The sequence below is a fragment of the Kitasatospora sp. NPDC001175 genome, assembly GCF_053598215.1.
Genome location: NZ_JBSFJU010000005.1, coordinates 1 through 115,343 on the forward strand (window position 1 = coordinate 1; position 115,343 = coordinate 115,343).

Genomic DNA, 115,343 nt, shown 5'->3' on the forward strand with positions numbered 1-115,343 from the left:
GGCTCCCAGTAGACGACTGGGTTGATAGGCCGGATATGGAAGCCCTGTGAGGGGTGGAGTTGACCGGTACTAATAGGCCGAGGGCTTGTCCTCAGTTGCTCGCGTCCACTGTGTTGTTCTGAAACAACGACCCCAGCCGTGTGGTTGGTCCGGTTGATAGTTTCATAGTGTTTCGGTGGTCATAGCGTGAGGGAAACGCCCGGTTACATTCCGAACCCGGAAGCTAAGCCTCACAGCGCCGATGGTACTGCAGGGGGGACCCTGTGGGAGAGTAGGACGCCGCCGAACAATTTTTAGTGAAAGCCCCTCCCGGGGATACCGGGAGGGGCTTTCCGCATTTCCGGGCATTCCCGAATCCTGAACCCGGAGACAGACCGCCCCCGGAACACCAACGCGGTTGACACCTGGTCGGCACCGGATCGGAACCCCCGGGCCATCGACGACTAGCCATCCTCGTCCAGGTCCGTGGGTCCGGCTACCCGCACACCGAGCCGGCTCCCGTTGCCACTCCGTGACGCCTCCGGCCCGCCGTAGCGGCCGGGTACACCACGGTGCACTACTCCGTACCGGCGGCTCCGGCCGACCCGCGACCGTCAAAAACCTGCTAAAACCGCCGATTCACTGGTCCGATCAGCGGAAATCCGCATTCAAAGCCGTAGTCTCGAAACCAGCGAACAGGTGTCCGGAGGCACGGCTTCCGGGCGGCACGAAAAATGGGATGTATGGCACGCGGCAGGCTGCGGATCTATCTCGGGGCGGCGCCCGGGGTCGGGAAGACGTACGCCATGCTCGCGGAGGCGCACCGGCGGCAGGCCCGAGGCACCGCCGATGTGGTAGTCGGGTTCGTCGAGCACCACAATCGGCGGTTGACCGCCGAGCTGATCGACGGGCTGGAGACCGTTCCCCGTCACGAGGTGGTCCACCGGGGCGCCATCTTCACCGAGATGGACGTCGACGCGATCCTGGCGCGCAAGCCGGCCGTCGCGCTGGTGGACGAGCTGGCGCACACCAATGTGCCGGGCAGCCGCAACGCCAAGCGATGGCAGGACATCGAGGAACTCCTCGCCGCCGGCATCGACGTGGTGTCGACCGTCAACATCCAGCACCTGGAGTCCCTCGGTGATGTGGTGGAAGGGATCACCGGGGTTCGGCAGCGTGAGACCGTTCCGGACGCGGTGGTCCGGCGGGCCGACCAGATCGAGCTGGTCGACATGTCGCCGCAGGCCCTGCGCCGCCGGTTGGCGCACGGCAACGTGTACGCGCCGGAGAAGATCGACGCGGCGTGTGCCAACTACTTCCGGGTCGGCAACCTGACGGCGCTGCGCGAGCTCGCCCTGCTCTGGACCGCCGACCGGGTGGACGAGTACCTGCAGCGGTACCGCGAGGAACAGGGCATCAAGGGCACCTGGCAGGCGCGGGAGCGGATCGTGGTCGGTCTCACCGGCGGCCCCGAAGGCGCCACGCTGATCCGCCGGGCCGCGCGGATCGCCGCGAAGGGCTCCGGCGGTGAGGTCCTCGCCGTGCACATCTCCCGCTCGGACGGTCTGGCGGGCGCAGGCTCGCCGCAGGCCCTGATCGAGCAGCGGGCCCTGGTGGAGAGTCTCGGCGGCACCTTCCACACCGTGCTCGGCGACGACCCGGCGGCCGCACTGCTGGCCTTCGCCCGGGGCGTCAACGCGACCCAGATCGTGCTGGGCTCCAGCCGGCGCCGGGCCTGGCAGTACACCTACGGACCGGGCGTGAGTGCCACGGTGACCCGGGACTCCGGCGACATCGACGTGCACATCGTCAGCCATGAGCACGCGGCCAAGGGGCGGGGCAGGATCCCGATCCGCAAGGTCACCGACCTCGGCCGGACCCGTACGGTGGCCGGCTGGTTGATCGGTGTGGTCGGACCGCTGCTGCTGGCGGTGCTCCTCACCCATGCGCACGGGCTCGGGCTCTCCACCGACATGCTGCTCTTCCTGTCGCTGACGGTGTGCGCGGCGCTGGTCGGCGGACTGTTCCCGGCGATCGCCTCGGCCCTGGTCGGTTCCACGGCGCTGAACTACTACTTCACCCCGCCGCTGCACACGCTCGACATCTCCTCGCCGGAGAACATCCTGGCGGTGGGCATCTTCACCGCAGTCGGCATAGCCGTGGCCTCGGTCGTCGACCTGGCTGCCCGGCGCACCCAGCAGGCCGCCCGCAGCCAGGCCGAGGCCCATACGCTCAGTGCTCTCGCCGGTACGGTGCTGCGTGGCGCGCCCAGCGGCGACAGCCTGCTCACCGTCCTGCTCGATCAGGTCAGGGAGACCTTCCAGCAGGACTCCGCGGCCCTGCTGGAGCGTTCGGGCGAGCACTCCCCGTGGCGGATCGCCGCCAGCGCCGGGTCGTGTCCGCCGGAACGGCCCGAGGACGGCGACGTGGACGTCCCGGTCGGCACCGAGCTGGCCCTGGTGCTGCGCGGCCGGGTGCTCCCGGCCGAGGACCGGCGGCTGCTCGGCGCGTTCGCCGCCCAGGCCGCAGTCCTGCTGGAGCGCCGCCGACTGGCCCGCGAGGCCGCCGCGGCCCGCCGTGAGGCTGAGGGCAACCGGATCCGCACCGCTCTGCTCGCCGCCGTTTCGCACGATCTGCGCACCCCGCTCGCGGGGATCAAGGCCGCCGTCAGCTCCCTGCGGGCCGAGGACGTGGAGTGGGACGAGGCGGACGAGGCCGAGCTGCTGGCCGGGATCGAGGCCGGGGCGGACCGGCTCGACCATCTGATCAACAACCTGCTCGACATGAGCCGGCTGCAGACCGGCACGGTGACCCCGCTGATCCACGAGACCGATCTGGACGAGGTGGTCCCGTTCGCCCTCGGCGGGGTCGCGGCGGACGCCGTCAAGCTCGACGTGCCGGAGACCCTGCCGATGATCCACGCCGATGCCGGGCTGCTGGAGCGTTCGCTGGCCAACCTGATCGAGAACGCCGTCAAGTACAGTCCCGATGGTGTGAAGGTGTTGGTCAAGGCCGATGCGCTGCATCCCCCGGGCAGTGCGGCCAGGGTCGAGCTGAGGGTGGTGGACCGCGGTCCGGGAGTGCCGGAGGCGGCCAAGGAGCGGATCTTCGCGCCCTTCCAGCGCTACGGCGACGCCCCGCGCGGCGCGGGTGTCGGTCTCGGTCTGGCCGTCGCCCGGGGATTCGTGGAGGCGATGGGCGGCACCGTCACCGCCGAGGACACCCCTGGCGGCGGGCTGACGATGGTGGTTACCCTGCCCGCCGTCGACCTGCCCGACGTCAACTTCCCTGAAAAGCCACAGCTGTCACCGAACCGAAAGGCGGAGCCCGAATGACCCGGGTTCTTGTCGTGGACGACGAACCGCAGATCGTCCGCGCCCTGGTGATCAACCTCAAGGCCCGCAAGTACGAAGTGGACGCGGCCCATGACGGGGCGAGTGCCCTGGAACTGGCCGCCGCCCGCCATCCGGACGTGGTCGTACTGGACCTGGGCCTGCCCGACATGGACGGCGTCGAGGTGATCAAGGGGCTGCGCGGCTGGACCCGTGTCCCGATCATCGTGCTCTCCGCCCGCCACGCCTCGGACGAGAAGGTCGAGGCACTGGACGCCGGTGCGGACGACTACGTCACCAAGCCGTTCGGCATGGACGAGCTGCTGGCCCGGATGCGGGCCGCGGTCCGGCGTGCCGAGCCGGTCGCGGGGGAGGACGACTCGGTGGTCGTCACCGACAGCTTCACCGTCGACCTGGCGGCCAAGAAGGTGAACCGGGACGGCCGGGACATCCGGCTGACCCCCACCGAGTGGCATCTGCTGGAGGTCCTGGTCCGCAACGCGGGCCGGCTGGTCAGTCAGACCCAGCTGCTCCAGGAGGTGTGGGGCCCCGCCTACCGGACCGAGACCAACTACCTGCGGGTCTACCTCGCCCAGCTGCGCCGCAAGCTGGAGTCGGATCCTTCGCACCCGCGCCACTTCATCACCGAACCGGGCATGGGCTACCGCTTCGAGTCCTGAGCGACGGGCTCCGGGAGGCCCGACGCGGACCGGCCGGGGCTGCGGCCCTGCCGTTCGAACACTTGAAACCGGTACCCTTCGGGCATGAGTGGTGACAACAGCGGCACGCAGCCGCAGGGCCGTCTCCGGCGCATGCTCAGCCGCCTGACCTCCTCCTCCGAGGAGCTGCAGGCCGAGGAGCTGCGGCGGGACACGGCGGAGTCGGGATGTACCCCGATCGCCAGCTGCGGGGACCGTGAGGTGGTCACCGTGGCGGGCACCCTGCGCACCGTTACCCTCCGGCCCCGGGCCGGCGTGCCCGCGCTGGAGGCCGAGCTCTTCGACGGCAGTGACGCGCTGGACGTGGTCTGGTTGGGACGGCGGGCGATCGTCGGGATAGTGCCCGGCCGGAGGCTGGTGGCCTCCGGCCGGATCAGCTACGCCCGGGGACGCCGTGTCCTCTTCAACCCCCGCTACGAACTGCGTCCGGCCGGACACGGGAGCGAGTGAGCGTGACCAATCTGCCAGGCGGCGACCCCGCTGCCCGTACCGCTGTGCCCGCCGAGTTCGAGGGGTACGTCGAGCACACCCTGACCGAGTCGGTGGTGGAGTCGGCCGACGAGACGTTCGCCGCTTACGAGGCGTCCCGGCAGCCCGGGAATCCAGCGGTCCAGGAGACGGCTGAGGAGTCGGCCGCGCGCGAGGCCGCGGCGTCCAAGGAGGCCGCCGAGACGGTGCTCCAGGCCTTCGGCGGCGTCCGGGGCATGATCGACATGACCTTGCCGGGTCTGGTCTTCATCGTCACCTTCAACCTCACCCACCAGGTCGCCCCGGCGGCCTGGGCGGCGCTAGGGCTCAGCGCGCTCTTCGTGGTGGTCCGGCTGTTCAAGCGGGAGACCATCCAGCACGCCTTCAGTGGCGTGTTCGGAGTCGCGATCGGCGCATGGATCTCGATGAAGACCGGCAAGGCCCAGGACTTCTACCTGCCCGGCCTGCTCTACAACGTCGGCTACTGCGTCGCGCTGGCCGTCTCCGCGCTGGCCCGCTGGCCGCTGATCGGGGTGATGCTCGGCCCGATCACCGGAGAGATGTTCACCTGGCGCACCCAGAACCCGGGCCGGCTGGCCGCGTACACCAAGGCCACCTGGGCCTGGGTAGTGATCATGGGCATCAAGCCGGTGATCCTCTTCCCGCTGTACTTCACCGGCAACGTCAATCTGCTCGGTTGGCTCAAGGTCGCCCTGGGAATCCCGCCGATGCTGCTGGCGATGTACGTGACCTGGCAGATCCTGCTCAAGGCGCCGCCGCCGATCAAGGCGCAGGTCGAGGAGGAGTGACCTCGCTCCGGGGCCCGGACCTCGGGCCACCTGCATGAAAGGGCCGTACCCGGTTGTCGGGTACGGCCCTTTCATGCAGGTGTGCGGACTAGCGTGCGCCGGATCCGGAGAGCAGTTCCTCCAGCTCCTCCTCGCGCTCCTGGGCGGCCACGAACAGCAGCTCGTCACCGGCGTCCAGGGTGTCGTCCTTACCCGGTACCAGTACCCGGCCCTCGCGGATGATGGTCACCAGCGCGGTGTCGACCGGCCAAGTGACGTCGCCGACCCGGGTGCCGACCAGGTCGGTGTCCGCGGCCAGGGTCAGCTCGACCAGGTTGGCGTTGCCCTGGCTGAAGCGCATCAGCCGGACCAGGTCGCCGACGCTGACGGCTTCCTCGACCAGGGCCGACATCAGTCGTGGCGTGGAGACCGCGACGTCGACGCCCCAGGACTCATTGAACAGCCACTCGTTCTTCGGGTTGTTCACCCGAGCGACCACCCGAGGCACGCCGTACTCGGTCTTGGCGAGCAGCGAGACGACCAGGTTGACCTTGTCGTCACCGGTCGCGGCGATCACCACGTGGCAGCGCTGCAGCGCCGCCTCGTCCAGCGAGGTGATCTCGCAGGCGTCGGCCAGCAGCCACTCCGCCAGCGGAACCCGCTCCACCGAGATGGAGCCGGGGTTCTTGTCTATCAGCAGGACCTCGTGGCCGTTCTCCAACAGCTCGCCCGCGATCGAGCGGCCGACGGCCCCGGCTCCGGCAATGGCGACTCGCATCAGTGCTCACCCTCCTGCGGACCCCGTGTGAACACGGCCTCGACGGCCGCCAGATCCGCCCGGTGCAGCGTGACGTGCACCAGGTCGCCCTCCTGGACCACCATCTGCGGCGTGGGCAGCAGGCCCTCGCCCAGGCGCGTGACGAAGGCGATCCGGACGCCCGCGGCCCCTTCGAGGTCGGTGAACCGGTGGCCGATCCAGGACGGGTCGAAGGCCACCTCGGCCAGCTGGATGCTGCCGCTCGGGTCCTGCCAGAGCGGCTCGGCACCGCTCGGCAGCAGTCGGCGCAGCATCTGGTCGGCGGTCCAGCGCACGGTGGCGACGGTCGGGATGCCCAGACGCTGGTAGACCTCGGCGCGGCGGGGGTCGTAGATCCGGGCCGCGACGTGCTCGACGCCGAAGTTCTCCCGGGCCACCCGGGCCGCGATGATGTTGGAGTTGTCACCGCTGGAGACGGCGGCGAAGGCGCCCGCCTCCTCGATGCCGGCCTCTTTGAGGGTGTCCTGGTCGAAACCGACCCCGGTCACCCGGCGACCGTTGAAACCGGCGCCCAGGCGCCGGAACGCGGTCGGGTCCTGGTCGACGACGGCCACCGAGTGACCCTGTTTCTCCAGCGTTCTCGCGAGGGCCGAGCCCACGCGCCCACAACCCATGATGACGATGTGCACGGGGCTACCTCACCCAGTCCGTTTGGGTCATGACCTGCGCAAACACCGCTCATCATCCTTTCGCCCCGGTCTTCGGGGGGTGATCTTCAAGGCCGTGCCTTCGGTCCTGGCGCGGCGGGGCAGCGGGACCACCCCTCAAGCTCATCATCCGACACGCTAGCCGGTCCACCGACCGGAGTCCCGACGGAGGTAGCCACCGGCATAGTCGACATCTAGACACGAACCCCTACCATGCCTACGTGCCTATGCCTGCTGATCTACCTAAACGCATCCTTATCGGACGCGCCCTGCGCAGCGACAAGCTCGGGGAGACTCTCCTCCCCAAGCGGATCGCGCTACCGGTCTTCGCCTCGGACGCGCTCTCCTCGGTGGCTTATGCCCCGGAGGAGATCCTCCTCACCCTCTCGCTGGCCGGGGTTTCCGCGATCCACTTCTCCTGGCAGATCGGCGTCGTGGTCGCCATCGTGATGCTCGCGGTGGTCGCCTCGTACCGGCAGAACGTGCATGCCTACCCGAGTGGTGGCGGCGACTACGAGGTCGCCACGGTCAACCACGGGCCGAACTCCGGTCTGGTGGTGGCCAGCGCGCTGATGGTGGACTACATCCTCACGGTGGCGGTCTCCACCACCTCGGGGGTGGCCAACGTGGTCTCCGCCGTGCCCGCGCTGCGCGGCCACGAGATGGCGCTCTCGGTGACCCTGGTGGTCCTGCTGATGGGCATGAACCTGCGCGGTGTGCGCGAGTCGGGCACCGCCTTCGCCGTCCCGACGTACGCCTTCATGATCGGCGTGCTGGGCATGGTGGTCTACGGCGTGGTCCGGCACTTCGCCTTCGGCGCCGACATGCCCGCCGAGAGTTCCGGCTTCCACCTGGCGGCGACCGACGGCAACGGCTCGCTGGCCGGGTTCGCGCTGGTCTTCCTGTTGCTCAAGGCGTTCTCCTCGGGCTGCGCCGCGCTCACCGGTGTCGAGGCGATCTCCAACGGCGTGCCGGCCTTCCGTACGCCCAAGAGCAAGAACGCCGCCACCACCCTGCTGATGATGGCCACCATCGCGGTGACCATGTTCATGGGGATCATCTACCTGGCCCACCTGACCGGGACCCAGATGGCCGAGGACCCGGTGGGCCAGCTGGTCGGCGCACCGGCGGACTACCACCAGAAGACCGCGCTGGCACAGATCAGCGAGGCGGTGTTCTCCAACTTCACCCCGGGCTTCTACTTCATCGCCGGTGTCACCGGACTGATCCTGGTGCTCGCCGCCAACACCGCCTTCAACGGCTTCCCGGTGCTCGGCTCGATCCTCGCCCAGGACCGCTACCTGCCCCGTCAGCTGCACACCCGCGGTGACCGGCTCGCCTTCTCCAACGGCATCATCCTGCTGGCCATCGCCGCGATCGCGTTCATCGTCGCCTTCGGTGCCGACCCGAACCGGCTGATCCAGCTGTACATCGTCGGAGTCTTCGTCTCCTTCAACATGAGCCAGTCCGGCATGATCCGGCACTGGACCCGTCTGCTGCGCACCGAGACCGACCCGGCCGCCCGGCGGCGCATGCAGCGCAGCCGCGCGATCAACACCTTCGGCCTGGTGATGACCGCGGCGGTGCTGATCGTGGTCCTGGTCACCAAGATCGGTCACGCCTGGATCGCGATCGCCACCATGGTGGTGCTCTTCGTGATGATGAAGGCGATCCGCCGCCACTACGACCGGGTCTCCGAGGAGCTGCAGGCCGCCGAGGAGGCGGACGACACCCTGCTGCCCACCCGGGTGCACGGCATCGTGCTGGTCTCCAAGCTCCACAAGCCCGCCCTGCGTGCCCTCGCGTACGCCAGGCTGGCCCGCTCGAACACGCTGGAGGCCGTCACCGTCAACGTGGACCCGGCCGACACCGAGGCGCTGCGCAAGGACTGGGACCAGCGGGGCATCGAGGTTCCGCTCAAGGTGCTGGACTCCCCGTACCGAGAGATCACCGGCCCGGTCCTGGACTACGTCAAGAACCTGCGCCGCAGCAGTCCTCGCGACGTGGTCTCGGTTTACATCCCCGAGTACGTGGTCGGCCACTGGTACGAGCACCTGCTGCACAACCAGAGCGCGTTGCGCCTCAAGGGACGACTGCTGTTCAAGCCCGGTGTCATGGTGACCTCGGTGCCCTGGCAGCTGGAGTCCTCGGAGCGGCGCGGGAAGCAGCGCGCCTGGTCCGCCCCGGGGGCCGTCCGGCGCGGCGAGCCCAGGCACGAGCGCGTAGAGTCGGGTGGTTCCAGCCCCGTAGAGTCGGCTGCTCCCAGCACCGACCTCATCGACGCCAGCAAGGACTCGACCTCGTGACCCGCAACAACCCGTCCCGCTCCGCGGGGAAGTCCGGCAAGTCCGGCAAGTCCGCCAAGCCCGGACAGGTCGCCCGCCCGCGCTGGGGAGCCAAGCCGTCCCGTCCGGCGGCCACGGACCGCGAGGGCTACACGGCCCAGACCGCCCCGGTCGTCCCGGCCGAGCCGAAGCCCCAGGCGGCCCAGGACCGGCCCGCCCGGGCCGAGTCGGCCGCGTCCGGGAAGAGCGCGCCGCGCAAGCAGGCCGTCCGCCCGCCGAAGGCGCTGCGCACGGTCAAGCCGGCCAGGGCGGAGCGCGCGCCCAAGGCCCCGAGCGGTGACCCGCTGGTCGGCGAGCGCTACGAGGTCGAGGTGGGCCCGGTCGCGCACGGCGGCGGGCACTGCGTGGCCCGGCACGAGGGCCGGGTGCTGTTCGTGCGGCACGCGCTGCCGGGCGAGCGGGTGATCGCCCGGGTCACCGAGGGCACCACCACCTCCCGCTTCCTGCGCGCCGACGCGGTGGAGATCCTGGACGCCGCCAAGGAGCGGATCCCGGCGCCGTGCCCGTTCTCCGGCCCCGGCCGGTGCGGTGGCTGCGACTGGCAGCACGTCACCCCCGGTGGCCAGCGCAAGCTCAAGGCGCAGGTGCTCACCGAGCAGCTGGCCAAGCTCGCCCACCTGACCCCCGAGGAGGCCGGCTGGGACGGCAGCGTCGAGCCGGTCGGCGGCAAGCTCCCGGCGGGCGAGGTGCCCGCCTGGCGCAGCCGGGTGCAGTACGCCGTCGACCCCGCCACCGGCAAGGCCGGGCTGCGCCGTCACCGCTCGCACGACGTCGAGCCGGTCGACCGCTGCCTGATCGCCGCCCCCGGGGTGGCCGAGCTGGGCATCGAGGCCCGCGACTGGTCGGGCGTGGAGAGCATCGAGGCGATCGCCGCCACCGGGTCCTCGGACCGCCAGGTGGTGCTGACGCCCAGGGCCGGTGCCCAGCTGCCGCTGGTCGAGCTGGACCGCCCGGTCTCCATCACCCGGATCGACGACCAGGGGAACGTCCACCGGGTGCACGGCCGGACCTTCGTCCGTGAGCGGGCCGCCGGGCGCACCTGGCGGGTGAGCAACGGCGGGTTCTGGCAGATCCACCCCGAGGCGCCGGACACCCTGGTGGAGGCCGTCCTGGGCGGGCTCGACCCGCAGTGGGGCGAGATGGCCCTCGACCTGTACTGCGGGGTCGGTCTGTTCGCCGGAGCCCTGGCGGACCGGGTCGGCGAGGACGGGGCGGTGCTCGGCATCGAGTCCAGCAAGCAGGCCGTGATCGACGCCCGGCACAACCTGGCCGCGGTGGACAACGTCCGGATCGAGTGCGACAAGGTCGAGTCGCTGCTCCCGCGCACCGGGATCACCTCCACCGACCTGATCGTCCTCGACCCGCCGCGCGCGGGGGCGGGCCGGGAGACCGTCGCCCACCTGGTCGGCCTGGAGGCGCGCCGGATCGCGTACGTCGCCTGCGACCCGGCGGCCCTCGCCCGCGACCTGGCGTTCTTCCGCGAAGGCGGCTACCGCCCGGTCTCGCTCCGGGCCTTCGACCTGTTTCCGATGACCCACCACTTCGAGTGCGTGGCCATCCTGGAGCCGGTCGCCGAGTAGTCCCGGGTCGGCCCGGAGAGCCCCGGGGGCGCGTGGAACCGTACGGCCGTGCACGGCCAGTCACCCGGTTCCGCGCGCCCCCGTTCGGTTTCCGGCGGGCTGCGCGGGCACCCCTGATACGTTTCCGCATATCGGTACGGATCCGTATCCGGGAGTCCCGTGGCAGGGAGGGCAGTGTGGCGCCCAGGCGCATGACCCGCGAGGAGACCAGGCAGCAGACCCGGGAGCGGCTGGTCACGGCCGCCGCCGAGCTGTTCGCCGAGCGGGGTGTCAACGGGGCCTCGGTCGAGCAGATCGCCGAGCGGGCCGGCTACAGCCGAGGCGCCTTCTACGGGAACTTCGAGGACAAGAACGGCCTGGTACTGGAGCTCCTCAAGCAGCGCACCCTGCACGAGCGGCAGGAGGTCGAGGAGATCGGGCGCGGCGCGGAGTCCTTCGAGGAGATGCTGGCCGCGCTGCGTACCTGGCACCGCGAGCGGGGGCGGCACCTGGCGGACTGGCTCGCGCTGCGGATGGAACTCGTCCTGCACGCCCTGCGGAACCCCGAGGTCAGGCCGCTGCTGGCGGAGCGCGAGGAACTGGCGAGCGCCGCCATCGCCGAGGGCCTGCGCTATGAGCTGGCGCGGCGCGGGGCGGTACCGCCGGCCGACCCGGCGTTCCTTGCCCTGATCGTCCACGCGCTGGAGGACGGTCTGCTGATCCAGCGGCTGCTGCGCCCCGACGAGTTCACCGACGAGGTGGTCGTCGACGCGTTCGAACTGTTGCTGCGCAGTTGGACGGCCGCGCCGGAAGCCGGCGGCGGTGCGGCCGGATCGACCGAGGCCGGTGGCGGTGCGGTGGACTCGGCCGAGCTGAGTTGAACCCGGCGCCGCGAGGCGAGGACCCGACCGGCCCGGCCGGTGTCCGGATCCGCGGAAGGACCGTGTTGCGGGCCGAGGATCCGGACACGGTGGTGTTGCACACGAAGGGGTGACCCGGAGGCCGGGCGGGTATGTTCCCCAGCGCTCGCAGCGGCGATTTCCGGTCTTCTGGGAGCACTGGGGTGACGGAGGGCGCGGGGAGGGTCGGAATGCGCCCTTGTTGTGCTAGCAACATGACGCTAGCGTTACGTCATGGCGAAGAAGCAGCTGAACGTCCGGGTGGATGCGGCCACCGCCGAGATGGCGCGCGAGCGCGCCGAGCAGCAGGGGATCAGCATGAACCAGTACATCGAACGGCTTGTCAGGCAGGACATGGGCGAGACCGGTCGGCTGTTCGTCGACGCCGCCGCGCAGTTCATGAAGGAGTACGAGTCGACCTTCCTCGCCGAGTTCGGCGACGGCCTGCAGGACGTGCGCCGTTGAACCTTGAGGTGGACCTCTCGTGGCTGCTCATGACCGCTGAGCAGTACACCCCCGGCGACCCGCCGGTCACGGACTACGGATCGCTGCTCGCGGCGGTCACCCGGCACCAGGCCGAGATCTTCGACATCGCCGTCTACCCCGAACCGCAAGACCGGGCGGCGGCCCTGATGCACCAGCTGATCCGGGTACCGGCGCTGGAGCGGAGCAACGAGCTCTTCGCCACCGCCGTCGCCTACGCGTACCTGGTGGCCAGCGGTTGCAGCGTCGCCACCACCGCGCGCGAGGTGCGCAGCCTGGCGCGGGCGATCCGGGAGGGCAAGCTCGGCGTCAGCGGGGTGGCCGACCGGCTGGCCGCCTGGGTGGTGGACGAGGCCGAGGAGGAGGAGGTGCGGGGGGATGACGACGGGGACGACGGCGACGCCGACTGACGCCGTCGGCGGTACCGTCCCGGCCGCGCCCGGGCGGTGATCACCTAGGCTGGGGGTTTCATCCGACACGGCGAGGAACCACTGACGTTGCTGCAGGACATCGAGCGCTATCTGGCCTGCCCGCACTGCGCACAGCGGCTGGCCCTCGACGGGCGCACCCTGCGCTGTCCCGCGGGCCACAGCTTCGACCAGGCCAGGCAGGGCTATGTCAGCCTGCTGGCAGGCGACGCGCACACCAAGACCGGCGACACGGCCGACATGGTCGCCGCCCGCAGCGACTTCCTGGCCGCCGGCCACTACCGGCCGATCGCGGCGGCCCTGGCCGCGGCGGCGGACCGGACGGACGGCCTGGTGGTGGACCTGGGCGCGGGCACCGGGTACTACCTCTCGCAGGTACTGGAGCACGCAGGCGGTGTGGGCGCCGCCCTCGACATCTCCAAGTACGCGCTGCGCCGGGCCGCCAAGGCGCATCCCCGGATCGGCGCGGTGGTCTGCGACGCCTGGCGTCCGCTCCCGCTCCTGGACGGCTGCGCCGACCTGGTGCTGAACGTCTTCGCGCCGAGGAACGGTCCGGAGATCCGCCGGGTGCTGCGCCCGGGCGGCCGACTGCTGCTGGTCACGCCGACCTCCCGGCATCTGAGCGAACTCGTCGCGGCGCTGGGCCTGTTGTCGGTGGACGAGGAGAAGGAGCGCCGGGTCGAGGAGAAGCTGAGCCCGTGGTTCACCAGGACCGACCGGGTCGAGGTGGAGTTCCGGCTCAGCCTGTCACGGACGGATGCGGCGGCCGTGGTGGCAATGGGTCCCAACGCCTGGCACACCGCTCCCGATGCGCTCGGCGCGGCACTGGCGGAGCTGCCGGAGCCGGTCGAGGTCACCGGCTCGGTGCAGGTGTCGACGTACCGCTGACTCCGGGCGGGCGGTCCGGTCAATCGCCGGGGACGGGCCCGGCTACCCATAGGGATGAACGGGGCGCGCAGGGACGTTTCGTCTCGGCCGGCGGCAACTAGGGTGCCCCGGGTGACCAGCGAAGCCGCCCAGTCCGCAGTCCAGCCGCTCTCGGGCACCGTCCTGCCGGTCGGAACCCCCGCAGGGCGGGCGTCGGCCCGCCCCGCCGTCGAGGAGCTCAGGCTCACCTCGTTCAAGTCGTACCGTCGGACGACCCTCGCGCTCTCGCCGTTCACCGTCCTCCACGGGCCCTCCGGGGTCGGCAAGTCGAACGCGCTCGACGCCCTGGCCGTGCTCTCCCGGCTGGCGCTGGGCGAGCCGATCGGCCCTTCGCTGGACGGACTCGGCGGTACCGCGGGGCCGCTGGCCCAGCCGGTCAGGGGCGGGCTGCTCGGCTGTGTGCCGCACGGCCGGAACGCGATCATCCTGGGCTGCACGGTCCGCTCCTGCGCGGGACCGATCCGGCTCGAACTGGTGGTGCGCACCGACGGCCGGGTCCGGGTCGCCCGGGAGTGGCTCACCTGCGCGGGGCAGACGCTGGTCGAGACCGGAGAGCAGGACGTGGCCCACGGGAAGGTCAACGTCACCTGGCACAACGACACCCGGCAGGGCGACATCCGGGCGCCGTTCCCCAGCGACAGCCTGATCGTCACCCAGATCCCGCTGCGGGTGGCCGGCTCCTCGGCCGGGGAGTGCAAGGTGCTCGCGGCGGCCGAGCAGCTGCTGACCGCGCTGCGCGAGATCTTCCCGCTGCATCCCGTGCCCGCCCTGATGCGCGACTGGGTGAAGCCCGATCCGGACGCCAGGCTGCTGGGAACGGCCGCCAACATCTCCGCCGTCCTGGCCAGGGTCAGGAACGACTGCACCCGGCGCTACGGGCGGCTGCTCAAGGCCGTCCAGGCGGCGGCTCCGCACCCGCTGCTCGGGCTGGACGTGGCCCGGCGCGGGCCTGAGGCGCAAGAGCGGCTGCTCGCGGTCTTCGACGAGGGGGTGCTCGGGCGGACCGGTGCGGACCAGGCCTCGGACGGCATGCTGCGGCTGCTCGCCTTCGCCGCGGTACTGCTGACCGGCGCGGGGGTGCTGGACGTGGAGCCGGCTGCCGAGGTCCCGCCGGCGCATCGCCAACTAGCCGTACTGGCAGAGGACCTGGGTGCCGGACTGGCGGGGGAGCAGGTCGCCGCGCTGCTGCGGGTGGCCCGCGAGGTGTGCGAGAAGGGGGACGTCCGGCTGCTCGCGGCGGTGAACGATCCGGCACCGGTGCGAGAGGCGGGCGGTGCCGAGCTGGTCGAGTGCCGACGTGATCCGGCCACCGGGCACAGCGTGCTGCGGCCCGATCCGCCCCGGGTGCCGGCGCAGTCGGCGCGCGGGGACAGGGCGGATGCGGCGGGTGGGGCGGGTGGTACGACCGGCGCGGATGGGGGCGTGACCGGCACGGGTGTGGACGAGGCGGATGAGGGCGGTCCCACCGGGACGCCGGCGATGGGGTAGACCTGGGTGCGTGAGTGAGCAGACGAACGGCCCGGCGGGCCAGACCCTGGAGGAGCTGCAGCAGCGGCTCACCGACTTCGCGGCGGCCCGGGACTGGCAGCCGTTCCACACCCCGAAGAACCTCGCGGCGGCGCTGAGCGTGGAGTCGGGCGAACTCCTGGAAATCTTCCAGTGGTTGACGCCGGAGCAGGCGTCCGAGGTGATGGCCGATCCGGACCGGGCGCACCGGGTCCGGGACGAGGTCGCCGATGTGCTGGCGTATCTGCTGCAGTTCTGCACGGCGGTCGGAGTGGATCCGCTCACCGCGCTGGCAGCGAAGATCGAGCGGAACGAGGTGCGCTTCCCGGTGGTCGGTCGGCGGCCGACGGGCGAGGGCGATCAGATCGTCTGATTGCCGGACCACCGCTCCGCTGAACTGAACTTCCGTTGAACCGCACTTCCGTGCACCCGTGTGGGTGACACGGATTATCCACAGGGCGGGGTTGTCCACAGGTTATCCCCGGGGTGCTGCGCGGACCTGATCCGAGCAGCACGCTTGCGCCGTGACACACCGTCGGCGACGGCGGTCGGACGCAAGCGAGGGGAGCGGCGGGTTATGGACGCGCTGCGATTGATCAAGACGGCTCGGCACGCGCTGGCGGAGACCCGAAGCGCATCGGACGCGCTCGCCGAAGCCTGGCAGGCGGGGCTGCTCACCGAGGCCGTCGGGGGGCGGATCGCCGAGCGCGAGTCCGGTGAGCTCGGTGCTCTGGGCCAGCTGCTCTGCGACGCGGGCGCCCACGCCGTCGGCTGCCTGGAGCAGCCGTCCGGCGGAGCGGCCGCCGAGGGCGGCACCGAGGGCGGCACCGAGGAGGAGTGGAGCCGGGGCGAGTGGGGTGGCACCGGCCGCGCCTCCCGACTGGACGAACTCGGCGAGTTGGAGCCCGTGCTCCGGGAACTCGGCCGGCTCCTGCACGAAGTAGCCGAAGCGCTCGTGGTGCTGGCCTGCGGCGCTGACGGCGAACGCCTCTACTGGCGGTGCATCGACGGCATCGACGCGGGGGCCGAGTGCAAGGACTTGGTGGCGGAACTCCTCAGGGCGGTACGCAGGCAATCGGGGGACTCGAGCGGTGAGGCCGCGGAGGAGAGCACCGACTTCCCGGACGAAGGGGACACCTGGCACGAGGACGAGGAGTGGGAGTACCGCCGGGACGGGCGGAGTGATGAATACCGGGGCCGCCGACAGCCGAGCCGTGAGCGGCCCGGTGACGAACAGCGGGACGCCGGGCGGCGCACCGGGGCCGATGGGGTCCCTGAGTCGAGCAGTGAGCAGGACAACCCCGAGCCGGACGGCGCGAGGCTGCACGGCGCGAGGCCGCACGGCGCGGGGACCGGGCCGGGCGCGGACCGCTGTTCGGAAGGGAGCCTGCCGACCCTGGTCATCCCGCTGGCGCCGCCGGGCGCTGCGCCCGGCTACCGACCCGGGGCGGACGAGTCGGCGGAGCCGTCGGCGGCCGGTTCCGGCCCGGCCTGGTCCGGCCGGGTGCCGGAGGAGCGCAGGTCGGCGCCGAGTCCGGCCAGCGAGTCGTTGACGGAGGCGAGCAGTTCCTGCATCTGTTCCAGCAGGCTCTTGGGCGTGGCGGCGGTGGGTGGCACGACGGCAGTGGGAGGGGAGGCGATGGGCACGCCTGCGGTGGCCGCTGTCTGTGGTGCGACGGGTGCCTCGGACCTGGGTTCGGACATGAGGGGGGCCCTCCAGCTCGGTAGTGCGGTGTGAGGCGGCGGAGGTCGACGCCGCCGGTTCAACGAGCGGCTCGGGCACCCGGTCACCCGGCACCACTCGTTGAGCTCCAAGCCCAGCCTGCTGTCAGCCGCAGGGGTGAGGACGGCTTGCGGCGCGGCGCCGCACTCGGCTAGGAGCGGCGGGGTGCGGGGTGCAGGAGGCCGTGGGCGTCGTCGGTTCCATGCGTCGCTTCGTTCGGGGTGCGGCTGCCGGGCCGGAATACACGTATCCGGCCGGAGCGTGCGTGCTGGATCGGGCCGGAGTGCGCGCGTCGGGCCCGGAGTGAGCGTGCCCGGCGTATCCGGCCGGAGCGAGCGTGCCGGGTGTGCGGGAAAACGACCGGGCTCTCGGTGCCGCCGTGAGGACGGCATCGAGAGCCCGGTACGGTGCAGAGGAGGTCAGTTGTGCGCGTGCAGGTCGGCGTTGAGCCCACCCCACGAACCGGACCGGGCGATCACCTCGACCGCGCCGCTCTGCGAGTTGCGGCGGAACAGCAGGTTGTCCTGGCCGGAGAGCTCGACCGCCTTGGCGATCTTGCCGTCGGGGGTGGTGACGCGGGTGCCGGCGGTCACGTACAGACCGGCCTCGACCACGCAGTCGTTGCCGAGCGAGATGCCGATGCCCGCGTTGGCGCCCAGCAGGCACCGCTGGCCGACCGAGACGACCTGCTTGCCGCCACCGGACAGGGTGCCCATGATCGAGGCGCCGCCACCGATGTCGCTGTGGTCGCCGACCACGACGCCCGCGCTGATCCGGCCCTCGACCATCGAGGTGCCCAGGGTGCCGGCGTTGAAGTTGACGAAGCCCTCGTGCATCACGGTGGTGCCGACGGCCAGGTGCGCACCGAGGCGGACCCGGTCCGCGTGCGCGATCCGGACACCCGACGGCGCGACGTAGTCGCTCATCCGCGGGAACTTGTCGATCCCGTACACGGCCAGCTGGCCGCCCTGGATGCGGACGGCGAGCCGGGCCTGCTCGACGTTCTCGACCGGCACCGGGCCGATGCTGGTCCAGGCGACGTTGGCGAGCAGGCCGAAGATGCCGTCCAGGTTCTGGCCGTGCGGCTTGACCAGGCGGTGGCTCAGCAGGTGCAGGCGAAGGTACACGTCGTGCGTGTCCAGCGGCTTCTCGTCCAGGGAGGCGATGGTGGTGCGCACCGCGACCACCTCGACGCCCCGGCGCGCGTCGCTGCGCAGCGCCTCGGCGGTGCCCGCGCCGAGAGCCGCCTCGGCCTCTTCGGCGGTCAGTCGGACGGTGCCGGCCGGGCCCGCCTCGGCGACGAGTTCGGGGGCGGGGTACCAGGTGTCGAGGACGGTCCCGTCGGCGGCGATGGTGGCCAGACCGGCCGCGACGGCGCCGCTTGCGAGGGTGGAGGTTTCAGCAGTCACATCGTGCACGTTAACGAATCCCGGCCGCGGCTGCCGAACCCGCTCACCGTCCGGACGCGGATTCGGATCATCCGGGCGTCGATTCGAGCCGAGGTGCGCATAAAACCCGGTGCCCGCGCGATGGGTGCTCGGCGATACTCAGCCGGGTGTTCATCTCGATCTCCACCACAGGAACGGCCGAGCGGCCCGCCACCGACCTGGGATTTCTGCTGCACAAGCACCCTGACAAGGTGCAGCGGTTCTCGACCTCCCACGGTGAGGCGCATGTCTTCTACCCAGAGGCGACGGCCGAGACGTGCACCGTGGCGCTGCTGCTGGATGTCGACCCGATCGCGCTGGTGCGCAAGGGCCGGGGCAAGGGCCGCGGCGGCTCGCCGGACTTCTCGCTCGCCCAGTACGTCAACGACCGCTCCTACGCGGCCTCCTCGCTGCTCGCGGTAGCCCTGCGGACGGTCTTCCGGACCGCGATGAAGGGCGTCTGCGAGACGCGTCCCGGCCTGGCGGACCAGCCGATGCCACTGCGGATCTCACTGCCCGCGGTACCCGCGAGCGGTGCGGGCGAGAGCGGTGGCGCCGCGTTGGTCGGCCGGCTCTTCGAGCCGCTCGGCTGGCAGGTCGCGGCCGAGGCGATCTTGCTGGACGAGGCGTTCCCCGAGTGGGGCGAGTCCCGGTACGTCCGGGTCGAGCTGAGCGCCACCGCGCGGCTGGCCGACGCGCTCCAGCAACTCTATGTGCTGCTGCCGGTGCTGGACGGTTCCAAGCACTACTGGGTCGCGCCGGACGAGGTGGACAAGCTTCTCGACGCCGGAGAGGGCTGGCTGGCCGAGCACCCGGAGCTCAACCTGATCATCCGCCGGTACCTGGCGCGGCGCTGGGCGCTGGCCCGGACCGCGATGGAACGCCTGGAGCTGGCCCGGCTCGCCGAGGCCGACGACCGGGAGGCCGAGGAACTGGACAACGCGGTGGACGACGAGAACACCGGAGAGAGCGCCGACGGCAGGGAGGCCGCCGAGTCCGAGGCGGGTGCCGAGGGGACGGCCGACCGGAAGCGCACCTCACTCGCCGTTCAGCGCCGGGAGGCGATCCTGGCCGCACTGCGTGAGACGGGTGCGGCCCGGATCCTCGATCTCGGCTGCGGGCAGGGCGAGTTGGTCGGCGCGCTGCTCAAGGACACCCGGGTGACCGAGGTGCTCGGCGTGGACGTGTCCACGCGGGCACTCTCGGCAGCCGCCCGCAAACTGCGCTTCGAGCGGATGCCGGAGCGCCAGTCGTCCCGGGTCAGGCTCGCCCAGGGTGCGCTCACCTACACCGACGCGCGCCTCAAGGGCTACGACGCGGCCGTGCTCTCCGAGGTCATCGAGCACCTCGACCTGCCCCGACTGCCCGCACTCGAGTACGCGGTGTTCGGCGCCGCCCGCCCCGGTGCCGTCGTCGTGACCACGCCCAACGTCGAGTACAACGTCCGCTGGGAGACCCTTCCGGCCGGGCACGTCCGGCACGCGGACCACCGGTTCGAGTGGGACCGGGCACAGTTCCTGGCCTGGGCGCAGCGGGTGGCCGACACGTACGGGTACGGCGTCACCGTCCGGCCCGTCGGCCCGTACGACGAGGAGGTCGGTGCGCCGACCCAACTGGCGCTGTTCCGCCTCGGGGCCGCCGGTGCCGAGCCCGACGCCGCGACCGAGGCGGACACCACGGCCCCTGCCGTGATCGCCACCCCCACGACCGCCGCCTCCGCAGCCACCACGACCACCCCGGGCGCCGCAACCACCGCCACCCCCACGACCGCCGCCACCACCACGACCACCACCGAAGGGAGCGTGACTCGATGACCGACACCACCACCGCAGCGCCCGCCCAGGTCCGCGCCCTGCCCGTCACCGACCTCTCCCTGGTGGTGCTGGTAGGCACCACGGGCTCGGGCAAGTCCAGCTTCGCCCGCAAGCACTTCCTGCCGACCCAGGTGGTCTCCTCCGACTTCTGCCGCGGTCTGGTCGCCGACGACGAGAACGACCAGTCCGCCTCCAGCGACGCCTTCGACGTGCTGCACTACATCGTCGGCAAGCGGCTGGCCGCCGGTCGGTTCACCGTGGTCGACGCCACCAACGTCCAGCAGGAGGCCCGGCGCCGGCTGGTGCAGATAGCCCGGGAGCACGACGTACTCCCGATCGCGATCGTCCTCGACGTCCCGCCGGACGTCTGTGCCGAACGCAACCGCACCCGCCCGGACCGGCAGCTTTCGCCACATGTGATCCCCCGCCAGCAGCGCGAGCTGCGCCGCTCGCTCAGGGGGCTGGAACGGGAGGGCTTCCGCAAGGTCCACGTACTACGCGGGGAGGCGGAGGTGGGGGCCGCCCGGATCGTCATCGAGAAGCGCTTCAACGACCTGCGCCACCTCACCGGGCCGTTCGACATCGTCGGTGACATCCACGGCTGCCGCTCCGAGCTGGAGACCCTGCTGGTCCGGCTCGGCTACACCCTCACCCGGGACGAGCAGGGCCGCCCGGTCGATGCCGCGCACCCCGAGGGCCGTACCGCGGTCTTCGTGGGAGACCTGGTCGACCGCGGCCCGGACACCCCGGGTGTGCTGCGTCTGGTGATGGGCATGGTGGTTGCCGGACACGCCATCTGCGTCCCCGGCAACCACGAGAACAAGCTGGGCCGGTGGATGGCCGGCCGCAAGGTCACCGTCTCGTACGGCCTGCAGGAGTCGGTGGACCAACTGGCGGGCGAGAGTGAGGAGTTCCGCGCCCAGGTGCAGGCCTTCATGCGCGATCTGGTCAGCCACTACCTGCTGGACGGCGGCGACCTGGTGGTCTGCCACGCCGGCCTCCCGGAGAAGTACCACGGCCGCACGTCGGGCCGGGTCCGCTCGCACGCGCTCTACGGCGACACCACCGGCGAGACTGACGAGTACGGGCTGCCGGTCCGCTACCCGTGGGCCGAGGAGTACCGGGGCCGGGCGCTGGTGGTCTACGGCCACACCCCGGTCCCGTCCGCGAGCTTCCTCAACAACACCATCTGCCTGGACACCGGCTGTGTCTTCGGCGGCAGCCTCACCGCGTTGCGCTACCCGGAACGCGAGCTGGTCAGCGTCCCGGCCGAGCAGGAGTGGTACGCCCCGGTCCGGCCGATGCACGGCGACGCACCCGGTGCCCGCGACGGCCGTCCGCTCGACCTGGCCGACGTGGCCGGCCGCCGGGTGGTCGACACCACCCACCACGGCCGGGTCGCGGTGCGGGAGGAGAACGCGGCGGCCGCGCTGGAGGTGATGAGCCGTTTCGCGCTCGACCCCAGGCTGCTGGCGTATCTGCCGCCGACCATGGCCCCCAGCGCGACCTCGCGCCGCGAGGGCTATCTGGAGCACCCGGAGGAGGCGTTCTTCGCCTACCGCCACGACGGGGTGCGGCAGGTGGTCTGCGAGGAGAAGCACATGGGCTCGCGCGCGGTGGTCCTGGTCACCCGGGATGCCGCCGTGCTGGAGAAGCGGTTCGGCGTCGAGGCACCCGGTGCGGTCTGGACCCGGACGGGGCGGGCCTTCCTCAGCGACGAGGAGCTGACCGGGGCGGTGCTGGACCGGGTCCGGGCGGCCGCCGAGCGGGCTGGGCTGTTCGAGGAGCTGGCCAGTGACTGGCTGTTGCTCGACGCCGAGCTGATGCCTTGGTCGCTCAAAGCCGCCGAGCTGCTGCGCCGTCAGTACGCGGCAGTCGGCGCGGCGGCGGGCGCGGCACTTCCGCGGGCGCTGGCAGCGCTGGAGCAGGGCACCGGACGCGGTCTGGAACTGGCGGAGCTGACCGAACGGCAGCGGCGGCGGGCGGCGGACGCGGAGGCGTTCACCGCTGCCTACCGCCGCTACTGCTGGCCGACCGAGGGCCTGTCGGGCATCCGGCTGGCGCCGTTCCAGGTACTGGCGGCCGAGGGCGCGAACCTCGCGGTCCGTCCGCACGACCAGCACCTCGCCTGGATCGACCGCCTGGTCGCGGCCGACGACCCGCAGGAGCCGATCCTACGGAGCACCGGCCGTCTGGTGGTGGACACCTCGGACGAGGAGTCGATCGCCGCAGGCGTCGCCTGGTGGGAGGATCTGACGGCGGCCGGCGGCGAGGGCATGGTGGTCAAGCCGCTCGCCTCCCTCGTCCGGCGCGAGGTGGGCGAGGGCCGCCCGGGCGGTCTGGTCCAGCCGGGTATCAAGGTGCGCGGCCGGGAGTACCTGCGGATCATCTACGGTCCGGACTACACCCGGCACCTGGAACAGCTGCGGCAGCGCTCGCTCGGCCACAAGCGGTCACTCGCCCTGCGCGAGTACGCCCTCGGCCTGGAGGCACTGGACCGGCTGGCGGCGGGCGAGCCGCTGTGGCGGGTGCACGAGGCGGTGTTCGCCGTGCTGGCTCTGGAGTCGGAGCCGGTCGATCCGCGGCTCTGAGGCCTACGCCGGGCTCCGGGCCACTCCCGCTGGAAGGTTCACCCGCTGGAGGGGCCCACCCGCCGGAAGGGCCGCCCCGGACTTTGGTGGCGGCCCGGAACGATGGGTGACCCGGGATGATTTGCGGCGGCCAGCGCGACCGCAGGGTCTGCATACAAATTCATAGTGTCGTATACACTTCCCGTCTCAGTGTCCCCGACGCCACAGGAGCCCGGCATGGCCTTCAACCTCCGGAACCGGCACTTCCTCAAGGAGCTGGACTTCTCCCCGCAGGAGTTCCGCTTCCTGCTCGACCTCTCCGCGCAGCTCAAGGCCGCCAAGTACGCGGGGACGGAGCAGCAGCGGCTGCGCGGCAAGAACATCGCGCTGATCTTCGAGAAGACCTCGACCCGGACTCGCTGTGCCTTCGAGGTGGCCGCTCACGACCAGGGGGCGAGCACCACCTACTTGGACCCCTCGGGCTCGCAGATCGGCCACAAGGAGTCGATCAAGGACACCGCCCGGGTGCTCGGCCGGATGTTCGACGGCATCGAGTACCGGGGCCACGGCCAGGAGGTCGTCGAGGAACTGGCCGAGTACGCGGGGGTGCCGGTCTGGAACGGGCTCACCGACGAGTGGCACCCCACCCAGATGCTGGCGGACGCGCTGACCGTCCGGGAGCACACCGCCAAGCCGCTGGAGGAGGTCGCCCTGGCCTACCTCGGCGACGCCCGCTCCAACATGGGCAACTCGCTGCTGGTCACCGGCGCTCTGCTGGGGATGGACATCCGGATCGTCGCCCCGCGACAGCTCTGGCCGGCCGAGGAGGTGCAGAAGGCCGCCCGGGCACTCGCCGACTCCACGGGCGCCCGGATCACCCTGACGGAGGACGTCGCGGCCGGGGTCGCCGGTGCCGACTTCCTCTACACCGACGTCTGGGTCTCGATGGGCGAGCCCAAGGAGGTCTGGGTCGAGCGGATCGCGATGCTGAAGCCCTACCAGGTCTCGATGGAGACGGTCCGGGCGACCGGCAATCCGGCCGTGAAGTTCCTGCACTGCCTTCCGGCCTTCCATGACCTGGGCACGGAGGTCGGCCGGCAGATGCACGAGGCCACCGGGATGTCCGAGCTGGAGGTGACCGACGAGGTGTTCGAGTCCAAGCACTCCATCGTCTTCGACCAGGCGGAGAACCGCCTGCATACCATCAAGGCCGTCCTGGTCGCCACGCTGGGCTCCTGACCGGCTCGCTCCGCCCGGCTCCTCAGAAGGCCACGTTCACGCAGGCCACCCGGTCGCTCGCGGCATGCGAGTCGGCCGGGGCGCCGGCGTGGAGGACGAGCGAGCTCGCCTCGCCCGGCCGGAAGGCCCAGCGGACGGTGGCGCTCGCCGAGCCGTTGCCGGCCCGGTCGGTACGGAGCGTCATGCGCAGCTCGTTTCGGTCGTTGGCGTACGCCAGGTCGGTGGAGGGCTGCACCGGGTCCACGCTGTGCTGGTAGTGCGGACCGGACGCGGCCGGGTCGGCGCCGCACCGCCCCGTGTGCGCATGGACCGGGAACCCGTGTTGCGCCGCGGCCCCCGACAGCTCCATGCGCACCGTGGTCCCGTCCGTGGCGCGCACCACCGTCACGCGGACGTGAGAGCCGTACCGGACGAGGTCCGGCGCGTGGCTGATCGCGGTCGGCGGTACGAAGGCGGAGGCCGGGGCGAAGTCGGCGTCCACCTCGGTGGTGTGGGGCAGTGCCGGGTGCAGCAGGGCGAGCGGGAGCAGGGAAGCGGCGAGCGGGGCGGACATGGTGGGTCGGACCTCCGGGGTGGGCGGACACGGCCGGTGCCGTGGCTGCTGGACACCGACCACGGTCTCGGCCCCGCCCGGCGCACCGCGTGGAGCCGTGCCGCAGGGTCACCCGTACGGGCGGCCGGTGCGGCACTGCCCGTGCGGCGCGGTCCGGGTGAGGTGTTCGGTCTGCGCGAAGGGCCGATGCTCCAAGGTCACCGCTCCGGGGCGGACGCCGCCCCGCGCGAAGCCCCGGCCCCGACGGCCCGGGTCACCGCGCGGGAGCGATGCCCCGGATCTCGCAGCGCGGCCCGCTCGCCCGCATCAGCCGCAGGTCGGCCGTCACCAGCGGAACCCCGAGTTGCTCCGCGACCGCGACGTAGGCGGCGTCGTCCGGCGTCAGGTTGTCCTTCAACTCCCAGATCCGCCCGAGCAGGGGAGCGGCCTCCACCTTGCGGATCTCCAAGCCGGCCAGTTCGGTGGCCAGTTCGGCCACCCGGTCCGCGTCGAGTTCCCGGGCGAGGTACAGCCCGCGCAGCGACTGCATCACCTCGATCACCACGTGCTCGGGGGCGACCCACTCGCCGCCCACCGCCAGCTCGGCCCGGGCCGCCTCGCCCCGTGCGCCCCGGTCGGCGAGCGCCAGCACCAGCGCGGAGGCATCGACGACGATCACGAGCGGGCTCCCTGGACGGTGGCGGTCGATTGACTGGGCTTCACCGTAGCCGGACCGGTCTCCGGCACGACGCGCGGGCCCAGGACTTGCGCCAGGGGGGTGGTGCAGGAAGTTTTGGAGGCATGTCACGGCGGTGTCGTCGGATCGCGCCCAAAGGCATGCCGGCGGAAGGCACGCCTGTAGGTGGGAGTCAGGCGCCCATGCACTATGGTTTATCTCGACATCGAGATAACTCCAAGCTAGGATTTATCTTGACGTCAAGATACTTGCCGAGAGGCGCAGGCGCCCATTCTCGCGAATGGTTAGTTAGCTAAGGCTTACCTTACCTTATCGCCCGGTGGGCAGAGGGGGCGCAGCACAGCCCCACGCACACACGAAGCACCTAGAAGGAGTCAGTCGTGTCCGCGAACAGCTTCGACGCCCGCAGCTCGCTGCAGGTGGGCGACGAGTCGTACGAGATCTTCAAGCTCTCCGCCGTCGAGGGTTCCGAGCGGCTGCCGTACAGCCTCAAGGTGCTGCTGGAGAACCTGCTCCGCACCGAGGACGGCGCGAACATCACCGCCGACCACATCCGCGCGCTCGGCAACTGGGACGCCACCGCCCAGCCGAGCGAGGAGATCCAGTTCACCCCGGCCCGCGTGATCATGCAGGACTTCACCGGTGTGCCGTGCGTGGTCGACCTCGCCACCATGCGTGAGGCCGTCAAGGAGCTTGGCGGCGACCCGTCCAAGATCAACCCGCTGGCCCCGGCCGAGCTGGTCATCGACCACTCCGTCATCGCGGACAAGTTCGGCACCCCGGACGCCTTCGTCCAGAACGTCGAGATCGAGTACGGTCGCAACAAGGAGCGCTACCAGTTCCTGCGCTGGGGCCAGACCGCGTTCGACGAGTTCAAGGTCGTCCCGCCGGGCACCGGCATCGTCCACCAGGTGAACATCGAGCACCTGGCCCGCACGGTCATGGTCCGGGGCGGCCAGGCCTACCCCGACACCTGCGTCGGCACCGACTCGCACACCACCATGGTCAACGGCCTGGGCGTGCTGGGCTGGGGCGTCGGTGGCATCGAGGCCGAGGCCGCGATGCTCGGCCAGCCGGTCTCCATGCTGATCCCGCGCGTGGTCGGCTTCAAGCTGACCGGCGAGCTGCCGGCCGGCACCACCGCCACCGACCTGGTGCTCACCATCACCGAGATGCTGCGCAAGCACGGTGTGGTCGGCAAGTTCGTCGAGTTCTACGGTGACGGCATCGGCGCCATCCCGCTGGCCAACCGTGCCACCATCGGCAACATGTCGCCGGAGTTCGGCTCGACCTGCGCGATCTTCCCGATCGACGCCGAGACCATCAACTACCTGAAGCTCACCGGCCGCAGCGAGCAGCAGCTCGCCCTGGTCGAGGCGTACGCCAAGGAGCAGGGCCTCTGGCACGACCCGTCGGTCGAGCCGGTCTACTCCGAGTACCTGGAGCTGGACGTCTCCACCGTCGTCCCGTCGATCTCCGGCCCGAAGCGCCCGCAGGACCGCGTCGTCCTCGCCGAGGCGGCGGCCAAGTTCGCCGAGGCGCTGCCGACCTACTCGGCCGAGGCCTCCAAGCCGACCGCCGTCACCGCCCCCGACGGTTCGTCGTACGAGATCGACAACGGCGCGGTCGTGATCGCCTCGATCACCTCCTGCACCAACACCTCCAACCCCTCCGTCATGCTGGGCGCCGCCCTGCTGGCGAAGAAGGCCGTGGAGAAGGGCCTGACGGTCAAGCCCTGGGTCAAGACCACCCTGGCGCCCGGCTCCAAGGTCGTCATGGACTACTACGAGAAGGCCGGCCTGCTCCCGTACATGGAGAAGCTGGGCTTCAACCTGGTCGGCTACGGCTGCGTCACCTGCATCGGCAACTCGGGCCCGCTGCCCGAGGAGGTCTCGGCCGCGGTGAACGAGGCCGACCTGGCCGTCGTCTCGGTGCTCTCCGGCAACCGCAACTTCGAGGGCCGGATCAACCCCGACGTCAAGATGAACTACCTGGCCTCCCCGCCGCTGGTGGTCGCCTACGCCCTCGCCGGCAACATGAACGTCGACATCACCCGCGAGGCCCTGGGCCAGGACGCGGAGGGCAACGACGTCTTCCTCGCCGACATCTGGCCCACCGAGCAGGAGGTCGCCGACGTCGTCGCCGGCTCCATCGACGAGGCCATGTTCGACAAGGGCTACCAGGACGTCTTCGCCGGCGACCACCGCTGGCAGTCGCTCCCGGTCCCGACCGGCAACACCTTCGAGTGGGACGCCGAGTCCACCTACGTCCGCAAGCCCCCGTACTTCGAGGGCATGGCCAAGACCCCGAGCCCGGTGACCGACATCACCGACGCCCGCGTCCTGGCCAAGCTGGGCGACTCGGTCACCACCGACCACATCTCCCCGGCCGGCAACATCAAGCCGGGCACCCCGGCGGCGCAGTACCTGACCGCCAACGGCGTCGAGAAGCGTGACTTCAACTCCTACGGCTCGCGCCGTGGCAACCACGAGGTCATGATCCGCGGCACCTTCGCCAACATCCGTCTGCGCAACCAGATCGCGCCGGGCACCGAGGGCGGTTACACCCGCGACTTCACCCGGTCCGCCGAAGGTGACGGGGGTGCCCCCGTGTCGTTCATCTACGACGCCTCGCAGAACTACCAGGCCGCCGGCATCCCGCTGGTCGTCCTGGCGGGCAAGGAGTACGGCTCCGGCTCGTCCCGCGACTGGGCCGCCAAGGGCACCGCGCTGCTGGGTGTCAAGGCCGTCATCGCCGAGTCGTACGAGCGCATCCACCGCTCGAACCTGATCGGCATGGGCGTCCTGCCGCTGCAGTTCCCGGAGGGCCAGAGCGCCGACTCCCTGGGCCTGACCGGTGAGGAGACCTTCTCCATCACCGGCGTGACCGAGCTCAACGAGGGCCGCACCCCCAAGACCCTCAAGGTCAAGGCGGTCGGCGCGGACGGGACCAGCACCGAGTTCGACGCGGTCGTCCGCATCGACACCCCCGGCGAGGCGGACTACTACCGCAACGGCGGCATCCTGCAGTACGTGCTGCGCTCGCTGATCGGCTGATCCCAGTAGGTCCGGCAGAGGCCGGCACCCACTCCTCGGAGTGGGTGCCGGCCTCTTCTGTTTCCGGATCACGTTTTGACGTATCGCTGCTCAAAGTTGCGCGTTTCTATGTTCAAATGCGCATGAACACGCTACCTTCTCGGATGTCAGCGGCCCGGCGCACCTCTGCGGGTCCCTGCGAATTGCACATGCTGCACGGCCGGCAACGCTTTGACGGTCACCGGTCACCCCCGGTGGTGCGCGCTATTGCCGCCGGATGGCCGCAGGACTATACCTTTGCGCATCACAGCAACGCCTCTGAGCGGCACTTCCGCCGCTGGGCGCGCCCCAGCAGCGGGAATTGACGGGCCGTCATAACCTGGCTGCATCTCAAGGACACCGAGGGGTTAGGGCACTCATGGGCTCTGCAAACGAGTACAACCGCCGTGACATCTTCAAGCGCGCCGCCGGTATCGCCGTGCTCGCGGCGGCCGGAAGTCCGCTGCTCGCCGCCTGCGCCGCCGGCGCCGGCGGAAGCGACAACAAGGGGACGAAGAGCAGCGGTTACAACCTCACCGATGCCAAGAACCCGTTCGGTGTGGACGCCAGGGCGGGCCTTGAGGTCTTCATCTTCGACGGCGGCTACGGCAGCGACTACGCCAAGGCGTTCGAGGCCGTCTACGCGAAGTCCTACCCCGATGCGAAGATCAACCATCAGGCGGACAAGGACGTCACCGGCAAGCTCCAGCCGCGCTTCAACGCGGGCAGCCCACCGGACGTCATCGACGACTCCGGCAACAAGCAGATCAAGCTGGACGTGCTGGTCGACTCCAACCAACTGACCGATCTGCAGCCGCTGTTGGACGCACCGTACCTCGACGACCCGACCAGGAAGGTCCGTGACGTGCTGATGCCCGGCACGCTCGACTCCGGCACGGTCAAGGGCAAGGTCTACAACCTCTCCTACGTCTACACCGTGTTCGGCCTCTGGTACTCGGGCAAGCTGTTCCGGGAGCACGGCTGGACGGCTCCGAAGACCTGGGCCGACTTCATCGCACTCGGCAGCCGGATCAAGGCCGCCGGCATCGCCCCGCTGGCCCACCAGGGCAAGTACCCGTACTACATCAACGTCGCCATGCTGGACATGATCGCCAAGCAGGGCGGCCCGGAGCTGATGAAGCGGATCGACAACCTGGACCCGACCGCCTGGGACGACCCGGCCGTCAAGACCGCGATGGACGCGTTCTACCAGGTGGTCGACCAGGACTTCCTGCTCCCGGGCACAAACGGCATGACCCACACCGAGTCGCAGACCGCGTGGAACCAGTACAAGGCCGCCTTCATCCCGTGCGGCTCCTGGCTGGAGAACGAACAACTCGCCTCCACGCCGGCCGACTTCGAGATGACCTTCATGCCGATGCCCTCGCTGCCCGGCGACCGGATGCCGTTCGAGGCGATCCGGGCGGGCGCGGGCGAGCCGTTCATCGTGCCCAGGCAGGGCAGGAACGTGGCCGGCGGTCTGGAGTTCCTGCGGATGATGCTGACCAAGGAGGCCTCGGGCAAGTTCGCCCAGACCGCCAACAGCCTCACCTGCCTCAAGGACGGCGTCGGACCCGAGGTCAAGCTGAAGCCGGGCACCCAGTCCACCGTGGTGGCCCTGAAGGCCGCGGGCGCCAACACCTTCAACTACCAGTACCCGAACACCGCCAGCAAGTTCGACGAGGACCTGCAGAACGCCTCCGGCGAGCTGATGGCCAAGCGCATCGGACCGGACGAGTGGATCAAGCGCGCCAAGGAGTCGGCGGCCAAGAACAAGTCCGCCTGACCGGTGGAGCCGACGGGTGTGCCCGGGGCCCGCGGACGGCGGCCCCGGCGCGCGCCCGGGTCCGACGGGCAGGAGATGCACGGACAGGAGATGCGGCGATGCGTCACGGCAAGTACCCCTTCATCGTGGGGTTCCTCTTCCTCCCGATGGTGCTGTACGCGGGCCTGGTGCTCTGGCCCTACCTGCAGACCTTCGGGTACTCCCTGACCGACTGGTCCGGGCAGAGCCAGCAGATGGACTTCGTCGGGCTGGACAACTACGGCAAGCTGTTCCACGACGGCGTCTTCCTCGGCGCGCTCGGGCACAACGTCCTGCTGCTCACCGTGCTGCCGGTCGCGACCATCGTGATCGCGCTCTTCTTCGCCTTCATGCTCAACGTCGGCGGCCGGGGCGGCACCGGCGGGGTGCAGGGCGTGCGCGGATCCGCCTTCTACAAAGTGGTCTTCTTCTTCCCGCAGGTGCTCTCGATCGCCATCCTCGCCGTGCTCTGGCAGGCGGTCTACCGCACCGACGCCGCCGGCCTGGCCAACGGCGTACTGATCAAGCTGGGGCTGGCGGACGCCCAGCACCCGGTGGCCTGGCTCTCCGACCCCGACCTGGTGCTCTGGTGCATCCTCGGGGTGCTGGTCTGGAGCGGGGTCGGCTTCTACCTGGTGCTGTTCTCGGCCGCGATGCAGTCGATCCCCAGGGACATCTACGAGGCGGCCCTGCTGGACGGTGCGGGACGCGGCCAGACCTTCTTCAGGATCACGCTGCCGCTGCTCTGGGAGACCGTGCAGACCGCCTGGGTCTACCTCGCGATCGTGGCGATGGACGCCTTCGCGCTGGTCGCCAGCATGACCCCGGGACGCGCCTACGGCGGTGGTCCCGATCACCACAGCGAGCTGATGTCCACGTATCTGATGCGCAACTTCCTCGCCTTCGGGGAGGCCGGCTACGCCTGCGCGATGGGTGTCGTGATCTTCTTCTTCACCCTCATCCTGTCCGTCGTCTCGCTGCGGGTCACCCGGCGCGAGCGGATCGAGTACTAGCGGGGCCATGGCATGAGTACCAGCATCGAAAGGACCGCTCCCGCGCCGGAGGCGGAGCGCACCCGCGGCAGCCGTCCGGCGAAGGGGGCAGAGCGCTTCGCCGACCGCGGGGGAGTGCTGAACGCCTTCTCGCACGGGTTCCTCGCCCTCTGGGCCGTGATGATCGTCTTCCCGCTGCTCTGGGTGGTGCTCGGCTCGTTCAAGACCGACGCCCAGATCAACGGCAGCGCCTGGAGCTGGCCGGGCCACTGGAGCTTCGACGCCTTCGGCCGGGCCTGGACCAAGGGCATCGGCGGCTTCTTCGCCAACACCCTGATCGTGCTGGCCGGTTCGCTCACCCTGACCATGTTGCTCGGCTCGATGGCGGCCTATGTGCTCGCTCGGTACGAGTTCAGGGGCAACCGGCTGATCTACTACTTCTTCGTGGCCGGGGCGATGTTCCCGGTCTACCTGGCCCTGGTCCCGCTCTTCTTCATGGTCCGGAACCTCGGCGGGATCTCCCCGCTGCTCGGCCTGAACAGCTACCTGGGCCTGATCCTGGTGTACGTCGCGTACTCGCTGCCGTTCACCGTGTTCTTCCTGCACTCCTTCTTCCGCACCCTGCCCACCGCCGTGCACGAGGCGGCGATGCTGGACGGCTGCTCGCACACCCGGGCGTTCTTCCAGGTCATGGTGCCGATGGCGAAGCCCGGACTGATCAGCGTCGGCATCTTCAACCTGCTCGGCCAGTGGAACCAGTACATCCTGCCGGTGACTCTGATGCAGCCGACCTCGGCGGGCGAGGCCGACCACTCGGTACTGGCCCAGGGGCTGGTCAACCTGGCGCTGCAGTCGGGGTACGCGAGTGACGCGCCGTCCCTCTTCGCCGGTATGACGATCGCGATGCTGCCGGTGCTGGTGGTGTACCTGTCCTTCCAGCGCCAGGTGCAGTCCGGACTCACGTCCGCCACCCTCAAGTAGCGCGGAGCCGAGGGCACGGGAGCCCTCGGCGGTCGGGCCCGTCGGCCCGCAACCGGCTCGGGGCGCGGGGCCCGCGCGAGTGGCCCGCTGTCGCGGTGCACGGTGTTTCGCGCGGGCCCCGCCCTGGAGGTGGTTCCCGGTGGGCCGGCCGCCTCAGACCCGGTCGGCCGCCGGAGGGATCAGCCCCGGTCGCACGCCTGCGCGCGCAGTGCCCGCGCCAGGTCGTCGTGGCACTCCAGGACCAGCCGCCGCAGCGCGGGGGCGGCCGAGGGGTGCCCGGTCAGCCAGGCGTCGGCGGCGGCGAGGGTCCGCTCGTCGGTCTGGTAGCGCGGGAAGAACCCGCCGACGATCCGCATCGCGATCTCGATGCTGCGCTGCGACCAGATCTCCTCCAGCAGCGCGAAGTAGCGCTCGGTGTAACCGACCGTCAGATCGCGTCGGCCCGGCTGGTTGAAGCCCGAGATCTGGGCCTCCACCAGGGCGTTGGGCAGCTCGTCGGAGTCGATCACGGCCGACCAGGCGGCGGCCTTGGCTCCGGCGGTCGGCAGCGCGGCCAGGCACTCGGTCAGGTGCTGCTTGCCGCTGGCGGTGTTGTCGGCGGCCAGCTCCGCGTTCAGCTCCTCGGCGCCCGCCTTCCCGGCGGCGGCCAGTGCCAGCCAGAGCAGCCAGCGCAGGTCCTGGTCCACCTCCAGGCCGTCGATCCGGGCGGTCCCGGCGAGCAGCCCGCGCAGCAGCCGGAACTGCTCCTCCTCGTGGGCGGTCTGCGCCAGGAACCGGGCCCAGGCCAGCTGGTGGTCGCTGCCCGGCGCGGCGGCGCGGAGTTCGCGCAGCGCGCCCTCGGCGAGCAGCTGTGCGCCCTCCGGGCGCCAGGCCGGGTCCGCGTACACGTCCAGCGCGAGCTTGGCCTGCTGGTGCAGCGACTGCAGCACGCCGATGCCCGACTCCTGGCCCGCGAAGCGCAGTACCAGCGCCAGGTAGTCGCGGGTCGGCATCAGCCCGTCCCGGGTGAGGTTCCACACGGCCGACCAGGCCAGCGCCCGGGCGAGGCCGTCGGTGATCTCGCCGAGGCCGTCGCGCAGGGTCTCCAGCGAACGGTCGTCGAAGCGGATCTTGCAGTACGTCAGGTCGTCGTCGTTGAGCAGCACCAGCGCGGGCCTGGGCAGCCCGGCGAGCTCGGGGACGACGGTCCGGGTGCCGTGCACGTCCAGCTCGATCCGGTGGGTGCGGACCAGGGCGCCGACGGCGTCGCGGTCGTAGAGGCCGATCGCGATCCGGTGCGGACGCGGGGTCGCGCCGTCCTGGACCACCGCGAACTCGGTGATCCGGCCCTCGGCGTCACAGGTCAGCTGCGGGGTGAGCGAGTTGACCCCGGCGGTCTGCAGCCAGGCCCCGGACCAGGCGGTCAGATCGCGGCCGCTGGTCTGCTCCAGTACGTCGAGCAGGTCGCCGAGCACGGTGTTGCCGTAGGCGTGCCGCTTGAAGTACTGCCGCACGCCCGCGAAGAAGGCGTCCCGGCCGACGTAGGCGACCAGCTGCTTGAGCACCGAGGCGCCCTTGGCATAGGTGATCCCGTCGAAGTTCAGCTTGGCGTCCTCGAGGTCGCGGATGTCCGCGGTGATCGGGTGCGTGGTGGGGAACTGGTCCTGCCGGTAGGCCCAGGCCTTGCGCTTGTTGGCGAAGGTGATCCAGGCGGACCGGTACCTGGTGGCCTCGATCTGCGAGAAGGAGCCCATGAAGTCGGCGAAGGACTCCTTGAGCCACAGGTCGTCCCACCACTTCATGGTGACCAGGTCGCCGAACCACATGTGCGCCATCTCGTGCAGGATGACGTTGGCCCGGCCCTCGTACGCGGCCTCGGTGACCTTGGAGCGGAAGACGAAGTCCTCGCGGAAGGTGACGCAGCCGGGGTTTTCCATCGCACCGATGTTGTACTCCGGCACGAAGCACTGGTCGTACTTCCCGAACGGGTACGGGAAGTCGAACTCCTCATGGAAGAAGTCCAGGCCCTGCTTGGTGACGGTGAAGATCTCGTCCGCGTCGAAGTAGGGGGCCAGCGACCTGCGGCAGGTCGCGGCGAGCGGGATCTCGAGCGTGGAGCCGTCGGCGAGCCGGCGGCGGTAGTGGTCGCGCTCGACGTGGTACGGGCCGGCGACCACGGCGGTGAGGTAGGTGGAGATCGGTTCGGTGGGCGCGAAGCGCCAGACGCGGGCGGCGCCCTGGTCGGTGATCTCCTCGTGCGCCGCGTTGTGGTAGACGTCCCATGCGGCCGGTGCGGTCACCGTGAAGCTGAACGGGGCCTTCAGATCCGGCTGTTCGAAGGTGGCGAACACCCGGCGGGCGTCGGCCGGCTCGTAGTGGGTGTAGAGGTAGGTCTCGCCGTCCGCCGGGTCGACGAACCGGTGCAGGCCCTCACCGGTCCGACTGTAGGCGCAGTCCGCCTCGACCACCAGGACGTTCTGCTCCGCCAGGGTGTCGAGGGTGATCCGGGCGCCGTCGAAGGCCGTACCCGGGTCCAGGGCGCGGCCGTTGAGGGTCGCCGATCGCACGGCGGGCGCCAGCAGGTCCACGAAGGTGGCGGTGCCCGGCGCGGAACTGCGGAAGGTGATCGTGGTGGTGGAGCGGAAGGTGGCGGCCGCCGGGTCGACGGCGGAGGTCACGTCGAGGTGGACCCGGTAGCTGTCCACACTGAGGATGTCGGCCCGCTGCTGGGCTTCCTCGCGGCTCAGGTTCTTGCCCGGCACGGGCGGTACTCCTTTGTCCGGCTCGCACACAGGGTGCTGGGAGGTCTTCCTTGCCGGGCATCCTTTCACGCGGCCCGCACCGTGTTATTGCACAGGTCACACGGAATCAGTCCGGGGGGTGCGGTGTTGCGATCGGAGACAAGCACCGTTGCTTCTCGGAAAAGTGCGAAGGACGTAGTCAGTGACCACCGCAGACTCCCGCAAGATCGCCGACTTCTGGTTCGACCCGATCTGCCCCTGGGCCTGGATGACCTCCCGCTGGATGCTGGAGGTCGAGAAGCTCCGCCCGGTGGAAACCCGTTGGCATGTGATGAGCCTCGCCGTCCTCAACGAGGACCGCGAGGACCAGCCGGAGAAGTACAAGAAGAACCTGCCCAACGCCTGGCGCCCGGTCCGGGTGCTGATCGCCGCCGCCCAGGAGTACGGCGACAAGGTGCTCGGCCCGCTCTACACCGAGCTCGGCACCCGCTTCCACAACCAGGGTCTGCCCAACAACCGGGAGACCATCGAGGCCGCGCTGGTGGCGGCGGGGCTGCCGGCCGAGCTGGCCGACGCGGCCGACAGCGACGAGTACGACGCCGAGGTGCGGGCTTCGCACCAGCAGGGCATCTCGCTGGTCGGCGAGGACGTCGGCACCCCGGTGATCGCGGTGGACGGCGCGGACGGCGAGCGGGTCGCCTTCTTCGGCCCGGTGGTCACCCCGACCCCGCGCGGCGAGGCCGCCGCCCGGCTCTGGGACGGCACCCTGCTGGTCGCCTCAACCCCGGGTTTCTTCGAGATCAAGCGCACCCGCACGGCGGGCCCGTCCTTCGAGTGAGCACGGCCGGCGCGTGAGCGGACACGGCGAGGGGCCCGGTACCAGGTACCGGGCCCCTCGCCGTGCCGTCAGGCGGTGCGCCGCTGCTTCAGCCAGCCGAGCACCGAGAGCACCACGGTCAGACCGGCCGTGAAGTACAGCTGGATCCGGTTGTCCGCGTCGAGGGTCATCAGGGCCAGCACCGCGAGGACCGCGGCCAGCGCCACCCAGGTCAGGTACGGGAAGAACCACATCCGCACGGTGAGCTGCTCGGGCGCCTCCCGCTCGATCCGGCGGCGCATCCGCAGCTGGGCCACCGCGATGAAGGCCCAGACCACCAGCACGGCCGCGCCGACCATGTTGAGCAGCCAGGCGAAGACGGTGGTCGGCCACCAGTAGCTCAGCAGCACCGCGAGGAAGCCGAAGGCCGAGGAGGCCAGCACGGCCAGCCGCGGCACCCCGCCGGTCACCCGGGCCAGCGCCTTGGGGCCCTGGCCGCGCTGGACCAGCGAGTACGCCATCCGGGAGGAGCCGTAGATGTTGGCGTTCATCGCCGACAGCAGCGCGATCAGCACCACGACGTTCATCAGCTGGCCGGCGCCGGGGATGCCCAGGCTGTCCAGCACCGCGACGTACGGGCCGACCTTGGTCACGCTCGCGTCGTTCCACGGCACCAGGGTGACGATCACGGCCATCGAGCCGACGTAGAACAGGGCGATCCGCCACATCGCGGTGCGCACCGCCGAGGCGACGCTGCGCCGGGGGTCCGGGGACTCGGCGGCCGCGATGGTCACCGTCTCCAGGCCGCCGTAGGCGAAGACCGAGGCGAGCAGGCCGGTGATCAGGCCGGTGGAACCGTGGGGGAAGAAGCCGCCGTGACCGGTGAGGTTGGCGGTACCGGGAGAGGAGCTGCCGGGCAGCAGGCCGAGGATGGCCAGCACGCCGATCACCAGGAAGGCGGCGATGGCAGCGATCTTGACGGCGGCGAACCAGAACTCGAACTCACCGAAGTTCTTCACGGCCGCCAGGTTGGTGGCGCAGAAGAAGCCCATGAAGACGGCGACCCAGACCCAGAGCGGCACGCTCGGGAACCAGCCGTTCATCACGTGCGAGGCACCGATCGCCTCGGCGCCCACGCCGACGCAGAGCAGCGTCCAGAACATCCATCCGACGGTCAGACCGGCCCAGGGGCCGATCTCCCGCTCGGCGTGCACGGAGAACGAGCCGCTGGCCGGACGGGCCGCAGACATCTCGCCGAGCATCCGCATGACCAGCATGACCAGCAGGCCGGAGGCGGCGAAGGCCAGCACGATGGACGGACCGGCGGCGGCGATACCGGCGCCGGAGCCGACGAACAGCCCGGCGCCGATCACGCCGCCGAGCGCGATCATCGACAGGTGGCGCTGCTTGAGACCGTGGGAGAGCTGCTGGTTCTCAGAGCCCGAGCCGGCGTTGGACGCCGGCTCGTTGGACTCCAGCAGCGGCTGGTTGGTGGGGGTCGTCATAGAGGCGGATCCAGACTGTTACGGATGTCGGAGCAGTCAGTCCACTATTCGGTACGCCAGATGGTCATGCCAAGAAATCCCACCGAAGGACCGAATTTCGGACATTAGAGTGACTGAAAGTGATCGCCTATCTACCTAAACGGCACCCCGGTGTCCGGGTAGGACGGAATCCGACAAGGTGCAGGCCGAACACTTGTCAGAGGCCGACGCGCAGTGAATGCAATGTTGCACATAGGTTCACAACTGTTCCCGAGTGTCAACGAACGACCACGCCGCGTCGATGCGACCACGTCGTGTCAGAACTGGAGACCCGCCATGGCCACTGCCGTCACGCCCGCCCCCGCCACGGTGCTCGCCGACCACCTTCCGGGAGCGGCCACCCGGCTCGGCGGACAGGCGCGCGAGCTGGCCCTGGTCGTCGGCGGCGCCGCGTTGACCGGCCTCGCGGCCCAGTTCTCGGTGCCGGTCCCCGGCTCGCCCGTCCCGGTCACCGGGCAGACCTTCGCCGCGCTGCTGGTCGGCACCGCCCTCGGCGCCCGCCGGGGTGCCGCCTCGCTCGCCCTGTACCTGCTGGCGGGCATGGCCGGGATGCCGTGGTTCGCCGAGGGTTCCTCGGGCTTCGCGATGCCGAGTCTCGGCTACGCCATCGGCTTCGTCCTCGCCGCCGCCCTCACCGGGGCGTTCGCCCGACGCGGGGCGGACCGCAGCGCGCCGCGCACCGCGATGGCGATGGTGCTCGGCAACCTCGCCATCTACGCGGTCGGTGTCCCGTACCTGGCGGCCTCGCTGCACGTCTCGCTCGCCAAGGCCGCCGACCTCGGCCTCTACCCCTACCTGATCGGCGACGCGCTCAAGGTCCTGCTCGCCATGGGCGCCCTCCCCCTGACCTGGAAGCTCCTGCGGCGCCGCGGCTGAGCCTCGTTCCCGGGGCGCGGGGAGCCGGGCGAGTCCCGCCCGAGCGGGCAGGTCGCACGGGCCCCGCGCCCCGGCGCGTTCTCGGCCGACGCGCGGGCGCCACGTTCCGCATGGCGCACCGGCCGGCCGGTCGGCTGCGATGCCCGAGGCGCTCGTGCGTGCCCCTGCAGCGGTACCCGGCGGGTCGCATGCCACACTCATACGCATGCGCGTGTACCTGGGTTCCGACCATGCCGGATACGACCTCAAGAACCACCTCGTCCAGTGGCTGAAGGACAACGGCCACGAGCCGATCGACTGCGGTCCGCACATCTACGACGCCGAGGACGACTACCCGCCGTTCTGCCTGCGCGCCGCCGAGCGCACCGCCGCCGACCCCGAGGCGCTGGGCATCGTGATCGGCGGCTCGGGCAACGGCGAGGCGATCGCCGCCAACAAGGTGAAGGGCGTGCGGGCCGCGCTCGCCTGGAGCGAGCAGACCGCCTCGCTCGGCCGTGAGCACAACAACGCCAACGTGATCAGCATCGGCGGCCGGATGCACACCCTGGAGGAGTCGACCCGCTTCGTCGAGGTCTTCCTCAACACCCCGTACAGCGGCGAGCCGCGCCACACCCGCCGGATCGCCATGCTGAGCGAGTACGAGACCACCGGCGAGCTCCCCCCGATCCCGGCCCACCACCCGCAGGGCTGATCCCCTTTCCGGCGCGGGCTGCCGTACGGGTGCTCAGAACCCGTGCGGCAGCCAGGGCGCGACCTGGGAGGCGAACGCCCGGGAGGCCTCCTCCACCGCACCCTCGCGCAGCTCGGTGACCCGCCCGGCCGCGCCGAGTGCCGCCAGCCTCAGCCCGCCGAGGTACGCGGAGCCCAGCTCGCGCACCGACAGCGCCAGATCGGCCGGCTCCGCGGTCGGTACGCAGCTCGCCGCCTTGCCGGGCCCGTCGGCCTGGAGCTTCCAGCGCCCGGTGTTCCACGGGCAGAACTCGTCCGTGACGTCCAGTACCAGCTCGACCGGCGTCGCGTACTCACGCAGCCGGAGCGCCTCGCCGACCTCCACCAGTCGGACGTAGAGCGTGTCCTCCAGTACGGGGTGCAGCCGGCGGGTGTCCGAGACCAGATGCAGCAGCGGGTCGTCCACCGGGCGGTTGCCGGCCGTGACCCGGTCGGTCAGGTCGATCTCCAGCAGATACGACCAGAGCCTGGCGTACACCTGCGGTGTCAGCGCCTCGATGTCGCGCACCAGCACCGTCCCGGCCGCCGGCTGGCTGACCGGCTCGGGCCTGACCTGGTACCGGGCGTAGCCGAGCAGCCGGCCGCTTCGCGCGTCCTCGGCCAGCACCGCCTGGAGTGGCGAGGCGTTGCCGCGCGTCGCGGGCGGGTCAAGCAGCGGCAGACGGTCCCAGTTCGGGCGGCGCTCCAGCATTCCCGGGCGCAGCGGTACGAGGGAGGCGTACAGCTCCTCGCAGGCCGGGCTGCTGAGCACCGGGTCGGCCAGCCGCAGCCGGACGCCGTCCGCCGGCAGCGGGGGAAGGGTCACCCGGTGGCTCTCGATCTCCAGGGCGAGGTGCAGGGTGCCGAGGCCGTAGCCGAAGCGGCCGTAGATGGCCGGTTCGGAGGCGGTGAGTACGGCCAGGGCCTCGCCACGGGCGCGGATCTCGTCCAGCTGGCGGCGCATCATCGCGGTCAGCAGGCCGCGCCGGCGGTGCGTCGGCAGCACCGCGACCAGGGTCACCCCGGCGACCGGTACCACCGCGCCGCCCGGTACGGCCATCCGGAAGCTGTACGCGCTCGAGGCGGCTACCGGGGTCGTCCCCTCCCAGACGCCCTGCGAGCGGCCGGTCTCGGTGAGGTCCCGCCAGAGCTGCCGGGCCTCGACCGGCTCCTCGCTGCCACCGAATGCGACCTCCGCCGCCCGGTACCAGGCGTCCCACTCCGCAGGAGTCAGGGTGCGGACTTCCGGTGCGTTATATGGGGAATGAGTGGAATCAGTGGCAAGGTCCGGAGTCATACCTCCCACAGCTATCATCCGTTTTGATCGGGCGCGACCGATTTCGCGCCATATCCTCAACTGCCGTGCAATGGTCGGAAGATGGGCGCTCTGACCGGCGACCGAAAGGTGCCGGGAAGGCCCGGCACAACCCGCCCGACACGGCACGCCCATCGACGCCGCCCCGCACCGGTGGATAAGGTCGGAGCCCATGGCTGGCAGCACGCCGGGCGCACCGCCCCAGACGACTGCGAAGGGGCCCACCGCGACGGCGGCCGCGGACCCCTGGACGGCCCGGCTGCGCACCAGGCTGTACCGGGCCCGCCGAACGCTGCGCCGAACCGGGGTGGACTACTTCCGCGGTGACGCCTCCGATTGGCTCGCCTTCGCCGCCTTCCTGGCGGCGATCCCGCTGCTGGTGCTGCTCAACGTCTGGTTCCCCGCCTGGGTACCGCCCACCGCCCTGGTCCTGCCGATCCTGGCCGGCGCCCTGTTACTGCGGCCGGGCACCCTGGTGCTGCTGTATGCGGCCGCCGCCCTGGGCCTGTCCACCGAGTCCGTGATCCACACCGGCGAGCGGGTGGCCAGTGAGCACCCCGAGAGCTATGTCTTCGGCGTCACCCCGGGTGCCGCCCTGGTGGTCGGCGCGGTCGGGGTGGCCGGACTGCTGCTGGCGCAGTTCCGCAGCCGGGTCGGCGTGCCCTGGCGCGGCGGCGGCACCATGCTGTTCGACCTGCGTGAACGGCTGCGGGTGCAGAGCCAGGTCCCGAAACTGCCCGAGGGCTGGTACGCGGACATGGCGCTGCGGCCGGCCGGCGGCCAGTCCTTCTCGGGCGACTTCGTGGTGGCCGCCAGGACCGGACCGGGGCGGCGGATGCTGGAGTGCGTCCTGGCGGACGTCTCCGGGAAGGGCATGGACGCCGGCTCGCGCGCCCTGCTGCTGTCCGGCGCCTTCGGCGGCCTGCTCGGCTCGCTGCCCGCCCACGAGTTCCTGCCGGCCGCCAACGGCTACCTGCTGCGGCAGGACTGGGAGGAGGGCTTCGCCACCGCCGTCCACCTGGTGCTGGACCTGGACACCGGCGAGTACGAACTGCTGTCGGCGGGGCATCTGCCCGGGATGCAGCGGTTGTCGGGGGCCGGCCGCTGGGAGGTCAAGGAGGCGGCCGAGGGCCCGCTGCTGGGGATCTACGATGGTGCCAAGTTCGAGGGCGTGCGGGGCCGGCTGAACCGGGGTGATCTGCTGATGCTCTGCACCGACGGCATGGTCGAGGTGCCGGGGCGCGATCTCTCCGAGGGCATGGACCGGTTGATGGGGGAGGCCGATCGGCTGGTCGCCGGGGCGCTGCTGCAGAGTGGCAGCCGGGGCGCGGCGGTCCGGCTGATCGAGACGGTGGCCAAGGACGTCAACGACGACCGGGCGGTACTGCTGCTGTGGCGCGGATGAGGCGCCGGGCCGGCCGGGCGGAGCCCGTCGGCGACGGTTGATTCGACCATCGGACAGGTGTGTCAAGTCCGGCGGCCGATCTTCGGCCAATCCTGGCGGGGCGTCCGCACGGTGCCGTCGGACAGGCCGCGGCGCTCGGTCACCGCTGACCGGGCCGGTGGACGAGCCCCTGCCGACAGCTCGTCAGCGACCTTGGGCTATCGTCTCGGTCGGCGGAAATTCGTCTCACATGCCAGGAACTTCCAGCCGGGCTTCCGGCTACGCCTTTACGCAGTCGGCACGAACGACCACACTGAGTCGGTGGGTGGGACTGGTCGGTACCGGTAGTCGGGGGATGGGGGGCGTTGCATGCGGCTCTCGGTCGGCGCCGCACGGCCTGTGCCCCGCCAGACAGGCCGGGCTCCGGCGTCGCCACAGGGTTTCCGGGTGAAACCCCGCAACGAAGTAAGGAAGTGAGTCCGGGTGGTGCTCTCCGTCTCCGCACTGGTGCTGTTCGGTGCCCTCGTCTTCATCTTCATCCGCAACAAGCAGCTGAAGACCAGTCACGCCATCATCTCGGCCCTGTTCGGCTTCATGCTCAGTGCGTCCACGGCGGCGGAGCCGATCAAGAACTTCCTCACCTCGGTGGCCAACAGCTTGAAGTCCTTCTCCGGCTGACCTACCGTCGGGCGGACCGTAGCACGTGCCTGACCCGGGCCAGCAGGCCGGGCCGGGCCACCGGCAGCGCGACCGGCACCGGTGCCGGGGCGGGGCGTGCGGGTTCGGGGTGCAGGCCGCCCTCGGGGACCAGCAGGATGAACAGGCGGGCCCAGCAGAAGCGTTCACCGCGCGGCCAGTCCAGCGCGTGCAGTGCGGCCGAGGCGGCCTCCGAGACCTCGCCGTTCACCCGGACCTCGGCGATGTCGTCGCCGGACCGCCCGCCGAGGAAGAGCTTCACTCCGGTCAGCCGCCCGGCGGTGAGCTCGGGCCGGAGCGCCTCGGCGATGGCGGTCAGCGGCTGGTGGTCGGCCAGCCAGTCGGCCAGGCGCTCGTTGCCGAAGCCGAAGACGGCCGCCGGGCCCTGGATGGCGTGCCAGTCGGCCAGTTCGGCGGGCTGGTAGTGGTCGCCGTGCTCGCCCCGGTGCTCCAGCAGCTCCACCACGGTGGAGGCGGTGGTGGTGGCCCACATCTTCACGGCGTTGTCGAGCTTCTCCTCCTCGGTCTTGCCGAGTCCCGCCGCGCAGTCCCAGACCACGGGGGCGTCCGCACGCCCGAGGTCGAGGACGAAGCCGAGGTCCACATGGCCGCTGCCGCCGTCGCCGGGGTGCTCGCGGACGGCCACCGCCGTGGTCCCCGGGCCGCGGACCACCTCGTCGTCCACCGTGAACTCCACGCCGAACTGCGCCATTTCGCGGACCACGCTGCGCTGGATGACGGCCATACGGTCCTGCGGGCGCACGGGCTGGCTCCTAGCTCGAATAGATGATCGTTAAGGCGGATGCGAGCGAGGGTATCGGCCTCGGGCCCCGGCGGGAAACGGACCGTCAGTTACGCCGCGTGCGGATGGGGTGACGCAGCTCACCGGAGATTCCTCCGTTCATGCCGGAGGGTACTCGGTTCGCCGCAGAGCGTGCGATTCATAACGTTCTGTACGGATTCGTCCCGCCGGCCATGACCGTCCTGACTGCGCAGGGCAGTCCGCCCCGGCCGGAGAGTGACTTCGAGTCCGCGCGTCTTTATGTGTTTCTTATGCCCGGATGGGACGAGCTTGCTCCGTGTACGTCGGATCGGCTTTTCTTCAGCCAGCCCGGTCACCGTCCGGGTCGGTCCGCCGGGTGGAACGCCGAGTCCTGCCGCCGCCCGGAGGCCGCACTTCACGCAGTGCACGGCAGGAGCGGGGGAACCACAGGCAGGTCGCCGCGCCCGAAGATCCGGGCCGGCTGGGGGTGAAGCCGCTTCCAGGCGGCCGGGCTGCTCCCGGTCCGAACCCGACAGCTCACCCCGCAGGCGTCGGAGAGGACTCCCCCCATGTCCGCGCAGGACGCCCGCTGTTCCCGGCTGCCCCGATTCGCCCGCCGCGCGCTCGTCGTCGCCGCGGCCGGCACCGCCGTGGCGCTGCCCGCCACCACGGTCGCCGCCCAGGCGGCCCCGGCCTACACCGCCCCGGTGGCCAACCCCCGCCTCGGCACCCCGTACCACGCGGCCGGGTCCGCGTGGGCCAGCGGCTACCACACCGGCGTGGACTTCCTGGTCTCCACCGGCACCCCGGTGAAGGCGGTCACCAGCGGCACCGTGGTCACCACCGGCTGGGGCGGCTCGTACGGAAACCAGGTCGTCATCAGGCACACCGACGGCCGGTACTCCGAGTACGCCCACCTCTCGGTGATCACCGTCCGGGTCGGCCAGTCCGTGGGCGCCGGCCAGCAGATCGGCCGCTCCGGCGCCACCGGCAACGTCACCGGTCCGCACCTGCACTTCGAGGTCCGCACCGGCCCGGCCTACGGCTCCGACATCAACCCGGTGGGCTACCTGGTCAGCCACGGCGTCCGGCTCTGACGCGCCTTCGGTCCGCTCCCTCCCCGGCCCTGGCCGGGGACCGGACCGGTCGTCGCAGGGACATCGCGGCGGCATCCCGAAAACGACTTCGGCCCCGGGCTGACGGTGGAACCGTCGGCCCGGGGCCGAAGTGTCTGGAGCGGGTGACGAGAATCGAACTCGCGTGACCAGTTTGGAAGACTGGGGCTCTACCATTGAGCTACACCCGCATACCGCATGTGAGCATGCGGCGCCCCCGGAGACTTGTCGGTCACGAGGACGGGGTCAGCCTACCTGGTTCGGTCGGTTGCTTGCACACTGCTTCCGGTTCCGGGCATGTCCGGCGGGCTCTCGATATAGCAGCGAGCGCGGCCCGACCGACGTGTACGCTTCCTCTCGGCACCACGGGGTGTGGCGCAGTTTGGTAGCGCGTCCGCTTTGGGAGCGGAAGGTCGTCGGTTCGAATCCGGTCACCCCGACAGTGCGGCAGGGTCTCGTCAGCGGACGGGGCCCTGTTGGCTTTTCCGACGGCCACTCAGTCGAAGCCGCCGTCGTCGACTTCGAGTTGACGGCATGTCGGGCCCGGGGCCGTCTTGCGCGCCGCCGAATCGTGCGCCGCCGAGGCGGCGCCCGATCGGGCGGCGGCGCGCTGATCGCGGGCGGGCCTGGCGTCCGCCTTTCGTGGTACCGGTAGGATGGGCCGCTGGCCGGTAGTCCCTGTGCATACGCCCAGGTCGACCGCCTGAGGGCGAGGAGTCACGCTCACCGTCCACCATGTACGGGAGATGCAGCCCCAACCGCCCATCGCCCGTCTCGCCCGCGCCGGATGAGCCGGACGGGCGGAGACAACCTGACCGCAAGCCCTTAGGAGACCCAACCGTGAAGAGCGCCGTCGAGACTCTGAACCCGACCCGGGTTCGACTCACCGTCGAGGTGCCCTTCGAGGAGCTCAAGCCCAGCCTCGACGCGGCGTACAAGAAGATCAACCAGCAGGTCACGGTTCCGGGCTTCCGTAAGGGCAAGATCCCGGCCCGCGTCATCGACCAGCGCTTCGGCCGCGCCGCCGTGCTGGAGGAGGCTGTCAACGACGCCCTGCCGCGCTTCTACACGCAGGCCGTCGACGAGGGCAAGATCGAGGTCCTCGGCCAGCCCGAGATCACCGACATCGAGGGTGTCGAGCGGATCGCCGACGGTGGCGATCTGAAGTTCACCGCCGAGGTCGACATCCGCCCGGAGATCACCCTGCCGGACTTCTCCACCATCGAGGTCGAGGTCGACCCGATCGTGGTCGAGGACGCCGACGTCGAGAAGTCCCTGGAGCAGCTGCGCGAGCGCTTCTCCTCGGTCAAGGACGTCGAGCGCGCCGCCGCCGAGGGCGACGTCGTGATCGTCGACCTGGAGGCCAAGGTCGACGGTGAGGTTCCGGAGGACGGCACCGCCTCGGACGTCAGCTACGAGATCGGCTCCGGCCGCCTGCTGGACGGCATCGACGAGGCCGTCGTGGGCCTGTCCGCCGGTGAGTCCAAGACCTTCGCCACCGAGCTCAAGGGCGGCACCCAGGCCGGCAAGAGCTCCGACGTCACCGTCACCGTGAAGACCGTTCAGGAGAAGGAGCTCCCGGCGCTGGACGACGAGTTCGCCCAGCTGGCCAGCGAGTTCGACACCCTGGACGAGCTGAAGGAGGACTCCCGCAAGCGCCTGGAGCGCATGCGCGAGTTCGACCAGGCCACCCAGGCCCAGGAGCGCGTCCTGGACGAGCTGCTGAAGCTGGTCGAGATGGAGTACCCGGCCAAGCTCCTCAAGGACGAGGTCGAGACCCGCCGCCACAACCTGGAGCACCACCAGCTGGAGCCCATGGGTCTGAACCTGGACACCTACCTCGCCACCCAGGGCAAGACCATGGAGGAGTTCCTGGCGGAGACCGAGGAGCAGGCGAAGAAGGGCATCAAGACCCAGTTCGTGCTCGACGCGATCGTGGCGAAGGAGGAGCTCGGCGTCAACCAGGAGGAGCTCACCGAGCACCTGATCCGTCGCGCCGCCGGTTCGGGTCTCACCCCGGACCAGTTCGCCCAGCAGGTCGTCCAGGGCGGCCAGGTTCCGCTGCTGGTCGGCGAGGTCGCCCGCGGCAAGGCGCTGGCCACCGTGGTCGAGGCCGCCACCGTCAAGGACACCAACGGTGAGGTCGTCACCTTCGACGACGCCGAGGACGAGGGCGCCGAGGCCGAGGGCGCCGCGGAGAGCACCGAGGCCTGAGTCACCGAGTAGTGGCCGACGGCGAGCCCGGGTACCGGAAGGTGCCCGGGCTCGCTGTTTCGAATGCTGACCCTGCGCTCACAGCGAACAGTTCTGTGTGGGGGATTCCGTGGCCCGGCCTGGGCGTTAGGGTCCTTAGACAGCGACAATCACGCAGTGAAACTGCGACAAGCGACGGCTGCTCCGCGGCCCGTCCAATTCAACTGAGCAGGTGGCTAAGTGACGTTCCCGCAGATGCAGATGCCTGGCCTCATGGCGCCGCACGCCGCCGCTGGTGACGTGCTCGGTGGCCTGGGGGACCAGGTCTACAACCGGCTGCTCAACGAGCGCATCATCTTCCTGGGCCAGCAGGTCGACGACGACATCGCCAACAAGATCACGGCCCAGCTGCTGCTCCTGGCCGCTGACCCGGACAAGGACATCTTCCTCTACATCAACTCCCCGGGCGGCTCGATCTCGGCCGGCATGGCGATCTACGACACCATGCAGTACATCAAGAACGACGTGGTGACGATCGCGATGGGCATGGCGGCCTCGATGGGCCAGTTCCTGCTCACCGCCGGCGCCAGGGGCAAGCGCTTCTCGCTGCCGAACGCCAACATCCTGATGCACCAGCCCTCCGCCGGTCTCGGCGGTTCCGCCACCGACATCCGGATCCAGGCCGAGCAGCTGCTGCGCACCAAGAAGCGGATGTCCGAGTTGATCGCCTTCCACAGTGGCCAGAGCTTCGAGAGGGTCACCGCGGACTCGGACCGTGACCGCTGGTTCACGCCCGAGGAGGCCAAGGAGTACGGTCTGATCGACGAGATCATGCACAGCGCCGCGGACGTCCCCGGCGGCGGCGGCACCGGCGCCGGCCAGAGCGCCTGACGCCGGCAGCAGACCCCAGACCGCACGCTTCGGAGGACCATAACCTTATGAACATCCCCAGCCTGTCCAGCGCCAAGGCGCGTGTGGAGGACATGCGCGCCGAGGGCCGCTACATCGTCCCCCGCTTCGTCGAGCGCACCTCGCAGGGCATCCGCGAGTACGACCCGTACGCCAAGCTGTTCGAGGAGCGCATCATCTTCCTCGGCGCGCAGGTGGACGACGTCTCGGCCAACGACATCATGGCCCAGCTGCTCTGCCTGGAGTCGATGGACCCGGACCGCGAGATCCAGATGTACATCAACTCGCCCGGCGGCTCCTTCACCGCGCTGACGGCCATCTACGACACGATGCAGTACGTGAAGCCGGACATCACCACGGTCTGCATGGGCCAGGCGGCCTCCGCCGCCGCGGTGCTGCTGGCCGCCGGTACGCCCGGCAAGCGGATGGCGCTGCCGAACGCCCGGATCCTGATCCACCAGCCGTACACCGAGACCGGCCGCGGCCAGGTGTCCGACCTGGAGATCCAGGCCAAGGAGATCTTCCGGATGCGCGAGCAGCTGGAGGAGATGCTGGCCAAGCACTCCAACAAGGACATCCAGCAGGTCCGCGACGACATCGAGCGCGACAAGATCCTGACGGCCGAGGAGGCCCTGGAGTACGGCCTGATCGACCAGATCATCTCGACCCGCAAGACCTCGCTGACCGACTGACCTCGGCAGCTCCGGCGGGGCGCACGGCGCGACTCGCGCGAGCCGTGGGCCGCGCCCGCGCCGGCCCGTGGACGGCTGCGCCGCGTGCGGGGCGGGCGACAGGCGACGAGGGTTCCTCGCCCCGGCCGCCGGGTCGGGGGCACCTCCGGCCAGGCGGCCGGGGGAGCCCTGCCCGTGTGATGGATGAGGGGCCGAGCGGCGTCGGCTACGGGCGGCAGCGCCCGGAAGCGAACGGCGGGGAGTGACGCACGCCCCGCTCCCGTTCTGTTCCGGACGGGCCCTGGGCCCGGCACAATCTACTGTGGGCTTCATGCCCGCGAGACGGCATCTGTTCGGTATCAATTCGCCCAGGGCGTAGGGCAGAGCTGTCGAAGTCGGCGGATTCACCGGCTCAGCAGAGTACCGTCGGATACCGAGACCGGACGCCGACGGCGCAGCCGGTCCACAGCACCAGGCCCCGGACCCCCGCGGGGCCCCTGGCGAAGGGGAAGCACCTCGTGGCACGCATCGGAGACGGTGGCGACCTGCTCAAGTGCTCGTTCTGCGGCAAGTCGCAGAAGCAGGTGAAGAAGCTGATCGCCGGGCCAGGCGTGTACATCTGCGACGAGTGCATCGACCTGTGTAACGAGATCATCGAGGAGGAGCTCGCGGAGAGCTCCGAGGTGCGGTTCGAGGAGCTCCCGAAGCCGCGCGAGATCTACGAGTTCCTCGACCAGTACGTGGTCGGCCAGGACCTGGCGAAGAAGGCGCTGTCCGTCGCGGTCTACAACCACTACAAGCGGGTCCAGGCGGGCGAGGCCGGCCGCAGCGGCGGCAACGGCCGTGAGGACGCGATCGAGCTGGCCAAGTCCAACATCCTGCTGCTCGGTCCGACCGGCTCCGGCAAGACGCTGCTGGCACAGACCCTGGCCCGGATGCTGAACGTGCCGTTCGCGATCGCCGACGCCACCGCGCTCACCGAGGCCGGCTACGTCGGCGAGGACGTCGAGAACATCCTGCTGAAGCTGATCCAGGCGGCCGACTACGACGTCAAGAAGGCCGAGACCGGGATCATCTACATCGACGAGATCGACAAGGTCGCCCGCAAGAGCGAGAACCCGTCGATCACCCGCGACGTCTCCGGCGAGGGCGTGCAGCAGGCGCTGCTGAAGATCCTGGAGGGCACCACCGCCTCGGTGCCCCCGCAGGGCGGCCGCAAGCACCCGCACCAGGAGTTCATCCAGATCGACACCACCAACGTGCTGTTCATCGTGGGCGGTGCGTTCGCCGGTCTGGAGCGGATCATCGAGGGCCGGGCGGGTGCCAAGGGCATCGGCTTCGGTGCCAACATCCGCTCCAAGCGGGAGCTGGACGCAAGCGACCACTTCCGCCAGGTGATGCCGGAGGACCTGGTGAAGTTCGGGATGATCCCCGAGTTCATCGGCCGCCTGCCGGTGATCACCAGCGTGCACAACCTGGACCGCGAGGCGCTGCTGCAGATCCTCACCGAGCCGAAGAACGCGCTGGTCAAGCAGTACCGCAAGCTCTTCGAACTGGACGGCGTGGAGCTGGAGTTCACCCGGGACGCGCTGGAGGCCATCGCCGACCAGGCGATCCTGCGGGGTACCGGTGCCCGCGGACTTCGGGCGATCATGGAGGAGGTGCTGATGTCCGTGATGTACGAGGTGCCCTCGCGCCAGGACGTCGCCCGCGTGGTCGTGACCGGTGACGTGGTCTCCAAGCACGCCATCCCGACTCTGGTCCCGCGCGACATGATCAAGCGCGAGCGCCGCGACAAGAGCGCCTGAGACACCGCGAAGGGGCCCCGCCGAGCGATCGGCGGGGCCCCTTCGCGCTGCCCGAACTACTTCTTGACCTCGGCGAGTTGACGTAGCTCCCGGGTGTCGGCGGCGAGCCTGCCCAGGTCCGTCTGTGGCCCGTCGTCGAACTCCGTCACGGTGACCAGGCAGCTGCCGTCGGCCCAGACGCAGAAGGCCTCTCCGGAGCCGGAGTTGCGATGGGTGCAGTCCAGCCGGGGGCGCCAGGCAGGGGCGGAGCGTCGGACGGCGGCGCGGCGAACGGATTGCGCTCGGACACGCGGAGGTCGCCTTCGGGGTCGGTGGGACGGGTGGCCGGCCGTGGGAACCGCTACTTGGCGACGAGGGCCGCGTCGCGGATGGCGCGGGTCCGGTCAGCCGCCTCGGAGGGCGAGAGCGCCTGCACCTTGCCGGTCAGCGACATGTGGGTGAAGGTGACCGAGCCCAGGGTCGAGTGGTCGGCCCAGACGCATACCGGTGTCTCCAGGGCACCGCGGCTCATCACACCGCAGGAGAGCTTGCCACCCGAGTCCTTGCTCTCCTTGGCGTCCACCTCGGCCAGCGGCGTCTTCCAGGTCATCGAGGTGTTGGAGGTCAGCTGGCTGCTGGCCCCGTTCAGGGCCGCACCCGGGTCCGGGATCTTGCCCCAGCTGCCACCGACGGTGACCAGGTCGGTGCTGGACCCCGCCTTGTTGTACATGGCGAGCATGGCGCCGTCGACCGAGGTGAAGCCCGGAGGCATCTTGGACGGGTCGGCCGGCGCGTCAGTGGTGTTCTTCTGGACGTAGCCGCCGTCCAGGCTGGCCGGCGCGGAGAGCTTGTACTGGCCCTCGGTGGAGCCGCCCCCGCCGGTGAGACCGCCCCCGCCGTTCTTGCCGCCCATCAGCGCGTACGCGCCGAGACCGCCGCCGACCAGCACCACCGCGCCGATCACCAGGCCGACGATCAGGCCGGTGCTGCTCTTCTGCTGCGGGGCCGGCTGCTGGTAGCCGATCGGCGGCTGCGGTGCGCCGTACGGCTGCTGCCCGTACTGCGGCGGCTGGGGCGCCCCGTACTGCGGCGGCTGCGGCGCGCCGTACTGCGGTGCCGGCGGCTGGCCGTACTGCGGCGGCTGCCCGTAAGGTTGCTGCGGCTGGCCCTGCGGATACTGCTGCCCTTGGCCGTACATCGGCTTCGCTCTCCCCCACCGCGTCCGCGGCCTGTGTTGTGGCGTGTGTTCGTCGTCCCGGTACTCGTACAAATGGGTGCACGAGTACCGGGCACGGTACCGTACCGGAGTGTCAGCCTGTCGGAGTGGCTCGCCAGCAATGCGTTAGTAGGGCACCTCCCGCCGTACGTAAACTGTGTGTCGTGACCGACACGACGAACCAGCGCCCCGACGCCATTCCCGGGGACAACGCAGCCACCCTCCCGACGACCTATGCTCCGGCCGAGGTAGAGGGCGAGCTGTACGAGCGCTGGGTGGACCGCGGTTACTTCACCGCCGACGCGAAGAGCGACAAGCCCGCGTACACCATCGTCATCCCGCCGCCGAACGTCACCGGTTCGCTGCACCTGGGCCACGCCTTCCAGCACACGCTGATGGACGCGCTGACCCGCCGTAAGCGGATGCAGGGTTACGAGACGCTCTGGCTGCCCGGTATGGACCACGCCGGTATCGCCACCCAGAACAAGGTGGAGCAGCAGCTCGCCGAGTCCAACCTCTCCCGCCACGACCTCGGCCGTGAGGCCTTCGTCGAGAAGGTCTGGCAGTGGAAGGAGGAGTACGGCGGCAAGATCCTCGGCCAGATGCGCCGGCTCGGCGACGGTGTCGACTGGTCCCGTGAGCGCTTCACCATGGACGAGGGCCTCTCCAAGGCCGTCCAGACGATCTTCAAGCGGCTGTTCGACGACGGCCTGATCTACCGCGCCGAGCGCATCATCAACTGGTGCCCGCGCTGCCTCACCGCGCTCTCCGACATCGAGGTCGAGCACGAGGAGGTCCCCGGCGAGCTGGTCTCCATCCGCTACGGGGAGGGCGAGGACTCGATCGTCGTCGCCACCACCCGGGCCGAGACCATGCTGGGCGACACCGCCGTGGCCGTCCACCCCGACGACGAGCGGTACCAGCACCTGATCGGCCGCACCATCAAGCTGCCGCTGACGGACCGTGAGATCCCGGTCGTCGCCGACGAGCACGTCGACCCGGAGTTCGGCACCGGCGCCGTCAAGGTGACCCCGGCGCACGACCCGAACGACTTCGCCATCGGCCAGCGCCACAACCTGCCGTCCCTGACGGTGATGGACGAGCACGGTCTGATCACCGTCCACGGCCCCTTCCTCGGCCTGGACCGCCTGGAGGCCCGCTCCGCCGTCGTCGGCGCCCTGCGCGAGCAGGGGCGCATCGTCGCCGAGAAGCGCCCCTACATGCACGCGGTCGGCCACTGCTCGCGCTGCAATACCGTGGTCGAGCCGCGGCTGTCCCTGCAGTGGTGGGTCAACGTCGAGCCGCTGGCCCGCGAGGCGGCCGCCGCCGTCCGCGACGGCCGGGTGCAGATCCACCCCAAGGAGCTGGAGGGCCGCTACTTCTCCTGGGTCGACAACATGCACGACTGGTGCATCTCGCGCCAGCTGTGGTGGGGCCACCGGATCCCGGTCTGGTACGGGCCGGACGGCGAGGTGGTCTGCGTCGGCCCGAACGAGGAGCCGCCGAGCGGCGAGGGCTGGCACCAGGACCAGGACGTCCTGGACACCTGGTTCTCCAGCGGCCTGTGGCCGTTCTCCACGCTGGGCTGGCCCGAGCAGACCCCGGACCTGGAGAAGTTCTACGCCACCGACGTCCTGCTCACCGGCCACGACATCATCTTCTTCTGGGTCGCCCGGATGATGATGTTCGGCCTGTACGCGATGGACGGTCAGGCGCCGTTCCACACCATCGCGCTCACCGGCCTGGTCCGCGACGAGCGCGGCAAGAAGATGTCCAAGTCCTTCGGCAACGTGGTCGACCCGCTGGACTGGATGGATGCCTACGGTGCCGACGCCGTCCGGTTCACCCTGGCGCGTGGTGCCAACCCGGGCGCCGACGTGCCGATCGGCGAGGACTGGGTCCAGGGCTCGCGGAACTTCTGCAACAAGATCTGGAACGCCACCCGATTCGCGCTGATGAACGGCGCAACGGTCGCCGGCGAGCTGCCGCCCGCCGAGCAGCTGACGGCCGCCGACCGGTGGATCCTGTCGCGTCTGAACGCGACCGTCGCCGAGGTGGACGCGCTCTACGACGACTACCAGTTCGCCAAGCTCAGCGACACCCTGTTCCACTTCGCCTGGGACGAGGTGTTCGACTGGTACGTCGAGCTCTCCAAGACCACCCTGGCCAAGGGCGGCCCGCAGGCCGACGCCTCGCGCCGGGTCCTCGGCGAGGTCCTGGACGTCACGCTGCGGCTGCTCCACCCGATCGTCCCGTTCGTCACCGACACCCTGTGGACCACGCTCACCGGCGCCGAGTCCCTGGTGGTCACCGAGTGGCCGAAGGACAGCGGTTTCCGCGACGCGGACGCCGAGGCGGAGATCGCCACGCTGCAGCAGGTGGTCACCGAGGTCCGCCGGTTCCGCTCGGACCAGGGCCTCAAGCCCGGTCAGCGCGTCCCGGCCCAGCTGGAGCTGGCCGGTACCGTCCTGGTCGCGCACGAGGACGCGATCCGCTCGCTGCTGCGCCTGACCGCGCCGGAGGAGGGCTTCCACGCCACCGCCTCGCTGCCGGTCGCCGGTGCCACCGTCGCCCTCGACCTCTCCGGCACCATCGACGTCGCGGCCGAGCGCAAGCGCCTGGCCAAGGACCTCGCAGCGGCCGAGAAGGAGAAGGCGCAGACCTCCGGCAAGCTCGGCAACGAGGCCTTCCTGGCCAAGGCCCCGGACGACGTGGTCGCCAAGATCCGTGCCCGCCAGGTCGCCGCCGAGGCCGACATCGCCCGGATCACCGCCCAGTTGGCCGCGCTGCCGCAGGGCTGATCCGCCACCCGGCACCCGTCGAGGGCCGCACCACCCGCCGAAGCGGCGGGCGGTGCGGCCCTCGGTGCTTACCCGGCAGGTGAGTTGACGACAGGGGGGGACTAAAGCCCCCGGCGCTTAAGGCATTTGATCCCGGGACGTCATTCGGCAGCGCCGGCAGAGTTCCTGATAACCCGTTCGGTCGAATTCCTCACGTGCCCATGCCCCGAAGCCGGATGTCCGGATGAGCGCGAGGAGACGGAAACGGCGGAACGGGTGGCCGCCAATGACGAGTGTGCGGCGCGGACAGGGATCGGGCATTGGCATCGACCTCGGAACGGCCGGCATGCCGCTCCACCTGCGCGGCAAGGGGATTGTGCTCAATGAGCCTCCGTCACCGCGATGGACCGGACCGGTGAAGCGCTCGGCGTCGGCGTGGCGGCGAAGACGGCACCAGGCCGGGCGTGGTGGTCTGTGTGTTGGACGGTGTCGCCGGGTCCGGGCGGCGGGCTGTCGTGGAGGGGCGCGCAGCGCCGGAGCGAGGAGCCGATGGCGGCGGCGATCCGCCTCTGAACTGCCGTGTAATTGGCCCCGATACCCAGCTCATTCCCGGGTATTGCGGCCGCTCGGAAGTCTTGTTGTCCCCGGCTTGTTCCTCCGTGCCTGTTACCTGAGCGAGTTCACCGAATTTTGCAGGTGCACTGTGTACGGTGAGCAGAAGTCCAGGGAGTTCGTGTTGCGACTGACGGGAGGGCACGGCGTGGTGGTGACCGAGGAGTTGGCCGACGAGCTGTCCGCGGAGGAGGTCGAGGTGGCCAAGTCCCGCGTGGCGACCCTGTTGCTCGCCTTCCGGCACGGCAATCAGCTCGCATTCGACCACGAACTCGACTGCCTTCTGGACGACGGGGCCGAACGCGAGGTGACCACGCTGCTGGTGTGGATCGCCGCCGAGGCGGTCCGCAAGGCGTACGCGCCCCAGGTGGGCGACCGGGTGCTGCGGGCACTGGTCCGGCGGGCGCCGGCGGACACCGGGGCGGTCGCGGTGGACGAGGACGCCGTGGGTGCGGCCCGGTTGATCGAGGCGGTCGGCTCGAGCGATGTCGCGGCGGTGCGGGCGCTGGTGGCGTCCACGGCCGATACCACCTACCTGCTGGGCGGACTGCTGCAGGCGGTGGCGATGATGCTGCCGCTGCTGCCGCCGGGGGAGGTCGAGCAGGTCGTGGCCGATCTGCGGGCGCGGCACGGCGACCGGACCGGCCGGGCCTCCGGCGCTCCGGAGGCCCGGCGGTACTGACCGGGAGCCGGCGCTACGGCATGGTGTGCAGGTGGCTGCCGACGGAGCCGGCGATCTGTCCGCCGTTGCTCGCATCCCAGTTGGTGGACCAGGTCATCGCACCGCCGATCCCCGGCCAGGTCTGCCCCGGCTTGAAGGAGCCGCAGCCGGTACCGGAGGCGAGGCAGTCCAGCGCGGCGCTCACCGTGCTCGAACTGGCGTAACCGCCGCCGGCCGCGCTGGTCGAGGCGGGGACGCCGAGTCCGACCTGGCTCGGTGCGAGGCCGCCGCGCAGCTGGAAGCAGGCGAGGGCGGTGAGGAAGTCCTCGGTGCCCTGCGAGTAGACGTTTCCGTCGCAGCCGTTCATCGAACCCGAGTTGTAGTACTACATGTTGACGATGGTGAGGATGTCCTTCACATCGAGCGCCAACTTGAAGTACTCCGTGCCGGTGGACTGCATGTCGATGGTCTGCGGCGCCACGGTGAGGATGAACCCGCCGCCCGCCCTGCTCGCCAGCGAGTGCAGCGCCTGGCTCAGGTAGGCGGCGTTGACACCGTTCTCCAGGTCGATGTCGATCCCGTCGAAGCCGTAGTTCTGCATCAGGGCGTACGCGCTGCTCGCGAAGTTGGCGGCGGCGGTCGGATCGGCGACCGAGACGGTGCCGTTCTGACCGCCGACGGAGAGGACACCCGCTTGCCGGCCCGGTGCTTGGCGGCGATGTCGGCCTTGAACTGGGCGTCGTCACTCGTCGTCGGGGCCGCCAGGAGGGCCCAATCACCCGAGTGTGCCTGGTTGTTGGTCGCCTGACCGGAGTTCGCGGTGCAGCTCCAGCTGGCGAGACCGTTCTCGAAGCCGCCATTGGCGATCAGGTCGACATCGGCGGCCCTGGCGCCCGGGGCGGCGAGCAGCAGGCCGACCAGGGCGAGCGCGGCCGCGACCAGCGCGGCCAAGGCGCCGGTGGCGGGGCGGACATGACGGGGTCTTGCGCGCATGCCATCTCCAGTGGGGGATGTAGATGGGTGCGGTGCAGGGGCAAGTCCCCTCCTTTGAACGGGACTTGACTCACAAGGTGGAGTAGGCCAATTCCGCTGTCAAGACCGGTGGCCGGGGGTGTGCGCCAGGACATGGGGCCCGTGTCCGGGAAGGCTTCCGCGCTCGACCGGGACGCGGTGCGGCGGTCGCGCCCAGCGCCCTGTGGCCGGTCGGTGTGCCGCCGCACCTACCGCCCGCCGCCGGTGGCCCACCCCCGTTGCCCGGGCTCGTCCCACGGGTGCCCTGAAGGACCACGCGCGGCGCCGGCCCCCGATCCCCGGACCGCCCGTCGACCGCCCGGTGGGCCTCGGGCCTCCCGGCGGAAAGCGACATCAGGTGATGAATCCGCGCTGAACGATCATTTCCGTGCCGCCGCGGCGGAGCGCAGGCACCCGCCCGTCACGGCCTGCCCGGCCGTATCCCGCTCCGACGCCCGCCCCGTCGCTCCGTAGACTGAGGGCGTGAGTGACAAGGCCGAGCAGAACCCGTACACGATGCGCCCCACCAGCAGTGACCCCGCCGACCCGGCGGCCGGACTGCACGAGGTGGAGGTCGAGCTGGCCAAGCGCTGGCCGGAGAACAAGCTGGAGCCCTCGCTCGACCGGATCGAGGCGCTGATGGATATCCTCGGCCAGCCGCAGCGCTCCTACCCCTCGATCCACATCACCGGCACCAACGGCAAGACCTCCACCGCCCGGATGGTCGAGCAGCTGCTCACCACCTTCGACCTGCGTACCGGCCGCTACACCAGCCCGCACGTGGAGTCCGTCACCGAGCGGATCAGCCTGGACGGCGAACCGATCGCCGTCGAGAAGTTCGTCGAGACCTACCGCGACATCGAGCCCTACGTGCAGATGGTGGACTCCCAGCAGCCGGTGGCGATGTCCTTCTTCGAGGTGCTGACCGGCATGGCCTACGCGGCCTTCGCGGACGCCCCGGTGGACGTGGCCATCGTCGAGGTCGGCATGGGCGGCTCCTGGGACGCCACCAACGTGATCGACGCCGCCGTTTCGGTGATCACTCCGATCGGCCTGGACCACACCGACAAGCTGGGCGAGACCACTGGCGAGATCGCGGTCGAGAAGTCCGGGATCATCAAGCAGGGCGCGCTCGCCGTGGTCGCCCAGCAGCCGCTGGACGCCGCCGAGACCATCCTGCGGCGCGCCGTCGAGGTGGATGCCACGGTGGCCCGCGAGGGCATGGAGTTCGGCGTGATCCACCGTGAGGTCGCCGTCGGCGGGCAGATGGTGACGCTGCGCGGTCTCGGCGGCTACGAGTACGAGGAGATCTTCCTGCCGCTGCACGGCGCCTACCAGGCGCACAACGCGGCCCTGGCGCTGGCGGCCGTCGAGGCGTTCTTCGGTGTCGGTGGTGCGGGCGGCGGCAACCTGAACCCGGACAAGGTGCGCGATGCCTTCGCCGGGGTCCGCTCGCCGGGCCGGCTGGAGATCGTCCGCCGCAGCCCCACCGTGATCCTGGACGCGGCGCACAACCCGCACGGCGCCGAGGCGACCGTCGCCGCGCTCGGTGAGTCCTTCGGCTTCACCAAGCTGGTCGGCGTGATCGCCACCAGCGGCGACAAGGACGTCTCCGGCCTGCTGGAGGTCTTCGAGCCGATCCTGGCCGAGGTGGTCATCACCCAGAACTCCACCCACCGCGCGATGCCGGTGGACGACCTGGCCGCGCTGGCCGTGGAGATCTTCGGCGAGGAACGGGTCCAGGTCGAGCCCCGGCTGGACGACGCCATCGAGGCGGCCGTCACCCTGGCCGAGGAGGAGGACCTCGGCGGCGCCGGAGTCCTGGTCACCGGTTCGGTCATCACGGTGGGCGAGGCCCGCCTGCTGCTCGGGAGGAAGTAGTCATGCGGACCCTGTGCTCCTCGACCCTGATCGGCGAAGCGCTCCTGCTGCTCTTCGCCGGACTGGTCGCCATGCAGCTCAGCCACGTCTCCACCGCCACCATCTGGACCGTCACCGGTATCGCGATGCTGCTGTGCGTCGCGCTCTGCGGTGCGGTCACCCGCCCCGGCGCGGTCGCCGTCGGGTGGGCGCTCCAGATCGGCCTGATCGCCAGCGGTTTCGTCCTGCCGACCATGTTCGGCCTGGGCGCGGTCTTCGCCGGCCTGTGGTGGTGCTCGGTGCACTACGGCCGGAGGATCGACCAGATCAAGGCCGCGCGCGAGGCCGCGGCGGCTGCCTGAGGCTCGTTCCGGCTCCGCCTCCGCGACGCCGGCTCGTGATCTGCGGGCCTCGCCGACCGGGGCGGAGCCGGCTCCGCGTCCAGGGGGGCCGGGGGCGCATCGCCGCTGCTCACCCAAGGTAATCTTCGGGTGAGGCCGTATACACCACGCCCCACCGATTCCCCTGGAGCCGCACCGTGTCCCAGCGCACTCTCGTCCTGCTGAAGCCCGATGCCGTCAAGCGCGGCCTGGCCGGCGAGATCATCAGCCGTATCGAGCGCAAGGCGGGCTGGCAGCTCGCTGCCGTCGAGCTGCGCACCTTCGACCGGGCGACGCTGGAACTGCACTACGCGGAGCACGTCGGCCGCCCGTTCTACGAGCCGCTGCTGGAGTTCATGACCTCGGGCCCGTCGATCGCCATGATCATCGAGGGCGAGAACGTGATCCCGGGCATCCGCGTGCTGGCCGGTGCGACCGACCCGCTGCAGGCGGGCCCCGGCACCATCCGCGGTGACTTCGCGACCATCACCCGCGAGAACCTGATCCACGCCTCCGACTCCCCGGAGTCCGCGGAGCGCGAGATCAAGATCTTCTTCCCCGCGCACGCCTGATCGAGGTCCGGGAGGGACCTGGTCGGGCCGGGTACCGCCACTCGGCCACCACCTCCGGGCGCCCTTGCCCGCCGTGCCGGCCGACGGCCGTGCCGCAGGCGGCGGCGACCCTCACTCCGGCATGCTCCGTGCTGGAGCGTCCAGGGCCGTCCGCCCCCTTCGGCGTCGGCTCGTCCGCAGGCTCGGGCGAGGTCTGGCCCGACCAGGTGACTCTCAACTTTTCATCCTCAAATAACGGAACTCCCGACCTCGACACGGCGTCCCAATCCAGGAAGAAGCCATCGAGTCCCCCGAGAATGGGCGGCGAACCTCACTCGCCGCTCGTGCTGACCGGCGTGGCTACGATGGACACAACTCATGGGCCCGGTACGGCTGCTCAGCTGAAGTCCGCCCCTTTGCCGTGGGCGAGCGTCACCACCGGCCTGCTCCCCGCCATCTGACTCCGAGTTCGGGAAGGCACTGCACACCCCATGGCCAACAATCTGTCGTTCATCGGCCGTGACATGGCGATCGACCTTGGTACTGCCAACACGCTGGTGTACGTCAGGGGCAAGGGGATCGTCCTCAACGAGCCTTCCGTGGTGGCGGTCAACACCAATACCGGCGGCATCCTGGCGGTCGGTTCCGAGGCGAAGAAGATGATCGGCCGGACCCCCGGCAACATCGTCGCCATCCGCCCGCTCAAGGACGGTGTGATCGCCGACTTCGAGATCACCGAGCGGATGCTCCGCTACTTCATCCTGAAGATCCACCGCCGTCGGTACCTGGCCCGCCCCCGGGTCGTGGTCTGCGTGCCCTCCGGCATCACCGGGGTCGAGCGCCGCGCCGTGATCGAGGCCAGCTCCCAGGCCGGCGCGCGCCAGGTGCACATCATCGAGGAGCCGATGGCGGCGGCGATCGGCGCGGGCCTGCCGGTCCACGAGCCCACCGGCAACATGGTGGTGGACATCGGCGGCGGCACCACCGAGGTCGCGGTGATCTCGCTCGGCGGGATCGTCACCGCCCAGTCCCTCCGGGTGGCCGGCGACGAGCTGGACAACGCGATCGTCCAGCACATCAAGAAGGAGTACAGCCTGCTGCTCGGTGAGCGCAGCGCCGAGCAGATCAAGATGAGCATCGGCTCCGCCTTCGCGCTGGAGGGCGAGAAGGACGAGCACGCCGAGATCCGCGGCCGCGACCTGGTCAGTGGCCTGCCGAAGACCGTGGTGATCTCCGCGGCCGAGGTCCGCGAGGCCATCGACGAGCCGGTGAACTCCATCATCGACGCCGTCAAGACCACCCTCGACCAGTGCCCGCCCGAGCTGGCCGGTGACGTGATGGACCGCGGCATCGTTCTCACCGGCGGCGGCGCCCTGCTGCGCGGCCTGGACGAGCGGCTGCGCCGTGAGACCGGCATGCCGGTCCACATCGCGGAGAACCCGCTGGACTCCGTCGCACTCGGCTCAGGCAAGTGCGTCGAGGAGTTCGAGGCGCTCCAGCAGGTGCTGGACGCGCAGCCGCGCCGCTGACCCGTCCGAAACTGACAGTCTTTCAACTGAACGGCCCTCGCCCGCGCCGCACGGCACGGGCGAGGTCAGGAACTGAAGGGGCAGCTCCACCACCGTGAGGGACACCCGAGAGAGCCGGCTACTGCTCGTCGTGCTGGTAGCCGTCGCCTTCGCGCTGATCACCGTGGACATCAGGGGCGGTGAGAGCTCCCCACTGAACGGTGCCCGGCGGGCCGCCGCCGACGCCCTCGGGCCGGTCGAGCGGGCCGCCTCCGGCCTCGTCGACCCGGTCGCGGGCACCGTCCGGGCGATCCGCGACGCCGGCACCCACCAGCAGCGGCTCGACCAGATCACCCGCGAGAACACCGACCTGCGCCAGCGTCTGGCCTCCTCCGACACCGCCGCGGGCCGCACCAAGCAGCTCGACGACATGCTCCGCACCGCCGGAGCCGGCGGCTACACCATCAAGGCCGCCCAGGTGATCGCCATCGGCGCCGCCCAGGGCTTCTCCTGGACCATCACCATCGACGCGGGCAGCAACGACGGCCTCGCCCGCGACATGACGGTGATCAACGGCCAGGGCCTGGTCGGCCGGCTCACCACCGTCGGCCCGACCACCTCCACCGTGCTGCTCGCCTCCGACCCCGGCTTCACCGCCGGCACCCGGCTGGAGGGCAGCAACGAGATCGGCTTCGCCAACGGCCAGGGCACCGGCCCGATGCGGGTCTCGCTGCTGAACGGCCGCGCCCAGGTAAAGGCGGGCGACCGGCTGGTCACCTTCGGCTCGCAGAGCGGCCGCCCGTTCGTCCCCGGCGTGCCGGTCGGCCAGGTGGTCGAGGTGGAGGCGACGCCCGGGCAGCTCACCAAGACCATCCTGGTCCAGCCGTACGTCCAGTTCACCCGGCTCGACCTGGTCGGCATCGTGGTGGTCCCGCCGCGCACCGACCCGCGCGACGCCGTACTGCCGCCGTCCCCGGCCCCGACCCCGTCGGTCGCCCCCGGTACCCAGCCGGTCGTCCCCGTCACCCCCGACGCTCCCGGCGCCCCCGTGGCCCCCGGCGCGTCAGTACCGTCCGCCGCGGCCGGTGCCACCGGAGCGAGCACCGTCCCCAGCGCGGCCGCAGCCGGCTCCGCCGCGGCGAAGCCCAGTCCCTCAGGGGGGAACTGACCCATGCGTCCTGGCCGCATCCTGCTTGCCGCCGTTCTGCTGCTGCTCGGCCTGGTGATCCAGGTCAGCATCCTCGGCCGACTCCAACTCCCGGGCGCCACACCGGACCTGCTGCTGCTGATGGTGGTCGGCCTGGCTCTGGTGTACGGGCCGGCGGGCGGCTGCCTGGTCGGCTTCGCCGCCGGCCTGCTCGCCGACGTCGCGCCGCCCTCCGACCACGCCATGGGCCGCTACGCCCTGGTGCTCTGCCTGATGGGCTACGCCGCCGGCCTGCTCCGCCCCGAGGGCGGCCGCCAGCGCTCGGCGGTCAGCGCGCTGTTCGTGGTGGCCGGCGCCGCCGTGCTCTCCACCCTCCTGTACGCCGTGGTCGGCGCGCTGGTCGGCGACACCGCCGCCCGCCATGTCGGCCTCACCGGCCTGGTGTTCAGCGCGCTGCTGTACGACCTGCTGCTGGCCCCCTTCGTGGTGCCGGCCGTGATGCTGCTGGCCCGCCGCGTCGACGGTGAGCGCCCGGCGATGGAGTCCGAGGACGGCAACCGCTCCGGTCTGGGCAGCCTGGCCCGCTACAAGACCACCCGGGAGGCCTCACCGCTGCCCGCCTACAAGAAGAAGCGCCTGCCCGGCCTCGCCAAGCGCCCGTGAGGGGGGACCACACATGAGTAACATTCCGGAGACCGGCCGCACCCGGCGGGTGACGATCCGACTGGTCGTCCTGCAGATCCTGGTGCTCTCCCTGCTCGCCACCCTCGGCGGCCGGCTGTGGTACCTGCAGGTCCGCAACGGCAGCGAGTACGCGGCCAAGGCCCAGGGCAACCACATCCGCGAGGTGGTCGAACCCGCCGTGCGCGGTGAGATCCTGGACGCCTCGGGGCGGATCCTCGCGGGGAACGAGACCAAGCTGGTCGTCTCGGTCAGCCGCACCGCCCTGCTCCAGCAGAAGGACCACGGCAAGGCCGCCCTCACCAAGCTCGCCGAGGTGCTCGGCATGCCGGTCAAGGACGTCGAGAACAAGGTCAGGCTCTGCGACGCCAAGACCCCGCAGCCTTGCTGGAACGGCTCGCCGTACCAGCCGATCCCGGTGACCCAGCAGGCCACCACCCAGCAGGCGATGCAGATAATGGAGCGCCGCGAGGACTTCCCCGGCATCACCGCCCAGTCCACCGCGCTGCGCCGCTACACCGGCGTCGAGGGCGCCAACGCCGCCCAGGTCCTCGGCTACCTCTCCCCGGTGACTGACGACGAGGTCGCCAAGAGCGCCGGCAAGTCCGGCCGGGACCGCCGGCAGCCCTCCGACCAGGTCGGCCGGGCCGGTCTGGAGTCGGTCTACGACGACGACCTGCGCGGCACCACCGGCGTCGACCGGCTGGAGGTCGACAACCTCGGCCGGGTGATCGGCAGCGCCGGGCGCACCCCGGCCAAGCCCGGCGACAACCTGGTCACCAGCATCGACGCCCGGGTGCAGAAGGTGGTCGAGGACAACCTCGCGCAGGCCATGTCCGACGCCCGCAAGACCTACGACAAGGAGACCCAGAAGAACTTCGAGGCGGACTCCGGTGCCGCCCTGGTGATGGACGTGCACACCGGCCGGATCGTCGCGATGGCCAGTGCTCCGACCTTCGACCCCAACCTCTGGGTCGGCGGCATCTCGGCGAAGGACTACCAGAGCCTGACCGGCAAGGACTCCAACTACCCGCTGCTCAACCGGGCCATCCAGGGCCAGTCCGCCCCGGGCTCCACCTTCAAGGTCATCTCCACCACGGCGGCCGTCCAGGCCGGCTACTCGCTCGACGGCCACTACCCGTGCCCGAAGAGCATGACCATCGGCGGCCGCGAGTTCAAGAACTTCGAGAGCGAGAGCTTCGGTGACATCTCGCTGGAGAAGGCCCTGGAGGTCTCCTGCGACACCGTCTTCTACGGCCTGGCCTACGACCAGTGGATGAAGGACGGCGGCATCAAGCCCAAGAAGGACCCGGCCGACTGGTTCTTCAAGACGGCCCACCAGTTCGGCCTCGGCGCCAAGACCGGCATCGACCTGCCCGGCGAGGTGACCGGACGGGTGCCGGACCGGCAGTGGAAGCAGTCCTTCTACGACGCCAACAAGGACGCCTGGTGCGCCCAGGCGGCCAAGGGCGGCCACGACTACACCGACCAGATCGCCCGTGAGAACTGCGTCGACGGCAACGTGATGCGCGCCGGTGACTCGGTCAACTTCGCCATCGGCCAGGGCGACACCCTGGTCACCCCGCTGCAGATGGCCCGGATCTACGCCGCTCTCGCCAACGGCGGCACGCTCTACCGGCCGACCATAGGAAAGGCCATCGTCAGCCCGGACGGCACGCCGGTGCGCGAGATCGCCCCGCACGTCGACGGCAAGCTGCCCGACGACGGCAAGCTGCTCAGCTACATCGACCAGGCCACCGCGGGCGTCATCACCGGTGGTACCGCGGCCTGGAAGTTCGTCGGTTCGGGCTGGCCGCAGGACAAGATCGAGCTGCACGCCAAGACCGGAACCGCCGAGGTCGCCGGCAAGCAGACCACCTCCTGGCTGGCCACGTACAGCAAGGACTACGCGGTCGTGATGACGATAAGCCAGGGTGGTACCGGCTCCGGTGGTTCCGGTGACGCGGTACGACGGATCTACCAGGCGCTGTACGGCGTGGACGACAAGGGCGGCATCGACAACTCCAAGGCGCTGCTGCCCAAGCCGCAGACCGACCTGCCCAAGTTCAACCCGGACGGCACCGCCATCATCCAGCAGGCCGGCTACCCGGCCGGGTCCGCCTTCCTGGACCCGGCCCAGCCGGCCGGCGCCCAGGCCTCCCCGGCCACCGTGCTGCCGGCCGCGCTGGAACCCACCCGCTCCACCGGAAGGGGCCGGGCATGACCTCGTACGGCTCGTACCGCCCCGTCCGGCTGGCGCCGGAGCGCGGCACACTGGCCCGGGTGCTGGCCAAGGACTCCCCGCTGCGCAGGCTGGACTGGATACTGACGCTGTCCGCTCTGACGCTCTCGCTGGGCAGTTCGCTGCTGGTCTGGTCGGCCACCCGTGGCCGCGACTCGCTCACCCACGGCGACCCGCAGTACTTCCTCTACCGGCACCTGACCAACCTGCTGATCGGCCTGGTGCTGTGCGGCGCGGTGATCACGATAGGGAGCCGCCGGGTCCGTACCGCGGTCCCCGTCGTCTACGCCGTGGTGCTGCTGATGCTGGGGGCGGTGCTGAGCCCGCTCGGCTCCACCATCAACGGCGCGCACTCCTGGATCCAGTTCGGCGGCGGCTTCTCCATCCAGCCCGCCGAGTTCGCCAAGCTGGCCATCGTGCTCAGCATGGCGCTCCTGCTGTCCGCCCAGGTGGACGCGGGTGAGCGGGAGATCCCCTCGCACCTCAGCGTGATCCAGGCGCTCGGGCTGGCGGGGATCCCGATCGGCCTGGTGCTGCTGATGCCGGACGTCGGCTCGGTGATGGTGATGTGCGTGATCATCCTGGGCATCCTGCTGGCCTCCGGCGCGCCCAACCGCTGGGTGTTCGGCCTGCTGGTCGCCGGCACGGCGGGATCGATCGCGGTCTGGCAGCTCGGCATCCTCAGCAAGTACCAGATCGACCGCTTCGCCGCCTTCGCCAACCCCGCCCTCGACCCGTCAGGTGTCGGCTACAACACCGCCCAGGCCAGGATCGCCATCGGCTCCGGCGGGCTGACCGGCATGGGCCTGTTCCACGGCACCCAGACCATAGGGCAGTTCGTCCCCGAGCAGCAGACCGACTTCGTCTTCTCGGTCGCGGGTGAGGAACTCGGCTTCGTCGGCGGCATCGCGCTGATCGGGCTGCTCGGTGTGGTGCTCTGGCGGGCCTGCAAGATCGCCCGGCAGGCCACCAACCTGTTCGACACGGTGGTCTGCGCCGGGGTGATCAGCTGGCTCGCCTTCCAGGCGTTCGAGAACATCGGCATGAACCTCGGCATCATGCCGGTCGCGGGCATCCCGCTGCCGTTCGTCTCGTACGGCGGATCCTCGATGTTCGCGGTCTGGATCGGCATCGGACTGCTCCAGTGCGTCCGCACCCAGCGCCCGATAGGGATCTGAGCCGCCCGGCCGGTTCGGCTACTCTTGATGGTCAGCTTGTTTTCTCGGTAAAGGTCCTGTGCATGACTGTCGAGTCGGTCTTCCCCCAGTTGGAGGCCCTCCTCCCGCACGTCCAGAAGCCGATCCAGTACGTCGGTGGCGAGCTCAACTCGACCGTCAAGGACTGGGACGCCTGTGACGTCCGCTGGGCGCTGATGTACCCCGACGCCTACGAGGTCGGGCTGCCCAACCAGGGCGTCATGATCCTTTACGAGGTGCTCAACGAGCGCGAGGGCGTGCTGGCCGAGCGCACCTACAGCGTCTGGCCCGACCTCGAAGCGCTGATGCGCGAGCACGGTGTCCCGCAGTTCACCGTGGACGCCCACCGCCCGGTGCGCGCCTTCGACGTCCTGGGCCTGTCCTTCTCCACCGAGCTCGGCTACACCAACATGCTGACCGCGCTCGACCTCGCGGGCATCCCGCTGGAGTCCAAGGACCGGACGATGGACGACCCGATCGTCCTCGCGGGTGGCCACGCGGCCTTCAACCCCGAGCCGATCGCGGACTTCATCGACTGCGCGGTGATCGGTGACGGCGAGCAGGCCGTGCTCGACATCACCGAGATCATCCGGGCCTGGAAGGCCGAGGGTCGGCCGGGCGGCCGGGACGAGCTGCTGCTTCGCCTGGCCAGGACCGGTGGCGTCTACGTCCCGCGCTTCTACGACGTGGAGTACCTGGCCGACGGCCGGATCGGCCGCGTGGTGCCGAACGCCCCGGGTGTCCCATGGCGGGTCTCCAAGCACACCGTCATGGACCTGGACGAGTGGCCCTACCCCAAGCAGCCGCTGGTCCCGCTCGCCGAGACGGTGCACGAGCGGATGTCCGTCGAGATCTTCCGGGGCTGCACCCGCGGGTGCCGCTTCTGCCAGGCCGGCATGATCACGCGCCCCGTGCGGGAGCGAAGCATCACCGGCATCGGCGAGATGGTCGAGCGCGGACTGAAGGCCACCGGCTTCGAGGAGGTCGGCCTGCTGTCGCTCTCCTCCGCCGACCACACCGAGATCGGCGACATCGCCAAGGGCCTGGCCGACCGCTACACCGAGGACAAGGTCGGCCTCTCCCTCCCCTCCACCCGAGTCGACGCCTTCAACATCGACCTCGCCAACGAGCTGACCCGCAACGGCCGCCGCTCCGGCCTCACCTTCGCCCCCGAGGGTGGTTCCGAGCGCATCCGCAAGGTGATCAACAAGATGGTGTCGGAGGAGGACCTGATCCGCACCGTCGCCACCGCTTACGGCAACGGCTGGCGCCAGGTGAAGCTGTACTTCATGTGCGGCCTGCCCACCGAGACCGACGAGGACGTGCTCCAGATCGGCACCATGGCGAAGAACGTCATCGCCAAGGGCCGCGAGGTCACCGGGCAGAACGACATCCGCTGCACGGTGTCGATCGGCGGTTTCGTACCCAAGCCGCACACCCCGTTCCAGTGGGCCCCGCAGCTGAGCGCCGAGGCCACCGACGCCCGCCTGGCCAAGCTGCGCGACTCCATCCGCGGCGACCGCAAGTACGGCAAGAACATCGGCTTCCGCTACCACGACGGCAAGCCCGGCATCATCGAGGGCCTGCTCTCCCGCGGTGACCGCCGGGTCGGCGCGGTGATCCGCGCGGTGTACGACGACGGCGGCCGCTTCGACGGCTGGCGCGAGCACTTCTCCTACGACCGCTGGATGACCTGCGCGGAGAAGGCCCTCGCCGACACCGGTGTCGACGTCGACTGGTACACCACCCGCGAGCGCACCTACGAGGAGGTGCTGCCCTGGGACCACCTCGACAGCGGCCTCGACAAGGACTGGCTGTGGGAGGACTGGCAGGACGCCCTCGAGGAGGTCGAGGTCGAGGACTGCCGCTGGACGCCGTGCTTCGACTGCGGTGTCTGCCCGCAGATGGACACCCACATCCAGATCGGCCCGACGGGCAAGAAGCTGCTGCCGCTGACCGTGGTCAACAAGTAGCCCGACTTTCTCGGATCCCCGACCGGACGCCTCCGGTCGGGGATCCGTCGTGGTCAGCATCGACTGGCCGATGAGATACCGGGGGGAGAGATGACCGAGCAGCAGCCTGCGGGGTGTCTGACCGGGATCGCGCGGGCGGTCGCGCTGGTGGTCGTGGTGCCACTGCGGCTCGTCTGGGAAGTCCTCTGCGCGGTGGGGCGGTTCCTCAAGGCCGTGCTGTACGCGGTGTTCGTCTGGCCGCCTCTGATGCTGGGCCGGTACGTACTCGCACCGCTCGTGCGTTGGCTGCTCGTCCTGCCCGCGAGGTGGCTGTGGCGGTGCGTCCTCGCGCCCGTCGGGCGGTGGCTGGGGGAGTGGGTCCTGGTCCCGTTGCTGCGGGGGTTCGCCTGGCTGGTCGAGCACCTCGTCGTGGTGCCGCTGAAGGCGCTGTGGCGGTATGTGCTGGCGCCGGTCGGCCGGGCGGTGGTACTGCTGCTGGGGTACGTCGGGCAGGCGGTGGCGTGGCTGCTGCGGTGCCTGGTGGCGATCCCGGTGACCTGGGTGTGGCGGGTACTGCTGTTCCCGGTGCTGCGGGAGTTGGGCCGGGCGGTGGTCTGGGCCTGGCGCGTGGTCGCGCGGTTCTGGCGGTTCCTGGTGGTGCGGCCGTGCCGCTGGGTGCGGCGCGAGGTGTGGTGGCCGGTGAAGGCGGAGGTGCGGCGGGTGCTGCGGGAGATCCGGCGGGCCCTGCTGGGGTGATTGCTCCGTGCGGAGGAGAGTGGGCGTGTCGCGGGCGCGTACCCTTGTCCTGACAGAGTCCGGCCAGTTGTTGCCGGATCGGGAAACTGACTAAGGACTGAGCGACCCTGGCACGCCGCACGCCCGACGGTCCGCCGCCCGCGCCGACGGTGCAGCGCATCCGTCTCCGCTACACCAAGCGCGGCCGTCTGCGCTTCACCAGCCACCGCGACTTCCAGCGCGCTTTCGAGCGGGCACTGCGCCGCTCGACGGTTCCGATGGCGTACTCGGCGGGCTTCACGCCGCACCCGAAGGTCTCCTACGCGAACGCCGCTCCGACCGGGGTGGCCAGTGAGGCCGAGTACCTGGAGATCGGCCTGGCCGCGGCGCGCGACCCGGAGGCGCTGCGCGCGCAGCTGGACGAGTCGCTGCCGACCGGTCTGGACATCGTCGACGCCGTCGAGGTCCGTACGCCGAACTTCGTCGAACGGCTGGAAGCCTCCGAGTGGCAGATCAGACTCGCTGGCGTCAGCGAGGAGCAGGCGGCCGGTGCGGTCGAGGTCTTCCTGGCCGCGGAGCGGGTCGAGGTGCAGCGGCTCACCAAGAACGGAGTCCGGATCTTCGACGCGCGCAGTGCGGTCGCCGGGATGGAGGTCCTCCCGTCGCAGGTCGACGACGGTAACGACACCGCCACGGAACGCACCGGCGATGTTCGTACGGGCGGTCCCTGTGCGATACTGCGGCTGGTAGTACGACACGCCACACCCGCCGTACGACCCGACGACGTTTTGTCCGGTCTCCGTGCGACGGCCGACCTGGCGCCGCCGGTCCCCGCTGAGGTGACCAGGCTGGCGCAGGGGCCGCTCGACGAGGAGACCGGCACGGTGACCGACCCGCTGGCGCTCGACCGCGCGGCGGCCCCGGCCGGCCTGTAGCGGCTGCCGGGCCGCGCACACTTGCCGACCGCCGAGCGGGAGGGGAACGGGCTCGAAAGGGCCGTGTCTCCCCTGGCCCCCGCGGCTCCCCAGGGGAGCGAGCGCCGTCGCACGCAGGCCAGCTCCTTGCGGCCTGCCGACTCCGATGTCGGCGGGCCCGAGGGTCCGCCCTCCTTGCACGCCATCGGGCTGGGGGCACGCCCCCAGCCTCCGGCCCGGGGGACCCCACCCAGCCCGCCAGGCTGGGGGAGCGGGGATCCGGCTGGGCTAGGGACAACCTGAGAAGACTGGTCAGACCAGAAGACTTTCGACACCCCGCACCATGCGGGGCGCCGAGCGAGACTACGAGCCCCTGTGCGGCTCCGTGTCCGCACGGCGACACCGTGGGAGTCGGCCCGCCATTGCCGCGGCCGACCGGAAGAGCGGTGCCGCGCCGTGCCCGGATGCGGAGCCCGGGGGCCTGACGGGAGATCCACCCGCATGCTCGATAACACCGAACCGCAGCAGCCTGCCGCATCGGGCAGTTCCGAGGCAGACGGCTCCGCCGCGCCCGTGCGCCGCCGTCGCCGGGCGGTGTCCCGCCCGGCCGGTGCGCCGGCCGGAGCGGCCGCCGATTCCGCCGAGACCGTGCTGCCAGCCGAGAGCCACACCGAGGCCCCCGCGCCCGTTGAGGGTCCGGCAGCCGAGCCGGTGGCGGAGAAGCCGGTACGGGCCCGCCGTACCCGTAAGCGCGTCGAGGCGCCGGCCGGTGCGCCCGAGGCCGCCGAGGTCATCGTGACCGCGCCCGAGGCCGCCGAGGCGCCGGCGCCCGTTGAGGGTCCGGCCGCCGAGCCGGTGGCGGAGAAGCCGGTGCGCGCCCGCCGTACCCGCAAGCGTGTCGAGTCGCCGGCCGGTGCGCCGGTTGCCGCCGGGCCGGTTGCCGCGGAGACCGTGCTGCCCGTCGAGGCCCCGGCCGCCGAGCCGGTGGCCGAGCCGGCCGCGCCCGCCGCCGAGGAGGCCCCCGCCGCCGCGCCCGCCCGCCGTCGTCGCCGCCGGGTCGTCGAGCCCGCACCGGCCACCGTCGAGCCGGTCGCCGAGGAGGCACCGGAGGCGGCCGAGACCGAGGAGCAGCCCGAGGAGGAGGCCGAGGAGGCCCTTGCCGCCGAGGCCGTGCAGCCCGCGCCGGTGGTGGAGGAGCCGCCCGCGCCCCGGGTTCGCCGCCGTGCCGTGCGCCCGTCCACCGCGATCTTCCAGGCTCCGGTCTTCCAGGAGCCGGCCCCGTACGTCGCCGCGGCCCCCGCCAAGGCACCGGCCCCGGTGCAGCCGGCGGCTCCGGTCGCTCCGGCGGCCGAGGAGGAGGACGAGTACGAGTACAGCGGTGTCGGCCGCCGCCGCCGGGTGCGTACGGCCGTCCGGGTGAGCACTCCGGTCAGGCCCAAGCCGGCCGCCGTCGAGGAGCCGGCCGAGGAGGCGCCCACTGCTGCCGCCGCTGTCGCTCCCGAGGCCGAGGCCGAGGGTGAGTGGGAGGAGGACCGTCCGTCCCGTCGCCGTCGCCGGGGTGGCCGTCGCCGCCGCCGTGGCGAGGCCGAGGAGTTCGAGGCCGAGCAGACGCCGGCCGAGGCCGAGCAGGCAGCCGAGGAGGAGCCGGGCGCCGAGGCCGAGGAGGAAGAAGAGGACGAGCTGGCCGCCGGCCTGAGCTCCTCCCGCCGTCGCCGCCGTCGTCGCCGCCGCACCGGTGAGGCGGGTGTCGAGGCCGGTGCCGAGACCACCGAGGACGGCGTCCGTACCGTGGTCAAGGTGCGCGAGCCGCGCCGCCGTTCCACCGAGCCGTCCTTCGACCCGGACGAGGTGCAGTCCATCAAGGGCTCCACCCGCCTGGAGGCCAAGAAGCAGCGCCGCCGCGAGGGCCGCGAGCTGGGCCGCCGCCGGGTGCCGATCATCACCGAGGCCGAGTTCCTGGCCCGCCGCGAGTCGGTCGAGCGCGTCATGGTGGTGCGCCAGAACGGCCAGCGGACCCAGATCGGCGTCCTCGAGGACGGTGTGCTGGTCGAGCACTACGTCAACAAGGAGCAGGCCACCTCCTACGTCGGCAACGTGTACCTGGGCAAGGTCCAGAACGTGCTGCCGTCGATGGAGGCCGCCTTCGTCGACATCGGCAAGGGCCGCAACGCGGTGCTCTACGCCGGTGAGGTCAACTTCGGTTCGCTGGGCGGCCACGGCGGCCCGCGCCGGATCGAGTCGGTGCTGAAGTCCGGACAGTCCGTGCTGGTGCAGGTCTCCAAGGACCCGATCGGCCACAAGGGCGCCCGGCTGACCAGCCAGATCTCGCTGCCCGGCCGCTACCTCGTCTACGTGCCCGAGGGCTCGATGACCGGTATCAGCCGCAAGCTGCCGGAGAACGAGCGCGCCCGTCTGAAGCAGATCCTCAAGAAGATCGTCCCGGACGACGCCGGCGTCATCGTGCGCACTGCCGCCGAGGGCGCCAGCGAGGACGAGCTGACCCGCGACGTGCAGCGGCTGCAGGCGCAGTGGGAGGAGATCCAGAAGAAGGCAGCCTCCGGCAATGCCCCGGCGCTGCTCTACGGTGAGCCGGACATGACCGTCCGGGTCGTCCGCGACATCTTCAACGAGGACTTCACCAAGGTCATCGTCAGCGGCAACGACGCCTGGAACACCATCCACGAGTACGTCTCCCACGTGGCCCCGGACCTCACCGAGCGGCTGCAGCGGTGGACCTCGGACGTGGACGTCTTCGCCACGTACCGGATCGACGAGCAGCTGATGAAGGCGCTGGACCGGAAGGTCTGGCTGCCGAGCGGCGGTTCGCTGGTGATCGACCGGACCGAGGCGATGGTCGTCATCGACGTCAACACCGGCAAGTTCGTCGGCCAGGGCGGCAACCTCGAGGAGACCGTCACCCGCAACAACATCGAGGCGGCCGAGGAGATCGTCCGCCAGCTGCGGCTGCGCGACCTCGGCGGCATCATCGTGATCGACTTCATCGACATGGTGCTGGAGTCCAACCGGGACCTGGTGCTGCGCCGTCTGCTGGAGTGCCTGGGACGGGACCGGACCAAGCACCAGGTGGCCGAGGTCACCTCGCTGGGCCTGGTGCAGATGACCCGCAAGCGGGTCGGCCAGGGCCTGCTGGAGTCCTTCTCCGAGCCGTGCGTGCACTGCAACGGCCGTGGCGTGATCGTCCACATGGACCAGCCGCACGTCCACGCCGGCGGTGGTCCGACCGTGGTGGCCGGCGAGGCCGCCCCGGGTGGCGGCAAGCGCCGTCGCCGGGGCAAGGGCGGCGCCGGGCTGGAGGAGCTGCAGGCCGAGGTCCAGGTGGCCGAGGCCGCCCCGGCCGTCGAGGCGGTCGAGCAGCCGGTCGCGGTGGAGGCCGCCGAGCAGCCGGAGATCGCCGCTCCGGCGCCGGCCGAGGTCGCCGAGGCGCCGGCCGAGCAGCCGGCCCCGGTCGAGGCTCCTGCTGCCGCGGCCGTCGTTCCTGCCGCCCGTCCGCGCCGCCGTGCGGTGCGCAAGGCCACGGCGCCGGCCGGCGCCCCGGGCGAGGCGGAGATCGTGGTGCTGCAGGCTCGTGCCGAGGCCGCGGTCGAGGCCGCCCTGGCCGCAGCGGAGGCGGTGACCGCGGTAGAGGCCGCTCCGGCTCCTGAGGTCGCGGAGGCCGCTGAGGCCGTCACCGAGGCCGTCGGGGCCCCGGCCGTCGTCGAGGCCGTGGTTGAGGCCGCTCCCGCGGCCGAGGCAGCCCCGGCAGAGGCCGAGGCCGAGGCACCTGCGCCCAAGAAGCGGACCGTCCGCAAGACGGCTGCGAAGAAGACCACGGCCAAGAAGGCCGTGGCGAAGAAGACCGCCGCCAAGAGCACGGCAGCGGCCAAGAAGACCACCGCCCGCAAGACCGCGACCAAGCGGACTAGCGCGGCGGCCAAGAAGGCGGCAGCCGCTGAGAGTGATGGCGCGGCTGAGTGAGCCCACCGCCCGAGGGTGAGCCCAGGCTCACCCTCGGGCACCGTACGGGGTCCGGTTTGCCCCTGTGGCTGCCGTTCCGTATTCTTGACCATCGGCGTGTCTACGCCATGCTCCCGAGCACATCACCTCCCGGTTCCTCGCGAGAGGCCGGGGGAGGCCCCTGTGTCCGTACCCAGGCGGCTGGCATCGAGAGTTCCGCACCGAGTAAGGAAAGCAGGTACCGCATGTACGCGATCGTTCGCGCCGGCGGCCGCCAGCACAAGGTCGCCGTCGGCGACGTGCTGGAAATTGACCGTGTTGACGCCAAGCCGGGTGACTCGGTGGAGCTCTCGACCATCCTGGTCGTCGACGGCGAGGCCGTCACCTCCGACCCGTGGGTGCTGGCCGGTGTCAAGGCTCACGCCGAGGTCGTCGACCAGACCAAGGGTGAGAAGCTCGTCATCCTGCGCTACAAGAACAAGACCGGCTACCGCCGTCGTCAGGGTCACCGCCAGAAGTTCACCGCGGTGCGCATCACGAGCATCGACTCCGTCAGCAAGTAAGGGGACAGCTAGATGGCACACAAGAAGGGCGCAAGCTCTACCCGTAACGGCCGTGACTCGAACGCCCAGCGCCTCGGCGTGAAGCGCTTCGGCGGCCAGGTCGTCAGCGCCGGCGAGATCATCGTCCGCCAGCGTGGCACCCACTTCCACCCGGGTGCGGGCGTCGGCCGTGGTGGCGACGACACCCTGTTCGCGCTGACCGACGGCGCCGTTCAGTTCGGCAACCGTCGTGGCCGCCGCGTCGTGAACATCGTGGCCGTCGAGGCCTGAGTTCGCTGACGTAGCGTCAGGATCTCCGTGAGGGGTGGACCGGGTGACCCGGTCCACCCCTCATGCTTTACCGCAGTTCCACATTTCTTTTCTTCGCTCTGGAGGCATACCGATGACCACCTTCGTGGACCGCGTCGAGCTGTACGTCGCCGCGGGTAACGGGGGCCATGGCTGTGCCTCCGTGCACCGGGAGAAGTTCAAGCCGCTCGGTGGACCCGACGGCGGCAACGGCGGCGAGGGCGGCAGCGTCATCCTCACCGTCGACGCCAACATCACCACGCTGCTCGAGTACCACCACTCGCCCAAGCGCAAGGCCACCAACGGCAAGCCGGGTGCGGGCGGCCACCGCACCGGTGCCAACGGCGAGGACCTGATCCTGCCGGTTCCGGACGGCACCGTGGTGCTCGACAAGCAGGGCAACGTGCTCGCCGACCTGGTCGGCCACGGCACCAGCTTCGTCGCCGCGGCCGGCGGCCGCGGCGGCCTGGGCAACGCGGCGCTGGCCTCCGCCCGCCGCAAGGCCCCGGGCTTCGCGCTGCTCGGCGAGCCCGGTGAGGCCCGCGACATCGTGATGGAGCTCAAGTCCGTCGCCGACGTCGCACTGGTCGGCTACCCGAGCGCCGGCAAGTCCTCGCTGATCTCGGTGCTCTCCGCCGCCAAGCCGAAGATCGCGGACTACCCCTTCACCACCCTGATCCCCAACCTCGGCGTGGTCACCGCCGGCGACGTTGTCTACACCGTCGCCGACGTCCCCGGGCTGATCCCGGGGGCCAGCCAGGGCCGGGGCCTGGGCCTGGAGTTCCTGCGCCACGTCGAGCGCTGCTCGGTGCTGGTGCACGTGCTGGACTGCGCCACGCTGGAGCCGGGCCGCGACCCGCTCTCCGACCTGGAGACCATCGAGGCCGAGCTGGCCGAGTACGGCGGTCTGGACGACCGTCCGCGCCTGGTCGCGCTCAACAAGGTGGACGTCCCGGACGGCCAGGACATCGCCGACCTCACCCGGGCTTCGCTGGAGGAGCGCGGCTACCGCGTCTTCGAGGTCTCCGCCGCCTCCCGCAAGGGCCTGCGCGAGCTGAGCTTCGCCATGGCGCAGATCGTCGCCGAGGCCCGGGCCGCCAAGCCGGTCCAGGAGGCCACCCGGATCGTGCTGCGGCCCAAGGCCGTGGACGACGCCGGCTTCACCATCACCGAGGAGGACGGCGCCTACCGCATCCGCGGCGTCAAGCCCGAGCGCTGGGTCCGCCAGACCGACTTCAACAACGACGAGGCCGTCGGCTACCTCGCCGACCGGCTCGCCCGCCTCGGTGTCGAGGAGGAGCTGTGGAAGATCGGCGCCCACGAGGGTGACACCGTCATCATCGGCCCCGAGGAGAACGCCGTGGTGTTCGACTGGGAGCCGACCATGGCTGCCGGCGCCGAGATGCTCGGCCGCCGCGGCGAGGACCACCGCCTCGAGAGCCAGCGCCCGGCCGTCGAGCGCCGCCGGGAGCGGCAGAAGGGCCGCGACGCGGCCGAGGAGGAGTACCTGGCCTTCGAGGCGCTCTCCAGCGGCCGCCAGGCCATCGAGGGCGACGACGAGGACCACTGAGTCCTGCGCAGACCACTGCGGCCCCTGCTTCCCGTCCGGGAGGCAGGGGCCGCGGTGTCGTTGCCGAGCGGACGTCACTTCGTCCAGGCGGCCTGGAGCTTGAGCAGGTCGACCATCTCGGTGTAGCCGACCATGGCGGGCGTCTTGCCGGTGGTGGAGATGATCGTGCAGCCCTTGACCTCGGTGCCCTTCGAGAAGCCGTGGAAGCTGGCGCCGGTGCACTTCGGCAGCGGCTTGTCGGCGCTCAGCACCGGTTCGCTGCTGTGGCCCGTGCTGTCGAAGACGACGAACTCCGAGTCCGGGGCGGTGAAGGAGAGGCTGGCGTCCCCGACGTTCTTCATGGTGTAGCTGACGTACATCGGGGTGCGGCCTGTCAGGCCGGCGGTGTTGAGCCCGGCGGAGGTCAGGTCCTGGATCGAACCGACCTCCACCCCGGTGACGGTGATCTGGAGCTTGGTGGAGACCTTCGCGAACTTGTCGGCGAAGTCGACGGTGACCGGCTGGCCGTACTTCACCGTGGTGGCGGCATGCGGAAGGCCGCCGGGACCACCGTTCGCCGCACCGCCGGAGGCCCCGCCTGATGCGGCCCCACCCGACGCGGTTCCGGCCGCGCTGCCGGCGGCGCCTCCGGCTGCTCCGCCGGTCGCTCCGCCGGAGGTGGAGGGTGCCCCCCTACCGCCGGCGGCCCCGCCCGTCGAGCCGGCGCTCGCGCCCCCGGTCCCGTTCGGGTCGTTCGGATCGCAGGCCGACAGCGAGAGTGCGGTTGCCGCGGCCAGGCCGGCTACGGCGAGCTTCATGGTGTGCGAACGCATTGGTGCGCTTACTCCTGGGCGTGCGCCCGCTTACCGTTGCCGGCCTGCCCGTGCGGGACCGCCCGAGACGAAACGGTCTTGAGACATGCGGGTACAGCGGGCAAGAAGCCGTCCCCCGATCTGGCTTTCGGTCAGGGACCATATCAGTCGGTCGGGTTGGACCCCGAGCGAATGCGCAGGCGCCGGGGCGGCAGCCGTCCACCGGGTGAAATGCCGTGCGGGGGCGGGGCGCGAATCGCGTAGATTGCGAGGAACCGCCGGGCCCGGGCCCGTCGTATCCGCACCACACCAGCGAAGGGCACCAGCTCGAATGAGTGAGCAGACGCTTCGGGAGGAGGTGCTGACCGCACGGCGGATCGTGGTCAAGGTCGGCTCCTCCTCACTCACCACCGCCGCCGGCGGTCTGGACGCCGACCGGGTCGACGCCCTCGTGGACGCGCTCGCCAAGGTGCGCAGCCGCCCGGGCGCCCCCGAGGTGGTCCTGGTCTCCTCCGGTGCCATCGCGGCCGGCCTCGCCCCGCTCGGTCTGGAGAAGCGGCCCAAGGACCTGGCCCGCCAGCAGGCCGCCGCCAGCGTCGGCCAGGGCCTGCTGGTGGCCCGCTACACCGCCTCCTTCGCCCGGTACGGCGTGCGCGTCGGCCAGGTGCTGCTGACCGCCGAGGACGCCAGCCGGCGCGCCCACTACCGCAACGCGTACCGGACCCTGGACCAGCTGCTGGCGATGGGCGCGATGCCGATCGTCAACGAGAACGACACCGTGGCCACCGCCGAGATCAAGTTCGGTGACAACGACCGGCTGGCCGCGCTGGTGGCCCACCTGGTCCGGGCCGACCTGCTGATCCTGCTCTCCGACGTGGACGGTCTCTACGACGGCGACCCCAGCAAGCCCGGCAGCAGCCGGATCGCCGAGGTGCGCGGCCCGCACGACCTGGACGGGGTCGAGATCGGCAGCGCGGGCAAGGCCGGAGTGGGCACCGGCGGCATGGTCACCAAGGTGGAGGCCGCCCGGATCGCCACCGGCGCGGGCATCCCGGTGGTGCTCACCGCCGCCAGCCAGGCCGCCGACGCGCTGGCCGGGCGGCCCACCGGCACCCTCTTCCTGCGCACCGGGAGCCGCTCCGCCGACCGGCTGCTCTGGCTGGAGCACGCCAGCACCCCGCGGGGCACCCTGCACCTGGACGCGGGGGCGGTCGAGGCCGTGGTCTCGGGCGGCAAATCGCTGCTGCCCGCCGGGGTCACCCGGGTGGACGGGGACTTCACCGCCGGTGATCCGGTGGACCTTCTTGGCGAAAACGGCCACATCGTCGCCCGAGGGCTGGTCAACTTTGATGCGAGGGAGTTGCCCCGACTGCTCGGCCGGTCCACCCGAGAGCTGGCCCAGGAGCTCGGCGCCGCCTACGAGCGCGAGGTCATCCACCGCGACGACCTGGTCATCCTGCGCGGCTGACCGCCTGCGGGGACCTGCCGGCGGCCGCTCCCGCCAGGGGGGAGGGCCGGGCGCGGTCGGCGCGGCCGGGCCGGACACGATGCCGAACAGGAGGCCGCCGGTGGCACGCAGGCGCGGAGCGCTGCCCGAGGAGTCGCCCCAGCGCAGGCTGACCAGCATCGCGGGCGGGCGGGTCGAAGGCGGCTCGGTCGACGAACGGTCCGACAGCGCAAGGAACTTGGGTTGCAGACCGAATGGCGCCGAGGGCCCCGAGGTGGACCAGGCCCGGCTCTGGCACGTGGTGCTCAGCGTGGCCGGGCAGGTCACGCCGCTCGCCGAGCTGCGCGCGGCGCTGGAACGGCTGGCGCACGACCACTCCTTCTTCCTGACGGCGCGCTATGCCGCGGACCACGCCGAGATCCGCTACTGGGAGCAGGCGCGCGACCTGCACGACGCCGCGGCGATCGCGCTGCGGCTGTGGGGCGAGCACAAGGCGTCGGCGAACTTACCGCCGTGGGAGATCGTGGGCCTAGAGGTGGTGGACCGGCCGACGTACCACAAACGGGTGGCGGAGGGCTTCGGGGATCCGCCACCGCAGCTGGGCGGGGTGCATCCGTACTGACGCGGGCGCCTTCCGGGGGCCCCTGAAAGCGCGAGGCGGCCGGCCGGGTATTCGGCGGCGGGGGCGACCGCTGCGCCGGGACGAGCGGTCGCTCCGCGGAGACGGCGCGACCGCTCTGTTGGGCCGGCGCACGGAGAGCGTCTCCCGCCCCCGCACCTCTCCTCGCGCCCCGAGCGGCCGCCCATGCGTCCGGGGGCCGTCTCGGCCGTTGAAATGCGGCCGGTCGGCGCTGCAGCAGTCGCTACCCTTTCAAGCATGAGCAGCGATCACGCCACCGCCGACAGTCCCGTCCTCGCCGTCGCCCGCCGAGCCCGTGCGGCGGCCGCCGCGCTCGCTCCGCTGCCGCGCAGGGCTAAGGACGACGCGCTGCTCGCGATCGCCGACGCGCTGCTGGCCCGGAGCGGTGAGATCACCGCGGCCAACGCCGAGGACGTGGCCCGTGCCCGGGAAGCCGGTACCGCCGAGTCGGTGATCGACCGGCTCACGCTGACCGAGGAGCGGGTCGCCGCGATCGCCGCCGATGTCCGCAACGTGGTCGGGCTGCCCGACCCGGTGGGCGAGGTGGTGCGCGGCTACACCCTGCCCAACGGCCTGGACGTCCGGCAGGTCCGGGTCCCGCTCGGTGTGGTCGGCATCATCTACGAGGCCCGGCCGAACGTCACCGTGGACGCCGCCGCGCTCTGCCTGAAGTCCGGCAACGCGGTACTGCTGCGCGGCTCGGCCTCCGCCTACCGCTCGAACACCGCGCTGGTCGCGGTGCTGCGGGACGCGGTGGCCGCGGCCGGGCTGCCCGCGGACGTGATCCAGCTGGTCCCGGGCGAGAGTCGGGACTCGGTGCAGGAGCTGATGCGCGCCCGGGGCCTGGTGGACGTGCTGATCCCGCGCGGCGGCGCCTCGCTGATCCGTACGGTCGTCGAGGGCTCCACCGTGCCGGTGATCGAGACCGGTACCGGCAACTGCCACGTCTACGTGGACGCCAGGGCCGACCTCGCGATGGCCGTCGGCATCCTGCTCAACTCCAAGGCCCAGCGGGTCAGTGTGTGCAACTCCGCCGAGACGCTGCTGGTGCACCAGGACATCGCGGACGCCTTCCTGCCGCTCGCCCTCGACGCGCTGGCCGAGGCGGGAGTCACCGTGCACGGAGACGAGGCGGTGCTGAAGGCGGCCGAGGGCGGCCGGGCCACCGTCGTCCCGGCGACCGAGGAGGACTGGGAGGCGGAGTACCTGTCCCTGGACCTGGCCGCCGCCGTGGTGCCCTCGCTGGACGCCGCGGTGGAGCACATCCGTCGCTGGTCCTCCGGCCACACCGAGGCGATCGTGACCACCTCGCAGGCGGCCGCCCGGCGCTTCACCCAGCTGGTCGACTCGACCACGGTGGCCGTCAACGCCTCCACCCGGTTCACCGACGGGGGTGAGTTCGGCTTCGGCGCGGAGATCGGCATCTCCACCCAGAAGCTGCACGCCCGGGGCCCGATGGGCCTGCCGGAGCTGACCTCCACCAAGTACATCGTCACTGGTGACGGGCATGTGCGCGGCGAGGCGGCGCAGACCGTGGGCTCGGCCGAGTCCTGAGCGGGACGGTTCGTCCAAGGCCAACTGGCGGGAGCCACAGACAAACGGCGCGCCCGGTAATACCCTGAGTCCGTGGCTGAGGATGTGGGGGGCTCGCCGAACCCCGACGGCGCCGACCACGGTGGTGCGGACGACGAGTTCGCCACCGTGGTGCTCGACGAGGCATTCGTCCGGTCCGCCGCCGTGCACGAGCCGAGCGCCAGGGAACGCCAGCTGGCCGCCGCCGAGGCGAGGTTCGAGCCGGACACCGGACTGCTCGGCCGTGGCTACGAGATGACCGTCAGCGGGGAGGGGCTCCCGTTGGAGCTGCGCCCGCACCCGAGCCTGGACGACGACCGCCAATACCCTGACCCGTGGTCAGCCCCGGGCCGGGCCGGACGGGCCGCCCGGTGGCGCCGCAGGACCAGGTCCTGCGGCGGGTACGACCCGAGGCGGGCCGGCGGCGGCCGGTACGTGGCGCAGCAGCGCTGGCACCGCCCGGTGGCCTGGGTGCTGGCGGTGGTGATGGTGGTCGGGGTGGCCGCGGTGGCGGTCGCCGCGATCTACCGGGGGGCCGGCGGGGCCGCCGACTCCCCGCGCCGTCCGGAGACGGGTACCAGCCGTCCGGAGAGCGGTACGGCCGGTGCCGGTGCGACCGGCGCGGGCGCGACACCGAGCGCCCCGGTGGGTACCGCCCCGATGGCGCTGCAGACCGGGTGACGGGCGCCGCTCGCAGCGGTCGCCGGCTGCCGCTCAGAAGTTGCGTCGCAGGCCTCGAGACGGGCCGTACCCCGGTCTTACCCTGGTGTTATGGGTGACCCGCGCGAACCTCCGGAGGGTGTGCCCGACGGTGGTTCCGGAAACGAGGACGAGTACCGGTCCGTCGTGTTCGACGAGTCGTTCGTCCGGGCTGCCCGGATCCAGGAGTTGTCGGCCAGCGAGCGGCTCGGCGGCTACTCGCGGGGGGTGCGGCCGAGACTGGGTTTCGGCCACATCGGTTCGCTGCCCCGGCAGGCGGTGGCGCTGCTGCTGCTCGTCGTGATGGCGTTCGCGGCGGCGGTCTACTTCGGGGTGAGCTCACCGCGCCGGATGGGCGTCCAGCCGACCGGCAACCAATTGACCGTCAGCATGGCGGCGCTCAGCCCGAGTTCGGCGGTCCCGGCGGTGGCGGATCCGAAGAGCCCGTTCGCCGCGCTGCCCCCCGGCTACGCCGACGGCGCCGCGGGGCTCGGCATCCCCGCTGGTTCGGCCACGGCGCACTTCACCAGGATCGAGGTCACCCGGGCCCTGGACACCGTCCAGCACTTCCTGGTCGCCTCCGCGCTCAACCCCGCCACCCTCGTGCAGGGGGAGACGGGGGCGGTCCGCGCCCTGGTGACGCCCGGCGAGCAGGCGCAGTACGACCAGAGTCTGAACTCGCCGGGCGACGACCAGCACCACGCCGCCACGGGCTGGCTGGTCCGGTTCGACCCGGGCAAGGTGGCGTTGGCCGTCGACTCGGTCAAGGTGGCCGGCGGTATGAAGGTCACCGAGGCGGACAGTGCGACGCTGGAGATCGACACCGACCACACCTTGGTCTACGCGCTGCGGCCGGCCGGGACGGACACCTCCGCGCCGGTCAGCCTGTTCAGTGTCCGGCGCGAGCTGCGGTTCGAGTTCGACCACACGGACATCGGGGCGGGCCGGGCGCGGCTGGTGGACGCGGTGCTGCAGGCCGGGCCCATGGCGTGCGGGGCACCGCTGGCCGACCACCTGCAGCCGCTGCTGGCCGGGCAGTCGGCCGGCACGCCGCCGGCAGTGGATCCGGCCGATCACACGGTGCCGGCCTGGCAGGTGTGCGGGGTGCTCGGTCCGCTGGGCGCCGGGCACTGAGCTCCACGGCGGACCGAGGACCGTACCCGGCGCGCGGGCGCGAGGAACGGCGCGACTGTGGTTCCGCGCGCCCGCGAGGTGGCGCTAGTCCTCGTCGGAGTGGCGGGTGCCGGTGAAGGTGTCGCGGAGCTTGCCGCCGACGGTGCCGACACCGCCCGCCACATCGCGCAGCAGGCCCATCAGCGGGTCCTTGCTCTCCTTGACGCTCCTGGAGTACGAGTCGGCGGCGGCCTTCCACTGCTCGCCGACCGAGGTGTCCGGGTCGTCCTCGCGGCGCGGGTAGGCGCCGGCCAGGATCGAGCGGTACTCCTCGCTCTCCGCCCACTTCTTCAGCTTGGCCACCCGGACCACCGCGAAGGGGTGGGTCTGCGGCAGCACCTGGAGCAGCTTGAGCACTCCGTCGCGCAGGTCGCCGGCCTTCTCGTACTCCTCGGCCTGCTCCAGGAAGGCGTCCACGTTCATCTCTGCCAGATTGTGCCCGCCGGCCAGCTTCATCAGGCCGCGCATGGACGCCTGGAGGTCCTGGCCGGCCAGCAGCCCGGCCCGGTCGCAGGAGAGCTCGGCCTTGCGGAACCACTCCTTGAGCGCGGTGATCACGGCGGTGATGGCGAGGTTGCCGAGCGGGAGCCAGGCGATCCGGGCGGCGATGTTGGTGAGGATCAGCAGCATCGTCCGGTAGACCGCGTGGCCGGACATCGCGTGGCCGACCTCGTGGCCGATCACGGCCCGCAGCTCCTCCTCGTCGAGCAGCTCGACCAGGCCGGTGGTGACCACGATGATCGGGGTTTCCATGCCGATGCACATGGCGTTGACCGCCGGGTCCTGGGTCACGTACAGGTCCGGTACCCGCTCCAGGTCGAGCACGTAGGCGGCGTCGCGGACCATGTCGTACAGCTCGGGGAACTGCCGCTCGCTGGCGCGGACGGCGGTGGCCAGGAACATCAGGCGGACGCTGCGCTCGGAGACCAGGCCGGCCAGCTTCTTGAGGACCTCGTCGAAACCGGAGAGCTTGCGCAACGAGACCAGGGCGGAACGGTCCGCCGGGTGCTCCCAGGCCCGGGTGGAGATCCCGGGGAAGCGTTCGCGGCGGCGGCTCGGCGTGCTCGGCTTGGTCATGTCGGTCATGTGAGTACCTCCTGGTCGATGCCGGCACCGGCTCACGTCCGGCCCCCGCTGCTGTTGGCTACAACGCTTGTTCGTCCGTACTCGTCCCCGCCGCCCACGGTACGCCGGGGGTGCCGTCCGCCGTCCGGAGTGCCCGGGGCTACCCTGGGCCTACCGGAGGTCCCGCGGGACCGTCACCCGTCCTGAGGAGCCCACCATGTCCACTGTCGAGAGCCTCACGCAGCTGGCCGGGCCGATCTCCACGGAGTCGGGCCCCGGGCTGTTCCTGCGGATCATCCTGGTGGCGTCCTTCGTCGGTGTCGGCCTGCTGGTCTGGATCATGGCGCGGGCCTTCCGCAGCGGCAACGGCGGCAACTGATCCCGTGCGGACGCCTACGGGGGGTCAGACGCGGTGGGCCGCCGCGCGGTTGCCGAAGGACCACCCGTACGATAGGGACGCTGGCCACCGGCCCGCGTCCTGGTCCCTCACCCGAGCCGAGAAGGTCTGCCGACCATGAGCAATAACGTTCTGCCCGCCGTTTCCCGGATCGCCGAGGGTGGCAACCACGAGAGCCTCAACCCGCTGGTGACCGGCGGCTCCGCCTTCGTGATCCTGCTGCTGCTGCTCTTCGTGACCACGCGTTTCAACCGCGACCGCTGAGCAGCGCGCTCCTACTGATCGGTGACGAGGAGCGTCCGGCGGTCCGCCGGACGCTCCTCGTCGTTGTCCCGGCGTCCGGGCTTGTCCGGGGGTAACGCGGGTCGCGTAAGGTGTGGCGGCATGGGACAGCAGGCCAAGACCCCCGGCGGAGCGGCGAAGCGGCGCCTAGGCGTGATGGGCGGCACCTTCGATCCGATCCACCACGGGCACCTGGTCGCCGCCAGCGAGGTGGCGAGCGCATTCCACCTCGATGAGGTGATCTTCGTGCCGACCGGGCAGCCGTGGCAGAAGAGCCACCGTGAGGTGACCCCCGCCGAGGACCGCTACCTGATGACGGTCATCGCCACCGCGGAGAACCCGCAGTTCTCGGTCAGCCGGATCGACATCGACCGCGAGGGCCCCACCTACACCGTGGACACCCTGCGCGACCTGCACGCCCTGCACCCGGACGCCGAGCTGTTCTTCATCACCGGCGCCGACGCGTTGGCCCAGATCCTGTCCTGGCGCGACTCGGAGGAGCTCTTCGAGCTCGCCCACTTCATCGGTTGCACCCGCCCGGGGCACACCCTGTCGGACGCCGGGCTTCCGGTGGGCGGGGTCTCCCTGGTGGAGGTGCCCGCGCTGGCCATCTCCTCCACGGACTGCCGGATGCGGGTCGCCAAGGGCGAGCCGGTCTGGTACCTCGTCCCGGACGGCGTGGTCCGTTACATCCACAAGCGGGCGCTGTACGCGCCGGCCCAGCAGCCTTGATCCCGGGAGGCGCCGCGTGACCGGAACGGCAGACCGCAGGGGACCGGAGGACGGCTGGTACCCGCAGCCTGGCTACGACGGGTACGGACGGCCTGAGCACGGCCAGGACCCGCAGTACTCGCAGGGCCAGTACCAGTACGGGCAGCAACAGGGGTACCCGCAGGAGCAGTACCAGGGTTATCAGCAGCAGCCGTACGAGCCGCAGCAGTACCAGCAGCAGGGCTACTACCAGCAGCCGCTGCAGGAACCGGTGCACGATCCGTACGGGCAGCCCCAGCACCCGTACCAGCCGCAGCAGCAGGAGTACTACTACCAGCAGCAGCCGGCGGCCCAGCCGGTGGTGCAGCCGGTCGTCCCCGCGCAGACGCCCGCGGAGCCGGCGCCGGCCGCCGCGGCGCCGGTGCCGCCGCAGGTGCGGCGGTCGGCTCCGGCCCAGCCGGCGGCGAGGCCGAGACCCGAGCGGACCGAGCCGGACGACCCCTACGTGACGGGCGAGTTCACCTTCCTCGACGAGGAGGCGGAGGAGACCGAGGACGTCATCGACTGGCTGAAGTTCGCCGAGTCGCGGACCGAGGTCAGGGCCGAGCGCAAGCGCAGGCTGCGCAACCGGCTGATCGCGGCCGTGGTGGCGCTGGTCGTGCTCGCCGGTGGCGGGGTGGGCTACCTGTGGTGGAGCGGGAAACTGGGCGGCACCAAGACCGTCGCGGCGGCGGCCGGGGGGCGGCAGGTGAACGTGGTCCAACTGCGCGATCTCAACGGCAAGGTGACCAGTGTGCTGCTGGTCAACGACGCGGGCGCGCACAAGGGCTCGATCCTGCTGCTGCCGGACATCCTCAAGCTGCCCAGTGCCGGTGACTCCCCGACGGTCCCGATCGGGCAGGCGATGGACACCGTCGGCGCCTCCGCCACCAGGGAGGGCCTGAAGACCGTGCTGGGCGCCCCGGTCGCCGGTACCTGGCGGCTGGACACCCCGTACCTGCAGCTGCTGGTCTCCCAGCTCGGCGGCGTGAGGGTGGACACCAACGCGGACGTGAAGGGGGCGGACGGCAAGGTCACCCCGGCCGGCAAGGGCACCACGCTGTCGGGTGACGCGGCCGTCGCGTACGCCACCTACCAGGCACCCGGCGAGGGCCGGGACGCCCAGCTGGCCCGGTTCGGGCAGGTGCTGGACGCGGTGGTGCGGGCCATGCCGACCGACCTGCCCGAGGCACAGGACGACGTGCACCGGATGAACGCGGTGCTCGACCCGTCGCTGCCCGAGCAGGCGCTGGCCGGGGTGCTGGCCCAGCTGGCCCAGCTCGCGAAGGACGGCGCCTTCAGCACCAGCACGCTCAAGGTGCAGCCGGACGGCACGCTGGACGAGGCGACGGCGGGCGCGCAGGTCAAGCAGGTGCTCGGTGGCACGGTGCACAAGGCCCAGAGCGGCACCGGGACGCCCCGGGTCAGCATCGTCAACGCCTCGGGCAACGACCAGGCGGCGACCTCGGCGCTGGTGCAGGTCTCCAACGCCGGTCTGAACGTGGTCCCGAGCAACGGCAAGTCGGGCAGCACCCAGGCGACCAGCGAGATCCGCTACACCGACGACGCCAGGGCGGCGGCGGCGAAGTCGCTGGCGACCACGCTCGGTCTGAACGAGTCGGCGGTGAAGAAGACCACCGACGCGCAGAACGCCGACCTGGTGGTGGTGCTGGGCAAGGACTACCAGCCAGGCAAGAACCCGTAGCCGCCTGCGGATCGAAGGCCCCGGAGAATTCTCCGGGGCCTTCACGCGTTCATGAGATCCTGGAAACCGTATCTGTGTACAACGAGCGGGAAGAACACCGTGACTGCCACTGACCGGAGCCAGGAACTGATCACCGTCGCCGCCCAGGCGGCGGCCGACAAGCTGGCCCACGACATCATCGCCTTCGACGTCAGCGAGGTGCTGTCGATCACCGACGCCTTCCTGATCGCCTCGGCAAACAACGACCGCCAGGTCAGGTCGATCGCCGAGGAGATCGAGGACCAACTGCGCGAGCAACTGGACGTCAAGCCGGTGCGCCGCGAGGGCGAGCGCGAGGGCCGCTGGATCCTGCTGGACTACCTGGACATCGTGGTGCACGTCCAGCACTCCGAGGAGCGTTCCTTCTACTCGCTGGACCGCCTCTGGAAGGACTGCCCGGAGCTGCCGCTGCCCGCCGACGCGCTGGCGACCCGCAACCGTCCCCAGGACGTGGTCACCGACGCCAAGGGCAACGCCATCGCCGAGGACGAGCGCTGAGCCGCGCCGCAGGGGGCCCGCGCGTCGTCTTCTGGCGGCACGGCCAGACCTCCTGGAACCTGGAGTCCCGTTTCCAGGGCACGACCGACATCGACCTGACCGACCAGGGGGTCTTCCAGGCCAAGCGGGCGGCCAAGCTGCTCGCGGGCCTGCGTCCCGACCTGCTGATCTCCTCGGACCTCACCCGGGCCCGGCGCACCGCCGCCGAGCTCGCCAAGGTCAGCGGCCTCGAGGTGGACCACCACGAGGGCCTGCGGGAGACCTACGCGGGCGAGTGGCAGGGGCTGACCAATGCCGAGATCAGGGCGCGGTACCCGGAGCAGTACGAGGCGTGGGCCAAGGGCGAGCCCGTCCGGCGCGGCGGCGGCGAGCTGGCCACTGAGGTGGCGGACCGGTCCGTCCCGGTGGTGCTGGCGGCGGTCGAGAAGCTGCCCGTGGACGGCACGCTGGTCGTGGTCAGCCACGGCGGGACCATCCGCACCATGATCGGCCGGCTGCTCGGCATGGAGGCGGACCTGTGGGAGCGCTTCGGCGGTCTCTCCAACTGCTGCTGGTCGGTGCTCGGCCAGGGCACGCGGGGCTGGCGGCTGCTGGAGCACAACGCCGGCACGCTGCCGCAGCCGGTCATCGGAGACGAGACCTGAGGCCGTCCGAACGACGGATTTCGCAGTTCCGGGCCTGACCAGCTAGAGTCTTCCTCGTTCGCAGGAAAGAACGCCGACCGGCAGGGAGGCGGGAATCCTCCGAGGGGCTGTAGCTCAGTTGGTAGAGCGCTTGCATGGCATGCAAGAGGTCCGGGGTTCAATTCCCCGTAGCTCCACTCCGCGTCGGCGGTCCGAAAGGGCCGCACGGCTCGCGGGGCTGTAGCTCAGTTGGTAGAGCGCTTGCATGGCATGCAAGAGGTCCGGGGTTCAATTCCCCGTAGCTCCACAACAGAAGCCGAAGGGCACCTACCGATCCGGTAGGTGCCCTTCGGCGTTCGCGGCGGTGCGGCCGGTGTGCACGTGGTGGATGGGGGCGACCGCTCGGCGCCGTCCTCCCCGGGGGCTCAACTGCTCCGGCCCGGCCGCTACTTCGGGGCGCGCGCTGCAGGTGGTCGCGGCTGCTGGCCGCCGCCCGCGTGCTGCGCATCGGGGGGCGTCGCCTGACGCCAACGGGTTCGTCCCGCGCCGGCTGGCGCTGCTCCATGGGGGCGAGCAGCGACGGCCGGCCGCTTCCGGGTCCGGGAAGCGTACGAGGGATGACCGGGGAAGCGGAAGACGGTCCTCCGTGAAGCTTTGATGGTGATCCGCGGCGTGAGGCTCCGACTACCGTGCGCGTTCGCGAGTGGGCTGAAGAACGGATTAGGGGACTGGTCGCCGGACCGTGTACAGTTGTGCACGTCGCCGAGGGGGACCGCAGGAAGACCTCGGATGACAAGCAGGACAAGGGGCTGTAGCTCAGTTGGTAGAGCGCTTGCATGGCATGCAAGAGGTCCGGGGTTCAATTCCCCGTAGCTCCACAGGAAGAAGGCCGTCTCCCGGGTCGGGAGGCGGCCTTTCGTGCTGTTCACCCCGAAGTCCTGCGCCGCGCGCCGGTGTTCGGCCCGGCGGGTGCTCTACCCCGTTGCCCGGCCCGGCGGTTACGGTCGTGCCATGGCGGATCTGGCGCGCAAGCGGAACGAAGAACTGGCCCGGATACTCCACCAGCTCGGCTGGAGCCCCGAGCGCCTCGCCCGCGAGGTCAACTCCGGCCTCCCCGCCCAGCTCGCCATCAGCTCCACCGCCCCCTACAAGTGGCGCGACCGCGGCATGGTGCCCAGGTCACCGCACGACCAGACGGTCTGCGAGGTGCTCGGCCGAGCCGTCGGCATCGCAGTGACGTACGAGCAGCTCTGGGGACGGATGGGCAGCGGACGCGGTGCCAAGATGCTCTCGCCCCGGCTGCTCACCGATCCGTGGACCGCCGACACCGCGCAGACCGCCCTGCGCGAGGCCGGTGCCGACAGCACGCCGGTCCGCCTCACCGACCTGTTCCGCGGTGCCGAACTCGAACAGGCCGCCCGCCACTGGGCCTCCCCGCCGCCCGAGGTCACCGGCGGCGAGGGTGCGCTGCGGATCGCCGCCGCGCACCTCGCCGACCTGCGGACCTCCCACGACAGCAAGCAGCGCCTGGAGCGCGCCTACGGTGGCGGGCTGATCCTCAGCCCCGCCAAGGCCGAACTGGCGCTGGCGGGCAAGCTGCTGGAACTCGGCTCGTACGGCGAGCAACTCGGCCGGCAGCTGTACGGGGTGGCGGGCCGGCTGGCCCGGCTGGTCGGCTGGGCCAGCTACGACATGGGCCATGACGCCGCCGCGCAGCGCGCCTTCGTCGCCGCGCTGCGGGCCGCCCACGTCTGCGGCGACCCCCGGCTCGGCGTGAGCGTGGTCGGCTGCCTGGCCGTGCAGGCCACCTACAACTCGGCCGGGCGCGGCCTCGACCCGGTCGCGATGCTCTCCACCGCGCTGCGCGCCGCCGACGAGGTGCTGGCGCCGGCCGAACGGGCGCTGCAACTCGGCCGGATCGCCCGGGCACACGGCCGCAAGGGCGAGCAGATCAGCGCCGAGGCGGTCGCCGAACTCGCCTTCAACGCGCTGGAGGAGGCCGCGGGGGAGGATCGCGGCCAGGAGCGCGCCGATCTGCAGGGCATGGTGGGGGAGGGCTACCTCTTCCTCGGTGACCACGAGCGGGCCCGCCGCCTGCTCTCCTCCGCCACCGCCGCCCTCGCGCCCGAACGAGCCAGAACCAAGGCGCTGCTGCTGGTCCGGCTGGCCGACTCCTACCGGCGGACCGGCGAGCACGAAGGCGCCGCCGAGACCGCGGACCAGGCGAGGATGCTCGCGGCCGGCATGCAGTCCGGCCGGGTGGCCGCCGCCCTCCGGGAGTTCGACGCGGCGGTCAAGGCCGGATAGTCAGGTGGCCGCCGCTTGACCGTGCGGTACCCTGAGCCCATGCGAACCGTGCGCCTGCTCCTTAGCCGGCCGCGCTGACCAGGACCGGCTGAGCCTTCGGGCGGTGCCGGAGTCGGCGTGGCGTCCCCTCCTGCGAGGGGCTTTTTTGTTTTACGCGCTGCTTCCTTCCCAGGGCGCTGCCCCGCTGACGATTCGCTAACTGACATCGATGGAGCTTGAAGGACCATGAGCGAGACGACACCTGCTTCCGCCGCCGTCGAGGCCGCCGGCGAGCCCTTCCGGTACAGCGCGGCCCTGGCCGCGGAGATCGAGTCCCGCTGGCAGGACGTCTGGGAGAAGGAGGGGACGTTCAACGCGCCCAACCCGGTGGGCGCGCTGGTCGACCCGACCGCCGGTGACGTCACCGCGAAGCCGCACAGCTTCATCATGGACATGTTCCCGTACCCCTCGGGCGCCGGCCTGCACGTCGGCCACCCGCTGGGCTACATCGCCACCGACGTGTACGCCCGCTACCAGCGGATGACCGGCCACAACGTGCTGCACACCCTGGGCTACGACGCCTTCGGCCTGCCCGCCGAACAGTACGCGGTGCAGACCGGCACCCACCCCCGGGTCTCCACCGAGGCGAACATCGCCAACATGCGTCAGCAGCTGCGCCGCCTGGGCCTGGGCCACGACTCGCGCCGCTCGATCTCCACGATCGACCCCGAGTACTACCGCTGGACCCAGTGGATCTTCCTGCAGATCTTCAACTCCTGGTACGACGCGGACGCCGCCAAGGCCCGCCCGATCACCGAGCTGATCGCCCAGTTCGAGGACGGCTCGCGCGAGGTGCCGGGCAGCCGCGCATGGTCCGAGCTGACCGCCGCCGAGCGCGACGAGGTGCTGGGCGAGTACCGCCTGGCGTACGCCAAGGAGGTGCCGGTCAACTGGTGCCCGGGCCTGGGCACCGTGCTGGCCAACGAGGAGGTCACCGCGGACGGCCGCTCCGAGCGCGGCAACTTCCCGGTCTTCAAGTCCAACCTGCGCCAATGGATGATGCGGATCACCGCGTACTCCGACCGCCTGATCAAGGACCTGGACCTGCTGGACTGGCCCGAGGCCATCAAGCTGCAGCAGCGCAACTGGATCGGGCGCAGCGAGGGTGCCCGGGTCGACTTCGCGGTCGGCGAGGACCGGTCGATCACCGTCTTCACCACCCGCCCCGACACCCTGTTCGGTGCCACGTACATGGTGCTGGCCCCCGAGCACGAGCTGGTCGACTCGATCGTCCCGGCCGCCTGGCCGTCGGACACCCACAATGACTGGAAGGACGGCGCCCACACCCCGGCTGAGGCCGTCGCCGCCTACCGGGCCGCCGCAGCCGCCAAGTCGGACGTCGAGCGCCAGATGGACGCCAAGGTCAAGACCGGTGTCTTCACCGGCGCGTACGCGACCAACCCGGTCACCGGGAAGCCCGTCCCCGTCTTCATCGCCGACTACGTGCTGATGGGCTACGGCACCGGTGCCATCATGGCCGTCCCCGCCCACGACCACCGCGACTTCGCCTTCGCCCGCGCCTTCTCGCTGCCGATGGCCTGCGTCGTCCAGCCGACCGACGGCCGGGACAAGGACCCGCACACCTGGGACGACGCCTTCGACACCTACGACTCCGTCATCGTCAACTCGGCGCACGACGGCCTGGCACTGGACGGCCTGAGCGTGGTCGAGGCCAAGGCCGCGGTGACCGCCTGGCTGACCGAGCGGGGCATCGGCGAGGGCACCGTCAACTACCGCCTGCGCGACTGGCTGTTCAGCCGCCAGCGGTACTGGGGCGAGCCGTTCCCGATCGTCTACGACGAGGACGGCGTGATGCACGCGCTGCCCGAGTCGATGCTGCCGGTCGAGGTGCCCGAGGTCGAGGACTACTCGCCGCACACCTACGACCCCGACGACGCCACCTCCTCGCCGAAGACCCCGCTGTCCCGCAACGAGGCCTGGGTCAACGTCGAGCTGGACCTGGGCGACGGCCCGAGGAGCTACCGCCGCGAGACCAACACCATGCCCAACTGGGCCGGCTCCTGCTGGTACGAACTGCGCTACGTCGACCCGGTCAACGGCGAGAAGGCCGTCGACCCGGCCAACGAGCAGTACTGGCTGGGCGCGACCGCCGACAAGCCGGCCGGCGGTGCCGACCTGTACGTCGGCGGCGCCGAGCACGCGGTGCTGCACCTGCTGTACGCCCGCTTCTGGCACAAGGTGCTGCACGACCTGGGCCACGTCTCCTCGGTCGAGCCGTTCCACAAGCTGTTCAACCAGGGCATGATCACCGCCGACGTCTACCGCGACGAGCGCGGCTTCCCGGTGCCCGCCGCCGAGATCGAGGAACGCGACGGCAAGTACTTCTGGCAGGGCCAGCCGGTCAGGCGCGAGGCCGGCAAGATGGGCAAGTCGCTGAAGAACGCGGTCGCCCCGGACGAGATCGCCGACGAGTACGGCGCCGACACGCTGCGCCTGTACGAGATGTCGATGGGCCCGCTGGACGTCTCCCGCCCGTGGGACACCCGCGCGGTGGTCGGCTCGTACCGCTTCCTGCAGCGGCTTTGGCGCAACATCGTCTCCGAGACCACCGGTGAGCTGGTGGTCACCGAGGAGGCGCCCGACGAGGCCACCCTGCGCGCGCTGCACAAGGCGATCGACGGGATCCGCGGCGACATGGCGGGTCTGCGCTTCAACACCGCCGTCGCCAAGGCGATCGAGCTGAACAACTTCCTGGTGAAGCGCGGCTCCACGCCCCGTGCGGTGGCCGAGCAGCTGGTGCTGCTGATCGCCCCGCTGGCCCCGCACATCGCCGAGGAGCTGTGGCGCAGGCTGGGCCACAACGGCTCGCTGGCGTACGTCGACTACCCGGTCGCCGACCCGGCCTACGTGGTGGACGAGACGGTCACCTGCGTGGTCCAGATCAAGGGCAAGGTCAAGGCCCGGCTGGAGGTCGCGCCGTCGATCTCCGACGCCGAGCTGGAGGCGCTGGCGCTGGCCGAGCCGGCCGTCGTCGCGGCGATCGGCGACGCTCCCGTGCGCAAGGTGATCGCGCGGGCGCCGAAGCTGGTGAACATCGTCACGGGCTGACGGGAGCCCTGCCGGGCGGCCTGCCCGTAGCGGCGGGCGGCCCGTCCCGCACAGTCGCCGGGTGGTCCTGCCCGCAGTCGCTGGGTGGCCCTCCCCGGAGCCCCGTTCGGGCTCCGGGGAGGGCCACCCTCGCTGCTTTCGGCGACGGCTCCGCCGATCCTTGCGCCGTTCCCTCCGGGGGCGGTGGCCGATGCCGTGGGGGATGTCCCTGAGGGTCCCCTGATCTCGGGCGGGATGTCCGGTTTTGCGAATCCCCGCAGCGGTGGGGACGGCTACCGTGGAAGACCTTGACGGGTGTGGAAGGTGGCTGGTGATGGACGCGATCGGTGTAGTGCTCGGCTTGGTCCTGCTCTTCACGGTGGCCGCGCTGGCCATGCTGGCGGTCGGGGCGGTGAAGGCGACCAAGCGGGTCGCGGCAAAGGTCGGTGAGCACGAGGCGAACGCCCGCCGCGCGGTCGAGAACGCCGCGCTGAAGGCGAAGACCTTCACCAAGCCCGGCCCCGTGGGCCGGATTTCGGCGGTCCGCCTCTCGCTGCGCACCTCGCTGGAGAGCACCCGCCAGGTGCTGGAAGCCGGCCTGTCGGAGGACGGCCAGCTCACCGAGGCGCTCCAGCTGCTGGCCCGGCTCGACTCGCACGCGGCCGAGCTGGACGGCGAGTTGAGGATCCTGGAGCGCGAGCCCGACCAGAGCCGGGTCACCGCCAAGCTGGCGGAACTGACCGAGCGGGCCGAGCGGATCACGCACTCCGCGGAGTCGATGCGCTGGGCCGCGCAGGACCGGATGCGCCGGTTCGCGGACGACGAGCTGGCCCGGCTGACCGAGGCATGCGAGGCCGAGGCGGGGTCGCTGCGGCACTGGGAGCCGACGGCCGCCTCCGCGGCTGCGGCGGATGCCGCCGGGAACGGGGCCGGGGCTTTCACGGCTTCCACTCAGGGGCAAGGGGCGGGGCGGTCTTCGGGGCAGGCGTCGTCCGGCGCGGAGCGGAAGGGGCTCGGCGCGGGGCGTCAGCCGGGTGCCGAGGACGTGCTCGGACTCGCCGCCGAACCGCTGGCCCGGCTTGCCGAGCGGCTGCGCAAGCCCTCGACCGGCAGCTCTTCGGCAGGCTGACCCGGCGGGACCGGCCCGAGGCGTCGGGCACGGCGAAGCGGCGTGCGGCTGCGCGGTCGATGCGCTGATGTGCCCGTCCGCGCCGGAGACCGAGGCGTCCAGGGCTCGGTGGGCGGCGACACGCACCCTGCCGCGCACGTCCGGCGCGAGCGCGTGGCAGCGGGACACGGACCGGCCGCAGACCTGGCCGGTCGTCCGCAGTCGGGAGTGCTGTCCGCCACAACTGTCTTCTGTGCCGGACGGGGAGTAACCTCCGGCTCATGCCCGACCGCCTCGCACTCGTCACCGACTCGACGGCCTATCTGCCGCAGGAAGCCATCGACCGGCACCGGATCGCGGTGGTCCCGTTGAGCGTCGCGGTGGGCGACGAGGTGCTCGCCGAGGGCGTGGAGATCTCCCCGAAGGAGGTTGCCGAGGCACTGCGCGCCAAGCGCAGGGTGACCACCTCCCGGCCCAGCCCGGAGACCTTCGCCGCCGCCTACCGTGCCGCGGCCGCCGAAGGCGCCTCCGGAGTCGTCTCGGTGCACATCTCGGGCGAGCTCTCCGGTACGTACGAGGCCGCGAGGCTCGCCGCCGGCGAGGCCGGGATTCCGGTCCGGGTCGTCGACAGCCGCCTGGTCGGCATGGCGCTCGGCCACACCGTGCTGACCGCCGCGCGGGCGGTGGAGGCGGGGCTCGGTCTTGACGAGGCGGTGGCCGCCGCCACCGCCCGCGCGGCGATGACCAGCAGTTTCTTCTACGTGGACACCCTCGAGCACCTTCGGCGCGGCGGCCGGATCGGCGCCGCACAGGCGCTGCTCGGCTCGGCGCTCGCGGTGAAGCCCCTGCTGCACCTGTCCGACGGCCGGATCGAGCCGCTGGAGAAGGTCCGGACCGCCTCCCGGGCGATCGCCAGGCTGGAGGAGCTCGCGGTCGACCGGGCGGGGGCGGCCGACGTGGACATCGCCGTGCACCACCTGGCGGCCGAGGAACGTGCGGAGCCGCTGGCCGAGCGCTTGCGGGAGCGGATCCCCGGGCTGAGAGACCTGTACGTGGGCGAGGTCGGCGCGGTGATCGGCGCGCATGTCGGGCCGGGGCTGCTCGCGGTGGTCGTCGCGCCGCGCTGAGGGGCCGACTGGGGAGCCGGTGTTCCGAGGTGCGCGGTACTGGGGGACCAGACCGGGAAGCAGGGACCACCGCGTGCTGGGTAATGCATCGCGGGTGTGTGGGTGTGCGTGGGTGCTCTGGCGTCCCAGGTTCCGGTATTTCGGCTGAAGACCACCCATCCGGGTGATAGGAGATATCCACAACCGCGAGTTGTCCACAGGAATCGGGCCGGGGCGGGGCGAAGCGTCGAACCGCTCGTACCGTCCTCGCCATGAGGACGTTGACACCGGGCGCCGCCCGCCGCCGCGACACGACCGAAGCCGTCCGGGACCGGGTGGCCAACCTGTTCCCGACCGACCAGCCGTCGCAGCGGCCGGTCCCGGACGGGCCGGCCGGCTCCCGGGGTACCCGGTGGACGGCTGCGCCATCTCGACCCGATTCCCCGTCGGGGGCTCCGGACGTCTCGCATGCGTCGGATTCCCCGGCCGTGCCGGACACCGTGGACACGCCGGATTTGTCGGAGGTCACGGACACCGCGGACGTTCCGGGCTCCTCGGAGGCGGGCGAGCTCTCCGAGCCAGATCAGCCGCCCGACACTCCACAACCTGAGGCCGCTTCGGCCGTCGGGCAGGTGCCGTTCCCCGGGGCCGTCCTGCCCGCACAGGACGCCGCATCGCTGCTGCGGTACTACGAGCGCCGCGCGGCCGGGCTGCCCGAGGCGCCACTCGGTGAGCGTGTCCGGTCGCCGTCCGGTGCGGATGAGACCGGTCGGAGGGCAGATGCCGCCGTCGGCGCCCCCGACCCCGCTGCCCTCGACCCTGTTGCTCGCCGCTCCGCTGTCCCCGAGCCCGCTGTCCCCGAGCCCGATGTCCGTGGCCTCGACATCGCCGACCGAGTACCGACCCCTGCCGCCCGGCTCCCGGCCCCGACCGATGCCGTCGACCGTCCAGCAGGGGCGCGGCGACGACGGGTACGGCTACCGAGCCTGCATTCCGGCCTGGCGCTCGATCGGCGGGCGGTTCTCGGGCTGACCGTGCTGCTCCTGCTCGCCGTGGGCTACGCCGTACAGCACTTCTGGCTCGGGCGACCGGAGGCGGTGGCGATCCCGACCACCGTGGTCACCCCGAGTCCTGCAGTCGCCGCGCCAGGGAGCGGCGGTGATCCGTCGGCCTCGTCGCCCCCGAGGCCGTCGGGCGCCGTGGTGGTCGTGGAGGTGACGGGGAAGGTCCAGCACCCCGGACTGCGCACACTGCCCAGCGGGTCCCGGGTCGCCGATGCGGTGAATGCCGCCGGCGGACCGCTGCCGGACACGGACACCTCCGGCGTCAACCTCGCCCGGCTGCTCACCGACGGCGAGCAGATCGTGGTCGGTGCGCCGGCCGACCAACCGCCCCCGGTCGCCGCCGCCGGGCCGCGCAGACCACTCAGCCTGAACCAGGCAACCGTCGAGCAACTCGACACACTCCCCGGAGTCGGTCCCACACTGGCCCAGCGAATCGTCACCTTCCGTCAGGAGCACGGCGGATTCCGGTCCCTGGAGCAGCTCCGGCAGGTCAGCGGTATCGGAGCCCGTAAGTTCAGCGACCTGCGTGCCCTGCTCACTCTCTGACGCTCTGTCAGTCGACACCTGCCGCCACCGCCTGCCGCCACCGCCCGCCCGTTTCGCCTGCAGCCGATGCCCGCAGAGCGGCTCCCACCCCGCCCGCACACCGACCGCCGACCGTCCGACGGAGGTGCACCGTGATCGCCCTGTCCGAGGCCGCGGCCCTGTACCGCTCGCCCGCAAACCGCGAACCCGCCGACCTCCGTCTCATCCTCCCGGCGCTCTCCGCCTGGGTGGCCGCCTTCACCGTTCTCGGTCTGGCGCCGGAACACCGATCGTGGTGCCCGCCCTTGGCCGTGCTCGCGGTGGCCGTTGCGCTGCTGCTCCTCGTGCGGCCCGTAGAGCGGCACCGGCGTATGTCCCTCCTCCTGGCCGCCACCATCCTCACCGCGACCGCTGCGACGGTCACCACCCTGCTGCACACCGCCGATCTCCATCGGGGTCCGCTGCCCGCCCTCGCCCGCTCGCAGGTCTCCGCCTCCGTCGGCAACCCCGACCCGGCCGATCCGTCCGGTGGCGCCGGCACCCCGAAGGCGGCGCCGTCACCGGAACTGACCGTCAGTCTCACCATCGCCGGAGACCCTGAGGTCCACACCTCGCACGCACGCGGCACCAGTCCGGGGCGGTCCCTGCTCACCGTGGCCGCCATCGTCGACAGCGTCACCCTTCCGCAGTCCGCGAACGCGGACGCTTCCGGAGCCGGTCCTTCGCCCAAGTCCTCGGCTGCCCGTCCGAGCCGAGGGCCGACCACGGCAGCGCCTGGGACGCCGATCGCGACACCGCCCGGGACGTCGGCTGAGAACTTGGCCGGGAACTCGGCCGGGAACTCGGCCGGGAACTCGGCCGGGACGGCGGCTGGCACTCCCCGCACAGTCCGGACCCGAACTCCGGTGACCGTCATGGTCCACGCCCAGGACGCCGACGCCTGGCACGACCTGCTCCCCTCCACCCGGCTGCGGACGGACGTACGGGTGCTTCCCGCCCGTGAGGGCGCGCAGACCGCAGCCGTCCTGCTGGCACGCGGCCAGCCCGAACTGCTCATCCCGCCGAGCCTGCCCCAGCGACTGGCCGGCCGGTTGCGGGCCGGCCTCCGTGCCGCCTGCGAGCACCTGCCCGCCGATGTCCGGGGGCTGCTGCCCGGACTGGTGGTCGGCGACACCTCCGGTCTTCCCGACGACCTGAACGAGGCGTTCCACGCCACGGACCTCAGCCACCTCACCGCCGTCAGCGGCGCGAACCTGATGATCGTGCTGACCGTCCTGGTCGGAGCCCCCGGCCACGCGGGCACATCCGGTCGCGGTGGGCTGGCCGGGCGCCTGGGCCTGCCGCTGCGCGTGACCGCCGTACTCGGTGCAGGGCTCACGCTGGCGTTCGTCACAGTCTGCCGACCGGATCCGAGCGTGCTCCGGGCTGCCGCCACCGGTCTGGTCGGGATGCTGGCCCTGGGCACCGGGCGGCCACGCCAGGCGCTTCCGGCACTGACCGCCGCCGTACTCGGGCTGATCCTCCTCGATCCCCACCTCGCCCGCTCGTACGGGTTCGTCCTGTCGGTGCTGGCCACCACCGGTCTGCTCACCCTTGGCCCGCGCTGGATGGCAGCACTGGTCGAACGGCGCTGGCCGCATCACCTGGCCAGCGCCGTCGCGGCCACGGCCGCCGCACAGGCGCTCTGTGCGCCGGTCACGATCCTGCTGGCACCCCGGGTCAGCCTGGCCGCGGTCCCCTGCAATCTGCTGGCCGAGCCCGCCGTCGCACCGACAACCCTGCTCGGGTTCGCCGCGCTGGTGGCCGACCCGGTCTCCCACCCCGCCGCGCGATTCCTGGCCGATCTGGCGGCCTTGCCCGTCGCCTGGCTGGCCGGCGTCGCGCGGACCGGCGCTGCGCTCCCGGGCGCCCAACTAGCCTGGCCCGGCGGCCCGTTCGGTGCCATCCTGCTCGCTCTGACAACGGTCGCCCTGGTCTGGGCAGCCCGTCCGTTCCTGATCCCCGCACGACCGACGGCCTCGTCCGCCGCCTCCGCAGTCGGTCGGGGCGGCGCCGTTTCTCCGTCGGTGGACACCCGTCGGAATCCGTTCGCCACCCGCCGGGTCAGAGCTGTCCTGACGCTGGTCCTGGGCCTGATCATGCTGGTCGTCCTGCTGCGGCCGCCCACGCTCACCAGGATCGCCACCGGCTGGCCGCCAAAGGGCTGGCAGCTCGTCATGTGCGACATCGGCCAAGGCGACATGACCGTGCTGCCCATCCGCTCGGCCGGTGGCGAGTCTCCCGACAGTGCGATCGTGGTGGACACCGGACCCGATCCGCACGCTGCCGATACCTGTCTGCGCGACCTCGGCATCACCAAGGTGCCGCTGCTGATTCTGAGTCACTTCCACGCCGACCACGCGGAGGGACTGCCGGGGGTCCTGCACGGTCGCCGGGTCGGGGCGCTCCAGGTCACCACGCTGGACACGCCGGCGGGGGAGTACGCCCGGGTGGTCGCCTGGGCGGCCGCGGCCGGCGTTCCGGTCGTGCGCGCCAAGCGCGGTGAACACCGTTTCGCCGGGCCCGAACTCTCCTGGGACGTGCTGTGGCCCGACAGTACGCTCGGGCCGGCCACTCCGGGCGCGAACAATGCCAGCGTCGCACTGCTGGCAGCGGTCGGGCCGTCCTCGGGTCCGCTGCGGATTGCCCTGCTGGGCGATCTGGAACCGCCGGCGCAGGCCGCTCTGCACGCCCGGCTGACGCCGCCCCGGGTCGACGTCCTCAAGGTGGCGCACCACGGTTCGGGCAACCAGGACTGGGACTTCACCGCGGCCCTGCATCCCCACCTGGCTCTCATCTCCTGCGGGAGCGACAACCCTTACGGGCACCCGGCGGCCCAGACCGTCTCCAGGCTGCGCGCCCTCGGAGCAACGGTGATGCGCACCGACCAGGTCGGCGATATCGCGATCCTGGGTACCCCGTCCGCGCTCAGCGTCGCTACCCATCCCCGCCATCCGGAGTCGCCCGCCCGAGCTCCGCCGCTCGTCGGCGTCGCGGGGAAGGGCTCCTGCCGGACCGGCTGTCGCTGAGCCCGATTCCTGCCGCACCGGGCCATCGCTATAGACGAAGGCCCTCGCTCATACCGGGCAATCGCCGTACCGGACCCCCGCCTTCACCGGGCTCTCGTCGAACCGGGCTCTCCGTGCCAGGTGGTGGCGCCGTGCCGGAGGCTCTCCACCTCGGCACAGCGCCCGTCGGATTCGGTCACGGTGCACTCGGACCCACAACGCGGCCAGCTTCGCGGCGCGTTGGCGAGTCCGGCCTCCAGCAGGTCCGCTTCGCGGTCCCCAGGTGTCAGCCTTCCTCGCGCCAGCCGTCCTGGTCGGCGGCGAGGGTGTCCAGCGCGGCCAGCAGCTCAGGGGTCCAGCCGGTCTCCTCCGGCGGGTCCACGACGACCAGCCACTGGGCGTCCTCGGCATCGTCCTCGCCGGCCAGCGAGTCGCGGACGACTTCGAGTTCGCCCAGGTCGGGCCAGCGCGCGGAGAGCTCCTCGGCCACCTCGTCGGCGGCGTCACGGTCGGGAAGAACGAGGAGTTGACGAGTGAAGTTCGTTGTCACCGCACCATTGTGCAGATCCTGCCGTCCACTGGGGAGAGCGGGTCCGGCCGTTGTTGTCGGCGCAGCGTGCGATGCTGGTAGGCGATGGCCAGGAAGAGTGCACCCGACGACCTGCTCGCCCCGCTGACCCTCGCGGTCGGACAGGAGGAGCTGCTGCTCGACCGTGCGGTGGCCCAGGTGGTGGCCGCTGCGAAGGCGGCCGATCCGGACACCGATGTGCGCGATCTGGCTCCCGGCACCCTCCAGCCCGGCGGGCTGGCCGAGTTGACCACGCCGTCGCTCTTCGCCGAGCGGAAGGTCATCGTGATCCGCGCCGCGCAGGATCTCTCCGCCGAGTCGGTGAAGGAGGTCAAGGCCTACCTCGAAGCGCCCGCCGACGAGGTGATCATGGTGCTGGTGCACGCCGGTGGCGCGAAGGGCAAGGGCCTGCTGGACGCAGGCCGCAAGGCGGGCGGGCGCGAGGTGCAGTGCGCCAAGCTGACCAAGTCCGGTGACAAGCTGGCCTTCATCCGTAACGAGTTCCGCACGCTGGGCCGTTCCGCGACGCCGGAGGCATGCCAGGCCCTGCTGGACTCGCTCGGTAGCGATCTGCGCGAACTGGCCGCCGCGTGCAGCCAGCTCACCGCTGACGTCGAGGGCACCATCGACGAGACGGTGGTGGCCCGTTACTACAGCGGCCGGGCCGAGGCGACGGGCTTCGAGGTGGCCGATCTCGCGGTCACCGGACGGGCGGCGGAGGCACTGGAGCGGCTGCGCTGGGCACTGGCGGTCGGCCAGCCCCCCACCGGGATCACCTACGCCCTCGCCTCGGGTGTCCGCAGCATCGGCCGGCTGGCGACGACCGGCCGGAACATGCGCCCGGCGGATCTGGCCCGCGAGTTGGGCATGCCGCCGTGGAAGGTCGAGCGGGTCCGCCAGCAGATGCGTGGCTGGACGGGGGACTCGGTGGCCGCCGCTCTGACGGCGATCGCCAAGGCGGACGCCGCGGTCAAGGGCGGCTCGGACGACCCCGCGTACGCGCTGGAGCGAGCCGTGGTCGCCGTGGCCCGCGCCGCCCGCTCGGGCGCGCGCCCGTACTGACCGGCTGCCCGTACTGACCGGTTCCCCGCCCGGCCGGCAGCAGGCAGCCGGTTCCCCGCCCGGCCGGCAGCAGGCAGCCGGTTCCTGAGCCGGCAGCCCGGCGATGCCGTCAGACTCCGAAGGCTCCGCCGATGGCCGTGAGCACGTCCCGGCTGTCCATCACCAGCGCCTGCCGGAGGGTCTCCGGGTCCGGCGGGCTGCTCTTGCCCACCTGGTACGACCCCGACCAGCTCAGGTAGTACGTCAGGGCGCCGTCCCGCACGTACAGCACCTGGGTGAGGTAGTGCCAGGAGTGGTCCGCGCTGCTGGGATCGTCCAGGTAGCCGACGTACGCCTCCTGGCCGAGGCCGTGGACCGGGGTGATCCGGTACCGGCGCTGCCTCAGGCTGGCTCGCTGGGCCGCGAACTCCGGGCGTGGGTCGACCGCCTTGTGCAGCTGCGCTTCCAGGTAGAGCGAGGAGTACTCGCTGTCGCCGTCGGCTCTCTTCCGGTACTGGCTGCAGTACATGTCGTCGAGCGTCGAGTGCCGGGTCGAGTAGTGGTACGGGACGCCGGACTGGGCGGGGTAGAGCTGGGTGAAGCGACTCAGCCGTGCGGCGCCGCAGAGGTCGTTCACCACCCGGTAGCCACCCGGGCTCAGCGGACCGCCGATGGTGACCAGGGTCGGAACGGTGATCACCGCCGCCGCCCACACCGCCGAGGCGGCCAGTGCGCCCGCCACGCCCCACCACAGCCCCCGGCGTGAGCTCCGCCCGACGGGCGCCGGCAGGGCCGCGGCCGACGGCGGGAAGTGCGGTGGCGAGGGCGGTCCGTAGGCGGCCGCCGGTCCGGGGTAGCCGTAGCCGTACCCGGGCCCGGCGTCGGTCGGCGATGACATCTGATGCGCCCCCCAGAGGGTGTGCTGCGTGGTCAGTCCACCGAACGATATCGGTAGTCGACTGATTGCGCAGAGTCACCAAACTGGGCCTCGGGACGCCGAAAGGCGCCGCGGCCGCCCCGGGAAGGGGCTGGGCGTGACGCCTTTCGGTTCTGTTGTGTACCGCACCCGCGTGGCGAACGCAGGCCGCGTGCGGTACGGAGTCATGCGCCTCGGTGCACCGGGTAGAGGGCCGGTCGCGAGTCGAGGAGGATGGTCGGACGGGAGGCGGGTAGAGGGCCGCGGAGTCCATGCCGACCGGTCCGGGCGAGGCCCGGGGGTGAATCAGGCGGCGGTGTTGACGCGCTTGGTGATCGCCGACTTCTTGTTGGCGGCCTGGTTCTTGTGGATGATGCCCTTGCTGGCGGCCTTGTCGAGAGCCTTGGAGGCGGCGCGAGCCAGCTCGACGGCCTTCTCGGTCTCGCCGGCGGCGGCGGCCTCGCGGGCCTTGCGCAGGGCGGTCTTCAGCGAGGACTTGACGGCCTTGTTGCGCAGGCGCGCCTTCTCGTTGGTCTTGTTGCGCTTGATCTGGGACTTGATGTTCGCCACGAAGGAGCCTCAGTCTGTGATGTCGGTCTACGGGTGCACACCCGGTGCTCCTCGACCCGCTGAGAGGGCATGCCGAGGCCAGGTGCAGCGCCCCACGCTACCAGGGGCCCCTGCAACGGCCCAAACCGGCCACTTCGTCCGTGTGACGATCCGCGGACGGGAACGGTGAGCAGCGGCTTCCCGTACCGCTCGTCGTACTGCTGGACCTCGGCGGCCCCGGGGGACGATTCGGGGTGGCTTCGGGGCGGCGGTGCCCGCCACCCCGGGTACTCCGGTGGGTTCCGGAGCCGTCCGTGCGGTCGGCCGGCGTCCGCCGGGCGACCCGGAGGAGACGGCGCGAGCCCCCCGTCCAGGCGGCGTCTTGCCCGGGCACCGTCGCAGCTGAGGCGAGAAGTGGCCCCGCTGGGTTGCAATCAGTGGTCTGGCCTGGGTAAACGCCACGACGAGCGCCTGTCCGTAGTCGGGCGGGACATCGAGTGGGGTGCGTTCCACGGGCCTGGCCGCCGGGCTTTTCCCGGGGCCGGTGGGAGGGGAAGGCGATTGGGCAAGAGCTGAACCGCGCACAGGTCCGCCGTCGTGGGAAGATGGATGGAACCATTTCGATCGGACGAGACCGTCCGGTCCCCGGGAAGCCGGTCAGCGATGACCCGGACGCCCCGGCCCCCGGACCAACGGAGAATCGGACCAAGGTGCCCGCGACCCCCAGCAATGTGCCAGAGCCCAGCCGCACCGACCCGGCGGTGATCCGCAACTTCTGCATCATCGCCCACATCGACCACGGCAAGTCCACGCTCGCCGACCGGATGCTGCAGATCACCGGTGTGGTGGACCCGCGCCAGATGCGTGCCCAGTACCTCGACCGGATGGACATCGAGCGCGAGCGCGGCATCACCATCAAGTCGCAGGCGGTGCGCCTGCCGTGGGCACCGCGGACCGGCGAGAACGCGGGCACCACGCACATCCTGAACATGATCGACACCCCGGGCCACGTGGACTTCACGTACGAGGTGTCCCGCTCCCTGGCGGCTTGCGAGGGCACCATCCTGGTGGTCGACGCGGCCCAGGGCATCGAGGCGCAGACCCTCGCCAACCTGTACCTGGCGCTGGAGAACGACCTCACGATCATCCCGGTGCTGAACAAGATCGACCTGCCGGCCGCCCAGCCCGAGAAGTACGCGGCGGAGATCGCGCACATCATCGGCTGCGACCCGTCGGACGTGCTCAAGGTCTCCGCGAAGACCGGTCTGGGCGTCGAGGACCTGCTCGACCACATCGTCGACAACATCCCGGCCCCGGTCGGCGTCGCGGACGCCCCGGCCCGCGCGATGATCTTCGACTCGGTCTACGACTCCTACCGCGGCGTGGTCACCTACGTCCGTGTGGTGGACGGCCAGCTGACCAAGCGCGAGCGGATCGCGATGATGTCGACCGGCGCCACCCACGAGCTGCTGGAGATCGGCGTCATCTCGCCCGAGCCGAAGGTCGCCGACGGCCTCGGAGTCGGCGAGGTGGGCTACATCATCACCGGTGTGAAGGACGTCCGGCAGTCCAAGGTCGGTGACACGATCACCTCGATGCACAAGGGCGCCACGGAGCCGCTGGGCGGCTACAAGGACCCGCGTCCGATGGTGTTCTCCGGTCTCTACCCGCTGGACGGCTCCGACTACCCGCTGCTGCGCGACGCACTGGACAAGCTGCGCCTGAACGACGCCGCGCTGGTCTACGAGCCGGAGACCTCGGTCGCGCTCGGCTTCGGCTACCGCTGCGGCTTCCTCGGCCTGCTGCACCTGGAGATCATCCGGGAGCGCCTGGAGCGCGAGTTCAACCTCGACCTGATCTCCACCGCGCCCAACGTGATCTACCGGGTGGTCATGGAGGACGGCAGCGAGCACACCGTCACCAATCCGAGCGAGTTCCCCACCGGCAAGATCGCCGAGGTCTTCGAGCCGGTCGTGCGCGGCACCATCCTGGCGCCGAACGAGTTCGTCGGCGCGATCATGGAGCTCTGCCAGTCCCGCCGCGGTTCCCTCCAGGGCATGGACTACCTCTCCGAGGACCGGGTCGAGTTGCGCTACACCCTGCCGCTCGCCGAGATCGTGTTCGACTTCTTCGACCAGCTGAAGTCCAAGACCCGTGGTTACGCCTCGCTCGACTACGAGCCCGTCGGCGAGCAGAGCGCCAACCTGGTCAAGGTCGACATCCTGCTGCACGGTGACGCGGTGGACGCCTTCTCCGCGATCGTGCACAAGGACAAGGCGTACAGCTACGGCGTGATGATGGCCGGGAAGCTGCAGAAGCTGATCCCCCGCCAGCAGTTCGAGGTGCCGATCCAGGCCGCCATCGGCTCGCGGGTCATCGCCCGTGAGACGGTCCGCGCGATCCGCAAGGACGTCCTCGCCAAGTGCTACGGCGGTGACATCTCCCGTAAGCGGAAGCTGCTGGAGAAGCAGAAGGAAGGCAAGAAGCGGATGAAGATGGTGGGCCGGGTGGAGGTCCCGCAGGAGGCCTTCATCGCCGCGCTGTCGACGGACGCGGACGCCCCGAAGGAGAAGAAGTAGCACCGACGTTGAAGGGGCCCGGGGAACCGGGCCCCTTCGGCGTTCTACGCAGGTCCGGCACCACGTACCCGACGATGTACGCCTTGGTCAGCTGACCGAGTGCGCCGGTCAGGACGGTCCGGCGGATCGAGTCGTCGGCCGGACGAACTGGACCAGGCCGTTCCGGCGGCCCAGGCTCAGGCACTGCAGGACGAAGCCGAACCGGAACGGCTCGGCCGTTCGCCCGCTCAGCAGCCGACCCAGGTACTTGCCCATCGGCAGCGCGGTCACGCAGCCCCCCGAAGCCTTCCGGTCCCGGTGTCGGCGGGCCGTGGCTGGCGGGCCTCAGTCGGCGGGCTGCAGCCGGGTCAGCTTCTCCGGGTTGACCACGACGTACGCCTCGGTGATCCGGCCGCCGGCCACGGTGAAGGTGACCACACCGCCGACCGTGCCGGGAGAGGAGTACAAGACCAGGCCCAGCTCGCCGTTGACCTGGGCGAAGGTGAAGGACACCTCGGGGGTGAACCACTTGGCGACCACCCCGGCGACCAGTCGGGAGACCCGGTCGGCGCCGACGATCGGCTGGACGCCCGCCCGGACGACGCCGCCGCCGTCGGAGTGCCAGACCACGTCGGGGTCGAGGACCGCGAGCAGCGCCTGGATGTCGCCGCCGGCGGTCGCGGCGGCGAAGGCGTGTACCGCCTGCCGGTGTTCGGCGGCGTCGACCCGGCCGCGGCCCGCGCGGCCCTGGCCGGCCTTGATCCGGCGGCGGGCCCGGGAGGCCAACTGGCGGGTGGCGTCGGGTGTGCGGTCCAGGGAGGCCGCGATCTCGTCGAAGCCGATCGCGAACACGTCGTGCAGGACGAAGGCGGCGCGTTCGGCGGGAGTGAGCTGCTCCATCACGGCGAGCAGGGCGAAGGAGACCTCCTCGCCGAGCTCGGCGAGCCGGTCGGGGGTGCGGTCGTCGGTGATCACGGGCTCGGGCAGCCACTCACCGTAGTACGCCTCGCGGCGTGCCCGGGCCGAGCCCAACTGGTCGTAGCAGAGTCGGGTGACGACGGTGGTCAGGTACGCGCGCGGGTCGGCGACCCGGGGCCGGTCCACCGCCTGCCAGCGCAACCAGGCCTCCTGGAGGATGTCCTCGGCGTCCGTGATCGAGCCGAGCAACCGGTAGGCGACCGAGCCCAGATAGCGGCGGTTGGCCTCGAACGCGTCCGGAACGGCCGCTGAGCCTTCGTCACTCACCCGGACACCGTAGCGTGCCGCGGGCGCCTTCCACCGGTTGGGTCGTCGGGTACGGGGCTCCCCGGAACAGCCGTGCGGCGCCGGGGGCTTGGCGAGCCCGCCCGGCAACCCGCAGACGCGGGTGCGGGGTTGCGTGCACGGGTCCGGAGCGAGCCACCGGGCCTGGCACCCGGGTGCTTCAGGGGCCGGCGGTGGTCATGAGGTTGCGGAGCAGGTCGTTGAGGGCGGCAGTCTGGGCGGGGGAGAGGCTGCGGAGAGCCTCCTGCTGGACGGCGAGGCCGGCGGCGACGGCACGGTCGACCACGTCGATACCGGTGTCGGTGAGGGTGACCCGCAGGGCGCGCCGGTCGTTCGGGTCGGGCGAGCGGGTGATCAGACCGGCCCGCTCCAGCTTGTCGAGCCGGCCGGTCATGCCGCCGCTGGTGAGCATCAGGGTGGCGCTGAGCTCGCGCGGCGGGAGCGTGTACGGCGCGCCGGAGCGGCGCAGTGTGGCGACCACGTCGAACTCGCCGAGGCCGATGCCGAAGGGCGCGTAGGCGGCCTCCATCCGGTCGCTCATCGCGCGGGAGATCCGGTAGATCCGGCCGAACGCGGCCATCGCAGTGGTCTCCAGGTCCGGCCGGACCTGGGCCCACTGGGCGGTGATGGCGTCCACGGCGTCCGGGGCCGTGCGACTCCCGGTGGTCTCTGGGCGGTTCATGGGATCAAGTCTGGCACGGTCGCTTGAGGAAAAGAAGCTTGACGTTAATTAGCTTAGTGCTAAGTTACTTCCATGCTTCCTGATACGACCCGGGCGATCGCACTCACGGCCCTCGCCCCGCTCTCCTGGGGCTCCACCTACTTCGTCACCTCCCAGTACCTCCCCGCCGACCGGCCGTTCCTGGCGGCCACCCTGCGGGCGCTGCCGGCCGGACTGGTGCTGCTGGCCGCGGGGCGGAGACTGCCGCGCGGCGACTGGTGGTGGCGGGCGGCGGTGCTGGGGGCGCTCAACATCGGGGTGTTCTTCGCGCTGCTCTTCATCGCGGCCTACCGCCTGCCGGGCGGGGTCGCAGCGGTGCTCGGTTCGGTGCAGCCGCTGGTGGCGGCCGGGCTCGCGGTGCTGCTGCTGGGTGATCGGCCAGGGCGTCGGGCGGTGCTGGCCGGGGTGGCCGGGGTGTTCGGCGTCGCGCTGGTGGTGCTGCGTTCGAACGCCAGGCTGGACACCATCGGCATCCTGGCCGGTCTCGGCGGTGCCGCCTGCATGGCGGCCGGGACGGTGCTGACCAAGCGCTGGGGACGTCCCGAAGGGGTGGGCCCGTTGGTGCTGACCGGCTGGCAGCTGACCGCCGGCGGGCTGATGCTGCTCCCGGTCGCCCTGCTGGCCGAAGGCGCGCCGCCGGCGCTGACCGGTACCAACCTGCTCGGCTACGGCTACCTCGCCGTGCTCAACACCGCCCTCGCCTACTGGCTCTGGTTCCGCGGCATCGGCCGGCTGCCCGCCACCTCGGTGGCGTTCCTCGGGCTGCTGAGCCCGCTCTCCGCCGCGGCGATCGGCTGGATCGCCCTCGGTCAGGCGCTGACGGCGATCCAACTGCTCGGGATGGCCATCGCGTTCGGCAGCACCCTGCTCGGTCAGCGCCGAGGCCCGAAACGGCGCACGGAGCAGGGCCTGGGCCGGAGCACGGAGCAGGGCGCGGAGCTGGGCCCGAGGGGCGCTCGGGAGCGCAGTGAGGGGGAGCCGCAGCTCCCCCTCACCTCACCGGACGCCACGCGGGGCCGTCAGTCCACCTCGGCGACCGCCTGAGCGAACTGGGCCTGGTAGAGCCGTGCGTAGGCTCCCTCGGCGGCGATCAGCTCGTTGTGGGAGCCCTGCTCCACGATCGAACCGTTCTCCATGACCAGGATCACGTCGGCGTCCCGGATGGTGGAGAGGCGGTGGGCGATCACGAAGCTGGTCCGCCCGCTGCGCAGCCGGGCCATGGCCCGCTGGATCAGCACCTCGGTCCGGGTGTCCACCGAGCTGGTGGCCTCGTCCAGCACCAGGATGCTGGGCTGGGCGAGGAAGGCCCGGGCGATGGTGATCAGCTGCTTCTCACCGGCGCTGACACCGGTGCCCTCGTCGTCGATGACGGTGTCGTAGCCATCGGGCAGGGTGCGCACGAAGCGGTCCACGTGGGCCGCCTTGGCGGCCTCGATCACCTGCTCGCGGGTGGCGCCGGTGGAGCCGTACGCGATGTTCTCCGCGATGGTGCCGCCGAACAGCCAGGTGTCCTGGAGCACCATGCCGATGCCCGAGCGCAGTTCCTCGCGGGACATCGCGGCGATGTCCACCCCGTCCAGGGTGATCCGGCCGCCGCTGACCTCGTAGAACCGCATCAGCAGGTTGACCATGGTGGTCTTGCCGGCGCCGGTCGGTCCGACGATGGCCACCGTGTGGCCGGGTTCGACCTTGAGCGAGAGGCCCTCGATCAGCGGCTTCTCCGGGTCGTACCGGAACGAGACGTCCTCGAAGGAGACCCGGCCGCGCAACTCGGCGGGACGCTCCGGCATGGCGGGCTCGGGGGTCTGCTCGGGGGCGTCCAGCAACTCGAAGACCCGCTCCGCCGAGGCGACCCCGGACTGCACCAGGTTGGCCATCGAGGCGACCTGGGTGAGCGGCTGGCTGAACTGCCGGGAGTACTGGATGAAGGCCTGCACGTCGCCGATGGTCAGCGCGCCGCTGGCCACCCGCAGACCGCCGACCACCGCGACCGCCACGTAGTTGAGGTTGCCGATCAGCATCATCGAGGGCTGGATGATGCCGGAGATGAACTGGGCCTTGAAGCTGGAGGCGTAGAGCGCTTCGTTCTCCTGCTGGAAGATCTCGGCGGCCTCCTTCTGGCGGCCGAAGACCTTGACCAGCGTGTGGCCGGTGTACATCTCCTCGATGTGCGCGTTCAGCGTGCCGGTGGTCCTCCACTGGGCGATGAACTGCGGCTGCGCCTTCTTGCCGACCTTCGCGGCGACTATGACCGAGAGCGGCACCGAGACCAGTGCGACCAGGGCGAGCAGCGGCGAGATCCAGAACATCATCGCCAGTACGCCGACGATGCTGAGCAGCGAGTTCACCACCTGGCCCATGGTCTGCTGCATGGACTGGCCGATGTTGTCGATGTCGTTGGTGACCCGGCTGAGCACCTCGCCGCGCGGTTGCTTGTCGAAGTAGCTCAGCGGCAGCCGGGCGATCTTCGCCTCGACGGACTCGCGCAGCCGGAAGACCGTGTTGTTGATGGCGCGGGCGGCGAGTCTGCCCTGGACGACGCCGAAGCACGCGGAGGCCAGGTAGATCGCCAGCACCCAGAGCAGCACGGTGCCGATGGCGTTGAAGTCCATGCCCTGACCGGGGGTGAAGTCCACCCCGGCGAGCATGTCGGCGATGCCGCCCTTGCCCTGGTGGCGCAGGCCCTCGATCACCTGGTCGCGGGTCAGGTCGGCTCGGAGTCCGCGGCCGACCACCCCGGCGAAGATCAGGTCGGTGGCGTGGCCGAGCACCTTCGGCCCGACCACGGCGCAGCCGACGCTGAGCACGCCGAGGGTGAGGACGGCGCCCACGGTGGTCCGCTCGGGGCGCAGCAGGTTGAGCACCCGCTTGCTGGAGCCCTTGAAGTCCAACGACTTCTCCTGGCCCTGGCCGCCCATGAACCGGCCGGGTCCGGCCGGTCCACGCCGGGCGGCCGCATCCTGGGAGCTGGAGTTGCGGCCGTCCTGCCGGGATGTGGTCGGGCTGGTCACGCCGCCTCCTGCTCGGTGAGCTGGGAGAGCACGATCTCCCGGTACGTCGGGTTGTCGGCCATCAGTTCCTGGTGGGTGCCGCTGCCGACCACGGCGCCCTCGTCGAGCACGATGATGCGGTCGGCGTCCCGGATGGTGCTGACCCGCTGCGCGACGATCACCACGGCCGCGCCCGCGGTCTCCTTGGAGAGCGCCCTGCGCAGCTTGGCGTCGGTCGCGTAGTCGAGGGCGGAGAAGGAGTCGTCGAAGAGGTAGATCCGCGGGCGGCGGACCAGGGCGCGGGCGATGGCCAGGCGCTGGCGCTGGCCGCCGGAGACGTTGCCGCCGCCCTGGGCGATCGGGGCGTCCAGGCCCTCCGGCAGCTTCTCGACGAAGTCCTTGGCCTGCGCGATCTCCAGCGCCTGCCAGAGCTCCTCGTCGGTGGCGTCGGGGCGGCCGTAGCGGAGGTTGCTGGCGATCGTGCCGGAGAACAGGTACGGCTTCTGCGGGACCAGGCCGACGGTCTCGGCGAGCAGTGTGGGGGAGAGCTCGCGCACGTCGACACCGTCCACCAGCACCCGGCCGTCGGTCGCGTCGAAGAGCCGGGGGATCAGGCCGAGCAGGGTGGACTTGCCGCTGCCGGTGGAGCCGATCACGGCGGTGGTCTCGCCGGGCCGGGCCACGAGGTCGATGCCGCGCAGCACCGAGGCCTCGGCACCGGGGTAGCGGAAGTCGACGCCGCGCAGTTCCAGGTGGCCCTGGCGCGTCAACTCGGTGACCGGGGCGGTGGGCGGCACCACGCTGGTCTCGCTGCCCATGACCTCCTCGATCCGCTCGGCGCAGACCTCGGCGCGGGGCACCATCATGAACATGAAGGTGGCCATCATCACGCTCATCAGGATCTGCATCAGGTAGGAGAGGAAGGCGGTCAGCGCGCCGACCTGCATCGCGCCGCTGTCGATGCGGTGGCCGCCGAACCACATCACCGCGACGCTGGAGACGTTCACGACCAGCATCACGCTGGGGAACATGAAGGACATCAGCCGGCCGGTGCGCAGCGAGACCTCGGTCAGCTCGGTGTTGGCTCCGGCGAACCGATCCTGCTCGTGGCCGTCCTTGACGAAGGCCCGGATGACCCGGATACCGGTGATCTGCTCGCGCAGGATCCGGTTGACCCCGTCGATCCGGGTCTGCATGGTGCGGAACTGCGGGCGCATCCGGCGCACCAGCAGGGAGACCAGGATGCCCAGGGTGGGGACCGCGACCAGCAGCAGGCCGGAGAGCGGCACGTCCTGGTTGAGCGCCATGATGATGCCGCCGAAGCACATGATCGGTGCGGCCACCATGAGCGTGAAGCCCATCAGGACCAGCATCTGGACCTGCTGGACGTCGTTGGTGGTCCGGGTGATCAGTGAGGGGGCGCCGAAGTGGCCCATCTCCCGGGCGGAGAAGCTCTGCACCCGGTCGAAGACGGCGGCCCTGATGTCCCGCCCCACCGCCATCGCGGTGCGCGCCCCGAAGTACACGGCGCCGATCGAGCAGACTGCCTGGGCCAGGGTGATGGCTATCATCACACCGCCGGTCCGCAGGATGTAACCGGTGTCGCCCTTCACCACCCCGCTGTCGATGATGTCGGCGTTGAGCGTCGGCAGGTAGAGCGCGGCGATGGTTGCGATGAGCTGGAGCAGGATCAGCAGTGAGATCGGTTTGGAATAGCGGCCCAGATGGGCACGCAGGAGTTTGATCAGCACCTGGACACTCTCGTGGTCGGATTCGGGGTTCGCACCCTATTTTCAGCTCTTCCACAGATGGTTGCGGCAGTTTGACCGCTCGGGGTCGGGCGGATTTCGTGTGTGTGCCCTCGGCACCGGTCCGGTGCGGCTGCACCGCAGGTCCGTCGACGTGCCGGCCTGCAGAACCCTCTTACGCAACGGCGCGGTTGGCCCTAGGCTGCATATGGCCCTCTTGTTACCGGCAAGTTAATAAGGCGGGCCGGTCGGCCTGCCCCCACAGCCACCGCCCTCACCCCCGACCACCCGCCCCCGGAGGTCATCGTTGACTACCGCGCACACCATGATCGAGCGGCGTCCGCCCTCGGTGGCCCACCTCTTCCTGGACCGGGTCGCCGCCACGCCCGACGCCGAGGCGTACCGGTTCCCGGCGCCCGTGGACGAGCACGCGGCGGACGGTGCTCCCGGCGCCGAGCAGTGGCGCTCGCTGACCTGGGCGCAGACCGCCGAGCGGGTCAAGGCGGTGGCGGCGGGCTTGATGACGATCGGCGTCGAGCCCGAGGACCGGGTCGCTCTCGCCTCCTCCACCAGGGTTGAGTGGATCATCGCCGACCTCGGCAACATGTGCGCGGGCGCCGCGACCACCACGGTCTACCCCAGCACCAACGCCGAGGAGACCGCCTTCATCCTGGCCAACTCCGCCAGCCAGGTGCTGTTCGCCGAGAACGCCGCCCAGCTCGCCAAGGCCGTCGCCCAGCGTGACCAGCTGCCCGAGCTGCGGACCGTGATCCTCTTCGACGGCACCGCCGAGCCCCCCGAGGCCGCGGACCTGGAGGTGCTGACCCTGGCCGAGCTGGAGCAGCGCGGCGCCGAGTACCTCGCCGAGCACCCCGACGCGATCAAAGCGGCGGTCGACGCGCTCGACAAGGAGCAGCTGGCCACCCTGATCTACACCTCCGGCACCACCGGCCGCCCCAAGGGCGTGCGCCTGGTGCACGACTGCTGGGCGTACGAGGGCGTGGCCCAGCAGCAGAGCGGGCTGCTGCGCTCCGACGACGTGCAGTTCATGTGGCTGCCGCTGTCGCACGTCTTCGGCAAGACCCTGATCTCCGGCCAGATCGCCACCGGCCATGTGATGGCCGTGGACGGCCGGGTGGACCGGATCATCCACAACCTGCCGGTGATCCGGCCGACCCTGATGGCCTCCGCGCCGCGCATCTTCGAGAAGGTCTACAACGGCATCGCCGGGAAGGCCAGGGCGGAGGGCGGCGCCAAGTACAAGATCTTCCTGTGGGCGGCCAAGGTCGCCCGTGACTACGCCAGGACCGCTCAGGCCAACCGCATCGCCACGGGCCGGGACAGCGCGCCCTTCGCGCTGACCCTCCAGCACGCCCTCGCCGACAAGCTGGTCTACGCCAAGATCCGGGCCGCCTTCGGCGGGCGGCTGCGCGGCTCGGTCTCCGGCAGCGCGGCGCTGGCCCCCGAGATCGGGTACTTCTTCAAGGGCGCGGGCGTGCCGATCCTGGAGGGCTACGGCCTGAGCGAGACCAGCGCGGGCTCCACCGTCAACCGTGCCGAGGACTACCGGATCGGCACCGTCGGCCTGCCGCTGCCCGGCACCGAGGTCCGGATCGCCGAGGACGGCGAGATCCTGCTGCGCGGCCCCGGCGTCATGCGCGGCTACCACAACCTGCCCGAGCAGACCGAGGAGGTGCTGGAGCCGGACGGCTGGTTCCACACCGGCGACATCGGCGAACTGGTCGAGGACGGCTACCTGCGGATCACCGACCGCAAGAAGGACGTCTTCAAGACCTCCGGCGGCAAGTACGTCGCACCCACCGAGATCGAGGGCAAGTTCAAGGCGCTCTGCCCGTTCGTCAGCAACATCCTGGTGATCGGCAACGGCCGCAACTTCTGCTCCGCGCTGATCGCCCTGGACGAGGGCGTGATCATGCCCTGGGCGAGCGAACGCGGCCTCGGCGGCCGCAGCTACGCCGAGGTGGTCGCCACCCCCGAGGTCAGGGAGCTGGTGGACGGCTACGTCCGCAAGGTCAACGCCGAGCTCCAGCGCTGGCAGACGATCAAGAAGTTCTCGCTGCTCCCGCGCGACCTGGACGTCGAGCACGGCGAACTGACCCCGAGCCTCAAGATCAAGCGCCCGGTGGTCGAGCGGACCTACTCGGACGCGGTCGCCGAGATGTACGCGGGCGCCAACGAGGCGTGACGGCGGGTACGGCCCGAACAGATCACTCGGGCCGTACGGGACAATGGGTGCATGCCCTCCGCACTTCCCGACGGCGAACCGGTGCCGTCCGACGGTTCCCTGCCCGACCACGCCCTGGCCGGGCTGGGCACGCGGCCGTTCGGTTTCTACGTGCACGTGCCGTACTGCGCCACCCGCTGCGGCTACTGCGACTTCAACACCTACACCGCCACCGAGCTGCGCTCCTCGGGAGCGGTCGCCTCGCAGGAGACGTACGCCGACAACCTGATCGCGGAGATCAGGCTCGCCCGGCGGGTGCTGGGCTCCGCCGACCTGCCGGTGCGGACGGTGTTCCTGGGCGGCGGTACGCCGACCCTGCTGCCCGCTCGGGACCTGGTGCGGATGCTGGCGGCGATCCGGGACGAGTTCGGGCTGGCTGCCGACGCCGAGGTGACCACGGAGGCCAATCCGGAGTCGGTGGACCCGGCGTACCTGTGCGAGCTGCGCGAGGGCGGCTACAACCGGATCTCCTTCGGAATGCAGAGCGCCCGTCCGCACGTGCTCTCCCTGCTGGACCGGCACCACACCCCGGGCCGGCCCGAGGCGTGCGTGGCCGAGGCACGGGCCGAGGGCTTCGAGCACGTCAACCTCGACCTGATCTACGGCACCCCGGGTGAGTCCGACGACGACTGGCGGGCCTCGCTGGACGCCGCGATCGGCGCCGGGCCCGACCACATCTCCGCGTACTCACTGATCGTCGAGGAGGGCACCAAGCTGGCCGCCCGGATCAAGCGCGGCGAACTGCCCATGGTGGACGACGACGTGCACGCCGACCGCTACCTGATCGCCGAGGAGGCGCTCAGCGCCGCCGGGTACTCCTGGTACGAGGTCTCCAACTGGGTCACCACCGAGGCCGGGCGGTGCCGCCACAACGAGCTCTACTGGACCGGCGCCGACTGGTGGGGCGCGGGCCCCGGCGCGCACAGCCACGTCGGCGGCGTCCGCTGGTGGAACCGCAAGCACCCCGCCGCGTACGCCCAGGCGCTCGCGGAACGGCGAACCCCCGCGCAGGGGCGGGAGGTACTGCCGGAGGAGGACCGGCGGGTCGAGCGGATCCTGCTGGAACTGCGGCTGCGGGAGGGGTGCCCGCTCTCGCTGCTCGCCGCCGACGGGCGCCGGGCGGCCGAACGCGCGCTGGCGGACGGCCTGCTGGATTCGGCCGCGTTCGAGGACGGGCGGGCCGTGCTCACCCTCCAGGGGCGGCTGCTGGCCGACGCGGTGGTGCGCGACCTGGTGGACTGAGTCCCGGCGGACATGCCGGGACGCCCCCGGGCCCTACGGCTGACCGGTCGTCACGAAGTCGATCAATTCTTCGACCCTGCCCAACAGCTCGGGTTCCAGGTCCTTGTAGCTGCGGACCGAGGCGAGGATGCGCTTCCAGGCGGCCGGGGCGTCGACCGGCCAGCCGAGGCGGCGGCAGACGCCCTCCTTCCAAACCTCGCCGCGCGGGACGGCGGGCCAGGCCGGGATGCCGACGCTCCCCGGCTTCACGGCCTGCCAGATGTCGATGTAGGGGTGGCCGACGACCAGCACGGACTCATCGGTGACCCGGGCGGCGATCCGGTGCTCCTTGGTACCGGGCAGCAGGTGGTCGACCAGGACGCCGAGCCGCCGTCCCGGGCCGGGCGCGAACTCGGCGACGATCGCGGGGAGATCGTCGATCCCCTCCAGGTACTCCACGACCACGCCCTCGATCCGCAGGTCGTCGCCCCAGACCCGTTCGACCAGCTCCGCGTCGTGCCGTCCCTCC

The 115,343-nt window shown here is 71.0% G+C and carries 89 protein-coding genes, 5 tRNA genes, 2 rRNA genes, 2 pseudogenes and 1 riboswitch (1 of these 99 running past the window's edge); of the genes and pseudogenes, 75 read left to right on the forward strand and 23 right to left on the reverse strand.

Annotated elements, in window-relative coordinates:
* From ACWDAK_RS05370 to ACWDAK_RS05395, 6 genes are all read left to right on the forward strand, one after another.
* Positions 1-93, forward strand: a 23S ribosomal RNA gene (locus tag ACWDAK_RS05370); the annotation flags it as partial.
* Positions 94-171: 78 nt separating this feature from the next.
* Positions 172-288, forward strand: a 5S ribosomal RNA gene (rrf, locus tag ACWDAK_RS05375).
* 434 nt (positions 289-722) lie between these two features.
* Positions 723-3,314 carry a sensor histidine kinase KdpD gene (locus tag ACWDAK_RS05380; RefSeq protein ID WP_344638410.1) on the forward strand — a complete coding sequence of 864 codons (2,592 nt, stop codon included), beginning with the start codon at positions 723-725 and terminating at the stop codon, positions 3,312-3,314.
* Positions 3,311-3,991 carry a response regulator gene (locus ACWDAK_RS05385; protein WP_344638411.1) on the forward strand — a complete coding sequence of 227 codons (681 nt, stop codon included), beginning with the start codon at positions 3,311-3,313 and terminating at the stop codon, positions 3,989-3,991. Before ACWDAK_RS05380 ends, ACWDAK_RS05385 begins: the two co-directional genes overlap by 4 nt.
* 84 nt (positions 3,992-4,075) lie before the next feature.
* The gene (locus tag ACWDAK_RS05390) at positions 4,076-4,480 is read left to right on the forward strand and encodes an OB-fold nucleic acid binding domain-containing protein (protein ID WP_344638412.1); all 405 of its coding nucleotides are present in this window, start codon (positions 4,076-4,078) and stop codon (positions 4,478-4,480) included.
* Between the two features lie 2 nt (positions 4,481-4,482).
* Positions 4,483-5,307 carry a DUF3159 domain-containing protein gene (locus ACWDAK_RS05395; RefSeq protein WP_344638413.1) on the forward strand — a complete coding sequence of 275 codons (825 nt, stop codon included), beginning with the start codon at positions 4,483-4,485 and terminating at the stop codon, positions 5,305-5,307.
* Between the two features lie 88 nt (positions 5,308-5,395).
* Here ACWDAK_RS05395 and ACWDAK_RS05400 read toward each other — a convergent pair whose 3' ends face one another.
* Together ACWDAK_RS05400 and ACWDAK_RS05405 are read right to left on the reverse strand one after the other, a co-directional pair.
* Positions 5,396-6,064, reverse strand: a complete 669-nt coding sequence (locus ACWDAK_RS05400) for a potassium channel family protein (protein WP_344638414.1) — start codon at positions 6,062-6,064, stop codon at positions 5,396-5,398.
* Positions 6,064-6,732, reverse strand: a complete 669-nt coding sequence (locus ACWDAK_RS05405) for a potassium channel family protein (protein WP_344638415.1) — start codon at positions 6,730-6,732, stop codon at positions 6,064-6,066. Before ACWDAK_RS05405 ends, ACWDAK_RS05400 begins: the two co-directional genes overlap by 1 nt.
* A gap of 245 nt (positions 6,733-6,977) precedes the next feature.
* Here ACWDAK_RS05405 and ACWDAK_RS05410 point away from each other — a divergent pair, with 245 nt between their 5' ends.
* The 9 genes from ACWDAK_RS05410 (at position 6,978) to ACWDAK_RS05450 (ending at position 16,635) form a co-directional block, all read left to right on the forward strand.
* Positions 6,978-9,056 (forward strand): APC family permease, encoded by a 2,079-nt coding sequence (locus ACWDAK_RS05410; RefSeq protein WP_344638513.1) that lies wholly within the window; start codon positions 6,978-6,980, stop codon positions 9,054-9,056.
* A 323-nt stretch (positions 9,057-9,379) separates the two neighbouring features.
* Positions 9,380-10,675, forward strand: a complete 1,296-nt coding sequence (locus tag ACWDAK_RS05415) for a class I SAM-dependent RNA methyltransferase (RefSeq protein ID WP_427392978.1) — start codon at positions 9,380-9,382, stop codon at positions 10,673-10,675.
* A 176-nt stretch (positions 10,676-10,851) separates the two neighbouring features.
* Positions 10,852-11,535 carry a TetR/AcrR family transcriptional regulator gene (locus ACWDAK_RS05420; RefSeq protein ID WP_344638416.1) on the forward strand — a complete coding sequence of 228 codons (684 nt, stop codon included), beginning with the start codon at positions 10,852-10,854 and terminating at the stop codon, positions 11,533-11,535.
* Between the two features lie 252 nt (positions 11,536-11,787).
* A complete protein-coding gene (locus ACWDAK_RS05425; RefSeq protein WP_045304440.1) occupies positions 11,788-12,018 on the forward strand; it encodes a toxin-antitoxin system HicB family antitoxin in 231 nt (76 codons plus the stop codon).
* Positions 12,015-12,446: a fic family toxin-antitoxin system, toxin component gene (locus ACWDAK_RS05430; protein ID WP_344638417.1), complete on the forward strand. Its 432-nt coding sequence runs from the start codon at positions 12,015-12,017 to the stop codon at positions 12,444-12,446. The genes ACWDAK_RS05425 and ACWDAK_RS05430 overlap by 4 nt, the downstream gene beginning before the upstream one ends.
* Positions 12,447-12,533: 87 nt before the next feature.
* The gene (locus ACWDAK_RS05435; RefSeq protein ID WP_344638418.1) at positions 12,534-13,352 is read left to right on the forward strand and encodes a putative RNA methyltransferase; all 819 of its coding nucleotides are present in this window, start codon (positions 12,534-12,536) and stop codon (positions 13,350-13,352) included.
* 111 nt (positions 13,353-13,463) lie between these two features.
* Positions 13,464-14,879: an AAA family ATPase gene (locus tag ACWDAK_RS05440; protein WP_344638419.1), complete on the forward strand. Its 1,416-nt coding sequence runs from the start codon at positions 13,464-13,466 to the stop codon at positions 14,877-14,879.
* A 10-nt stretch (positions 14,880-14,889) separates the two neighbouring features.
* Positions 14,890-15,270 carry a nucleotide pyrophosphohydrolase gene (locus ACWDAK_RS05445; RefSeq protein ID WP_344638420.1) on the forward strand — a complete coding sequence of 127 codons (381 nt, stop codon included), beginning with the start codon at positions 14,890-14,892 and terminating at the stop codon, positions 15,268-15,270.
* Positions 15,271-15,474: 204 nt separating this feature from the next.
* Positions 15,475-16,635 (forward strand): DUF6099 family protein, encoded by a 1,161-nt coding sequence (locus ACWDAK_RS05450; RefSeq protein ID WP_427392878.1) that lies wholly within the window; start codon positions 15,475-15,477, stop codon positions 16,633-16,635.
* 404 nt (positions 16,636-17,039) lie between these two features.
* Here the strand turns inward: ACWDAK_RS05450 and dapD are convergent, their stop codons facing one another.
* Positions 17,040-18,029, reverse strand: a complete 990-nt coding sequence (gene dapD / locus ACWDAK_RS05455) for a 2,3,4,5-tetrahydropyridine-2,6-dicarboxylate N-succinyltransferase (RefSeq protein WP_344638422.1) — start codon at positions 18,027-18,029, stop codon at positions 17,040-17,042.
* 146 nt (positions 18,030-18,175) lie between these two features.
* Between dapD and ACWDAK_RS05460 the strand changes: the two genes are divergently transcribed.
* The 3 genes from ACWDAK_RS05460 (at position 18,176) to argF (ending at position 23,670) form a co-directional block, all read left to right on the forward strand.
* The gene (locus ACWDAK_RS05460; RefSeq protein WP_344638423.1) at positions 18,176-19,861 is read left to right on the forward strand and encodes a 3' terminal RNA ribose 2'-O-methyltransferase Hen1; all 1,686 of its coding nucleotides are present in this window, start codon (positions 18,176-18,178) and stop codon (positions 19,859-19,861) included.
* The gene (locus ACWDAK_RS05465) at positions 19,858-22,452 is read left to right on the forward strand and encodes a polynucleotide kinase-phosphatase (RefSeq protein WP_427392879.1); all 2,595 of its coding nucleotides are present in this window, start codon (positions 19,858-19,860) and stop codon (positions 22,450-22,452) included. The genes ACWDAK_RS05460 and ACWDAK_RS05465 overlap by 4 nt, the downstream gene beginning before the upstream one ends.
* A gap of 216 nt (positions 22,453-22,668) precedes the next feature.
* Positions 22,669-23,670 carry an ornithine carbamoyltransferase gene (gene argF / locus ACWDAK_RS05470; protein WP_427392880.1) on the forward strand — a complete coding sequence of 334 codons (1,002 nt, stop codon included), beginning with the start codon at positions 22,669-22,671 and terminating at the stop codon, positions 23,668-23,670.
* 22 nt (positions 23,671-23,692) lie between these two features.
* Here the strand turns inward: argF and ACWDAK_RS05475 are convergent, their stop codons facing one another.
* Complete coding sequence (locus tag ACWDAK_RS05475) at positions 23,693-24,223, reverse strand: superoxide dismutase family protein (RefSeq protein ID WP_344638426.1); 531 nt, start codon at positions 24,221-24,223, stop codon at positions 23,693-23,695.
* Between the two features lie 253 nt (positions 24,224-24,476).
* Positions 24,477-24,881, reverse strand: coding sequence for a type II toxin-antitoxin system VapC family toxin (locus ACWDAK_RS05480; protein ID WP_344638427.1), 405 nt, complete (start codon positions 24,879-24,881; stop codon positions 24,477-24,479).
* Positions 24,882-25,279: 398 nt separating this feature from the next.
* Between ACWDAK_RS05480 and acnA the strand changes: the two genes are divergently transcribed.
* The 4 genes from acnA (at position 25,280) to ACWDAK_RS05500 (ending at position 31,750) form a co-directional block, all read left to right on the forward strand.
* A complete protein-coding gene (gene acnA, locus ACWDAK_RS05485) occupies positions 25,280-27,955 on the forward strand; it encodes an aconitate hydratase AcnA (protein ID WP_344638428.1) in 2,676 nt (891 codons plus the stop codon).
* Positions 27,956-28,352: 397 nt separating this feature from the next.
* Positions 28,353-29,759: an N-acetylglucosamine/diacetylchitobiose ABC transporter substrate-binding protein gene (gene ngcE / locus ACWDAK_RS05490; protein WP_344638429.1), complete on the forward strand. Its 1,407-nt coding sequence runs from the start codon at positions 28,353-28,355 to the stop codon at positions 29,757-29,759.
* 98 nt (positions 29,760-29,857) lie between these two features.
* Complete coding sequence (locus ACWDAK_RS05495) at positions 29,858-30,790, forward strand: carbohydrate ABC transporter permease (RefSeq protein WP_344638430.1); 933 nt, start codon at positions 29,858-29,860, stop codon at positions 30,788-30,790.
* Between the two features lie 12 nt (positions 30,791-30,802).
* A complete protein-coding gene (locus tag ACWDAK_RS05500; RefSeq protein ID WP_344638431.1) occupies positions 30,803-31,750 on the forward strand; it encodes a carbohydrate ABC transporter permease in 948 nt (315 codons plus the stop codon).
* Between the two features lie 179 nt (positions 31,751-31,929).
* Here ACWDAK_RS05500 and pepN read toward each other — a convergent pair whose 3' ends face one another.
* Positions 31,930-34,491 carry an aminopeptidase N gene (pepN, locus tag ACWDAK_RS05505; RefSeq protein ID WP_344638432.1) on the reverse strand — a complete coding sequence of 854 codons (2,562 nt, stop codon included), beginning with the start codon at positions 34,489-34,491 and terminating at the stop codon, positions 31,930-31,932.
* Positions 34,492-34,672: 181 nt separating this feature from the next.
* Here pepN and ACWDAK_RS05510 point away from each other — a divergent pair, with 181 nt between their 5' ends.
* Positions 34,673-35,308 carry a mycothiol-dependent nitroreductase Rv2466c family protein gene (locus ACWDAK_RS05510; RefSeq protein ID WP_344638433.1) on the forward strand — a complete coding sequence of 212 codons (636 nt, stop codon included), beginning with the start codon at positions 34,673-34,675 and terminating at the stop codon, positions 35,306-35,308.
* Between the two features lie 68 nt (positions 35,309-35,376).
* On the opposite strand, the gene ACWDAK_RS05515 is transcribed toward ACWDAK_RS05510, so the two are convergent.
* Positions 35,377-36,792, reverse strand: coding sequence for an amino acid permease (locus tag ACWDAK_RS05515; RefSeq protein ID WP_425557738.1), 1,416 nt, complete (start codon positions 36,790-36,792; stop codon positions 35,377-35,379).
* A gap of 315 nt (positions 36,793-37,107) precedes the next feature.
* Here ACWDAK_RS05515 and ACWDAK_RS05520 point away from each other — a divergent pair, with 315 nt between their 5' ends.
* Together ACWDAK_RS05520 and ACWDAK_RS05525 are read left to right on the forward strand one after the other, a co-directional pair.
* Positions 37,108-37,707 (forward strand): biotin transporter BioY, encoded by a 600-nt coding sequence (locus tag ACWDAK_RS05520; RefSeq protein WP_344638434.1) that lies wholly within the window; start codon positions 37,108-37,110, stop codon positions 37,705-37,707.
* Between the two features lie 205 nt (positions 37,708-37,912).
* On the forward strand, positions 37,913-38,398 hold the full coding sequence (locus ACWDAK_RS05525; protein ID WP_344638435.1) for a ribose-5-phosphate isomerase: 486 nt from the start codon (positions 37,913-37,915) through the stop codon (positions 38,396-38,398).
* A gap of 33 nt (positions 38,399-38,431) precedes the next feature.
* Here the strand turns inward: ACWDAK_RS05525 and ACWDAK_RS05530 are convergent, their stop codons facing one another.
* Positions 38,432-39,712 (reverse strand): GNAT family N-acetyltransferase, encoded by a 1,281-nt coding sequence (locus ACWDAK_RS05530; protein ID WP_344638436.1) that lies wholly within the window; start codon positions 39,710-39,712, stop codon positions 38,432-38,434.
* 190 nt (positions 39,713-39,902) lie between these two features.
* Between ACWDAK_RS05530 and ACWDAK_RS05535 the strand changes: the two genes are divergently transcribed.
* Together ACWDAK_RS05535 and ACWDAK_RS05540 are read left to right on the forward strand one after the other, a co-directional pair.
* On the forward strand, positions 39,903-41,135 hold the full coding sequence (locus ACWDAK_RS05535) for a PP2C family protein-serine/threonine phosphatase (RefSeq protein ID WP_427392881.1): 1,233 nt from the start codon (positions 39,903-39,905) through the stop codon (positions 41,133-41,135).
* A gap of 462 nt (positions 41,136-41,597) precedes the next feature.
* On the forward strand, positions 41,598-41,792 hold the full coding sequence (locus ACWDAK_RS05540; protein WP_344638438.1) for a hypothetical protein: 195 nt from the start codon (positions 41,598-41,600) through the stop codon (positions 41,790-41,792).
* A 1-nt stretch (position 41,793) separates the two neighbouring features.
* Here the strand turns inward: ACWDAK_RS05540 and ACWDAK_RS05545 are convergent, their stop codons facing one another.
* Positions 41,794-42,573, reverse strand: coding sequence for a DUF6348 family protein (locus tag ACWDAK_RS05545; protein ID WP_427392882.1), 780 nt, complete (start codon positions 42,571-42,573; stop codon positions 41,794-41,796).
* Between the two features lie 408 nt (positions 42,574-42,981).
* Positions 42,982-43,137, forward strand: a riboswitch (cyclic di-AMP (ydaO/yuaA leader).
* A 134-nt stretch (positions 43,138-43,271) separates the two neighbouring features.
* On the opposite strand from ACWDAK_RS05545, the pseudogene ACWDAK_RS05550 reads away from it, so the two are divergent.
* Positions 43,272-43,670, forward strand: a pseudogene (locus ACWDAK_RS05550) (M23 family metallopeptidase); the annotation flags it as partial.
* Between the two features lie 135 nt (positions 43,671-43,805).
* Here the strand turns inward: ACWDAK_RS05550 and ACWDAK_RS05555 are convergent.
* Positions 43,806-43,879 (reverse strand) — tRNA-Gly (locus ACWDAK_RS05555).
* 175 nt (positions 43,880-44,054) lie between these two features.
* Between ACWDAK_RS05555 and ACWDAK_RS05560 the strand changes: the two genes are divergently transcribed.
* From ACWDAK_RS05560 to clpX, 5 genes are all read left to right on the forward strand, one after another.
* Positions 44,055-44,128: transfer RNA gene (locus ACWDAK_RS05560), tRNA-Pro, on the forward strand.
* A gap of 400 nt (positions 44,129-44,528) precedes the next feature.
* Positions 44,529-45,902 (forward strand): trigger factor, encoded by a 1,374-nt coding sequence (tig, locus tag ACWDAK_RS05565; RefSeq protein ID WP_344638440.1) that lies wholly within the window; start codon positions 44,529-44,531, stop codon positions 45,900-45,902.
* 240 nt (positions 45,903-46,142) lie between these two features.
* On the forward strand, positions 46,143-46,772 hold the full coding sequence (locus ACWDAK_RS05570; protein ID WP_425557746.1) for an ATP-dependent Clp protease proteolytic subunit: 630 nt from the start codon (positions 46,143-46,145) through the stop codon (positions 46,770-46,772).
* Positions 46,773-46,819: 47 nt separating this feature from the next.
* Positions 46,820-47,482, forward strand: a complete 663-nt coding sequence (locus tag ACWDAK_RS05575; RefSeq protein ID WP_344638441.1) for an ATP-dependent Clp protease proteolytic subunit — start codon at positions 46,820-46,822, stop codon at positions 47,480-47,482.
* 497 nt (positions 47,483-47,979) lie between these two features.
* On the forward strand, positions 47,980-49,269 hold the full coding sequence (gene clpX / locus ACWDAK_RS05580) for an ATP-dependent Clp protease ATP-binding subunit ClpX (protein WP_344638442.1): 1,290 nt from the start codon (positions 47,980-47,982) through the stop codon (positions 49,267-49,269).
* A gap of 340 nt (positions 49,270-49,609) precedes the next feature.
* Here clpX and ACWDAK_RS05585 read toward each other — a convergent pair whose 3' ends face one another.
* The gene (locus tag ACWDAK_RS05585; protein ID WP_344638443.1) at positions 49,610-50,446 is read right to left on the reverse strand and encodes a hypothetical protein; all 837 of its coding nucleotides are present in this window, start codon (positions 50,444-50,446) and stop codon (positions 49,610-49,612) included.
* Between the two features lie 182 nt (positions 50,447-50,628).
* Between ACWDAK_RS05585 and ACWDAK_RS05590 the strand changes: the two genes are divergently transcribed.
* A complete protein-coding gene (locus ACWDAK_RS05590) occupies positions 50,629-53,265 on the forward strand; it encodes a valine--tRNA ligase (protein ID WP_344638444.1) in 2,637 nt (878 codons plus the stop codon).
* A 715-nt stretch (positions 53,266-53,980) separates the two neighbouring features.
* Positions 53,981-54,538: a hypothetical protein gene (locus ACWDAK_RS05595; RefSeq protein WP_344638445.1), complete on the forward strand. Its 558-nt coding sequence runs from the start codon at positions 53,981-53,983 to the stop codon at positions 54,536-54,538.
* A gap of 13 nt (positions 54,539-54,551) precedes the next feature.
* On the opposite strand, the pseudogene ACWDAK_RS05600 reads toward ACWDAK_RS05595, so the two are convergent.
* Positions 54,552-55,252: pseudogene (locus ACWDAK_RS05600) on the reverse strand (glycosyl hydrolase family 18 protein); the annotation flags it as partial.
* A gap of 759 nt (positions 55,253-56,011) precedes the next feature.
* Between ACWDAK_RS05600 and folC the strand changes: the two are divergent.
* The 15 genes from folC (at position 56,012) to obgE (ending at position 75,069) form a co-directional block, all read left to right on the forward strand.
* Entirely contained in the window at positions 56,012-57,409 is a 1,398-nt protein-coding gene (folC, locus tag ACWDAK_RS05605; protein WP_425557739.1) for a bifunctional tetrahydrofolate synthase/dihydrofolate synthase, read from the forward strand.
* Positions 57,410-57,411: 2 nt separating this feature from the next.
* Positions 57,412-57,750, forward strand: a complete 339-nt coding sequence (locus ACWDAK_RS05610; RefSeq protein ID WP_344638446.1) for a DUF4233 domain-containing protein — start codon at positions 57,412-57,414, stop codon at positions 57,748-57,750.
* Positions 57,751-57,926: 176 nt separating this feature from the next.
* Positions 57,927-58,340 carry a nucleoside-diphosphate kinase gene (gene ndk, locus ACWDAK_RS05615; protein WP_344638447.1) on the forward strand — a complete coding sequence of 138 codons (414 nt, stop codon included), beginning with the start codon at positions 57,927-57,929 and terminating at the stop codon, positions 58,338-58,340.
* Positions 58,341-58,822: 482 nt separating this feature from the next.
* Positions 58,823-59,848 (forward strand): rod shape-determining protein, encoded by a 1,026-nt coding sequence (locus tag ACWDAK_RS05620; RefSeq protein ID WP_344638518.1) that lies wholly within the window; start codon positions 58,823-58,825, stop codon positions 59,846-59,848.
* 94 nt (positions 59,849-59,942) lie between these two features.
* On the forward strand, positions 59,943-60,995 hold the full coding sequence (mreC, locus tag ACWDAK_RS05625) for a rod shape-determining protein MreC (RefSeq protein ID WP_344638448.1): 1,053 nt from the start codon (positions 59,943-59,945) through the stop codon (positions 60,993-60,995).
* Between the two features lie 3 nt (positions 60,996-60,998).
* Positions 60,999-61,637 (forward strand): rod shape-determining protein MreD, encoded by a 639-nt coding sequence (mreD, locus tag ACWDAK_RS05630; RefSeq protein WP_344638449.1) that lies wholly within the window; start codon positions 60,999-61,001, stop codon positions 61,635-61,637.
* A 13-nt stretch (positions 61,638-61,650) separates the two neighbouring features.
* Positions 61,651-63,879, forward strand: a complete 2,229-nt coding sequence (gene mrdA, locus ACWDAK_RS05635) for a penicillin-binding protein 2 (RefSeq protein ID WP_344638450.1) — start codon at positions 61,651-61,653, stop codon at positions 63,877-63,879.
* On the forward strand, positions 63,876-65,075 hold the full coding sequence (rodA, locus tag ACWDAK_RS05640; RefSeq protein WP_344638451.1) for a rod shape-determining protein RodA: 1,200 nt from the start codon (positions 63,876-63,878) through the stop codon (positions 65,073-65,075). Before mrdA ends, rodA begins: the two co-directional genes overlap by 4 nt.
* A 62-nt stretch (positions 65,076-65,137) precedes the next feature.
* A complete protein-coding gene (locus ACWDAK_RS05645) occupies positions 65,138-67,066 on the forward strand; it encodes a TIGR03960 family B12-binding radical SAM protein (RefSeq protein ID WP_344638452.1) in 1,929 nt (642 codons plus the stop codon).
* 90 nt (positions 67,067-67,156) lie between these two features.
* Positions 67,157-67,801 (forward strand): hypothetical protein, encoded by a 645-nt coding sequence (locus tag ACWDAK_RS05650; protein WP_427392883.1) that lies wholly within the window; start codon positions 67,157-67,159, stop codon positions 67,799-67,801.
* Positions 67,802-67,950: 149 nt separating this feature from the next.
* A complete protein-coding gene (locus ACWDAK_RS05655; RefSeq protein WP_427392884.1) occupies positions 67,951-68,715 on the forward strand; it encodes a TIGR03936 family radical SAM-associated protein in 765 nt (254 codons plus the stop codon).
* Between the two features lie 480 nt (positions 68,716-69,195).
* A complete protein-coding gene (locus tag ACWDAK_RS05660) occupies positions 69,196-72,669 on the forward strand; it encodes an Rne/Rng family ribonuclease (RefSeq protein ID WP_427392885.1) in 3,474 nt (1,157 codons plus the stop codon).
* 224 nt (positions 72,670-72,893) lie between these two features.
* Positions 72,894-73,211, forward strand: coding sequence for a 50S ribosomal protein L21 (gene rplU / locus ACWDAK_RS05665; RefSeq protein WP_344638456.1), 318 nt, complete (start codon positions 72,894-72,896; stop codon positions 73,209-73,211).
* A 12-nt stretch (positions 73,212-73,223) separates the two neighbouring features.
* A complete protein-coding gene (gene rpmA / locus ACWDAK_RS05670; protein WP_280697157.1) occupies positions 73,224-73,481 on the forward strand; it encodes a 50S ribosomal protein L27 in 258 nt (85 codons plus the stop codon).
* 112 nt (positions 73,482-73,593) lie between these two features.
* The gene (gene obgE / locus ACWDAK_RS05675; RefSeq protein WP_344638457.1) at positions 73,594-75,069 is read left to right on the forward strand and encodes a GTPase ObgE; all 1,476 of its coding nucleotides are present in this window, start codon (positions 73,594-73,596) and stop codon (positions 75,067-75,069) included.
* Positions 75,070-75,143: 74 nt separating this feature from the next.
* On the opposite strand, the gene ACWDAK_RS05680 is transcribed toward obgE, so the two are convergent.
* Positions 75,144-75,881, reverse strand: a complete 738-nt coding sequence (locus ACWDAK_RS05680) for a hypothetical protein (protein ID WP_344638458.1) — start codon at positions 75,879-75,881, stop codon at positions 75,144-75,146.
* Between the two features lie 310 nt (positions 75,882-76,191).
* Here ACWDAK_RS05680 and proB point away from each other — a divergent pair, with 310 nt between their 5' ends.
* The 5 genes from proB (at position 76,192) to ACWDAK_RS05705 (ending at position 81,352) form a co-directional block, all read left to right on the forward strand.
* Positions 76,192-77,328, forward strand: a complete 1,137-nt coding sequence (gene proB, locus ACWDAK_RS05685) for a glutamate 5-kinase (protein ID WP_427392886.1) — start codon at positions 76,192-76,194, stop codon at positions 77,326-77,328.
* A gap of 79 nt (positions 77,329-77,407) precedes the next feature.
* Positions 77,408-77,929, forward strand: a complete 522-nt coding sequence (locus tag ACWDAK_RS05690) for a hypothetical protein (protein WP_425557741.1) — start codon at positions 77,408-77,410, stop codon at positions 77,927-77,929.
* A 255-nt stretch (positions 77,930-78,184) separates the two neighbouring features.
* On the forward strand, positions 78,185-79,501 hold the full coding sequence (locus ACWDAK_RS05695) for a glutamate-5-semialdehyde dehydrogenase (protein ID WP_344638461.1): 1,317 nt from the start codon (positions 78,185-78,187) through the stop codon (positions 79,499-79,501).
* Positions 79,502-79,573: 72 nt separating this feature from the next.
* A complete protein-coding gene (locus tag ACWDAK_RS05700; protein ID WP_427392887.1) occupies positions 79,574-80,200 on the forward strand; it encodes an SCO2584 family spore wall biosynthesis protein in 627 nt (208 codons plus the stop codon).
* A gap of 90 nt (positions 80,201-80,290) precedes the next feature.
* Positions 80,291-81,352: an SCO2583 family membrane protein gene (locus ACWDAK_RS05705; protein ID WP_344638463.1), complete on the forward strand. Its 1,062-nt coding sequence runs from the start codon at positions 80,291-80,293 to the stop codon at positions 81,350-81,352.
* An 84-nt stretch (positions 81,353-81,436) separates the two neighbouring features.
* On the opposite strand, the gene ACWDAK_RS05710 is transcribed toward ACWDAK_RS05705, so the two are convergent.
* Positions 81,437-82,477 (reverse strand): M48 family metallopeptidase, encoded by a 1,041-nt coding sequence (locus ACWDAK_RS05710; RefSeq protein ID WP_344638464.1) that lies wholly within the window; start codon positions 82,475-82,477, stop codon positions 81,437-81,439.
* Between the two features lie 196 nt (positions 82,478-82,673).
* Here ACWDAK_RS05710 and ACWDAK_RS05715 point away from each other — a divergent pair, with 196 nt between their 5' ends.
* From ACWDAK_RS05715 to ACWDAK_RS05785, 15 genes are all read left to right on the forward strand, one after another.
* A complete protein-coding gene (locus ACWDAK_RS05715; protein ID WP_344638465.1) occupies positions 82,674-82,835 on the forward strand; it encodes a hypothetical protein in 162 nt (53 codons plus the stop codon).
* A gap of 135 nt (positions 82,836-82,970) precedes the next feature.
* Complete coding sequence (locus ACWDAK_RS05720; protein WP_344638466.1) at positions 82,971-83,117, forward strand: hypothetical protein; 147 nt, start codon at positions 82,971-82,973, stop codon at positions 83,115-83,117.
* Positions 83,118-83,237: 120 nt separating this feature from the next.
* Positions 83,238-83,867: a nicotinate-nucleotide adenylyltransferase gene (nadD, locus tag ACWDAK_RS05725; protein ID WP_344638467.1), complete on the forward strand. Its 630-nt coding sequence runs from the start codon at positions 83,238-83,240 to the stop codon at positions 83,865-83,867.
* 16 nt (positions 83,868-83,883) lie between these two features.
* A complete protein-coding gene (locus tag ACWDAK_RS05730; protein WP_427392888.1) occupies positions 83,884-85,590 on the forward strand; it encodes an LCP family protein in 1,707 nt (568 codons plus the stop codon).
* 99 nt (positions 85,591-85,689) lie between these two features.
* Positions 85,690-86,127 carry a ribosome silencing factor gene (gene rsfS, locus ACWDAK_RS05735; protein ID WP_344638469.1) on the forward strand — a complete coding sequence of 146 codons (438 nt, stop codon included), beginning with the start codon at positions 85,690-85,692 and terminating at the stop codon, positions 86,125-86,127.
* Positions 86,124-86,771, forward strand: a complete 648-nt coding sequence (locus ACWDAK_RS05740; RefSeq protein ID WP_344638519.1) for a histidine phosphatase family protein — start codon at positions 86,124-86,126, stop codon at positions 86,769-86,771. The genes rsfS and ACWDAK_RS05740 overlap by 4 nt, the downstream gene beginning before the upstream one ends.
* A 103-nt stretch (positions 86,772-86,874) precedes the next feature.
* A tRNA-Ala gene (locus ACWDAK_RS05745) sits at positions 86,875-86,947 on the forward strand.
* 37 nt (positions 86,948-86,984) lie between these two features.
* Positions 86,985-87,057 (forward strand) — tRNA-Ala (locus tag ACWDAK_RS05750).
* A 498-nt stretch (positions 87,058-87,555) separates the two neighbouring features.
* Positions 87,556-87,628, forward strand: a tRNA-Ala gene (locus ACWDAK_RS05755).
* Between the two features lie 133 nt (positions 87,629-87,761).
* Entirely contained in the window at positions 87,762-89,057 is a 1,296-nt protein-coding gene (locus ACWDAK_RS05760; RefSeq protein WP_344638470.1) for a hypothetical protein, read from the forward strand.
* Between the two features lie 225 nt (positions 89,058-89,282).
* Complete coding sequence (gene leuS / locus ACWDAK_RS05765) at positions 89,283-92,165, forward strand: leucine--tRNA ligase (RefSeq protein ID WP_427392889.1); 2,883 nt, start codon at positions 89,283-89,285, stop codon at positions 92,163-92,165.
* A gap of 313 nt (positions 92,166-92,478) precedes the next feature.
* Entirely contained in the window at positions 92,479-93,273 is a 795-nt protein-coding gene (locus ACWDAK_RS05770) for a hypothetical protein (protein ID WP_427392890.1), read from the forward strand.
* A gap of 260 nt (positions 93,274-93,533) precedes the next feature.
* Positions 93,534-94,379, forward strand: a complete 846-nt coding sequence (locus ACWDAK_RS05775) for a DegV family protein (protein WP_344638473.1) — start codon at positions 93,534-93,536, stop codon at positions 94,377-94,379.
* A gap of 251 nt (positions 94,380-94,630) precedes the next feature.
* Positions 94,631-95,968 carry a helix-hairpin-helix domain-containing protein gene (locus ACWDAK_RS05780; protein ID WP_427392891.1) on the forward strand — a complete coding sequence of 446 codons (1,338 nt, stop codon included), beginning with the start codon at positions 94,631-94,633 and terminating at the stop codon, positions 95,966-95,968.
* A gap of 131 nt (positions 95,969-96,099) precedes the next feature.
* On the forward strand, positions 96,100-99,015 hold the full coding sequence (locus tag ACWDAK_RS05785) for a ComEC/Rec2 family competence protein (protein WP_427392892.1): 2,916 nt from the start codon (positions 96,100-96,102) through the stop codon (positions 99,013-99,015).
* Positions 99,016-99,280: 265 nt separating this feature from the next.
* Here the strand turns inward: ACWDAK_RS05785 and ACWDAK_RS05790 are convergent, their stop codons facing one another.
* A complete protein-coding gene (locus ACWDAK_RS05790) occupies positions 99,281-99,544 on the reverse strand; it encodes a hypothetical protein (protein ID WP_344638476.1) in 264 nt (87 codons plus the stop codon).
* 84 nt (positions 99,545-99,628) lie between these two features.
* Between ACWDAK_RS05790 and holA the strand changes: the two genes are divergently transcribed.
* Complete coding sequence (gene holA, locus ACWDAK_RS05795) at positions 99,629-100,624, forward strand: DNA polymerase III subunit delta (RefSeq protein ID WP_344638477.1); 996 nt, start codon at positions 99,629-99,631, stop codon at positions 100,622-100,624.
* Between the two features lie 109 nt (positions 100,625-100,733).
* Here the strand turns inward: holA and ACWDAK_RS05800 are convergent, their stop codons facing one another.
* Together ACWDAK_RS05800 and rpsT are read right to left on the reverse strand one after the other, a co-directional pair.
* Positions 100,734-101,501, reverse strand: a complete 768-nt coding sequence (locus ACWDAK_RS05800) for a hypothetical protein (protein ID WP_344638478.1) — start codon at positions 101,499-101,501, stop codon at positions 100,734-100,736.
* Between the two features lie 324 nt (positions 101,502-101,825).
* Positions 101,826-102,089: a 30S ribosomal protein S20 gene (rpsT, locus tag ACWDAK_RS05805; protein WP_344638479.1), complete on the reverse strand. Its 264-nt coding sequence runs from the start codon at positions 102,087-102,089 to the stop codon at positions 101,826-101,828.
* 689 nt (positions 102,090-102,778) lie between these two features.
* On the opposite strand from rpsT, the gene lepA reads away from it, so the two are divergent.
* The gene (gene lepA, locus ACWDAK_RS05810; RefSeq protein ID WP_344638480.1) at positions 102,779-104,647 is read left to right on the forward strand and encodes a translation elongation factor 4; all 1,869 of its coding nucleotides are present in this window, start codon (positions 102,779-102,781) and stop codon (positions 104,645-104,647) included.
* 108 nt (positions 104,648-104,755) lie between these two features.
* On the opposite strand, the gene ACWDAK_RS05815 is transcribed toward lepA, so the two are convergent.
* The 3 genes from ACWDAK_RS05815 to ACWDAK_RS05825 form a co-directional block, all read right to left on the reverse strand.
* Positions 104,756-104,917 (reverse strand): hypothetical protein, encoded by a 162-nt coding sequence (locus ACWDAK_RS05815; protein WP_344638481.1) that lies wholly within the window; start codon positions 104,915-104,917, stop codon positions 104,756-104,758.
* A gap of 54 nt (positions 104,918-104,971) precedes the next feature.
* Positions 104,972-105,871 carry an RNA polymerase sigma factor SigJ gene (gene sigJ / locus ACWDAK_RS05820; RefSeq protein ID WP_344638482.1) on the reverse strand — a complete coding sequence of 300 codons (900 nt, stop codon included), beginning with the start codon at positions 105,869-105,871 and terminating at the stop codon, positions 104,972-104,974.
* A 178-nt stretch (positions 105,872-106,049) separates the two neighbouring features.
* Positions 106,050-106,571 (reverse strand): MarR family winged helix-turn-helix transcriptional regulator, encoded by a 522-nt coding sequence (locus ACWDAK_RS05825; RefSeq protein ID WP_344638483.1) that lies wholly within the window; start codon positions 106,569-106,571, stop codon positions 106,050-106,052.
* A 72-nt stretch (positions 106,572-106,643) separates the two neighbouring features.
* Here ACWDAK_RS05825 and ACWDAK_RS05830 point away from each other — a divergent pair, with 72 nt between their 5' ends.
* A complete protein-coding gene (locus ACWDAK_RS05830; RefSeq protein ID WP_344638484.1) occupies positions 106,644-107,654 on the forward strand; it encodes a DMT family transporter in 1,011 nt (336 codons plus the stop codon).
* Here ACWDAK_RS05830 and ACWDAK_RS05835 read toward each other — a convergent pair.
* The gene (locus ACWDAK_RS05835; protein WP_427392979.1) at positions 107,630-109,528 is read right to left on the reverse strand and encodes an ABC transporter ATP-binding protein; all 1,899 of its coding nucleotides are present in this window, start codon (positions 109,526-109,528) and stop codon (positions 107,630-107,632) included. The genes ACWDAK_RS05830 and ACWDAK_RS05835 overlap by 25 nt on opposite strands.
* A gap of 89 nt (positions 109,529-109,617) precedes the next feature.
* The gene (locus tag ACWDAK_RS05840) at positions 109,618-111,351 is read right to left on the reverse strand and encodes an ABC transporter ATP-binding protein (RefSeq protein ID WP_344638485.1); all 1,734 of its coding nucleotides are present in this window, start codon (positions 111,349-111,351) and stop codon (positions 109,618-109,620) included.
* A gap of 304 nt (positions 111,352-111,655) precedes the next feature.
* On the opposite strand from ACWDAK_RS05840, the gene ACWDAK_RS05845 reads away from it, so the two are divergent.
* Together ACWDAK_RS05845 and hemW are read left to right on the forward strand one after the other, a co-directional pair.
* Complete coding sequence (locus ACWDAK_RS05845) at positions 111,656-113,554, forward strand: AMP-dependent synthetase/ligase (RefSeq protein ID WP_344638486.1); 1,899 nt, start codon at positions 111,656-111,658, stop codon at positions 113,552-113,554.
* Positions 113,555-113,605: 51 nt separating this feature from the next.
* The gene (hemW, locus tag ACWDAK_RS05850) at positions 113,606-114,835 is read left to right on the forward strand and encodes a radical SAM family heme chaperone HemW (protein ID WP_344638487.1); all 1,230 of its coding nucleotides are present in this window, start codon (positions 113,606-113,608) and stop codon (positions 114,833-114,835) included.
* A gap of 33 nt (positions 114,836-114,868) precedes the next feature.
* Here hemW and ACWDAK_RS05855 read toward each other — a convergent pair whose 3' ends face one another.
* Positions 114,869-115,343, reverse strand: the 3' portion of a protein-coding gene (locus ACWDAK_RS05855; RefSeq protein WP_427392893.1) for a DUF3097 domain-containing protein. 371 nt of this gene lie beyond the right edge of the window; the window shows 475 of its 846 coding nt (coding positions 372-846); its start codon lies off the right edge, out of view; its stop codon occupies positions 114,869-114,871.

Coding starts and splice junctions, on each gene's coding strand:
- ACWDAK_RS05410 (WP_344638513.1), top strand. CDS start 6,978: ATGCCTGCTGATCTACCTAAACGCATCCTTATCGGACGCGCCCTGCGC.
- ACWDAK_RS05695 (WP_344638461.1), top strand. CDS start 78,185: ATGAGCAGCGATCACGCCACCGCCGACAGTCCCGTCCTCGCCGTCGCC.
- obgE (WP_344638457.1), top strand. CDS start 73,594: ATGACCACCTTCGTGGACCGCGTCGAGCTGTACGTCGCCGCGGGTAAC.
- ACWDAK_RS05425 (WP_045304440.1), top strand. CDS start 11,788: ATGGCGAAGAAGCAGCTGAACGTCCGGGTGGATGCGGCCACCGCCGAG.
- mrdA (WP_344638450.1), top strand. CDS start 61,651: ATGAGTAACATTCCGGAGACCGGCCGCACCCGGCGGGTGACGATCCGA.
- ACWDAK_RS05705 (WP_344638463.1), top strand. CDS start 80,291: ATGGGTGACCCGCGCGAACCTCCGGAGGGTGTGCCCGACGGTGGTTCC.
- ACWDAK_RS05385 (WP_344638411.1), top strand. CDS start 3,311: ATGACCCGGGTTCTTGTCGTGGACGACGAACCGCAGATCGTCCGCGCC.
- ACWDAK_RS05465 (WP_427392879.1), top strand. CDS start 19,858: ATGACCGACACCACCACCGCAGCGCCCGCCCAGGTCCGCGCCCTGCCC.
- ACWDAK_RS05390 (WP_344638412.1), top strand. CDS start 4,076: ATGAGTGGTGACAACAGCGGCACGCAGCCGCAGGGCCGTCTCCGGCGC.
- ACWDAK_RS05645 (WP_344638452.1), top strand. CDS start 65,138: ATGACTGTCGAGTCGGTCTTCCCCCAGTTGGAGGCCCTCCTCCCGCAC.
- proB (WP_427392886.1), top strand. CDS start 76,192: ATGAGTGAGCAGACGCTTCGGGAGGAGGTGCTGACCGCACGGCGGATC.
- ACWDAK_RS05775 (WP_344638473.1), top strand. CDS start 93,534: ATGCCCGACCGCCTCGCACTCGTCACCGACTCGACGGCCTATCTGCCG.
- hemW (WP_344638487.1), top strand. CDS start 113,606: ATGCCCTCCGCACTTCCCGACGGCGAACCGGTGCCGTCCGACGGTTCC.
- ACWDAK_RS05515 (WP_425557738.1), bottom strand. CDS start 36,792: ATGACGACCCCCACCAACCAGCCGCTGCTGGAGTCCAACGAGCCGGCG.
- ACWDAK_RS05525 (WP_344638435.1), top strand. CDS start 37,913: ATGCGCGTGTACCTGGGTTCCGACCATGCCGGATACGACCTCAAGAAC.
- ACWDAK_RS05690 (WP_425557741.1), top strand. CDS start 77,408: ATGCCGAACAGGAGGCCGCCGGTGGCACGCAGGCGCGGAGCGCTGCCC.
- ACWDAK_RS05400 (WP_344638414.1), bottom strand. CDS start 6,064: ATGCGAGTCGCCATTGCCGGAGCCGGGGCCGTCGGCCGCTCGATCGCG.
- ngcE (WP_344638429.1), top strand. CDS start 28,353: ATGGGCTCTGCAAACGAGTACAACCGCCGTGACATCTTCAAGCGCGCC.
- ACWDAK_RS05535 (WP_427392881.1), top strand. CDS start 39,903: ATGGCTGGCAGCACGCCGGGCGCACCGCCCCAGACGACTGCGAAGGGG.
- ACWDAK_RS05835 (WP_427392979.1), bottom strand. CDS start 109,528: ATGGGCGGCCAGGGCCAGGAGAAGTCGTTGGACTTCAAGGGCTCCAGC.
- ACWDAK_RS05530 (WP_344638436.1), bottom strand. CDS start 39,712: ATGACTCCGGACCTTGCCACTGATTCCACTCATTCCCCATATAACGCA.
- ACWDAK_RS05520 (WP_344638434.1), top strand. CDS start 37,108: ATGGCCACTGCCGTCACGCCCGCCCCCGCCACGGTGCTCGCCGACCAC.
- nadD (WP_344638467.1), top strand. CDS start 83,238: ATGGGACAGCAGGCCAAGACCCCCGGCGGAGCGGCGAAGCGGCGCCTA.
- ACWDAK_RS05475 (WP_344638426.1), bottom strand. CDS start 24,223: ATGTCCGCCCCGCTCGCCGCTTCCCTGCTCCCGCTCGCCCTGCTGCAC.
- ACWDAK_RS05830 (WP_344638484.1), top strand. CDS start 106,644: ATGCTTCCTGATACGACCCGGGCGATCGCACTCACGGCCCTCGCCCCG.
- ACWDAK_RS05380 (WP_344638410.1), top strand. CDS start 723: ATGGCACGCGGCAGGCTGCGGATCTATCTCGGGGCGGCGCCCGGGGTC.
- ACWDAK_RS05715 (WP_344638465.1), top strand. CDS start 82,674: ATGTCCACTGTCGAGAGCCTCACGCAGCTGGCCGGGCCGATCTCCACG.
- ACWDAK_RS05575 (WP_344638441.1), top strand. CDS start 46,820: ATGAACATCCCCAGCCTGTCCAGCGCCAAGGCGCGTGTGGAGGACATG.
- ACWDAK_RS05800 (WP_344638478.1), bottom strand. CDS start 101,501: ATGTCATCGCCGACCGACGCCGGGCCCGGGTACGGCTACGGCTACCCC.
- argF (WP_427392880.1), top strand. CDS start 22,669: ATGGCCTTCAACCTCCGGAACCGGCACTTCCTCAAGGAGCTGGACTTC.
- ACWDAK_RS05570 (WP_425557746.1), top strand. CDS start 46,143: ATGCCTGGCCTCATGGCGCCGCACGCCGCCGCTGGTGACGTGCTCGGT.
- ACWDAK_RS05650 (WP_427392883.1), top strand. CDS start 67,157: ATGACCGAGCAGCAGCCTGCGGGGTGTCTGACCGGGATCGCGCGGGCG.
- mreD (WP_344638449.1), top strand. CDS start 60,999: ATGCGTCCTGGCCGCATCCTGCTTGCCGCCGTTCTGCTGCTGCTCGGC.
- leuS (WP_427392889.1), top strand. CDS start 89,283: ATGAGCGAGACGACACCTGCTTCCGCCGCCGTCGAGGCCGCCGGCGAG.
- ACWDAK_RS05825 (WP_344638483.1), bottom strand. CDS start 106,571: ATGAACCGCCCAGAGACCACCGGGAGTCGCACGGCCCCGGACGCCGTG.
- ACWDAK_RS05720 (WP_344638466.1), top strand. CDS start 82,971: ATGAGCAATAACGTTCTGCCCGCCGTTTCCCGGATCGCCGAGGGTGGC.
- ACWDAK_RS05780 (WP_427392891.1), top strand. CDS start 94,631: ATGAGGACGTTGACACCGGGCGCCGCCCGCCGCCGCGACACGACCGAA.
- ACWDAK_RS05660 (WP_427392885.1), top strand. CDS start 69,196: ATGCTCGATAACACCGAACCGCAGCAGCCTGCCGCATCGGGCAGTTCC.
- ACWDAK_RS05680 (WP_344638458.1), bottom strand. CDS start 75,881: ATGCGTTCGCACACCATGAAGCTCGCCGTAGCCGGCCTGGCCGCGGCA.
- ACWDAK_RS05495 (WP_344638430.1), top strand. CDS start 29,858: ATGCGTCACGGCAAGTACCCCTTCATCGTGGGGTTCCTCTTCCTCCCG.
- ACWDAK_RS05450 (WP_427392878.1), top strand. CDS start 15,475: ATGGACGCGCTGCGATTGATCAAGACGGCTCGGCACGCGCTGGCGGAG.
- holA (WP_344638477.1), top strand. CDS start 99,629: ATGGCCAGGAAGAGTGCACCCGACGACCTGCTCGCCCCGCTGACCCTC.
- ACWDAK_RS05610 (WP_344638446.1), top strand. CDS start 57,412: ATGCGGACCCTGTGCTCCTCGACCCTGATCGGCGAAGCGCTCCTGCTG.
- ACWDAK_RS05770 (WP_427392890.1), top strand. CDS start 92,479: ATGGACGCGATCGGTGTAGTGCTCGGCTTGGTCCTGCTCTTCACGGTG.
- rodA (WP_344638451.1), top strand. CDS start 63,876: ATGACCTCGTACGGCTCGTACCGCCCCGTCCGGCTGGCGCCGGAGCGC.
- ACWDAK_RS05710 (WP_344638464.1), bottom strand. CDS start 82,477: ATGACCGACATGACCAAGCCGAGCACGCCGAGCCGCCGCCGCGAACGC.
- ACWDAK_RS05500 (WP_344638431.1), top strand. CDS start 30,803: ATGAGTACCAGCATCGAAAGGACCGCTCCCGCGCCGGAGGCGGAGCGC.
- rplU (WP_344638456.1), top strand. CDS start 72,894: ATGTACGCGATCGTTCGCGCCGGCGGCCGCCAGCACAAGGTCGCCGTC.
- ACWDAK_RS05585 (WP_344638443.1), bottom strand. CDS start 50,446: ATGTACGGCCAAGGGCAGCAGTATCCGCAGGGCCAGCCGCAGCAACCT.
- ACWDAK_RS05760 (WP_344638470.1), top strand. CDS start 87,762: ATGGCGGATCTGGCGCGCAAGCGGAACGAAGAACTGGCCCGGATACTC.
- rpmA (WP_280697157.1), top strand. CDS start 73,224: ATGGCACACAAGAAGGGCGCAAGCTCTACCCGTAACGGCCGTGACTCG.